Source organism: Paenibacillus amylolyticus (assembly GCF_003719335.1).
GTDB lineage: Bacteria > Bacillota > Bacilli > Paenibacillales > Paenibacillaceae > Paenibacillus > Paenibacillus amylolyticus_D.
On the sequence record NZ_RIAS01000001.1, the window covers coordinates 346029 to 461371 of the forward strand.

Genomic DNA, 115343 nt, shown 5'->3' on the forward strand with positions numbered 1-115343 from the left:
GCATAATTGGATGAACAATAGGTTCGGATACTTGATTCTATCCACTACATCCACTTGATACTTTTTTCCTGCAATTACGATCCGATCAGGTTGTGTCAGCAATGGGTCACTTGGCTCCTTGACATCAACGTTGGTTTGTAAGAGAAGGACCAATGTTGTTGTAGGCAATAGTCCCGGGTCTTCCTGCTTGAGTTGCGCAGTAACATGCTGCACAAACCCGACAACATCCGATGCCGCAGGAACGAAAACAGGCTTACCTTTTGGGTTGTCGTAATCATCATACTCCTGTGTGAATCTTTGAATCTGGATTGTTGCGTTTGTTTTAATCAATGAACAGTATTTGTCTTTCATTGTGGTAAATCGTAAGGTCTGAACCAAAAACGTCATATCATTTTGGATAATGTCCCCCGGTGCCACCGTTGACTTTGGTGAAAAAAGACCGTTATAGACATACTCCTTACCAAGGATCGTAGTCGCCTTTGTTTCCCTTGACAGAATAACTTTATCCTCATATCCATTTACGGTACATGGAGAATGTCTATGAACAAAATCCTTGAACATCGTTGCTCCGCCTTTCCTTCTCCCTAGTTGGCCCTGATAAACCAAACAAAGGAGCACTCGAATAAGCTTGAACAGTTGAAATCAATTCAATGAATTCGTTGGCCTCATCAACCAATTTCAATGAGCGATCATTCCAATTAACGGCTTGATTCTCAAAAGAAAAATCAAAGTCTTTCATTGTCTTTTTGATTTTTGCCCCCATAGATGGAGCAAGTATAGCGGCAACCATACACACAGCCGCCGCATATACATAAATCTCATCCGTTCCAGTTAATTCAACATAATCTGGTACAGCCGCAATAACCCGAGCTTCTCCAATTGGTAAAACAGAAAAGGCGTCTATGTCAGTATCGGATATTACATCCTCACCAACACCGAGACGCCCTCTGATTTCCTCATGATATGTTTCTGTCGTAAGTATCTTATTCGCCACCGGCGTCACCGCCAGTTGCGGCAATCGCCTCTTTCAGCTCATCAATACCCATTTTGGTATAGCCAGGGATTTTCATTTCCTTCGCAACCGATTTTAATTCCTTCAGTTCATCGTCAAAATCGTTATTCAGGGTCGCGGATTGCAGTTCATCAATCTGTGTCAATAACACTGCTTCGCGCTGTTTCGATTCGTCCAGCTCTTCCTGAAGCTTCAATTCTCGTTCCGATGGAATGTCTGTAGAAATTTGATCTCCTTCTACGATCTCTGCCAATACCTCTCCAGTTGCCGCATTGCGAACTTTCTTTTTTGCAATCTCAATAATCCCATCAGGGGCATCATGTACAATGTCCCCTGCGTTGTATTCCCCAACAGCATCAACCAAAATTTTTACGATGGTCATAGGTTATTCCTCCCTTACGCCACTGTAGCAAAAATGTGCCAATTCACGTATTTCAAACGTGGCAGCACAGTTGCTCCATTGATTAATTGCCATTGATCAGGATCGCCTTGAATAAGTTTAGCGAGTGCAAACTTTCCAGTGTGACCAGTGAAGATGTCTTCGTAATTGTTCGGGCTGGTCACCAAGTCCATAATGGAGCCTGTCATACCTTGACCAATGATAATTACAGCGTTGTCTGGAATGAATGGGTAGAATGTTCCTGTGTCGTCAATGTATCCACCATCATACACTTCATATTGCAACCCATTCAGGTTTTGGTTGACGATTGCAGAAAGCGAACCATCCGTAACAATATCTTTGCCGTAGGTGGATTTAATCAGATCACGAATCTTTTCGTTCTGCTTCAGGTACATATCCACCTTTTTGTTAGCTACAATTTTAACGCCTCTTGCTCCACTTCCCCTGAATTTAAGTAGCCATTCATCAATGTTTTTTAATGGGTCAGCCGTTGCAGTATTACTCCACAGCACATCGGCTGTTGGCTTGTTATTCGCCGGAACGCCGTAATCAATTGTCCGAGAAGGTTTATTTGCTGTTGCTGGAACTACAAGGCTACCCGTAAGTGATTGCCAGCGCATCCACTCAAAACGTGTTTCGAGTCGCTGGTTGAGATTCACCATTTTTTCAATCATGTATTCTTCACCCCAAGTTTGCTCAAGGCTGTTGCCAGGCTTGCGAAGGGTTGCAATTTTTTCTCGGTCAATGATTGACTTTTCACGCCATTCCTGATTGGTGAACTCCATTTGTTTCACAACTGGAGAAGCGTGGATTGGTGAAGGGTCATTCAGTCCAGTAGGTGGAGTCATGCCAGTATCATCATAGGTCACATCATATTTAATTGTCAGCCCGAGTTCCGGTTTGAAATCCACACCATTTGTCAGGATTTGAGCACCTCTAAAACTGTTAATATCTGTACGAATGTTCCCAACGACTTCTGTTAGAAAGTACGGGTCAAGTACGTTTGCCATTTAGTTTGTTCCCCCTTATACAAAGTAGCAAAGCTTCAGCGCTGTTTTAGCCGCTGTATCAATGCCTGTAATTTTAGATTCAGTGAAAATACCAGCGATCCATGCAGAAGCGCCCATATCAGTAAGCGTAGTATCCTGATCATTATCCAAGATGCAAACAGCGACTTGAGAACCATCAGAAGCTGATGATAAATAAGGAACGAATTTGTTGGTAGCTGTAACCCTTCCAAGGACAGTTCCTTTCTTAATTACTCCATTCCCTTTTGCAAGCAACACGCCACCGGGAATCCGCGCTTGCAATTCGGTTGAAGCAAGAACTTCTACAAATTCTTGCGTGTGAATTTGACCAGGTCCCGGTGCACCATTGTATTGAGATCCAATCATATTACTTATCCTCCTTCAGCAGATTACTTCTGCCTGTATTTTTGAGCGCGGCGATAGCGTCAGCTTTTGCCATTTCTTTAGCTTCTGCTTGGAGTTGTTCAGGTGTCTTTTGACTAGCAGCTTGCGCATTAGTCGGAGCTACTCCATTTGCCGCTCCTGCTGGAAGGTCTGGTTTATCCCCCTCGGTATGACGACCGCCGCCACCTAATGCAACTTGAGCCTGAGCCTCATAAGTCGCACCAATTTTCTCGATTTCCGATACCGGTAAGTGGGACAGCATGGTTTTCATGGTTTCGGTGTTAAATGCCTCACCCAATGCACGAACTCCAGCTCCACAAGCTTGCTCTGTAACTTTTGTCTTGTAGACTAAGCCATCAGCAGCTTGAGAGCTTAGTGTAGTCAGCTTAGAGAGAATGTCCGCGTCATTTTCAACTCCAAGTGCAGCTCGGACTTGTCCGAGTACACCATTCGCTTTTGCTAGTGCATCAGCTTGATTTTGTGCCGCTGCCAAAGCAGCTTTTTGTTCTTCGTTCACAGTGTCATCTCCTTCGACCTTTGTTTTGGCCTGTTCTAATGTTTGGTGCTGTTTGGATACAAAAGCATTCATACCGCCTTTATTGCTAAAAAAATAAAAGACGCGTCCATCGCCATTCAGCGACTTCGCATCTAGAGGAAGTGGTTCATATTCATTTTGATGCTGGACCTCATTATCTTCTTGAATCTTTGACGAGAGGGAACCACGCGTGATACCAGCTCCCTCATATCCCCCATCGAATACGATTGAGTTTTCCATGATGTAACCTTCATCAGCAAGAACAAGACATTCTTTGCCATCGTATTCTAATCCCCTGATATGCGTACAATCAGGATTTCGGTAGTAATCCCCACCGCATATGCTACAGTTATGCTTGGTGGATATAAAGCCGGCTGATGTGTCGAAGATCGTACCCGCATCAATACCAGTAGCCAATTGATCCGTGGATATCCCATTTACTTCAAGACCCTTAGCCATGTAATGGTCACCGTATAGCTCCAGTTCACCATTCTCCTCAACAATACGGCTGTCGAAGGTCCTGCCATAGGGGAAAGAGAGTGATTCCCACTTTTGCCATGGATGGTCCACTAGCAGTGCCACACCTTCTTTGACCTGATCAGCCATCTTACGAAGAAAGTTTGGAGTTATTTTCATTTTGTACTTATCAATCCTCTTCGTTCCGATGATCCTTGCTTGAAACACATGGACTTGTTCTTCGGTGAGAGGGACAAGTGCCTTTTGATTAATCTTCGACAGCTGCTCCACAGACGGTTTTGCCATTTGGTTTTTCACCTCCTTGATATAGTAAACTTGCCAACTCACTCATTCTGCGGAGTGACAGGAGGCTGTGTTTGTGCAACAGAGCGTTTATTCTCCAGTTCTGCAACTAGCTCAAGCGGAATGTTAGGATCAAGCCCCATGATCCATCTAGCCTCTGTTGCGGCTTCCTTAGACGTGATGTAACGTTCTTTTTCTGCAAGTACATAGTTGTTAAGCTTCGCTCTCAGATCACGCTCTCTCTCCATTTCAGAACGTAAATCAATCGGAGCGTAGTCTGCTTCTACCAAGGTTTGAACGCCACGCACTCTTGCAGCCATAGAAAAAGCCCGCTTCCAGAAACGCTTGGTTACGTTGCGGGCGGACTCTACTGACTTGATATATATTTGTGTATCCACAGAGCTATAGGTTTCTGTGGAACCTTGATGCCTTGAAAGCAAGGTAAGCAACGTTTTCAATCCAGTTGCCATCTGAGTATCAATAATATCAATCAATTTCTTGATATCAATCATCGGTCCTGAGTTGCCACCTTTTAAGTATTCTACTTTTACGCTATCCCAATGGATCATGGCATCATCTGGATTCAAGGAGTTGAAATGACCCATTAGTTCGGTCATGCGTTCAGTTAACCACCTCTGCTGACCTTCAGGATTGTTTTTGTACTGATTAGGCATGTTTTTCAACAGTATTTCCTCAACCACTGAAATGTCCAGTCTTGGATAACCCTGATTATGGACAACAGCCTTCAAATCCTGTAACACTTGCAGATGGAAAAACACTGCCTGAAGGACCGGGAGGATAGGGGTTCTTCCATACGGATCATCCACCATCGGATCGAATTCCTCGTAAATGAAGGTCGGTGTATCGATCTTCTTATATTGACCAAACCATTCCTCTCCAGATCGAGGACGTGGGTTCTTCACATATTGCCAAGGAACCAACCTGTCTGTTCCGTTTTCCCTCCGAAACCAAATTGTCGCAGGATCAACTGGGATAATATCGATTACATCATTACAGCGATCATTTAGGACAACCTCTCCTGCACAAGCTCCACGAACCATGATCATCATGCGCTGGATTGTATCCAGTTTATCCAATGATCTTCCGTGTAGGTAACCCGGTGAAGGAAGCGGAGAGTCTAGCATATTTTTGATGGAGTCTAAAGCCTTCTGTCCGCTTTTGTCGTCACTGCCACTCTGCTTCTTGGCTGTAAACGAAAGCGCCGTATCTCCCATACGCAAGAAGTTGTATAGTGCATGAGATATATCTGGATGAACAGAAATAAGGATCTCAAGTAATTCTTCTGCTGTATGATTTTGTAGCTTAGTTAAGTCAATATTGTGGGTGCTCTGATACTTTTTGGGGAGCCAATTGAATATGTCCCATCCGTTTGATGATCTTGGCGAGGTCATTCTACCAATGCCCATCATCTGCCGCTTTACCGCAGCCGGAAGGACCGAATTCGCAAATGAATAAATGGCTTTATGATACCATCTCAATGTTTCACCTCCAGACATAAAAAAGAAGGCAGGAAATGTTTCCTTACCTTCTAAAGTTCTTCATACTTCTATGGATTTATAATATCATCGAGTTACTATAACGTTACTACGGATTTACTCAGCAATACCATACATTCATCACCACCCCCCCAACAAAAAAAGGACAAGCGTATCAGCTCATCCTCTCTAATATGTTTTAAATGTTAACAGGAATTACTTCTTCCTTTCAGAATTAAAAGCCCGTTTCCTTCTTCACGTTTATCATTACCTAATGGATAGGTATGTTTAATTATCTGAGCATACAATTCACTCTCTGTAGGACTCCTTCCAAAATCTTTTTCAAATTGATTTACCAAAAGAGCCGCTGCTCCAGAAATATGAGGGACAGCCATTGAACATCCAGAAGCCATTTGAGTCCCTCCACCTGGAAATGTCGAAAGAATCATTTCTCCTGGCGCAACCAAGTCAATATTAGAGTTTGTAGATCGACAAGGCATGGTTTTATCAAGTGCTACTGAAGCAACTGATACAACCTCCGAGTAGTATCCCGGGTAACTTTTTTCATCATTTTCCGGTCCGCAATCTCCTCCCGAATTACCTGCACATGCAACGACCAAAACATCCTGTTTCACCGCATCTTGAATTGCTTCATGCATAGCTCTAACCGTGTTATCTTCACTTTCGTTCACAATAGACATAGAAATTATCTTTACTCGTTCACCACTTGGACCTCTCCAAGACAGTGCATAACGAATTGCTTTTGTGACCCACTCAGTAAAACCAATTGATCCATCAGTTGAACTACAGTTTTTTCGCATTAATACTTTCAATATTAAAAGACTAGCTTCAGGAGCTACTCCAACAATACCTTCCTGATTTTCAATTGCTGCAATGGTTCCAGCCACATGGGTCCCGTGCCAGTGATAATCCATGTAGTCATGCTCCCCTTCACCTTCAATAGTGAAGTTATATCCTCCAATAATTCTACCTTTTAAATCTGGATGATTAACATCGCAACCAGAATCTAATACAGCAATTACAACACCCTTACCTTTATAACCCAAGTTCCACATATAAGGAGCCTCAATAAGTTTGACACCTGATGGAGTTTCTTCACTAATAAGTTCAGGCTTTGATTCATCAGTTAGCAATTTAGTGGGAGCTAGCTGAACACGACTCATAATAATTTTCCCCCAATCCAATTCGAATTAGAGTTATCTTTCACAAATTTTAGAAATTTCATTCCTCATATTTCAAGTTACGAGTTCACATCTCATATTCCGTCATAAAAAGGCAAAAGAAAAAGCACCACAATGGGTGCCCTATCTTCTTGAATCGATTTATAAGCTCTCGTGATTTTCCTTCATCCTATAGAACTCTAGAACCGGAAATTTTATTTGTGTTTGTTCCATATCCTTTTTGAGAATCTGCTTTAATTCATCAATAGATTTTTTCATCAATTCTTCTTTCATTTGATACCATCTCCTCTACATACCAATTGGTGGAGAACTGTGATAATCAGTACCTTGTTCTTTAATTTTATGCTGAGTTTCCTCAACTTGCAACTTTAATTTCTCAACTTCCATTCTTTTAGACCATTTTAAATAAAGTGAAACTAAATTTTTGTATGGGGTTCCACTGTCCCTAAGCAAAGAAATGAAAACATGATTTGAAGAAATAAACTCACAGAAAAGTTTTGAAGTGGGCACATAGAGCAACTCTTCATCTGTAATTCTGCTTTCAATTACGGCGCTAAAGAACTCAAGACGATTAAGCACTGTGACAATCTGTAATCTTTGCTTTATAATGCATTCTGCATAAATTTCTTTTGTAAGAGTATCTGTAGTTAGCCTGAAATCTTTGTTAAAAAGATAACGATCATCTGCAGGAGTAGCAACTTCTTCTCTGAAGCTTTTTCCAAACTCTGATACAGTAGAAACTATCTCTTTCTCAAAATATGCGAGATACTCTATACTCTTTTCTGCAGCTGCCCTCCTGTTTCTATCATTAAGATCCTTCTTTAGAAGTGTTAATTGTTTTGCTCCAAAGGCAACTCCCACCACAAGGATAATGCCACTTATGTAATATGCAGTTTCAATTATTTCTTTTAGTATAGCCACAAAAACTCACCTCCTCCTTGTAATAAAAATATTTTGGGCAACACTTCAACCATTTTACCTCTTTTGGGCAGACAGGTCTACTACAGAACTGCTTCACTCCATCCCATCTACCCCATACACACCCTTTGCATTTCTCTGGCTGCTTGTTGGGATGGATTCGTTACTTCTTCCTTCATATGCTACTAATCATATAAACCTCCAATAAAAAAGCCGATCCAGTGAAGGAACGACTTTGGCTGTGATATGTATAATATTGTTTTTTTGTTCTTAAAGTACTTTCGAAAACGGCAGAAAAATGATTCACTCTCATTTCCTCTTTATTATCTTAGGCAGTCCTCTTTGCATTTGCCGCTTTCTTTGAAGCAGAAAATTTCTCTTTCATAACAAGCAACATTTCAACCAATTCATCCCGAGCGATCAACCTTACCCCATTTGATTTAGCAAGCTGGTATGCCTGTTCTGTATAATTACTATTTGTAACAACCCATGCTCCATTTGCTCTGTAATGTGCCTTGGCTCCTTGAACTTCTTGTACAGCTTTCAACCCAACATTTTTCTTGTAACGTTTGGCTTGAACAACGATCCTTTTCCCATCTTTTGAAATGACCAGATCGGCACCATAATCACCTGCAGCTTTTGTCACTTCCGCCTTAAACCCTTGTGAACAAAATAGATGTCCAAGATAATGTTCAAACTGTACTCCATCCATTTTATCGATTTCGGTAATCCCTGACCTCTTCAGTCGCTCAGCACGTTTTTGTTGAATGATAACCATTAGAATAATAATCCCTACGACTCCAACGAATCCAACAATAATTGAAGGTTGCCAAGATTTTGTTAAAGAATACGTTCCTAAAATACCTCCCAGCATTGCCATACCAGCTAATCCTTGAAATAGCTCTTCTTCCTGTTTCGCCTTACTTTTCCTTCTTGCCATAACTCTTCCTCCAAGCGTGTAAATTGTACTAAAATACTATTCGACACTTGGGACTAATTTCCTGCTATGAGTTAAGAAGGCGTGAAGAGGAACGTCCCAGTCATATGTAGCTATTGTAGCTGTGCGTTTCATTCTCGCCCGATTTCCAAAATACAACTCTATCACATATAAAATCCACTGCCGGGCAATATACTGAACCATTTCTGATTCTGGATATAAGTTACTCAATTTACTTACAGCGATCTTCTCTGTTTACTTGCTGATCGCATTGTTGGACCTCAAAATTAAAAGCTAGTTATAATTTTTCAATATTAAGAGGAGGGTGTTCTTTACTATATTGAAGTGCTGTTACCCCAAATCTAATATCAAACCCTTCTCGGATTGGACCGTTGTATTCTTCCCATTGACTTGGATCATCGGGTACTTTCATATCAATCATCCAGTTCTCAGGAAATGACATTGAGTTTTCGTTCCAATCAAAGACTCCGTTACCTTTAATATCAGTATCGGTGTGCCTTAATTGCATAACCCTTGTTGCCATAAAAACTATTCGTTGAACAACCACTGAATGTCCTCGTACTTGAATGACTTGAGGAAAACTAAATTCCACTTCCTTTTCATACGGCCCCTCAACATCCAAATAAGGCATTGAATCTAAATGATACTGGAACCATTCTAATAGATTCTGTTCACCTATAAACATATCATTAATGGTATTTTCCGGATCCCAGTTTACTGGACCAGAACCAAAAATTCTAACTTTAAAACCTCTCCAGTCATAACACTTCAAATACACGTGATACTTTATTTTAACTTTTGTAACCAGATTATCGTTCTGGAGAAGAGACTTTACTCCTATATCATTCTTTGCACACTTTTCTATGGCAGTTCTAGTAAAACCAGAATTAGAGAAGATCATCCCAAAGTTCGCGTTGATATCTCTCATCTTTGTAATGAAAGCATCAACGACAGGAAGATCGACTTTCGCTTTCCAATCCTTACACTCAATCACCCCAAGAAGTTTTCGGCCACCTAATTCCCCTCTAATAACAACATCAAACTGACGAGGATGGCCGTACTTATCAATTATTTTCTCATCGTGACTAACATTTGAATTGGGATCAATCAATTTTTGAATATCCATCACAGCAACCTCAAATGCAGTTCCTTGTTTACCCTTTCCCACCGTTTAATCGCCTCCCATTATTCCATGCATATCGTTCCAGTATCAGATAATAAATGGCGATGGTCAACAGTGATATTTGTGTTGAGTTGGGCAACCATTATATGCACCCGCGCTGTTCACCGCTCGTTTCTGACTTCTTCCTAAACAGACGTTACACTAAACAACCTTACAACCGATCACATTACGTCGTATGAGAGCAAAGAAAAAGCACCACGATGGGTGCCTATTTTAACATAATGAAGATATTTTCAATGTACTTCGCATAAGAATCAACCCACTCATGATTTGAATCTGTTTTAGAATCAAAGAAAAAATTTTCCCCGGATCTGAGTTTTATTTCAAGTTGAATCTCTTCTTGGCGGGAATTAGACTTAATAATTCTTAGCGTTTCAACTTGAAAATCTTTGCAGTACATTACATCAGATGCTTTTGCATTTTGCCTGAAACGTATAATACTTCTATCCGTGAATATAAAAAACTCAACTTCTGCACTATCTGTAAAGTAATTTTTGGGATAAAATGCTCTCACTTCATCATCGGTAATGTATTTTTTGATATTGGATAAAATCTTCGTAAATCCACCATATGATATGGTAGCCATTTCTCTTTTGAAATCCTGATAACTATTAATTTTCACCCAACTCCCCTCTCCACACCATACTTCGACAGGAAAGGAGAACATTCCTCTTTTAACAATGATTTCACGCTAGTTGGAGAGTCTGCTTACGATTAAATACTTGATGTCGCATTGCTGGTATTCTAGGCAGATCACGTATCCGTAACGGCTTTGTTTTCAAAGATGGTTCGTCGTAATACTACATGAACTTTTGAATCCGCTCTCACATTCTAGCTAAAGTCTTTTTTGTTCGCCTTTGAGGAACTGGTTACAGCGATGACAGCATCTTCGATTCGTTCGTTTAATTGGTTTATAAAAACAAGAATAGCAACCTCTGCTGTTCAGTCATCGTTACTCAGTAATCAAGTAGCTTGATTTGATTCACATCTCTGATCGGTTGAACCACCACCCCAAAATGTATCATTTTAAAAATAATCAATATCATCAAATATATTTTTGAATAATATTTCATATGAAATTCACTTTATAAATTCTTTTTAAAATTAAAGAGAACCAGCGGGAAGCGGTTCTCTTTAATTTGCCTTATTATTTTCTTATGCTTGAGAAACTATTAAGTAAAGAACTATTTCTATATTTTTGAACACAGTAAGGTTAACACAATATTTAATTTTTAAATCAGCACAACACAGTCAATAAGTTGGTGCCTTAAGACTCTCTTTTACAACATACAATCCATCAGGAAGCCCACTATCCATTTTTCTAGGTATAAAAATATCAGTAAAAGTGTTCTTTTCGCTTGCCAAAACGGTACCTGATTGAGTATTAACATAAACTTTTTCGTTCATATAACCATACGAGTTGTTAACTATTGGATAATAATCCATCCAAGAATAATTCAGTGGTGGAATATCTTGAGCTACTGAATCACTACCAGAATAAGTATTAGTCCAACTTGAACCTCCAGTAATACCAGCAGTGATTGCTTTAATTTTTCCATTAACGTTAATAGAGTAACTAGTACTATAGGAACGTGAGGCTGAGAATGTAATAGTTCTTTTGGCAGTCTTTGTCTTCGATTCATTATAAACTGGTACTGATATTCTTTTGTTCAATAAAGGCAATGGAACATTATAAATATATCCCGACTCATTGTATTTATACACTGTTGTGTAAGTAGCGTCCATTGGTAAAATAATTGAGTTATTTTCATAGAATTGGGCACTTTTCAAAAGATCAATTTTTGCTAGATCTAAGGCGTTAAATTGCTTAGCTTCACCTTCAATTTTGTTAAACTCTTCAATAGATATTTCCTCTAAGACATTATTAGTTGCCCGGAATGCCTTTACTACTTTAACATCGTTATTTGACAAGCCTGAAGTATCAATTACTTCTTCAGCACCGGCGTAAAAAGGCAAGCAAAATAATAAAGACATTACGAAAGGAATCAAAATTCGCTTCTTCATCCTATAACCTCCAAAATTTATTATTAGGTGCGGCCACTCCTAAATATAGGATACACCAATTATAATTGGAAATATATAGAACTTTAGTATTACTAAATATTAAATTTAATGTAATTAATTAACTTTTAATGCCTTGAGGAAATTTTCCTTGGCTGTTTTGTTTCTTCTTCCTCTACTGGCCGATCCGGTCAATGAAAGCTTCCTTGTACCTTCCAAACTGCAACTGACGTATCATTTGCTCTTCAAGCATATTCATGATTTGAGCCAATTTTTTCGAAAAGTAATACTCTCTGACGTTGGAATCAGGCAAAATGTGGAACATCCTTCTTCACCTTTTCACTGCTACACTTCCTATTGTTGGAAGCATAATAGACTGAGGGGTTCCCATCAAATATTCACCGAAGGCGAGAACATAAGCGTCCGCTCTATCAGGTGACTTAAGACCACGCTTTTTCATATCCTTCTTGCTCTCAAGTAGTATTTTCCCCTTACTGGTCATAGACCATTTTCTTGTGGTCAATTGTGACAGAAGTACATCATCGTCAGGTAATTGTAAAACAGTAAGATCACCATTCATGTAATTGCTCAGATTCTGCTCCAATTGTGCTTTAACGGATGCCCACATCTCTGCGCCTAAATTTCCGTAATGCTCATCCAATGAGGATGAACCGTTGTTTATCGGGATGACTTCATAAGCCAGCCCTTCTTCAACAATGACCTCGTTCAGCCTATCCGTCACTCCACCACCCACGCCGGTATCATCTATTCTGATTCTCGTATGAACGACTTCCGGGTATTGTGGCAACAACTCTCTTATCAAATTCAACACCCAGCCAGCAGTGACCATAGTATCTTTCTTGAAATGATGATGCTGTCCAATTGTTACCGGCCCTATCCCTGCGTAAATTGACGTCTCATCGTCACCAAAACGGGCAACGTCACAGCCAATCGTCAAGATATCACCGACTGGAGAAAGATTTACTTCCTTGGCAGCGAATTCAGCCACTTCCAACGCAATAAATGTTTCGGATTCCCCTCGTGGGAACTCTCCTTCAACCCGAACACGCCATACATCAGATCCCTTTCCGTATTTACGTTCAAGCATAGCTATATTCTCTTTGCTTGTCCGAGGACTGTTCAGACAGGAGACTTTGTGCGTGTTGTAATCTGCCCGGTCCCTGTTGTGAGAATCATAAAAGACACCGCTTGTCCGAGTTGGGTTTCCACACATGAGCAACTTATTGAATTCACCTGAGAGTGTACCCAGGATCGCTTCCATGATTCGATCCTCAACCCCTGAAGCTTCGTCCACAATGAACAACATATAGTCTTCATGGAAACCCTGCATATTCTCAGGCTTCGTGGCTGTCCGGGCCGTAGCAAACCACCGTTCTTCGTAATTCCGCATATAAATCTTCGTTTTAGTCCACTTGAGTATCCGTTTTAGTAAAGGACTTTTCTCTTGCCATTTGCTTATCTCAGCCCATAAGACATCGTGAAGTTGTTGGCGTGTCGGAGCTGTACATATCACCTTTGGAAATGGGAAGCACGAGAGAAACCAAAGTGCTACCGCCGCTTCAAGCCCTGTTTTCCCTACACCTTGACCAGATCTTACAGACACTCGCGGGTTTCCAGCGATGTCCATTAATACTTCTGCTTGCCACTCATCAGGAGTAAATTTTAACAGCTCCACGCAAAAAAGTACCGGGTTCTTCCGGTACTCGGGAATGCGCTTTTTGAATGCAGCAAATCTTCGTTTAGTTTGTGGAGACTCTTTACTCACCTGACTCCACCGCCTTAACCCAATCTTCAATCAGATCATCTTCTGTATCTCCATCGCCATTCTTCAACTTCTCAATTTCAAGTCTCGTCTTATCTACCCGAGCCTGTATCTGCTGAAGTTCCAAACGGCGTTTGTCGTCTTCATCTGCGATTAGAAGGAATTGCTTAATCGCTCCCCTGATTTCCCTCATAACTGTTGCTTCTGCTTTGATGAAGCTAGCATACTTGTCCCAAGCGAATTGAATTTCCCACTCGAACTCGTCACCATATTCTCCAGGCTTCTCGCGCTTCAATTCCTTAGTCATGTCTTCCTTATCTTTTACAAAGAAAATACGTTGCGCCCAAATAATCTTACCAAATCCGCGCTTAATGTTTTCCCAGATCATATCTATTGGGTCCATCTGTTGCACGATATCAATGAGTTCAAGATATTCAGGATCTTGGGGTTCAAACTTGCGGAACATTCCGTGAGTCACTGCTTTTTGGTTGCCTGGTGGACCGCCCTTTCCCCCTTTGTTTCCCTTTGCATTCTTATTTCCCTTCTGTCCACCACGAGTTCGTTTTTTCGGATCGCTTTCCCACTTTTCGACTGACTTCCACTTTCTTACGGTTCCATCGCTAACGCCTAATTTCAGTGCAATATCCTTCAACTTCATTGACTTTCCACTATCAAGCCACATTTTCAATGCTTTAGTTTTCAGAGGATTTTTCTGGTTCTTCCCCTTCTCTTTATCCAAAATTTTTCACCACCAATAATTATTCGAGTTGGAATTCACGTTTAAAGTCAAAGTTGGTCAAACGTTACGATTGAAAACAAGCCTGCGCGAGAATCGGAGTCTTCGTTGTTGTTTAATATTCACTAAATAATGTAATTTGACTGAAACATAAAGGTAATTCTGTTTCACTCATTTTAGGCATAAAATAATGGATTGCTTCATCTAATGTCTCTATCTCAATCAGATGAGTGCAATAAATGACTGATTATGTTTCACTCATTTTATCTTAATCTCAGAATTGCTCTGTCCATCATGTCTTGAGTCAACCCAATATAGTCCAAAGTCTCTCTCGGATCGATATGTCCGAACATCTCCATTAGTAACGCTAAATTCTCTGGATCATCCATGTATAGGCGATAAGCCCACGTTTTACGCAATGTGTGACAGCCGATTTCCTTTAACCCAAATTCTTTAGCTGCAGCGTTTAGAAAGCGGTAGGCTGTTGTTCGATCAATAGGTTGATGTCTCATTCTGCTGACCGTTTTTATTTGTCTGCTCGGGAATAGAAAATCCGTATCCTTCATCTCTGCAATGTATCTGTCCAGATCCTGTCTTATACTCGGATGTATAATAAATTTTTTAGCGTGTTTGTTTTTCTGTTCAACCAAGTTGACGTGTGTTCCCTTTACATCGATTACTCTTAGTCTGCATAAGTCTGATACTCGTAGGCCGCTATATATTCCTATACAGAAAAACAAATAGTTTCGTATACTCCTAATCCAGAAGTAATGTTTCATGCCATCTATAACACGTTCATCACGGATCGGTTGAACCTTCTTCATTATTCAACCACCTTCTCAGGCTCTTTCTTCTTCCAGCAGCGCGGCATAATACACATTTGGACAACCCCTGTCCAGGTTCCCAAACAACAGCCACGACATTTCTCTGGTTGCTTGTCCGAAATCCTCGGAATAGCCGGTTCATTTCTGCTGTAAAAATGTCCATCCATATTCTTCCCTCCAATACAAAAAGGCCGCTCCTAAGAGCGACCTTTTATTTACGTTATTATATGGATTTAAGATAACATCCTTTTATTGCGCATTTACTGCTATATTTGTAGAATATAATCAAAAAGTTAGAGGGGTACGTAACTATATGAAACCTTTCAATAATATTTTTAAACTTATTTCTGTTGTAGTAGTCATATACTTTGGATTTCTAATGACAGTTTTGTTCTTTGTTCCTGACTGGGGAACAAGCGGAACACTAGGCGATACCTTTGGAATATTAAACACTCTCTTCTCTGGAGCAGCTCTAGTGGGAGTTAGTTATACTTTATACCTCCAAGCACAAACAAATGAGCTACAACGAAAAGATTACGCTCGTAATATACAACCTTTGTTGACTATTGAACCGAAAAAAGAAAAGAGAGGGTCAACTTTCATATTAACTGTCACAAACATCGGGAACGGTACAGCACTCAATATAAACTTTCCACCAGCAAAACTCTCTCCAGAATTAAGCTTAGAATACAAGTTAGAAGAAATAATAAGTTTAACGCCTGGACAAAATAAAGAAATCGAAGTAAAAGCTTTTGATCAAAATGAAGAAGCTGATTCAATTTGGACCGCTCATTTGAATCCTAAATATGCTAACAGGACAATTAAGTTAGAGGTTACATATTGCGATATTGAGTTTAACCGTATGAAGCAGGAATTCAATTTGGGATTAGGTGAAAAGAAGGTCGCTCAAGTCCAACATATAGATAAACAAAGGAAATAATTCAAAATTACTTAACAAAACGCTACCAAAAGTACTGGTAGCGTTCTTTTAATTCAATCTGCGCTTAATAATATAAGACCTATTTCTCCTTCGTCATTCCTACCTCGACCGTAATCTATTGTTACAAAATCCAATGTTCGATTAAATTTTAAACTGTTCGCAATGTTAGCAATAGCCCTGCGCCTCTTATCTGCAAATGTAGTCGCTGCTATACCAGGAACATCCTTGCGATATCCTTTTTCCATATACTCCTGTGCTTTCAAGTATTTTTTGCCTTCTAGAAACAGTAATCTTGCTGCCACTCCTTCGTGCGGATCTCTAAGGTTGTTTATTGCGAATCGGACATTGTTGGATATAGCTAGGTAAAGTTTGTAGTTGGCATGCCGCTTGTCCTTCATGATTACCGCGTTTGCTGTGACATCGGCAGTTAATTCATGACCAGATTCACGTTTAGCAACCGATCCCTCCGCAGACAATAACTCGTATGCCGACATCCCGTTTTCGAGCTGCTGAAGCGAAAATTCATAGTTTTTTATGATGTCTATCATGTCTACATATTTTCCGAGGAGCCATTTCGTCTTGCGGATATCTACTTCATCCACATCAGAAAAAAAGTTGAGTTGAATAATCTTATTCGTATCTTCGAAATCTTCCCTGTTAACCACTACAACTACATTATCGTTATTCATATGTTACCTCCTCCAGAAGATCAGGAAAATTTTCCTTATCTCGTTTATCCCGCTCTATCCAAAAGTTCAGGGTTTTCGTATATGTTGCCAATCACTTCTCCGTCTGCTATATATCCCAAATGCAAGCCCATCAATGGTTCCTTGCCTCTGAATAACTGGAACATACCTCCGTATAACCTTACGACCAGATTTTCAGGCAATGGGCCGCTACTCTCAAAAGTAAGCTTGTTCACTTTAACGATGTCACCATCGTAGTAGTCGTTACCTTTGCTGTCTTTGACCCCGGATTTAAGCATCAACACTACATCAGGTGATTGTCTACACACCTGTAACCAACCATACTCTTTGAAGTGATATGACATCTCTTTGGTTTCAGCGTCCCAATATCTCGCTCCAAACTCATACAGGCTCATGCTTATCCGCTCCTTCCTTGGGAGCCAACCCACGATCAGCATTCACATTTCCGACCACCATGACCCCTTCTGCCCAGCAGTATGAACCGTCAAATTCAATCAGTTCCGATGCCCAAAGGTATCCGTCTGGTAAAGAATCAGCGACAAACATGAATCCGCTGCCCTCGTACTTCACTTCACAAGTGTGTCCTTCGCCCTCATACTCAAATTGCACTACGTCTCCTTCGAACACTTCAACTTGATCGTGTGTATCGTCATGGAAGCCTGTGTATTGCAACCACTTCACGTTTCCGTTGAAAGAATTGGGACCCATCTCAATTAACTCTCTGATAGTGACTGCTCGACTCATCTTGCCGTGATCGGTCAACCATGCTGCAAATTTAATCTCACGCATCTTGTATATCCTCCTATTTGGGGAGACCGACCAACACCTGATACGGCCCCCGTATTCACTGGGTTTATTCGTTCGACTCGATGGCCTATCGGCCGTTTAAGATACTTTTGTTGTACTGATTCTACTTCTCGAATCTAAAATAACTTTGAAAACATTTCCGTTTTGAGTCATTAATAGGTCGTCTGGTTTCAATGGTGACGTTTCAGGGTTTGTATCGCGTGGGTTGATTCTAATTTCATCCCATGTGTTTCCTTGATCCTTGCTAATTTTTAAGTTCAAGAGGTTTTCAACTTGCTTCTGTTCTTCATATAGTTCAACATCATCAACTTCTATTGAGAAGGAAATAGTAGATTGCTTGCCGCAACCTTCACATTTATAGAATCTATGTTCGTCGGCATACCGTTCGTGGTTGTTCTTTTTGCAACTTGGACACTGCCAAACAAAATCTGCGTACATCGTCTATCCCTCCTAAGTCCAAAATTAACGTTTCAGCAGTTCCATGTCATAGCCGGATTCAATGAACCGAATCGTCAGCTTTCGGTTTACGTCATTGCCCAGACGATCGTATATCAAGTACATATCACTTTTGGTGAAGTTGGTATCCATCAGAGTGTTGAAACTCTTCAGAACTCGCGGTGCCCAATATTTATTCAAACTCTTGGCGATAGGACGGGACACCCAAGCGAACATCTTGCATTTGAAGTCTATTTCCGTTTCTACATCGACCAAGCGAAAATAGACATTGTTCCGCGGCTCCAAAATGAGTTCTTCGTTACGATATACGTATGATTTCGGGAATACTTGCAGGGCTTTTTCAATCATCGTTATATCCTCCCTAACCAAACCTTTTTTCACCAATACAGCCCAGCCACATTTGCATGTTCTTTTAAATGTGTCGTCTTCAACTTCAAGCGTTCCTGCACCGTTGCCAACCTTATCACTCTTGCATTTAGGGCATTGAGCGTATTTTTCCATCAGTACCAGCGAATCGGATAAATTCATGTTATATCCTCCTTAGTAGGGAGAGGCCCAAAGGACCTCATTCCTCAATCTCTTTTACATCAGCAACCCAAACGGCGAACGATCCTCGTCCGGCTGAACAAAACGCATAGCACCCACCGTCTATGTCAATCCCTTCCGGCGCCACCGGAAACCATCTTGCATGCCTTTCACGCACAGGGCCAACCTCGTAATATCCATCTGCCTCAGCGATACATTCCTCTTTGAAATCTTCTGGAGATTTATAATCAGATTTCGGAGCTACATAACAGGACGGATTGCCACCGTCGTACCACATTCCAAATCCCATGTTGCTCATTTTGGTTCCCCTCTCCTTCCTGACCCAAAACGGTCTCCAGAGCAAGTAAAACAGCTTCTATAGTCTCGGTATCTGCCGGATATTCCGTATCATTTGAAATCATGACATCATCAACCCGATCCAAGAATTTGCAGTCTATCTCCCATCCACCTTCGCCGCCCGGCTGTCGTGGGAAGGTTATCTTACGTGCCTTTTCAAGCTCCTTGCGGAGCCGATCACGTTCGAACTCAACTTCATACTGCTTTCGTCTTGCTTGCCGTACATCTGATACCAGTTTAAGAACGTCTGAACGTACTACCATGCTGTTATATTCAGGCTCATATGACCGACCTTCTTCATCGACCAGGATCGTCCTGTAATCTTTGCTCATGACTTCAAGTTGTTCATTCGTGAAATATGGATTTTGATTAAATGTTGGTTCACTCATGACTGTTCTTCCTCCCCTAATCCATTTGGCGATACGCAAGCACGTCATAACCTCTGCGTTCCATTTCAGCTACAAACACCGTCACAGCCTTTGTATTTACGTCTCCCTGCCCCTTGCTGACCGTCAGCATATATCCGTCACCGATCCAACGCCGCTTTGCTCTGCAATACAGTCCAGCGTTTCTGATAGCTTCCAAAACCTTAGCCTCATGTGCTCGTGGCATGGTCAGGAACACTTTGTCCAGGTTCGCTGTTCCTCCGTCTTCCATGCCTTCTGTCGCTTCCTGTGCGGCCTTGTTAGCGGCTTTCAGGTCTTCCGCGAACTTTGCGTAATCCATATTATCCCTCCTTGGTAAGAGGCCGTAGCCTCAATCCTCTTCCTCTTCAATGTCTTCTACTTCTTCAATTCGTCCGACATACCAGTTCTCCATCTGGATATTGGTATACTCCAGAAGAACAACCCTTTCAGCTTCCAACGTTCTGTCCGTATACAATCCGACATGTGTTTTTACATCAACCACACTGCACTTTTCGGTCGTCAAATCTTCATGTTCCTCTTTTACCGTTTGAATAAAATCTTCTTTACTGGCGAATTCGCCCTTACGACCATAAGCATATTCTTGATCTTCGCTCCACAAAATTTCCTTTGCCATGTGTGTTATCTCTCCTTTGGTGGGCCTATACCCTTGGTTTTAGATATCCAATTGCAATCGCATAAGTACGAATCAGTTCCATGTCCTCTTCTGGATAGCCCCAGTGTGGGCTGTACAGGCCGCCGTATCCGTTGTTGTGGTTCGGATCATCGTCACCCAAGATATAATCCCTGAAGTCGCACATAAGGCCCCACAACGTTCCTCCGTGCGAGAAATGCCAATGTTGCCCTCGAACATCCTTGTCCATAAGCAAAGGTCTAGCCGTGTAGTCGTCTATGAGCCACAGTTTCCCGTCTGCCCAGTGAAATGAAGCAAACCTGTTATGATCCTTGCTGTACAAGAATTTCCGTCCTGACCTCCCGATCACTCTTATCAGATCATTAATTAGATCAATTCTGTCCTGTCCCGGATAAGGCGCTTCGTTTTTTCTTGGCGTAGACTGACCGATCTTACGCATTTTCACTACTTTGAGAAAATCCAAATATTTGACGTCTGGATCATAGTCACTGAACGATCTGAACTCTGCGCTTTTGGCCTTGCCCGGTGTCGGTGCAATTTGTATAGTTTTGAATACTTCGTCAAATTGGTCAGCAGAGTAAGAGAATTCATATATGTTCATTGCTTCCATGTTCATTTGCTCCTTTATGTGGTATGTGGTGGGAAGAGGCTATGCCCCTTCCTCTTTGGTATCCCTCAAAATAGAACTAACTGCTTTTCTGGCGGCGCTACGAAATCTTTTACAAGCAACACTTCAAAGATGGCTTCCAGTACACTCACCACTATGCTGTTGCCTGATTGGTGATATAGAGTACCGTTCAAGCAACCTTCTTTTGATGGGTGTTCCCTTAAAGCAGCTTCAAAATCCTGATCGTCAAAACCCATTAGCCTAAAGCACTCTCGCTCCGTGAGATAGCGGTATTGACCATCTTGCATTTTGACAACTCCACTATTTGGGCATCTCATTTGCTTTGTAGTTACCGTATAAGCGAATTCTTTGATTTCTTCCAACATCCGTCCTCCAAAACTGCCACTCACTACCGGCTTGCCTGGAAGCTTCCGAACCATGCTTGGCTGAGTAACAACATACTTTTCGTCAACATCCGATTCCAACAGATCTGTTATGGGCTTCATTGGTCGCTTCTTCAGCTTAGCGAAATCGAAATATTGATTATCTAGCAACGAGATATTGAACAATCTTTCTCTAGCTTGGGGAATACCGAAATCCCGGGCATCTAATACTTCATATGAATTCGTGTAACCCAGTTTCTCCATATCACTCAGATAGTGATTAAATGCCGTTACCATATTTTTAGACAATACGTTTTTGACGTTTTCCCAGATGACCACTTTCGGTTTCCAAGCACCTAGATTTTCAATAATCTTGAGAGTTTCAAACATAAGGGAGCTTCTTGTTCCATCCTCAACGTTCCCTCCGTATTGCTTGCCTCCGATACTGAAATCCTGGCAAGGCGATCCATGCACTAGAATGTCTGGTTGCAAACTGTAACCTACTACCGACTCAGGTTTATAACGATGGTCGAACATTGCGTTATAAGTTCGAACGGCCTTCTCGTTCCACTCCACATAATCAATCGACTTATGTTCGACACCGAGATTGATTAAGGCTTTTCGTGGTGCGCCGATTCCACCGAACAGTTCGAGTATCTTGATCATGTGTGTCTGTACTCCCTTCCTGGGGATGATCCCCTACTGAATATTTATCTATAGTTCTTCTGCTTTCGTTTTCGTTTTACGATCCCTTGTGTACGCTTTTCTGATTGAGGGAATGAGAGTAATGTATAAACTTCTCCAATCACCTTCCCCCGTTCATCCGTGATTATTTCCCAAGGGATTTCCGAGAAAAATGGATCTCTGTTGATTTCATCCCCTTTCAATAAAATCACTCCTAATCGTTGTTATAAGAAACAAATAAATTTTAATCATCGAAATGACCGTATCCAAACGGGACTTGATGCTTCTCTTCAATACGAACAATATCGTTAATCAACGCTTCAAAGACCGCTATCTGCTTCGCGTCCATCATTTCAAGAAGATGAACCTCTTTTGCTTTCAAAGAACGGCCCGCTGCCGATGAAATAAGTTCTTTTACCGGGTTCAAAGATTCCTGACGACTTTGTTTTTCCTGATCCACTTTGCGTTGAGCTTCTTGCTTCTGGTGATACTCGTTCCAATCTTGCTCGTCAAACCAGAATCGGTCCCCGTATTTATCGCGGAAGGCTGAAATCCAGAACTGAAGAAGTTCTTCGTTTGTTTGTATCCGATCATGACAAGGCCAGCAAAGTCGAAGTCCATTCGTTTTAACTCCGCGTCCTTTTCTTCCTCTCGGATATACATGGTGAGTAGTTGTTGCCTCAACAATCTTGCAGCATTCACAAATTCCGTTTGATTCTTCAATCAGTTCCGCTATAACTTCTTTTGGAAAATCGCCGCGCTCCTTGGAGCCTGGTCGGGATTGGTGGTGAGATAAAATGTCCTTCTTCCACTCTGGAACAGGTTTCTTTTCTTTCTTGTTGCGTCCGAAGCTACTTAACTTCTTTTCCTTCGCTTTTTTCTCTGGTTTCCAGAATGTTTGATGGGCCATTTCTTCATCACCTTTCCTTCGTTTTCCCTGTTCTTATGCTTATATTTTGAACCTAATTCACTTCACACCCACTACGGATTTAGCGGTTCCAATAGTCCAACTTGCTCCAAAATTTCATAATGTGCCTGTCTTTGCTCGGCGGTTGCTTGCACACCGTTGACTGTGTATCCAACATAGAATGCAACTGCCTGTTGAACTTCAATAGGCTGGTCGTTAAGGTTGTTTAAATTGATCGTGTTCATGGCATAATCTCCTTCATGAGTATTGAAGCTGTGAATTTCTCTCATCGAATTTAGCTTTAATATCCGATGGTAGATCGTTGATAACCTCATCCCAAGTGTTTAGCAGTTTTTCAGAGGAGCTGCTTTGTTTTATTTCGGCGTACCTTTCAGATAAAGCTGTGGCGAATTCATCTTTCTCAGCTTCTGTCACAAATTACACCTCCCAAATTTAAATAGATACAGGACCCTGAGTGGTAAGGAAAATTTTCCTTCGTTACTATTCTTTATCGCATATCGTATAATACTTATGTTTTTATATTATACGATATCGAATATCGAGTCAATAAATCTTGATAAAAAATATACGATATCGTATACTTCGTCTGAGAGGTGATTTTCTTGAAGGTGACTCCGAATTTAACTAACATTCTAAGAGTGCGAGGTCTTACTCAGACCCAACTATCTGAATCTACTGGCATTCCTCAAGGAACGATTAGCAGATTTGATAGAAATGCTCGTCATGAAGCTGTACATCTGTTCTTAATTTCAAGAAGTTTAGGTATCACAATTGAAGAGTTATTTGTTGTTGAGGAGCAAGAGGAATAATTACAATTCCTTCTGTGCTCCTTTTTGTTATCTTGGGGTTAGCAATCTTTCCAGTCTCATGATTTCCTTCTGTTGATACTGGATCAGATCAACCATCTCTTCCATCGCCATCAGCTTCCAGTCATAATGCTGATCCGAAGCTTGGTCTATAGTTGAACCATACTTCGCCTTCCCTTTTTCATTCTGCTTGTCCAGTAATTCGATAATTCGATTAGTTACTTCCGGCCGATTTTGTGCTTCATTTGCACCACTCATGCTCTCGCTCCTGTATCGGGAAGAACAAGAATATCCCCATCATGGATAAACTCTGTTTGATTAGGATCAGGCGCTGCTTCCCAATGACCATTTTCCTTAAGGATTTGAACGACATCAGAGGCATACGATTCATCAGTATTAACGATCAGGTAAGTATTCACTGCCTGCTTTCCCTCAGATGTTCGTCCTGACCGAACTTTATTGAGTAGGCGCAACAACTGAACTTTCTCCTCTGCTGTAAGATGCTTATCAGCGTCCTCGTTTTTGATTACAGTATGCGTGATTATCATTTTGTTTTCTCCCCTCGTCAGCTCGTTTTCTCAATTTGTTTACCGCTCTTTTTCGCGCCGATTTTTCCTTTTTGTATTGTGCAAGAGGGATGAATTCTCCGCGCTTTTTAATAAGTATATCTATGGGTAAAGTAGGATATTTGGCTTGGAACAGCTTCAGTTTTACCCGGAAGGTGGATGTCTCCACCCCCTTGATGTCTACCACACGCTGGCTACCATCCAACTCAGTTACTATAAAGTCAGCAATGTAAGTGATCTTTGGCTTCTCTTGTAAAATGAATTTAGGATGACATTCGAAGTCTTTAATCTCACCATACTTCTTCCGCTGGAGAAGTTCCTGGTAATACTCCCCCTCTGCCACACTATCGAATCGTATGCCGGTTATATCAAGATCGTGCTTTTTGACGATCCATTCCGAGAACAAAGTACCGTCTTCCGTGACAATCACTTTTGTTGCATTATATTTATTCATCAAACCTCTTCCGTCCTGTATGGCTGAACAACATGAACTGATTTCTCATCAATATCATCTAGGATATAAATCGCCTTCAACTTGCCAGCGAAGACCAATTTAACCTTATCCCCGTCCAACGCTTTAATCGCATCCATGAAATACTTGGAATTAAGAGCAACTGCGAAATTTTCACCCTTGAATGACACCGGAACTATGCTCTCATTGGCTTTTCCAGTCTCTCTTCCTTTGCCGCGAATACTCACTTCATTTTCAGTGATGTTGATTACGATCTGATTGTGCTTGTCTTCCTTAGCGAGTGTGTAAATGAGATCAAGGCAACTCATTAGTTCTCTTTTATCTACGCTCACTTCGGTGATACCAGTAGGTACAATTGACATTCGACCTACATCCGGGTATGCCCCCTCCAATACTCTGGAGTAAAATGTGAATCGATCCGTTCTAGCAAATACGTGTACCACTTCTCCAGTGGATGTTTTTGAGAATCCAAATTCGAGATTGTCTTTATCCAAAATGATTTTTTGTAATTCTCCCAATGCCTTAGCCTCAATCACTGCTCCACCCAAGTTGCCTGCATCTGTGTCCTGCTCAGTTTTTGCAAGTCTATGCCTGTCTGTCGCTTCAATCCCAATCACACCTTCATTGATGTACACATGTGCTCCTGCGAGAATTGAAGCGTTTTTACCCGTTGGATCGGCTGCATAGGTCGCCTTTCTGAACAGACGTTTAAGTTCTTTGCCTGTAGTCTCAAGCAGTTCACTATCATCAATGTCAGGCACCCTTGGAAACTCTTCTGGATCGATAACACCCATATCAATTTCTTTTTTTCTAGAAATGATAATCACGTTATTCCCCTTCTTCTCGATGCTCACATCGCCGTTCAGTTTCTTGATTACTTCAAGGGATAACTTAGGGAGTGCGATCTGACCAGGTGATTCAACTTGAACGTGTTCGCTGAAAATATACGATTGTATCGTTGTTCTTGTGTCTGTTCCAGTAACCTTGACCCCATCCGCTCCAGCTTCGATCAAAAAGCAATCCAAAATTGGCATTATATTTTTGCTTGCAATGGCCTTACTTGCATCTTCTAAGGCTTCTGCCAACAGTTCGCTATCAACGACTATTTTCATATGGTCGATTTCCTCCCTTCACTTCTTTTTTAGCTTGAGGATTGCATTTTGGGCATGGACCCAACATCATCATTGAGCCTTTAAATTGGTAAGTTACCTTTGCGCCATCACATGTTTTGCACATTCAGTTATCCCCTCCGTCTATTTCTTCCGCCTACCGATATTGTTTTCACAAATGGTTCTATCCGTTCAATAATCCTCTCGGCCTTTTTCTCATGCTGCTTTCTGTCCATGTCCCTGGCATCCTTTACGTTAGCCAAGTGATGTCTCAATTCATTTATAGTCAAATTGGATGTATAAATTATTGGTAGCCGCTCCATACGCCGCTGAAGTATAGGACCAATTACTTCATCCCTTGTCCAGATGGTTAGTGTTTCGGCTCCGATATCATCGAGTATCAGTACAGATGCTGTCCGTAGAGAATCAAGTTTGCTCTCGACTGTTTCTGTCTTGGAGCTAATAGCATCTTTGACTTCTAACAAGAAATCCGGCACATAAACCATGAGAACATCTATGTCGCATTTGGCTAGTTCTTGAGCAATTGCTCCAGCGATTCGGCTTTTACCTACACCCATCGGGCCGTAAAGATACAACCCTTCTGTCGTTTGCCCTGGAACGAATGTGCTACAGAACTTCACTGCCGCTGTAATGGCAGCCAAGCGTTGCGGATCAGGTTCGATGTCGTCAAAAGTCGCATCCAGAATATGAGCCGGTATAAAGTGGCTTTTGATCTTCTGACCAATCCCCTGTTGTCTCTCGTAATCCTTTAACAAATTGCATTTCCTGAGTCTAAACACCAACTCGTCCGATTTGTTAGGGTTTGGTTCTTCAACGCTCCTATGCCCCTTCTGGATGTTCTGACAGCCCGTTAGACCCGGACACGCCTCACATGCATCACATTGAGCAAGATGCTCTGATACATCTCTATATCTTCTTGGACTCGTTAGGTCACCTGAACGATCAGGGTACGTCTGTCTGAGCCGCTTTATTTCTGGATGGTTATCAATCTGTCGGATAGCCGCCTGCTGTCTTTCCGCAAAATCAGGAGGGATCAGCGCCTTTAATTCTTCTTCGAAGCTCCCCATACTCTCACACTCCTTGTTTTGACCGTAAAGCAGCCAACATTTCTTTTAAATCATCCTCTGTCACAGTAGCTTCGGATTCTTCATCAGGTCGAGTGTCCGGCACAGGAACTACAACCTCATTTGAGTTTTGCCGTTTGGCATGTAGCGAATATACAACCGTGGCACAATAACTCAGGTTTCGTATCTGATCCCATTTGTTTTTGGGTTTAAAATTGTTGAATGCCTGGTCAATCCCGTCTAAGACTGTTTGGAGCGGAATCCTTTCAGCCTTAAACTGATTGACTGTCTCTTCATCGTTGAAAGATATCTCTAATCCTTTACCTCTCCTCTGGAGATAACGAGATGCGACTTGATTGCGATAATCGATTTGGGAAACCTCCTGATCAGAGCCGGTATCTGCTTCAGGTTTAGGAGCGGAATCCGGGTTTCCCTTGTATGGTTCAAATAATGAATCGGGATTGCTTAAACAACAACTAACTTTAATACTGTCTTTAAACATGTCTTTAGACGTGCCCTCAGCCTTACTCTCGCAAGGGTTTGACCCCTCTTCGACTTCCACTTTTCGTAACTCGTCAGTTACACTTTTCGTAACTTCGGAGTTACACTTTTCGTAACTTTCAGGCAATTCGTCTTCTGTTTGAGTTACACTTTTCGTAACTTTGGTTTTACTCAAGTTAAGTGAAATAAGTTCGGAAAACTTGTCTCGATCCCACTCTTTCACGAGACTAACTCGCCATTCATCGTAGTTCTTGTTCAGTGAATAAATTTGCTTTCCATCCCATGAGATAACCTTACATTGTCGTAAATAGCTGATCTCTTTTTTGGCATCCTGTATACGCACTCCACACAGTTCAAAATGCTTGAGGAGTGGTATGACAGCCTCTTTCTTTTGGCAGCCATAAGAGAGTCGTAGAACGAGCTTGAGTACCTTCTGTTGACGTTCAGTGAACTTCCTACTGATGATCTCGTCCCAAATTTCATTAGCAATTCCGATATATCCGTTTTTTAACTGGGGACTTGCCACTCTCCTCACCCCGAAACTTCAAATGACACGCTGTTGTTATTTGCAAAATCGAAACAACATGATATAATTCTTTCAATTGTTTAGGTAACTGATCGTGTTGGTAGCACGATTAACTTTAGGACTCATTTGATACTGTTGTTGCGGTAGACTCTTCTGCAATAGTAGTTACAAAAGAGTCCTTCTTCTTTTGGATCAGGAAATCTCTGGCCCGAGAATACTTCTCTATCACAGTGTTTACACAAACCAATCACTGTCCCTTCAACCTTGTAGCCTGATGGCTCTTTCCAGATTAACCCTTCATACTCTGCGTTCTTATCTATTGACCGTTCCAACTCTTCAAGATCGTTACGAAGGACTTTGATTTTCTTCTTGATGGACTTAATACTAAGTTCCATTGCTAATGCATCTATTGCATCATCACACAAGTCCCTAATCTGTCTTCGCAACACTCTGGTTTGCATTAACTTCTGAGTGCGAACCATCATTTCTTTTTAGCAATGTTTCTTTGAATAATTTCATGTTGCAACGGTTTGTGTGACCAGGCACGGGCCAAGTCATCCAGAGTCATGAATTTGTATCCCATCGGTTTCAACTCCTATCAGATGTGGTCTTCCGGACGAAACTCCTTTATGAATTCAACTGCATCTTCAAAATCAATCCGCCGAACATGACTGTACTTCGCAACTTCGAATCGTTCCTTCAACTTGCTCCAAATCATACGGCGGTAACGTCCGACCACCACTTTGAACTTTTCCTCGGTTTCTTTGTATCGGTCTTTTGTCAGGACATTCGATTTAATGCGGACCAAAGATTGAAGTTGATAACATTCATTATCCGTGAGCGTAACGCTATCACGTACCTCCTGAACCATCATTTGGACTTCCTCTACCTTCTCAGTTACATCCATTTGCATTTGTCTGATGCCATCAACCAGACCACGTATGGCCTGTCCCTGAGCCTCAGTCAGCTGCATCTGTCTTTCTACTACCGACAAGAAATCAGGCTGGTTTGAATTAATCAATGTCATTTGTATCTACCACCTTTCTGGAGTTAATTGCTGGTCGGATCTGGTCAATAAAGGTTTGGAGCATATCAAGACCTTCTGACAGCCGTTTCTTCTCGGAACTACTTGCATTTGATACCGCACCAAGCATAAATGATGAGATACCAACCTTTTGAAGAAACTGTTTTACATGAATGCTGATCTGAATAGTGTTGCTATCTGCCTCGAAACGAAGTTTTTTCATTTGGACTGCCGCATGCTGATCATCGAAGTTGTCAGGCTGTTGAAGTTTCAATGTCTCCAACTCTTCTTTCGTTCGTTGATAGCCAGCTTTGAGTTCATCTGCTTTCAGACGTTCGGCTTCTACCCCAACTTCAAGCTTGTCCTTCCAGTATTGGTCACGCTCTTTGAGTTTCAGCGCTACCTCCTGGTCTTTCTGCTCCAACATGACTTCCGTCTCTTCGTCCCTGCGCTCAACTGCTGCTGCAACAGCCTCGTCCAATTGGTCTGCTGGAATTGCATCTTTATATCGCCGTTCAATATCTAATTTCTCTTGTTCAGCTTGCTCGGCGCGCTTCTCAGCCGCTTCAAGCCGTTCTTTTGTCTCCGTAAAAGCCTTATGTGTGGAAATGATCCCTGCGTCAAGCTGCTGAATAATTTCCGGCGTTGCATTTTCCATAATGTACTTGGCTTTGTCATAGGTTCTCCCTGATCCAAAGCCTGCTTGATCAGCTACGATGTCGCGAACCTGTCCGGCAGGCTGCTCAGGAATATTTTCCTTGCCTCCAGCCATTCGCTCCTTTGCCTTAATTCGTTCAACATCCTCAAGGCGTTTGGCCCATTCGACTCGCTCCGAGAAAGTGAATTCCCTTCGATGTTCATTCTCGGAAATTTCCAATCGGAGCTGGTGTTCATAATCCTGTATCTCCATGACGCGAACCGGGATTTCCTTACGATCCAGATACTGATGAGCACGCAACCGGCGTTCTCCAGCTATCAATTGATAATCTGGTGTTACAAGGATAGGATTGATAAGTCCGTTTTGATCAATGTCTTTTGCCAACTCTTCGATGCCGCTGAAGTCTTTACGGATTCGGTCACTGACTTTGATTTGATTTATCTCGATTAACAAAATCATTCCCCTTTCTAAAGGCTATTGAATTAAAATGTCGAATGTTTAACCTTAGTAACATACTTTGTGAAGGAGAGTGTTATTTTTGACTATTCATCCTATTAAAGAACAGTTGGATTTTAAGGTTGAAACATTGAGCAAAGCCGCTTCGTTATTCAATCAAGGAGATTGCACTGTAAGTATCATTACAACTTTCGGAAAGATTGAAGGTGTTATGAAACCTACTAAAAAATACAATTCTGAGGATTTGAATTACCTTATGGAAGTAGCGGTTTCAGAACATTCGTCTTACTTGGAGGAACAAAACTCCGATGAAAAGTTGCAATATAATTTCATCACTTTGGACAGAGCAGTCGTTTCGCCATTTTCGGGCTGTAACTCCATTGAGTATGAACAATTAGTTGTGTACACTGATCAGATCGTCGCCTTTAGTCTTTTGAAAGATGGGCCGAGATAAAAGCGATACAGTATCTAAAAGTCCTTATCCTATCTTCTGGATGTTTAGGGCTGTAGTCAGTGAAACACTTTCGAATCAACTCAATAATTCTATCCAACGGGATATCCCACGAAGATACCTCTCTAATCGTTTCTAAATCATCAGTGGTTGGAGTTTTGCACGATAGTTCTATAAACATATCAAGTATTTTCTGTTCCTTGTCATCCATTGATTTAAGCGACCCAATGGCATATTCCGAACGACACCTTGTTACAATCTCAGAACGTTCCTGCCAGAACTTTTGAGCGTAACTTTTCGTCTGATCTACATTACTGTCTTGCATAACCAGGACTGTCTTTGCTTGTACATAAACATCTTCGTCTGCTAAACGTTCTCTATGATATTTCCTTTTAAGTTCGTAGGGTTGATATAGCCCTACGGATATTTTTGTTACACCAGAACGATTAGAGAGTTCATGAATTAACTCCTCCGAACTGAAACCATCCAACGATACTTTTTCTTGTTCGCTAATTGGTTTGTTCATGTTATACCTCCTCTCAACTTCCTTTCTTGTAATTCGCGGCACGTTGTTCAGCCCTCCATGCTTCTAAGTCTGAAAGTCTGAGTTTAATCGCTGGTCTCTTAGAACCGGTTACTCCATAACGTTCATGAGGAATGCTACCTTCCTGACACATGCGATAAATCAGTTTCTCAGAAACACCTATGTGAGTTGCTGCCTCTGCCACATCCAAGGTCTTATCAATTAAGCCAGCAAATTCAGCCCGAAGCCGATTTTCGAATTCGCTTACCCGTTCAGCGACGATGGTCCTGATTACACTATCAAAAGCATCCCATGTTCTATCCATACTGTGTTTCCTTTCTTCAAAATTGTGTTATACTGAGCGGGTCAATATATTATTTTTTTACTAAATCATCCAATGTGCAATTAAGAGCGCTGGATAGTTTAACTAAGGTTTCTGTGTATGGACCTTGTTTTTTCTTTCCAATGTTGTATAGCGCGGATACCGTCACTCCACTTTCCTTAGAAAGGCGGTAGATGGTCCACCCTTTCGCTTCTATTAGTCTTTGAATGTTCAATTCAATTGTTTCTCCCACTACTCTCACCTCCTGAAAACATATTATAACTCTATGGTGTTATATTCAAACAACAATATAACTCAATAGAGTTAACAAATCCCCTATTCTCTTTCATTTGCTTCATCTCGCTTGACTTATCTCCCTTTTATGTTTTATTATAACTTTATAGAGTTATAACTATTAAGAGATACAACATTAGGAGGCATTCAAGTGGATTTAGCGGATAAAATCTTAGAGTTAATGAATGAACAAGGAATTACTAAATATAGACTCTCTAAAGAAACCGGTGTCTCCTACACAGGTCTTACAAAAATTCTTTCCAGACAAACAAAGCATCCTCAAGTCGACTCACTTCAAGCGATTGCGAGTTTCTTCAATAAACCAACTGATTACTTTCTTGAGCAAGAAAATGATCAACAAAATCAAGTTCCAGAGTGGGCAACGCCTAAAGACCTAGCTGACATAAAAAAAATTCTTGAAGAAGATCAACCAGTTTTATTCGATGGGGTTCCAATTACAGACGAAAATCGTCAGAGAGCTATGGACATTCTTACCGGATTGCTTTGGGAAGCAAGAGACTTAAATAAGAAAACCTATGGACGTAAGAAAAAGGCTGCACCTAAAGAAGAAGAGTAGGTGAACTCTTTGGATGAAATCATTCACAAGCTTGTTCGCAGATTCAAGACAAACGATCCCTTCGTCATAGCGAAAGGACTTAACATAATTATTAGACATGCAGAATTTAATGAAGGCACAAGGGGGTTTTACTACAGAAGATTACGAAGGAGATTTATTGTTATTGATAACGGTCTGTCCGAGGAATGGCAACGGGTAGTATGTGCTCATGAACTTGGTCATGATCGTCTCCATTCAGGTTTGAGTCAGTTCTGGATTGATGAACATACATTTTTCAACACAGGGAAATACGAAAGACAAGCCAATCTTTTTGCTGTAAAACTCCTAACTCACTCAACAGAGCAAGAACTGGGAGAAACCGAAGAAGCTTATCTCTTGCGGTGCGGAGTTCCAAAACAATTACACAACCTGAAAATGTAACTTTGCGCTTTCCAGCCGCAAGGCTGTTTACCATACACAAAAACAGAACATACGTTCTAAACGGAGGAGAAAAAGGTGGCAAAGGGAAGTATAGAAAAAAGAGGGAGAAATACATGGAGGCTTACGGTTGATTTAGGACTGAGAGCAGACAACACGCGGAATCGCCCTCGAAAAACTATCACAATCGAAGATGAGGCTCTATTAAAAACGACAAAACGATTAAGCGACTACCTTGACAATGAATTAGCTAAATTTAAAATCGAAGTAGAGGCCGGGGCTTATATTGCTCCTGAAAAAACGAAGTTTAGTGACTTTATTAAAGTCTGGCACGAGCAGTATGCTAATGACCCAAAGAACCTTTCCATAACAACCCTAAATGTTTATGATAACATCATCGAATCTAGATTGATTCCCGCCTTTGGAAATGATCGAATTGACCAGATTTCAACATTAAAGATAATTTCATTTTTCCATGAGATGGAGAAACCTGGAATGAGGAAACCTCCTAATAGTAAGAGACCACTAAGCGAAAAACAAAAAGCTAAACTACTCGAACCGCTCGATGCCAGTACTTTAGCCATCTTCCATCGCGTACTTAAAAATATATTTTCGCGTGCAGTGGAATGGAAAATGATTAAGGAAAGTCCTATGGAAGGTGTTAAAAAACCAGTCGCTAAAAACACAAAAGAAAAATTAATTAAACAAAGAGACAACCCTCAGTACTATGACGAAGCGGAGGCTCAAGAAGTAGTCGATGCCCTGTATAAAGAAACGAGAAAATGGAGGTTGCTAGTCTTGGGGTCGATGATGGGAGGATTCCGAAGAGGAGAATTAATTGGATTAGAGTGGCCGGAAGTTTTCTTCAAAAATAACGTTATCAGAGTAGAAAACAACATCCCGTTCACATTGAAAGGCGAGCCTGTTGAAAAAGAACCGAAATCTAAGGCTTCATATAGAGATGTAGACATGCCTGACTGGTACATGGAGGAGTTAAGTCTTTATGAAAAAGAGTGGCAAGAAGAGAAAGATTTTTTAGAAGATAAATGGCTCGGTGGTGATAGGAAATATGTATTTCATAACGGAACTGGAAAGCCTTATTATTTCCAACATCCTTCAAGATGGTGGAAAAGATTTTGCAAAAGACATGGGATTCGGTATATTAAGTTTCATGGATTAAGGCACAGTTCTGGCACTTTACTACTTGAAGATGAAGAAGAAGCTAATTTCGACTCAATCCTAATCGTTATACAAAGAAGATTAGGACACGCTAGACTCTCCACAACTTCCGACACTTATGTCCATGTAACTAAAAAAGTAAAGACTAGAATAGCCGGAAAACTAAATAAGTTCAATCCTTCAGAACCACGAAAATGATAAAAATTAGTTCGTCCCCAATCCGTCCCCAATCGGGTATTTTTTGCTCAATTACATGCGTCTTAAAAAAAGAAAAAACCTTGCTACACAAGGTTTTCATGTTATAGGACGAGTGGGGATCGAACCCACGACCCTTACCCTGTCAAGATAATGCTCTCCCGCTGAGCTATCGCCCTTCATTAACTAGATTATATACAGTTACAATTTTTGATTCAATTTGCCGCCTCACATATAAATCAAAACCAATGAAGTAACAGTATCATACCAAGTAAACGTGTTCATTGTCAATCATTAATTGGTTTTAAATCATCCATATTGGAGCACAATAATGGAAAGCTTACAATATTCTGCAATAGGAGAATGTATAGTGATGATGAATAAAAATACTGACCAATCGCTTAATCCACGCCATAACAATAAACAACTCAACAAATACTGGAAGCTAACTGCTACTCATGTTGCTACTTTGCTCCTTCTCGCCTTTACCTTGACTGGCTGCAGGCTGGAACGGGACGAGCATACGGTACAATTTCAGCAATTGCAACAACCGAATCAACAAAATGAATCGCTGCCTGTCTGGATGGACGTCTACTCAAAATCCGTAAATCAAGAGGTATACTCCCCTCAGGGAAACAGTGAAGTTTTGCCTTAAGTAGCAACGTCGGATCTAAAGCCTATACCAAGAACATTTATCCACTTGTATTGGTCTGTTTAAGTTTGTTAATCATGGATTAACGTTGTCCCAGACCATAACCATCTGGACCATATTCTCACTCTTCTTCATCCCATTTGCGTGAGTATGCCTTCTTGGTTACATAGTATAACAAAGCGATCATGCCTGCCGACATAAGCAATGTAATGGTCATAATAGCCGCCATTCCCATGATTCATCCTCCCCCAAAGCCCCAATATCTACCAAACTTAACTATACAGGAAAAGCATTTTTTTGTATAATGCAGTCTGAACTTGTGCGCATGGAGCAGAAAGAAGGAATCGAATTTGGCAGCAGAGATTAGTTATGTCACGACAGAAGAAGAATTGAAGCAGGCTCTTGGGATCCGCCGTCAGGTTTTTGTCATGGAGCAACAAGTGCCCGAAGAACTTGAAATAGATCAATACGATGTTATCAGTCCTGATGTGCATCATGTATTGCTTCATACCGATGGGCAGGCTGTCGCAACAGGTCGTTTGATTTATTACAGCAAAGATACCGCCAAAATGCAGCGAATTGCTGTACTGGAGTCCTACCGTTCGTTCGGGTATGGACGTGTGCTTCTGTTAGCGATGGAGGAGCTTGCTCGTGAGCTTGGATTAACCTATTCGCTCCTGGATGCCCAGTGTCAGGCGCAGAAATTTTACGATAAACTCGGTTATGAAGTGATTTCGGAAGAACCTTTTTACGATGCCGATATTCTACATGTCCGTATGAGAAAAAGCTTGTAGGCCAGTAGCACAACTCGACAACACAGGCACTACATCCATTACACGCTATTCTCGGAATGTGGAATATTGCAAAGAATGCATACTTCTCTCCAATTCGGACAGGCTAACAAGGTACACCTATTCCCATTTGGTCATAGAAGGAGAGTGTGACATGATGGATCAAACAACACGCGAAACGTTCACAGCAGTACAAAAGAATGGTGACGGTGACTTGACCGCCTTCCAGACATCGACAGGCCGTATTCTGGATTATCAGCAAGCTCTGAACGAAGTGAAATCCGGGGCAATCGCTGGTGTGAATGTATTCAAAGGCAAGGATGGAGAAATGTATATTCGCGGTGATGCCGACGGCGACCCTACTAACAATCTTGACCAGCTTCCAAATTTTTAAAAATGTATTCACCATACAGCGCCAATCCTTACGGATTGGCGTTTTTGCTGTAACTTCTGCAAAAGTCTGTTACACCTAGCCGTACTACGGAACTTTCCGATGGGTCAGTAATCCGTAAAATATTTTACCGCACTGCCAGCAGGCTGTGCTTTTCGCACAGGCTTAGCTTCCTGCTCCCAGGCCTGCAAAATTTGTATACTTTCCAGCGTAGATGGTTGGGGCCAGAAGATATATCCTTTCTGTTCAAGCGCCTGTAGTGACTCCCGAATGTGCGCCGGGTTGCGCCCTGTCTTGGTTTCCAGTTCATCCATACGTGGAATTCGACGTTGCTGACCTGCATAGTTGACAATAATGCGCAGAATTTTACGTTCAAAGTCGTTCAGCATACTTCAATTCTCCCTTCCGATTCCGATCCGTTACAGGGCGCCATGCCAGAATATTTTGCTCCAGAAAAGTCCGGGGTACCCCTTCCATGCCATCAGATGCCCGGATTACTCCGCCTCGCATGCTGTTGATTCGAATCTGCCGCTGCGTAATCTGTCCCGCACGATCCATGTACACAAGCTCCACCATCTGGCCAACATACTTCCCTAGCATGATCATCCCTCCAATAAGAACATTTGTTTGTATTCATTATTATATGCGAACATAAGTTCTTTATTCAATAACAATAAAAGGAATTTCAAAAAAATAAAAAACCAGACATACTCCGGGCAAGACGGAAGTCTGGTTCTTCAGGTGAAGATCGAATATTGAAGGTGACTGGCCATTTACTCTAAGCACAATGAGAATAAGAATCTGGTACCCCATCGGCTAGTGTCGGTCTGATTCAGAAAATTGAACTGTTTTTAACTGTTGCGTATTCGGATTAAAATCCACATTAACATAGACAGCAAATTGCTTGCCGTCTTTGGCACGAACCCACAGCTTGAACTGCTCTCTGGACTGATTCGCGCTAAGTGACGAGCGGCCGATATGTTTGTAATCCAGGATGTCGACATTGTACTTCGTTTGGGTTTCCTTCACGGCGATGATGCCCCACTTCGCATAATCCGGAATGTTGCTGCTTGCTGCCGAAACGGTCGTTGGGATGCCTGCAAAACCTAGAACAAGTGTTAATATCGATATCATAAGCACTCTCATGCATTTCACTCCTTGGGAGAATGTGTTTGCTGATATCGTGCCCGTTCGGATTACATTTTACACCCAGATTCGAAAAATCCAGACCGCTGGCAACAGCCAAAATGGAACAACCGGCATCAGTTTAACCAACGGATCAACCCCGGAAGTATTACTAAAGCTCATCCCCCAATCCCCGGAAAGAAAATGCTGCTGTGCCCGGGACTCTTCTGTAGGCTCTAAACCATACTTCTCCATAAGTATTTGCCTTGTCTGTTCATCCACCTGAACATCATTACCCACACCGCTTGCCGACACATGTGCACTGTTTATGTAAGTTAACATTATGATTAAACTCATCATTAAAGATATGATATGGAACGATCTAGATTTCATATGTCTGTATTCCTTCCTTTCTACTTCGAATCCATGACCAAAGATCAGCGTAACACATAGAACAACTTGTATGATTGTACATAATATTTGTGAAAATGGAAATACCAAACGGTGAACCATTCACCACGTTCTTCAAACATTCGTAGCAGATAGTACATGCCCCTTTAGACCCATTTCATAGTTTATCTGTTTAAAAAATCCATAGACCGTGTAATGGGCCTTGACTGACCAAGCTGAATCCAACGTCCGCCCAAGTCCATTTTCACACCATATTCGAGGAGGTTATATCTGCATGTTCAAACGTCTGGATGAAATTTTGATTGAAATTCCCAACGTCGAAAAGCCTGATCCCAATGCAGCAGCAGCCATACAGGAATTGCTTGGTGGTAAATTTGGAGAAATGTCTACCCTGAACAACTACCTCTACCAATCCTTTAATTTTCGCTCCAAAGAAAAACTAAAACCATTCTACGACCTCGTCATGAGTATTACGGCCGAAGAATTAGGACACGTTGAGCTGGTATCCCATGGGATTAACCATTGTCTCCGAGGATCAACCGAATATAAAGAACCTGATCAGACACCGCTGGGTTCCGTCAAGGATGCAAGACTGTCGTATCATTTCCTGGCAGGCGCACAAGGCGCGATGCCTTTTGATTCGATGGGCAATCCGTGGACAGGCGCCAATGTCTTCAACAGTGGCAATCTGGTCGAGGATTTGTTGCATAATTTCTTCCTCGAATGTGGGGCACGTACGCACAAGATGAAAGTATACGAAATGACCGATCATCCTGCCGCCCGCGAAGTTGTCGGTTTCCTGCTCGTGCGCGGCGGTGTGCACGTGGTGGCCTATGCTAAAGCCATTGAAATTGCGACAGGTGTCAATGTGACCAAATTGATCCCGATCCCTTCTCTGGATAACAAAGCCTTCAACGAGGCTCGCAAATACGAAGAAAAAGGCGTTCACACCAAGCTGTACACTTACAGCGATAAAGACTTCAATGCCATCGACCAGATCTGGAAAGGCACGCATCCCGAAGATGGACAACCTCTGGAAGTCATTCAGGGCATCCCTCAAGGCTTTCCTATTCCGGAAGCTCCGGCGGTGGAAGAAGAGTTTGCGCCAGGCATCTCACACGAAGACTTCAAGGAGATTGCTCGTCGTCTCAAAATGGCGGGGAATATTGCGGATTAAGAAAACGTATCTCGATCGCCCTTGCAGTGATTGTTAGCAGGATGTATGCAATTTTTTAGCAGGTTGATTTCCCTATAATTGTAGTTAGCCTATGTGAAAAAAAGCCCTCAAACTCTACTGCTCGAATGCAGTAAAGGTCTGAGGGCTTTTTTCCCACGACTATAACCGGTTCAGCATAGGTACGATGACTTCATCCAGTTCCTCAAGTATCTCGCTATCCGTGGGACATTCTATGATTCTTTCTAAATTAGGTTTTAACATACGCAGACATTCTAAAGGTAATCGAGAGATTAGCCCAGTCAGCATAAAATACTCCCACTGCGGGTCTCTCGTTTGAAATGAATATTGAATATGAGGAATCAATTCGTCTCCGAATCTTAAAAGTAAGTCCTCAACGGGCTTTGAAATCGGCCAATTCCCATCCTGCAACCACTCCATAAGTTCGGGTAAAATATCTCTCAGTTCATCATTACTCCGTTTGGCAAGCTTCTCTACAGATTCGACATCAAATTTATCTTTAGGTAACATCGTTCTGATATGCATCCATTATTCCTCCTCAGGAATTTTCACACCATGCCTATGCTCCATTCTCCATCACAGTTCTGATCATACCAATGTTGAAGCCATGTTGAAGAACAATTCAATCTCTTAGACGTTTTGAATGATGAAACAATTCACTTGCCCCGTTCGGGTTGTAGGTTTATGTACTAACTATTATTGATCACCTATGGTTCTTATAAGATCAACTATAGACTAACGTTACATTTCCATCCGCTAGCACTTCTTTTAACTGTTGAAAATACCCCTCATTTGAACACCATTCATGATCTATATTTTGAAGAACAATCACAAATGGTGCTATAGCTCCAAATCCGCCACACAGGCAGTCCGCCAAACTATCCAAGTTAAATCCATAGTATCCCCCTGGACCGTTAACAGCTTCACCTAATGCACAATAAAAAGAAGCGGAGTCTTTTATGTTAGTCGCATCAATGTGATATATGCCATTCTGTCGCTCATGAGAATGAAGCCGGATGCCTCGATATAATCGGGCAACTTCTAGCCATCCGATTTGTTGTTTTGGAGATAGTCCCACCCATTCGTTCGTTTTAGTTAGAGGTTTTCTTCGCATATTCCAAATGAACAGACTCTCTTCTGTTGCCACTGGGAACAAATCCCCAACCAGTTCAAACTGTGTTAAAACTTCATCCAATTCTGTAAGTCGATCATATGAACGAGATTCTCTGAGTACAAAATAATATGATCCTATCGGATTTTCTTCGTGATCAAGAATAGTGATCTCTATATTGTTAATACTAATCTTTTTCTCCTTACAATACGCTACAAACTCATCGTTATATCGAAAATGAATTAACGTTATTTTATGAAAGTCCTCATCACCGACGGTTTCGATAAGGTTTCCAGTCAATCCAACCAAATCCAAGGATTTTCCAATGGTCAAACCACTCTCATCATCAACTAAAGAATACCGATTAATCATCTAGTTTATAAGCTCCTTTAAAATGGTGTGAATATTTCTGGAACATCAAACTCAAGCGAGCCCTTCCTTAATTCGCAACTTTCTTCAAAATACGAAGTGTTTTGAACGAACAATTAACCATATCCATAACAACTCCAAATGATCTATCCATCACTTCCTTTTCCCACGCCACCAATACCTTCCCCACACGCCCACCACACCACACAACAGCAGCGCACAGTATGCCCAAGCAAACAGCATGGCAAGCCCTAACCCGATGTTGGCATCCAAACGTTCATCGGTAATGTAGGTATACAATGCAAACGTAAGCGGCACAGCGCCGATGATAAAAAGTCCCATAAACCAGCCAACCAAGTTTCGGGAGCTATAGCCCTTATTTTTCCCCATCAAATTACGAATCCCCAGTAATAACAACGATAAAATCAAAATAAAACCGAGACAGGTAAGTAGTATTTTAGCCAGATCTGACATGTCGTTCCCCTCCAACGTTCCATTTTCACCAGATGATATGCATGAAGGTTCCTAATCATGTACCAGTTGAACCAATCATACACTCCAACGATAGCTTTGCCCATCATTACCCATTTCGGTGGTATGTGATCGTACTTTTCCCCCTCTAAAAAAAAAGACCACCGCCCTGACTCCTTCCAAGTCATGGACGATGGCTAATTTCTAAACTCCAGTGTACTACGTATTACGTATCCCCAAACGTTTTACAGCTTTATCTTGTTATATTCCTAGCACTTTGTCACAAACATAATCTCTTGTACCTGTATACCGTCCTGATCCGATACGTTGTACATTACTCTAAACACCAACCTGATTACGTTAAACTTCCACGCCACTTCAATCGAAACTTCTTAGCGTTTAGGCTTAAACTTTAGGCCAAAGCAACGGACTCTGCCTTATGCACCAAACTGCGCATAGTGCAGGCGGCTGTAGATGCCGCCCGAAGCAAGCAGTTCCTCATGACGTCCCTGCTCCGTGATGCCTTGCTCGGCCACGACCACGATGCGGTCTGCGTTTTTGATCGTCGCCAGCCTGTGGGCAATGACCAGTGTGGTGCGACCTTCGGACAGCTCCGCAAGGGATTGCTGGATTGCAGCTTCCGTCTCGGTGTCGAGTGCAGACGTCGCTTCATCCAGAATCAGAATCGGAGGATTTTTCAGGAACATGCGAGCAATGGATAACCGTTGCTTCTGTCCCCCAGACAGCTTCACGCCGCGTTCGCCAATCAGTGTATCCAGCCCTTCCGGCATGGATAGAATCAAAGATTCCATCTGGGCCCGACGAGCCGCCATCCAGATTTCTTCTTCCGATGCATCCAGCTTGCCGTACGCAATATTTTCCCGAATCGTACCATCGAAGAGGAACACATCCTGCTGCACGATCCCGATCTGGCTGCGCAAGGAATCCAGTGTCATGTGCTGAATATCCTGACCATCAATCGTGATGCGCCCTTCCAGCACATCATAGAATCGTGGCAGCAGACTGCAGAGCGTTGTTTTCCCCGCCCCCGACGGACCGACCAGAGCTACGGTTTCACCGGCACGAACACTGAGATCGATACCCTGAACGACTGGCTCCTGATCCGAATAACCGAAAGTCACTCGCTCGTAACGAATGTCTCCACGTAGATGGGATACCGGAACAGCATTAGGGCGGTCCTGGACATCCGGCTCCATATCAAGCAGGTCCGTATAACGTTTGAAACCTGCAATGCCTTTAGGATAAGTCTCAATAACCGAATTGATCTTCTGAATGGGTGTCAGGAATACATTGGACAACATAATAAAGGCAATAAACTCACCATAGGTCATGCTGCCGTTAATCACAAACCACGTTCCGCATACGAGTACAAACAACGATACCAGCTTCATCAGCACGTAACTGATCGAAGAGTTCCAAGCCATAATTTTGTACGCGACCAGCTTGGTTTGACGGAAACGACCGTTGTTTACCGCGAATTGCGCTTTTTCATACTCTTCATTGGCAAAAGCCTGAACCACGCGAATACCCGTAATATTGTTTTCTACACGCGCGTTAAAATCGGCAATATCCCCGAACATTCGGCTGAAGGCTTTGGACATTTTGTTCCCGAAATACAAAGATAGATAGATAATAAGCGGCACAATGATAAATGTCAGAATCGCCAGATTCCCGTTAATGCTCATCATGATGCTAAATGCACCCACAAGCGTCATCACGGCAATAAATACGTCCTCGGGACCATGGTGGGCAATCTCACCGATATCCATCAGATCATTTGTCATACGGGATACGAGATGTCCGGTCTTCGTATTGTCAAAATATCGGAAGGATAACTTCTGCACATGGTTGAACAGATTTTTACGCATATCCGTTTCGATATTAATCCCTAGCTTATGTCCCCAATAAGTAACTACGTAATTCAAGAATGAATTCAGCAGGTAAATACCCAGCAATGCAAGGCACGCCCATAAAATCCAGTCCCAGCGTCCACCTGGTAACAGATCATCCACAACCCGGTTCACAGCTAGCGGAAAAGCCAGCTCCAGCAATGCGACCAGAATTGCACAGCTAAAGTCCAGAATGAACAGCTTTTTGTACGGCCTATAATAGGCAAAAAAACGACGAAGCATGAACCTAGTCCCCCTTACGGCAATCCTCCGTCAATATGATGATGATTACCTTCTATTTTGTCCTGCTTAAAAGATACAGGAAGTATGGTGCACCCAGAATAGCTACTAGAATCCCGGCTGGGATCTCCGAAGGTTGCAAAATGACACGTCCCAGCGTATCAGCCACCAGAACGAGCAATGACCCAACCAGTGCAGAAGCAGGCAGCAAAAACTGATGTTTTGGCCCAACCAGACGGCGCGCCAGATGAGGCCCGATCAAACCAACAAAACCGATACCGCCACTTACAGAAACACAGGCTCCCGCCAAAACAGCTGCAGCAGCAAGCAAAATCATCCGTTCACGCTCTACAGGAGCACCGAGACCACTTGCTGTCTGATCACCAAGATTCAATACGTTCAGCACACGTGCCTTCGCCAGTACAAGCGGTACAAATACCAAGATAAATGGCAATAGTGCCCAAACAAACTTCCAATTGGAACCCCAAATGCTGCCTGCGAGCCAAGTGGCCACAAATTGATATTTTTCGGGACTAAGCCGCAGCGTTAACACGATCATAGCTGAACTGATACCGGCTGCGATCCCGATTCCCGTGAGCAACATACGGGTTGGCAAGATGCCCTCCCCTTTTTTGTAGGAAAGGATATAGATTAGAAATGCTGCAAAGCTCGCTCCAATCAGAGCAAGAATTGGAAGCAGAAAGATCGGAGCTGCTGTCGTCGTTGGGAAAAAGGAAACAAACAGCATCACCATAAGCCCCGCTCCAGCATTAATACCTAGAATTCCCGGATCAGCAAGCGCATTGCGCGATACCCCTTGCAGAATACAGCCGGACAACGCCAGACCCGCTCCGATCAGTACGGCAATGACGATACGCGGCAACCGGAATTCAAACAGGATCAGCTCCTGTTTCGGTGTACCGCTGCCAAACAACGTCCGTAAAACCTCCAGTGGCGAAAGCTTGGTAAACCCGGTATTCATACTGATAATAAAAGCTGCAATAATCAAAAGACCAAGCACAACAAGAACAACGATACCTTTCGTTTTCTTTTTGCGCTCTGCGCCAACTATAGTTGAGGAACCCATCTTACAGCGTCCTCCTTTCTTTTCGCGCCAGATACAGGAAGAACGGTACCCCGATGAGGGCTACCAATGCGCCAATCGGCGTTTCGTAAGGCGGGTTAATCATACGTGCTGCCAGATCCGAAAATACGAGCAACAGGCTGCCCATCACGGCAGAACAAGGAATAATCCAGCGATAATCGACCCCAACCAGCTTCCGCGTAAGGTGGGGGATGATCAGACCGACAAATCCGACTGCACCCACGACAGATACAGCAGTACCCGCCAGAATAAGTACTACAATCAGACCGACAAGCTTGATCAGACCGGTACGCTGTCCCAATCCAACCGCGATCTCCTCGCCAAGACTGAGAAGCGTAATTGAACGCGAGATGATCATGCCAACGATCAGTGCAGCGAGCACCCAAGGAAACATCACTTCAAGCTGAGACCACTTCGTTCCGGCCACTCCTCCGGCAGTCCAGAACGCCAAGTCTTGTCCGATTCTGAAGTAGAGCGCGATCCCCTCACTCAGTGCAGACAGCATAGCCGATACCGCGGCCCCGGCCAGCACGAGACGCAGCGGCGTCAGACCTGATCGGGATGCCGCACCGAAACCATACACAAGCAACACGCCAAGTCCTGCTCCTAAGAAGGAATACATAATAATGTACATGTACGGCAAACCGGGGAAAAAGGCAAAACAGATCGCCAGTGCAAATCCGGCGCCAGCGTTCAGGCCAAGCAATCCCGAATCAGCAAGCGGGTTCCGGGTCATACCTTGCATAATCGCACCGGCCACAGCGAAGCAAGCACCAACCATTGCTCCGCCCAGAATACGCGGTAACCGAATCTCCCATATGATCTGATGAGGCGTCAAGTCAGGGTTAAAGTTAAAGACCGCCTGCCAGACCACGCCGAGTTGAATATCCGCAGCGCCAAATGAAATGGATAATGCCATGCCGAGAGCAAGCAACAAAATACCGCCTGTGAGAATGAGAGTGGCTGCCCATGGGCGTGTATGGATTTTTGCTGTAGGCGAATCCTCATTTGAATGCGTGGAAGAACTGTTCAAGTTCATACTTGTCCACCTGTGTTATGAGTGAAGCTTATTAACCTTATGTACATAACAATCACCTCTCCAAAAATACCGCTTCTATTGATATTGATTCTCATTCCCATAGATTATTGTAAGGGAATCCTTCCAGTCTGGCAATGGACAAAAAGGACAACTTTCTTGCAGATATGAATATTCCCGCATGAATATGCATAAAAAAGGCCACACAGAGCTTTATCGCTCCTGTGTGGCACTCATTTGATAACTTTTCATACGATAGCCTTACATATCCTAATGAATTCCAGTATTCGCTGAGCGAGTCCGAACGGTCATCAATGAAGCGAGTACATCTGGAAGATCGGTAATAATGCCTTGTACTCCCATATTAATCATCAACTCCATATCGACGGGATCATTCACGGTAAAGGGATAGGTGACTATACCTTGTGCAAGAGCATCCGCTACTTCCTCTTTAGCCACAGCCAGCTTGTAGGGATGAAGACCCGTGGCCTCCAGTTTAGCCGCATAATCATAAGGACGTTACAACTTCTCCATGTATAAAAGCGCAGTACGAATGTCCGGTGCAATGCGCTTACACTTAACAAGAGAGGCATGATTGAAGCTGGACAGGACAACCTGTTGCTCCATGTTCCATTCCCGAATGACCTGGATGACCTTCTCTTCCATCCCCTTGTATGGCACGATGCCATTTTTCAACTCTACATTAAGCAGGATTCTCTTGCCCTGTACTAGGTTAAACAACATTTCAAGTGAAGGAATAGCCTCTCCGGCAAAATCCGAGTGGAACCAGGAGCCAGCATCAAGAGTCCGCAATGTATCAAAGGTGCAATCCTTAACCCAGCCCTCGCTTCCCGCCGTCCGTTGTAAAGTTTCATCATGAATTAACACCAACCGGCCATACCGCAGATGCACCTCGGTGGGCAATAATTTCAAGTGTTGTTCCATCCAGACCCTCCTGCATTCAAAGTGGATTCTATGAACTTTCACTATATACACCATTTGTCAGACACGTATTAAGAGAGCGTTTAATTGTATGCTGGCTTGTTCATTCAGCACGGGTCTAACATTTAAAGGGCTGGGGATTCACTCATTTTTGCGAACTCAATCTAAAAACCAACATAATATAATATCAGTCGTAGACAACTGCACTCCGCTGTAAGGAGGTTGCCCTTTGAAACCGTTGAAATCACGAACAAGGAAGCACTCGATCTCTTCCAGATCTTGCTCTGCCCAAAAGTGCTCATCGCATCATTCAGCGAAGAATAGATCAGAACCCGGATCGAAAATCAGCACGCAAAGACCTCCCGGATCACGACAAACGATTCCGCGGGCTTCTGTTCGAGGACTCTCTTTACCTGACAGAACAAGTAATCAGTCCAGTGTTATCGAACCCAAACAAAATAGACTGGATAAACTGGCCTTTGTTGCGGCTATCCTTGCACTGATTGCTTCCGCTATTGGACTATACATTGCCTGGAAAACACTTCTTCTGCCCAGCGATACTACGGAAATCGTCGTATAGTTTCCAATAGATAGCTCTATCTCATTGTTATGGGATGGAGGTCTTTTTTTAGGTAAAATTAAAAAAACCGTTCCCCTGAGACACCGACAGCCGCCGGCATCTCTTTGGAAAGGCCATTTTCTTCAAATGATGCCGTGAGTCAGCATGCATCTGTTATAGAATGGTCTGAATTACAGTACGAACGTGCGGGAGATGATAACCAGCAGGATAAACAACACCAGGATTGCGCCTGTTGATGTCCATACACCACCACCGAAACCTCCACAGTAGCCGTAACCTGCTCCTTTGAGATCGCTCATGAGTGACACTCCCCTCTTCATCAAAGTACACTATAGACTATGTCCGCAAGCATTATTTGCTTGGGCAGATGAGGAAGTTTTTCTCTTGAAGCAGCAGGTTACGACTTTCAATTTCTTTGGCCATTACTTTCCGCTGAGTTCAGACCATTTCTGTGTTAATTCCTTGGGGATGTAGGCGGCCATCTGAGCAAGCAGTTCAGCCGGATCAGACTCAAGACTCCACAAACTGAGATGTGATGTATTGGAGAAGCCCTCATGCACACTGTGCTCCACCATTTTCATAAGTGGTTCATAATAACCGTTCACATTCAAGAGGCCAACAGGTTTGCGATGAATGCCGATCTGTGCCCAGCACAGTACCTCGAACAATTCTTCGAACGTGCCCATACCGCCCGGAAGTGCGATAAATCCATCGGATAACTGTGCCATCGTTGCCTTCCGTTCATGCATCGTTCCCACTTCAATCAGTTGAGTAAGCCCGCCGTGAACCACCTCACCCCGGAATAAACCTGTTGGCATAACACCGATCACTTCTCCGCCTGCCGCCAGAGCCGCATCCGCGACTGCCCCCATCAAACCCATACAAGAGCCGCCATAGACCAGAGCATATCCGCTGCTTGCAATCTGTTCCCCCAAAAGGGTAGCGTGTTTAATATAATCGGGATGACTTCCCGGGTTAGACCCTGCAAAAACACATATCCGTTTCAAGTGGTTTCACTCCTTTTTGAGATCTATCTCTTTAGTATACAGCACAAATGTCATTGCTATGTTACAGCACGTTAACAGAACACATGCACAACGTTATACGAAGTTTAAAAATCATTTATTCCTTTGTTGCTTCATGTTGCTTTCATACGCCTCCCGCTAAAAAAGAGAAAAAAATACCCGGCCGTTTGCAGCCGGCCGGGTTCCCAAATCCATACACATTAATTTAGAAGGGGTTGTTACTACCTACTATAAGGTCGAAACATTAATGCTGTATGATCGCAGTATGAAAACCATATTAAATTTGAACCAGACTATCGTATGCCACGCCGCGAACGTACCACAAACATGTGCTTGTCCTTGCGAAGCAGACGGCCGTCTTCAAGCTCGACCTGATCTTCGTCATGTCTTACAATCGTGGTCGATAACGCTACAATTTTGGCACGCCGCCAAATCATAATCTTTGACTTGAAATAAATCGCGTTTTCAAACTGGACTGCTTTTTTCATCACATATCCGATCTTGTGCACTTCAGAACGTGCTTTCTTCAGAGGCAGGCTTTCGTCCGGAAGAGGTTTGATCATTGCTATATTGTCAAACGATACTTTTATCCGTTTCGGTCCGATTCGAACACATTCCGTTTCTTCATCCCACTCTACCAGCGTTCCCTTCAGAGGCTCGCGAATTCCTGTTGCCCGGTATACTGCTACTTTTCGTCCAATCCAATGTCGCAATGTGCTCGCCTCCAATCTATCTAGTTTTCAGGTATTGTCCAATCGATCGGTTTAATACCTTTGGAGACGAGAAATTCATTGGCTTTGGAAAAAGGCCGACTGCCAAGAAATCCGCGATGTGCAGCTAAAGGGCTCGGATGTGTTGATTCCAGCACCAGATGTTTGTCTCTATTAATAAAAGCACCCTTCTTCTGAGCGTGACTTCCCCATAGCATGAACACCATAGGCTCATCGCGTTCATTCAGCTCACGAATGACGGCATCCGTGAATGTCTGCCAGCCCAAGGCCTGATGAGAATTCGGCTGACTCTCCCGAACCGTCAGAACTGCATTTAGCAGCAGCACACCTTGCTCTGCCCAATGAATAAGTGAACCATGCTTTGGAACAGGCACACCCAGATCGGCCTGAAGTTCCTTATATATATTTTTCAGTGAAGGCGGTACGCGCACCCCGGGTCTGACCGAGAAACTTAATCCATGCGCCTGGCCCGCCCCGTGATAAGGATCTTGACCAATTATAACGGCTTTCACCCGATGATACGGGGTCAGCTTCAAGGCAGAGAACAAATCTTCCTTGGGCGGGTAGACGGTCTGTGTTTTATATTCGGCAGCGAGCGCATAACGAATGTTGTTGAAATACTCCGCTTCCGTCTCCTGCTGTAACACCTCGTCCCAATCATTTCCAAACATAATATTTAGGCTCCTTTCCCCTGATGAATACATATCCGTACAGCCCGTTTGGAAGGGCTCTTCCCTGCAAGAGTCACATATCCAGCGACTCATAGACTATCCATCATTTTAACATAACCGTAGTCGACAGACCAGAAGTGTGCGACGAAGAGAAAGGAAACCGTTCAGATAAACAAAAGAAACACTCAAAAAGGGACGAAACAGATTACGCCCTGCTCCGCCCCTTTCATATTCATCTGTATATACCCGTGTTTCCGTATAAGTCAGCTTGAATGTGTTTTTGATGCATTCCAGTATGATTCTGATACAACGCAGATTCAATGGTCAGATGCATAAGATTACACTTCATACGGACAATTCATCGTAAAACCTGGCGAAGCTATACGTGTACGGGCAACTCTTTCGCCTGTTTTTGTTCCATCTTTTGGTCCACCAGCACCCGACTAATCCTACTCAAGCCTTCCTTCAGGACAGAACGAGGACAAGCCAGATTTAACCGAATGCAGCCTTCGCCGTTTGCCACAAACATTCCCCCATCCTCCAACAATACGCCTGCTTGCTCCGCAAAGAACAGAGGCAGGCTGACATTCTTCGGTGCATATGGCGAAATATCAATCCAGGCAAGGTATGTGGCGTCAGGAACGTGGAAAACAGCAAGCGGCAGATGTGTGTTTAAAAAATCATCAACATACGCAAAATTATCATCCAGGTAAAGCTTTAACTGTTTCAGCCATTCATCGCCATGTTCATAAGCTGCTTGGGTTGCCGCAATACTTAGCGGATTTTTGAAGCCGTAATGACGTGCCTGCCAGATTTCCCTTAATGCCTTATTCGGAATGATGACGTTGGAGAACATCAGACCCGCCATATTAAACGTTTTGCTGGGAGACATACAAGTTATAATTCGGTCGGTATCCGGAAACAGTTTGGCGAGTGGAGTATGTGTTTTTCCCGTACGAAGAAGGTCACAATGAATTTCATCTGATATGATCCATATCTCATTATTTAAACAGATTTCGCCTACTCGCTTCAGTTCCTCCGCGCTCCAGATGCGTCCAGATGGATTATGCGGATTACAGAAAATGCATACCCGAACTTTCTCGTCTCTGGCTTTTGCTTCAAAATCGTCAAAATCAATCGTATAGTGCCCCTGTTCATTTAACATGTCCGAACACACCAGCTCAAGCCGGTTATGGTCTGCTGCCGATTTGAAAAATCCATAGGACGGCGTCAGGATCAGTACCTTTTCGTCCGGCTTGCAGATATACTCCACCAGTTCATACAGCGCAGGAATAATACCACCAGATGTCTCCAGATGCTCCTTCGGGAAAGACCAGTCATAATATCGTTCCATCCAGCTCGCAACCGCCTCGTAATAAGCCGGGTCAAAAACTTGAGAGTACCCCATAATGCGGCGATCCAGGCGTTCTCTCACGGCATCCAAAATCTCGGGAGGTGTGGCAAACTCCATATCGGCAATCCACATGCGGATGAACTCTTCATCCTCGAAAGGAAATTCCATCTCACTCGTTGCGTTAAAAATATATTGACGGAAACCATCTGTATTCATGGCGTTGGTTCCGGTACGGTCAATGATCTCATCAAAATTATAGGATGTGTTTATCTTGGTCATCTTGGTCATGGGGATTAGCTCCTCTGTCTTCTCGTTTTAGCATCATCGGTACATTGCCTCTGACCCTATTGTTCCATGCCGCCGGAGTTGCATCAAATGCAAGAGAATCTACTCAGAAGAAACAAATCACTGTTCATGTTTCCTTAGAATAGGTTTTTTACTGAAAAAGTGATATATTTCTGATAGGCTTTGGCTTTTAAGAAAGACTTTCAGCTTATTTGTCTATTCTCAGGAAACACTTATAATCATTCAACTGGATAAGGAGCACCCCAATGAACAACATCAACCAGGAAGTGGGCAAAAAAATAAGAAACTTCCGCAAATGGCGCGGGCTCACCGTACAACAACTGGCAGACCAGATTTTCAAGAGTAAAGGTACTCTTTCCAAATATGAGAGCGGTGATATTACGCTGGATCTCGTTACACTACACCAGATTGCAGATGCGCTGAACATTCAGGTGGAGCAGTTGCTTTACAAAGAACCGAGGCACGCTTCTCCGCTGATGAACACGGTTCAGTCCAGCTTTTTCAAAAACTCCACCCGCTTCTATTCGTACTTCTACGACGGCAGGAACAATAGTCTCATTCGTTGCGTGATTGACATGATGGCTCAATCGGACGCCAACCGCTATCGTACGGTGATGTATATGAATGTGAAGGATTTTGACAATTATCAGGAATGTGAAAATATGTACTGGGGCCACACCGAGCATTACGATACGCTGACTACACTCATTTTGAAAAATCAGGCTACCCCACTGGAGAATTTGTATATTAATATTTTGGCATCATTCCAGGAATCGGAGAAAAAATGGGGACTCATGGCGGGAGTTTCATTCAGACCGTTTATGCCCATTGCGCTGAAAATGCTTTTCTCCCGCACACCACTGCCGGAAACGCCAGAGCTTTACAACGAGTTGAAAATATCCAAAGAGGATTTGCGCACGCTTAAAATTTACAACATGCTTGCGGTAACTTAAACAGAGACCCGAATAAGATAAAAAAGACACTTGCCAAGCTGTTTTACTTACCAGCCCATGCAAGTGTCTCTTCTTTTTTTCTACAGATGTTTATTGAATCTTTCTTTTCACAGCCGCAACCTGGGTTACCGCTCCTTAATGTTTAATCAGATCCAACGTTTCATCAAACTGTTGCTTCTGCTCCTCAATCTTGTGCTCATTTCCAATAACGCATCGATGCTGTTGCTCCAGAATGGCAGAGACAAATCCGGCAAACCCGATAATATCGCTCTCTTTCGTACCAAGCACCTCATCGCGCTCCTGCTGCAGATCAGCTTCCGTCACATTAGACAGATAACATTCGAGCGAGAATGCACCTTCACTGTAAGGCGTTCTTGGCGCATCCAGATCCTGAATCGCACCTATGATATAACGAGTCATCTCCCGTTCGTCGGCACGGAAATCGTTCAGATACTGCGGAATCTCCTCGTATACTTTGTAGGTTTTATCCAGATTCGGGTCACGGTAGGAAGCCAAATAACTGTCTCCATTCCGTCTGAACCCGGACATACAGCCGTAAGCGCCACCTTTGGCACGGATATTGTTCCACAGATAATCCAGTGACAAGATACCTTGTAGTACACGCAATGAGCCCGTATAGGTGTACCCTTTGTCAATATAATTCCCGGTTTGCACCACATACTGAACTTCGGATGGAGAACGGAAACCTTCGTTATGTGTCGCAGGCGTAAACGTAAAAGCTTCCTTCGCCACTTCATGTGTGAACAGCTTGGCTTTCAGAGCGGACACCTGCTCTTCCAGACCTTCGTATCCTTTATCGTCTGCCGTGTAGCTGACAAGCAAGTTCTCCGGTCTGAAAATGTAACCCATCAGCTCTTGCAGGCTGGAGGACAGCTCTTCTTTTTTCGCATCAAAGTTCGCCTGTAAATCCTCAAGCCACTGGTAATAAGCTATCCCGCTAACCGCCTCCCGGAAATCAGCAACGGCCGAATGTTTCGAGGACGATCTAGCGATCCCTGCGGAATGACCACTGTTGATCAGATTGCGTTGCAAATTACCTTTGACCTGAGAAATAATCTCGAAAAGTCGCTTTGTGTTGTCAAAACGGGACGTAAACACGATCTCCTTGATCATATCAAAAGCAAATCCCAGTTTGTCGTAAAGCACTTTTGCGTTAAACTCATATGTTGCTTTGAAATCATCATGCTGGTGTGCATTCGCATAGGAACCAACCCCGCTGTTGATTCCGCCAGAATGGATATGAATTTCATTCGATAACTCGTTAAACAAATAATTTTGTGTGTCCACGTAACCAAGTACATTTTTGAGCAATCCCACATAAGGCAACAAACGGCGCGGTACTTCCTTGATATCAAACAACAGTCTCAGATACCCGATGCCATTCGTATACAAGTTGTGATGCAAAATCGTTGTTCCATCCACATTGTTCAGCGTTTGGTACAGTTTAGACGCCTTCGTATCAATATCCTCAATGGACAACGTCGGGATGACTTGCTGCTGTTCCTTGGTGGAAGGGGTATTCTGGTACTCGGCAAGCGCTTCGGTGCGCTTAATCATATCCTGCACCTCTTCTGGACTAAGTCCAGCCTGCACCGACTTCAGCCGCTCCTTCAGCGCCTCTTCCTTGCGTGCGTTCAAGCCTTTGTCCGGTGTGAGCGCAACAAATGATGTGTGTGTATTTTGTAATAAATACTTCTCAATCAGCTGTTCGAAATAACCATCTTTCATTTTGGACCGAAGTTCTGCAAATACATCATTCGCCTCAAAATACGTGAAAGGCGCTTCCTTATCATACAGCCAGCTTTGGAGGGAAGAGAGTCCGTAGATCAATCCTTTCGGCATGCGGCCAAAGTCCGCTTCCCGGTGGTTAAACTCATAAGAATTGATGCCGGCAAGCAATGCTTTCGGGTCGAAGCCTTCTTTCACAACACGCTCCAGCACTTCCTTGATCGTCCCGAGGAAATCGTCCTTGCTGGACAAGTTGCTCTTCTTCAGTCCCACCGTGAACACAGGCTGATACAAGCTATCATCATAAGAGCCGTAGACATCCTTCGCGATGCCTTTATCCAGCAAGGCTTGCTTGAGAACAGCTCCAGGCGCATTGAGCAGTGCATATAACAAAATTTGAAAAGCAATGTTCAGTTCCTTGTCCAGACTTGTGCCAATCACCGCGTTATAGGTCAGAAAGCTGTTGTCTACTTCGGATTCTGTGCTGCCCGCGGCGTACGATTTCACCGTATCTACCCGTTTCGGGAAAGCAGGTTGCAATTTAATCTCGGAGTCAATCACGATCCGATCATAGTTGCTCAGGTAATGTTCATCGAGCCATTGCAGTTTCTCTTCCATATCCATATCCCCGTACAGATAGATGTAACTGTTAGACGGATGATAGTAACGTTTGTGGAAATCAAGCAGTCCTTCATAAGTCAGATCCAGAATCGCCTCCGGGAAGCCTCCAGACTCACAAGAATACGTCGTCTCCGGGAAAAGAGAATTCAGCACCTCACGTCGAACCAACCGTTCGGGCGAAGAAAAGGCACCCTTCATCTCGTTATACACCACGCCGTTGTATGTCAGTTCGTCATCCGCAGAAGTCAGGTTGTAATTCCAACCTTCCTGCAAAAATATTTTTTCATTCTTATAAATATTCGTATTTAATACCGCATCCAGATACACATCCATCAAGTTATGGAAGTCATGATCGTTGCGACTCGCAACGGGGTAGACGGTTTTATCAGGATACGTCATCGCGTTGAGGAAAGTATTGAGTGAACCTTTGAGCAGCTCCACAAAGGAATCTTTAGCCGGGAACTTTTTCGAGCCGCAGAGCACGGAGTGTTCCAGGATATGAGCTACCCCTGTATCATCTTCGGGAGGTGTGCGAAAACCGATGTTGAACACCTTGTTATCATCACTATTGGACAACAGTACGATATGAGCACCCGATTTTTGATGTTCCAGCAGGTACGCATCGGATTTCAGTTCTTCAATTCTACGCTCCTGTAATACCTTATATGGCTTAAGCTGTTTCAACATAAACTTTGAGTCCTCCGTCCATTGGATTGTTGTGTTGGTTGATGACTGGACATTCGTTCAAATGTGAAAATTACACTGGCACTCCGATGGTCGTGTAATGTATCTTATAGGAACTTCATCCGTCAGCAAGGGAAAGGTAATATATGCCTATCGATAGTATACACCATTGTGACCTCTCTTCATAAAAAGACAGCCGAATCCACTTTCTGATATGTATTATAAGGGGGTTATGTTTATGAATTGCGAGGCGGGGGAAAGAATCAGAAGTATAATGAAAAAAAATTAAAGAAATCAGATACTCAACAAATAATTTCCCATCTTTCCACAAGAAAATTTTATATATTATTTAAGGGAAGAAATACAAAATAAACCAAGGAAATAATTACTTAACCATAAAATTTTCAGATAGAGGATATCCCCCGCCAATCCTTAGAGTTATATTTTTCTAATAGGGAACTGATTATACCTAAGCGATAAGGGGTATCATTACTCATTTCACCAAGATTGGAATCTTAAAGTAGATGAAACGCAATTTTCACATATGGTTATATCATCTTAGGAATCTCCCTAAAGGAAGATTGTCCTTTCTCCTCACATAATTGCAGTATGTATTTAAATTCGATTAACTCACAGCACTAAGGCAAATTGTTAAGGATATCCTGACAAAAATAGAGGCCCTAAACAATATAATTATATGAAAGCAACAAGAGACTTCTCGAGCTATCCAAGAAGTCTCTTGTTATAGAAGACAAGGTTCGAAATCGAACCCTAAGGTGGGCGTGATCACCAACTGCAAGATTCTGAGTCTTGAAAGAGTTCATCAGTGCCTAATTAAAATCAAGGAATGATCCAGTATAAGCCCTTTAAACTCGAAGACTAAAACAATTTTTTTGTCTACTGTACACTTAATGTTTTGGAATTTGGATACGTAGTCAAGTTAAGAAAAGAATTGCAGACAGACTTGATTAAAGCTTTTTACTGCTACTCTTTTTATGTAAACGCCTAGGAACTCATTTTTATTTTACTGCAGACTACATTAAACCTTGATTTTACTAATGCCTCCCAGTCTAACTATCTTTTTAGGTCTGAGGGGCTTATGTAGCTGCCTCCGAGGATGTGTCGGGGTAGTAGCATTCTGAAAATGGCGTGTTATACTAACTCCATTGTTAAGCAAAACTTGATCGTTTTCAGTAGGGCCATCACCATTCGTAATAAGAGCGGATACCTCAAATGCTTGAGGCCATCCCGCTAAAGGATCATCCGCGCTATTGGGACGAGGAACACGCAGATTCTCTCTTAGCCAAGCGAAACTCTGATACTCAGAATCACTAATCCTTTTGTTGGTTAATGAATCTTCCTTCCCACGTAGCTTTGCATCCCAAATGGCTTTGATATCCCTATATGTCGGATTAACACCTGCATTGCCAACTTGCAAACTGATATCAGGTGCTCGTAATTCACCAAACGGATCCTTTATTTTTGTCCCATGAACAACCTGCCACTTTTCTTTAGTCACCTTATTCTCAAGAATAAAATAGCTAAAGTTACGTTTTAGTCCCGGCTTCCTTGGTAAGACAATGTTCCCTTGACCTTGTCGATTTTCTACAGACCCGGACCATCCCCCCTTTGTCATATGGTCGAGGAGACTAAACAGTACCTTCATTTCAAACAAATAATCTGCTGCGTAGTTTGGATTAGCAACTGATGTGTATAGATCTTCACGAGGCAATAAATTAATTACTCTGCTTAAATCTTTTGAGAGCTTTTGAATGTTTTTCACCATTTGTGGGGACGCCATTTTTTATTTTCACCTCTTCGATTATTACTATTTTCCTCGGTATCGTTTTGTAACATCTCATTTATCATATTCCAGTTAGGTTTAATTTCTTGAAGTAAATCTGGCGCTTGACTAATTAGTTCGGATATACTCCATTTATCCCCCCGACTTTCTCTTTCCAAATCCATTTCATTATTATAATCTGGCATTCTCGCTTCCACACGAGTATTCTCTAGTCCCATACGTGCCAAAGATTCCCTAAATACTGGCTCCGTTTCCGAACCAATCTCTAGTGGCTGAAATACTAGTTTGTTTAAAAAACCTAGTAGTTCATCTGTTGGAAAAATATCATTCTTTATGCCCTGTTCTTTAGCTGATTTCTCAGCCATTGAGCTATATTCTAGATAAGCCCTCCAATTAGAAGGTATATGCCGAAGCAACCCAAAATACAACGATCTTCTGACATTTACTGTACCAGTAATTAAAGTCTTTAAATCTTCCTCTTCGATTCGTCCTAAATGACGAAAGTTCAAGAAAGGCTTGCTAAAGTTTGATACGCGGACAAGACTAAACATAAAAGCTCCTAATGTTCTATCTTCTGGGAGTGAGTCAAATTTATCTAGCTGTAATTTGGTTAGATATAAACGCTCAGTTTCTTCGTTTATCGTTTGTTGTTCTTGCACTTCCACCTTGCAATCTATAATATTAGATGTTCCGAGAAATTGAAGTTCATCACCACTTCCATAAGCAAACAGTATAGTATCACCAACATTTACTGGCCATCGCCGTTTTGAATACTCTTGAATCGTGCTATATGCTCTAAAAAAGCCTCTCACACGATCTATTTTGTACAAAAAAATAGTCAATATTAATTTCCCCCTCTATTATTACGATTGTGCAATATTCTTTCAATGGGCATAGTAACTGAAGCTGCAATCATCTTTTTGCATGGTCAAGCTTAGTGGTCTATACTATTTTTTCTATGTAATTCTTTGAATCTCTATGAATCCAAAAAAAATGAAGCTGAATGCAATAATAAGTCTTCTTTATATGGGCATGAATATTTCAGTTGTGGAATAGAAGTATATAAACGATGTTAAAAAACAGACCCAGAACATGAAACAACTTCCATAGTGAATAACATTGTAAGATTATTTTTTACGTGTGGAGTCTCTCCATCGATAAGCAAGGTGAGTAATATTACGTAATATTTGGCAACCTGACCTTATACAATAAAAACAGTTCAATCATTATAGTGAGTTCAACGTATACATCCACTTTACACAAAAAGTGGATTCGATGCTACCGAACCCACACAAAAAATAAGGGTTCCAGCTCTAACGAGCTGAAACCCTTATTCTAAGGATGCCGAGGACCGGGATCGAACCGGTACGGTAGTCACCTACCGCAGGATTTTAAGTCCTGTGCGTCTGCCAATTCCGCCACCCCGGCGTATGTAATATTTTCTTGGCGACAAGAAATATCTTACCATGAATAAATTAATAATGCAACCTTTTTTCCTAAAAAAAATGAAACAGGCACTGCAAGCGCCAGCTCACAGTGCCTAGAAAGTCCGAGTTGCGGTCCCGGACTTCCGATAAACCATCTATATTAAGGGAGGTGTGAGATAAGAATACCTCCCCAACATTAAAGGAACCTAAAATCAGCCTTAAATTAAACTAAAAAAGCAAAATAGGCTTCACACGACCAACCTGCTCCTCACTGCACTCTACAAAAACTAAAATATGACCTTGCAGTAGCCAGTCCTCATAATGACATGCATCTTCTTCCGGAATGCCTGCTTCAGTCAGCGTTAAGACCAGATCATCCGTCTCACTTCCGATCTCATTGCCAGCTAATCTTCGCACCGCTTTCCCGATGGAGGCGGTCTGATCCATTCGTTTTCCCAGCCCGGCTAATATGCCTTTCAGCGCTCCAAACGCGCCATCTGTTCCAGCACCCTTTAGCGGTTTGGGCAACCCTGTCTTCTCGCTGATCATCTCCAAATTTAGCTGCTCTTTGGCTACCGCCCCCAAATATTGATTCTCAATACCTTCCTTCTTTACGGCATTCAACATAATAATCGCTTCGTGCTCCGAACGAGCAAGCCCTACAAACAGTTTCGTCATCAGTTCCCCTCCTCTTCCTCATACCTTATATAACCCTGTAGCTTATGTTCAGTAACGTATTTCCACTCGCTAAGTCAATTCACCCAGAACAGTTTGATCATTTCTCTACTGGAAATCTATGCCTAGTTCTGATAGACTAGATAAAGAAGACAAATTAACCATTGAAATTATCGACATAACGATGAACATCTTATAAATCAGGAGCAATGACTTATGAAAAAAGAGGTAGAAATTGCCATTCGGCGCAATCAACAGATTATGGTTCGGAATACAAGCGGGCAGACCGTAACTGGTTTCCCAGAGCGCTCAGCAGACAGCTCTATTCTCTCCTTACGAACTGTACAGGGAAATGTGTGGATTCCGTTTGATGAAGTCGAACATGTCACTCGCCTGTTAACCCTTCGCTCTCACCATCTGGGCACGATGCAACTCGTTTAGATAGTTGTCCGCAAGCATATTCATTTCAGTTGCTCTCATTACAAGAGAACTTAAACACGAGCTAATAGATAAAGATAAACTGTAGACGAGAAATTTTAATGTTCTACTACAGCCAACTTATATTTAAAAACCAGACGCCTCCAACGTCTGGTTTTTCTTATGATGCCATTTTTTATATTTCTCCTAGTCGAAAAACACTCTGAATCCTTCCATTGCTGCAACATGTACTGGTGTACTGGACTACTTCACAACAAATTTAACACGCGTACCATCCGGATATGTACTTAGTTGATTGCCTACCCATGAGCCTGCACCGCGGTTATCCTTTGGCGTAATATACTGGATATCCGCACCCTTACCGCCTTCTGCACACATTGCCATAGGCCACTCATCCCGATCCTTGCCTTTTTTGACCGGTACACCTTTCAGTGACAGTTCCCTGTTCCCCTCAGCACCTTTACGGTCGATCGTACAGACATCGGAATGTCCCGCTTGGATGGCCTTTCGGATATGGTTTGCTGTTTCGGGATACCGCTCTGCCGGAAAAGTGATCGTATGATCTACACTCTTGTCGGTTGTTTTGAACGGAGACGGGATGTCCAGCGGCCACTCTCCTCCAGCCAAGGCGTACACAGCAATCACGACCATGCCCACTAACGTCAGTATTTTACTTTTGAACCCCCGGCTTCCTCTATTGCTTCTTCTGCTGCGTCTCTTACTCATGATGTGCCTCCCCCATATAACACTAACATCCCTAGCATTATAACAGAACGCCAGTTCGTAAAACAATCCATTCCACAACAATATTCAACATAAAAAAACAGCCGGATTCATCCGGCCGCTCCCTGCATATCTTATCCTGTGTTATAAACACTCTGCGCACTTCCAAAAGGCACGGTCACTTGAAACTCTGTTCCTTTTCCTTCAGCACTATCTACATTAATACTGCCGTTCATTAATTCCAACAGATCTTTGCAGATGGTTAATCCAAGTCCACTTCCGCCGAACCTTCTTGCATGGGAGATATCGGATTGCGTAAAAGCATCAAACAATTGGCCGATCTGATGAGACGGAATTCCGATGCCCGTATCCCGTACAGAGAAAGTCAACATCGTCTCCTCATGTGATTGTTCCCTTACGTCCACGAGAAGCTGCACTTCTCCTTGCTCTGTAAACTTAATGGCATTGCTCAGCAAATTATCCAGCACCTGCCGTAGCCTCAATGGGTCGCCCCACAGCACGTCAGGAATGCTCAAATCAGCATGGCAAACGAATCGAATTTGTTTATTCATGGCTGCCAGCTCATGCGTCTTCACAATTTGCTGAATCAGCTTCAATGGCTGGAATTCAATATGCTCCACTCCCATTTTGCCTCTGCCAATTTTTGCCATATCCAGACTGTTGTTTACGATGTTCAGAAGCGCCTCTCCGGATTGACGTGCCAGATCCAGATATTCTTTTTGCTCTTCGGTAACAGTGCCCATTCCCGCAAGCTCGATCATGCCCATGATGCCGTTTAACGGTGTACGAAGCTCATGATTCAACTTGCCGATGAATTCCAGCTGCCCTCTGCTTGTTTTCTCAGTCATAGACGCTGCCGTCTTCAGCTGCTGCTCCGCATATTTCCGTTCAGAGATGTCATATTGAATACCGACAAAATAAATACATTCACCGGATTCATTGAAAATGGGATCGATATTCAGCTCATTCCAGAATTTCTGACCACTTTTGGTATAGTTTAAAATGTCAACCTTAATGGATTGTTGTTTACTTATTGCCTCCCGAATACGTGAAACGGTTTCGGGATCTGTATCTGTCCCCTGTAGAAATCGGCAATTCCGTCCGATCGACTCTTCGTACGCATAGCCGGTTAACCAGGTAAAATGGTCGTTAACATACATGAGCGGAAGCTCAGGCGAGGTAGCGTCAACTACCGTAACGGAGGATTTTAATTTCGAGATAATAAATTCCCATTGCATGGGAAGTTGATTATATAAACTCATGCCTGTGTCTCCTCCATCTCACATCCTTAACTCCAGATGGTATGTGTTGATATTAAACAATCTATTTTATTGTACCACAGTTATTCAAACAATGTAGTTCTTGGGTAATAGTTCTTAATCATATCAATCTTTATCCATTCACAATTACCTGCCTATTCTCAGAAATACACAGATAAAGTTTATTCATCATCGTCCGTATGCTGATTGTCTACATTTTTTCCAGGCGCAGACCTTAAAGGCGGGGCCGTTAATGGTTGACGAGGAAGGAAGATCGACGATGAAAACTCTCTTTTTTATATTTATGGTGTTGTGTATCATCAATCTATGTTTCCCCAAGTTTGGCTGGTATCTTCGTTATGGCTGGATTGTACAAGGTGAGACGGAACCCAGCAAATCTTACATGACTATGGTGCGAATGTCTAGTCTGTTTATGCTGCTTACTGCTTTTACTCTTGCTATGGCATAATACAACAATACACTTGTATAAAGACCCGTTGCCTCCCTGCGTAGCTGGTCTTTTGTATCGCACTGACGGGAATATGATAACTTTGTTTGTGGTGTTACTGCAGCGTGCGCCGTAAGATATATGATATAGATGTATCGTTGCAGAAAGGACACATTGGTATGAACATCGCATTTTATCCATTCTGGGCTGCCAGAACACTGCTCTCACTTATACAAGTGATCTCAATCACAACCTTGACCTGCCTGATATACAGACAAACGGAATGGATTGGATATGCAATGCTGCTCCTGTTTGTCTACCTGCTAGCCCATGTAGCAGCAAAATACACATTCCCTATGGTGATGAAACGCTGTACATTTACGAAACTCCTGATCGGTATTCCTTTGTCGAAAGCATTGTTGCTCATCGGGATTGCATCCTCTTTGCCCCACCTGAAATTACATAGTACGCCTATGTTTATCGGTGCTGTAATTCTTTCGGTAGTCATCCGCTGGGAAGCACTGGTTCTAGAGAAACTGCAGCCACGACTGGTGGAAGGCGAAGATATCGCTAAAGCGAGCAGCCTGCTCTCATTTTCAAATTATACGGTAGCTGGCATTGGACTCGTCATGACGATAATCGCGATCCTATATTTAGGGCGAGCACAGGTACTTTGGGGGGCTGCGGCCCTTTCACTAGCTACACTCGCTCTGATCGTGACCGTTCATCAATTAACTCATAGACTCTCTAGTACTTCAATAAGTCTGAATACCAGACGACCCTTGCATAAATAAAAAAAGACGCGCATAGTCAAAATTGCTCGTCTTAGGGGCTACTAGGCTGCTTCTCTCCAAGCAGCTTTTTCGTTTTTCTTTTTCCGAACTGTATCCTGAACTTCCCACATCTTAACCGCCGTCTAATCCAATCGGTAATCTGTTAGCGGCTTGCCTTTCTTATAATACAAATGGGGGGATAATATATTGAAAAAAATATGCACATCCGGCAATTCAGCCTTCTCTAAAATAGACTGCATGGACGATGCAATTCGATCATGTATCTCCTGATCACGCTGAAACATCAAAATCTCTATGGACGCCGGGGATGGTGTTAAGGCTTGTACATCATGACGTTCTGCTTTCATTCGTTCCTGCGGAATATGAGTAATTAAGGCCATTTGTTCGGTAATTTGAGGCACAACTTCCTCTAATTTAGAACCCGTGAATCCTTTAAATCGTATAAAAGGCATTGCAATCCCTTCAATCTCTGTTAGTAGTCTCTTTATGTGATTTTAAGCACATTGTTTTCAGTTGTCAAATGTCATTCATGTCATATTGGGCTGTAAAACAAGAGCAAAGCCCCACCAAAGTCTTGGTGGAGCTGGTGCATGCGCGCCTGACCGTTATCTTACAGCCAGAACGATTTTGTGATGATGACAAGCAAAATGAAGAGAACGAGGATTGCGCTAGTCGAAGTCCACGCTCCGCCAAATCCACCAACATTGCCACAACCGTATCCAACATAACTCATTTGATTGGCCTCCTTTGAATTTCAAGGTATGCCATAACATATGCATATTTCCCTCAAGTGACCGGGCGAATGTCCAAGTCTCATGGCCCAATCCTTGGGAGTGCATTATTGTCAATTATAACGAGATTTCCTGCGGGGCCAGTGCGTTGACTCTAGAACAAAAGCCAAATCCCCATTGGTTCAGGTATGACTTGCCCTATGGTCCTTATCATCTTATGTAACTAGCTTTTAATGCCTTCAATCTGGTTAAACATGGCTTGCCCATCATAACTGGAATCCCGCTCCATATCTTTTTTAAGTGAGATCAGATCACTCATGCTGTTGCTATTTCCACTGAGAATGCTAAGAGCCCCTACAAGCCATAAAAACGGAAATAACAAAATAGTTAGACCTTTTTTCATCGCTCCCCCTCCTCCCTCTAATCATTACTTAAAATTCAAATTAATTCCTTTTAGTAATACGCAAAAAATAGAAAAGTGTTTCATTTTAACGGATTTCACCAATATAGCAGGTTGTTTGTGAACCGGAAATCACTCCAAACCGTCCAGAAGTGCCTTAGCCTCTTCATGGTCAGGATCTATTTCAAGTACACGGAGAGCGTAAATACGGGCTTCCTGTTCCAGTTCTAACTCATAACAACACACAGCGAGATCATACAATACTGCAGCTTGCTGCGTATTCGGGTCAGCAGTCAGTGATTTCTCCAGGAACATTTTGGCCTCTTCGTACATGAACATCTCTAATAATAGCTGGCCCGATAGAAAGGCCGCCTGAGCTTGATGTTCCATGGCATAGTATGACGACCACATCATCCGGATTCCAGCTTGCAGATCGAGCATTTCCTCGTCGCTTGCATCAGGCAAAAGATTATGGAATTGAGCGGATGCAACCAGCAGAAACTCGGCATCGTAGTTCCCCAAACGCCAGAAAGCCAGAAGCTGTCTCAGATCCATCTGCTCCACCTTCAGGTCTGCCCATTCTTTTAAACTAAAGAAATCGTCTGGACCAAATCGCTCTACAAAGCGATGATAGGCCAGCCTTGTATTCACATAACGGATTGGCTCATCCAACATTAAAATCATGCCAACGTTCAGATCCTTATAATGATGTGCCGTAAAATACGTGGAGGCACCTTGCTGTTCCAGTACAACCTTTATCGCATGATAATTGGCCGACAACGAAAAACTGCCATGAAACGCAAATTCAGGCGGCTCCGCATATTTCCAATACTCCAGCCGATGATCCCCTTTATCCGCCGTAATTAACACATAACCTGACCGGGAAAGCTTGCTTAATCGCTCCAGACAGCCTAGTCCTGTGGAGGGAAGCAGAATATGCGAATCTTCCAGCTCGGCTCGGTACAGCGAGATCAATTCGGAGTATGGGTAGGTCTCTTCCATATACTCGGGTGCGGGACGATAGTTATATTGCAATGTCATATTTTCCAAAATATCGGCAGGTTTCTGTTCCGCTACATGCTGTGGAAGTTCAACAAGTAGATCACACTCAAACACTTTCCCTTCCCCAATGTAAATCAAGTCCTGCGGAATACTATCAAAGAAATAATTGGCAATGAGAAGCAGTGGTTGCTTCAAATCCCCTTGCCTTAACGTTTTTTGGGACATAACTAGATTCAACTCTGTGTCATGCATCGCATCGAAACGTGCAAAATCCAGTATCCCCTGCTCTATGTATGCTTGCATCGACGGATGCTCTTTCCACCCCATTACATTCTCCATTGCCAGATCCGTCATTACATAACGGAAAGGCGGTAGCTCCGTACCCGCAATTTCATTCAACGCACACAGTTTGTTCAACACCTGATGGGCCAATCTGCCTACTCCTGCACCAAGTTCAACAATGGTTACCATCTCATGCTGTTCACCTTTGATCGCCAGATCCTGTAAAAAGCCAAAGATCATCTCCGCATACGCGGTTGCAATGAAGGGATTGCTCGTAATATATTGTGGCACTTGGCGGTTCTCCCAAGCTTCGAGTCCCATCTGTTCATAATAAGCTCTCTGCCAATCCCAAACCGGCGCTTCACTAAACCGGACATACTGGCCTTCTTTCTTCATCATCACTTGTATCAAACTCGCTTTCTATCTATTTATTAGGACCAAGTCATCTGATTCTATGAAAAAACAATTATATCATATCCTTCTTATTCTACTTTCTATACTCTGTTCATTTTCCCCCGAATACAGAACGTCATTCATTTCTACCCTTTCTATAAAAAAAGCCTGCTTCGCGTAGAAACAGGCACAACGTCAATACAATGAATATCCATAAAATTCACATCAAAAAAACAGCTTGACTAGCTTCTTTATTTTTATCATCCAGCAAACTATTAGTCAGAGTACAGAGCACCGTCAAAATTCTCAGGGCCTACACGAATAGTACCAAGCAAGTTAGAACTAATAAATGCTGTGTACGTTAATTGTGGGGTGATTGGCGGGTTAAAATCATCCGCAGAGAAGGTGATCACCTGCGGTGCAAGCACACTCAAGCTAAATGTCGAAGTCGCAGAGTATATAACGGGGTCTGTTGAAAGCGTGCCTCTGACAATAGTAATTGTAACCCCTACAAGCGCAAGAGGAAGTTGTACCGTAACGGTTCCTTTCATCTGGACACGCGGGTTAGCACCAATATTTTCTGCAACAAGACCAATTTGACCAAATAGTTGTGGCGTGTTAATTACAAGGATTGGTATCGCAATAGAGTTCGCCAAACTTGCATTCTGCGACGTTCTTGCATCAATAAATTGACTCATGAAATCTACCTCCTAGGTGTGGGAATACGATAGTATATGTGAGAATCGTTATGTGGCATGGACATACACACCCTTGGCAAAAAAAAGTTCTATGACTAGAAAGATAATTGCTACTAGTGGACTCCGTCCATCTAACCATACAATACCAAGTTCCGCTATAAACTATGAATCTCCATATGAAAACAGAAAAAAACCCTTGCATTTGCAAGGGTTTTGAAGTATGGGCCCTACAGGACTCGAACCTGTGACCAATCGGTTATGAGCCGACCGCTCTAACCAACTGAGCTAAGGGCCCTAGACAAAATAATATATAACAGTGCAGATGGTCGCTGTAAACCATCGAGTAAAGCTATATTGCGGGGGCAGGATTTGAACCTGCGGCCTTCGGGTTATGAGCCCGACGAGCTACCGGGCTGCTCCACCCCGCGTCGTTAAAATTAATAAACAGCGACTTAATTAATATACACTATTACTCCACTACAAGTCAAGGGGTAATCTCAGGGAATAAATCGTACACCATACCGCCCTTTACGTGAACGATATACTTCAACCTCTTCAGGCTCATTGTGTCCGTAAATCCAGCCATCCTGCTCCAGTCTTTTTGCCAGGCAGCCTGCTTGAAATTTCGTTGTATACAGCTTGCTGAAATATACCCATTTCATCCTGTTCTTCCTTTCCAAAGGGGTCATATACTGCTGTTAATTGTAGAATACCCCAAATTCGCAAAAATAGCCGCCAGAGATCATAAAATCTCCAGCGGCCATATTCATCGTAAAGATCATGATTAATTGGATGTTACTGGTGTTAACTGACTAACTGATCTGCCGAAATGTTTGATACCGTGAAAAGCATAACTTATTGGAACGTTGCTTTAGGGTCTTTTTTCAACTTCGCAAGCATCTCGTTCCCTTTGGCTGCCCATTCACCCAGTGCTTCTTTCGGAGTCTTTTTATTTTCTAACACTTGATTAAAATATTCCATACCTTTGTCGCTTACCTGCCACAATCCAGGCATCTTCTGATACAGTTTATCAAGATTCGTATTGGTTGGCGGTACCGGCTTCAACGTATAGAAAGCCTGGATATTGTAATCAAGACCGTCTTTTGGTTTAATAAAGCTTTTCCGGGATACCAATTCATAGCTGCTGCGTGCCTTGATCTTCGCCCAATCCTCGCTATTCATATACTTGATCAGCTCCCAGGCATCATCCGGGTTCTGAGCGGAGCTGTTGATCGCCATCAAGCTGCTCAGATAGATGTTCCCCCCGATCTCAGGAGCCTCTGGATGAACGGGAGGGGTTACTACGTCCCAATCTATTTTTGTAAAATCTTTCATTTTATCTGCATTTTTATTCGCATCAATTAATTGGTTGATGTAATTGTAATCCCCGATCGCCATTGCTGTTTTGCCGCTAAGGAACAAATCACCCTGAACAGGATCGTAACGTCCTTCTGTTTGCTGATTCTGTGGTTCGTCACCTTTCGGGATGACTTTGTCAATCGCCAGCTTGCTAACAGTACTCCACACTTTCTCCCATTGCGGAGAATCTACGGTCATTTTCTCTGCTTTATCGTCAAAAACTTTCAACTGCAGCGAATTATAGTACTGCTGCATCGAGTAATACGGAGAGCCTCCGCTATAGGTAGTGAACGCCATCCCGAAGACATGGTCTTTACCTTCACCTTTAGTAAGGCGAGTCGCCAGATTAAAGATATCGTCCCACGTCATGTTGTCCGTTGGCGGTTCAACACCCGCTTTTTCAAACATCCCTTTGTTATAGAACAAAGCAGAAGAAGAGAATGTTGGTGTCAGTGCGTAAATGTTCTGATCACCCAGATCTTTAATTCCCTCAAGTACACTAGGAACGATATCGCTGGTGTCAAATTTGTCTTCCTGCATTAACGGATCAAGCTGCTTAACCATGTTCTCCTGGATTAGCGACTTAATCGTAGTCGTATCCGCTACAACGACATCCACCGGATTATCTCCAGTCATAATTTTCTTCAAGCTCTCCATAGTATCTGGCATTTCGTTTGGTTGTTCCGAATTTCCAAAGCCATACATGCTGCCCTGATCAACCGCAGGCACGATTTCGACCGTGACATTTTTGTGTGTAAGCTCAAAAGCATCCGTAAATTGCTGACGGAAGTAGCTGTCATCCTGTCCTCCCCAGAGTGTCGCTACGCGCAGCACGCGCTGTTCATTATCCGTATTCTCACTTGCTGTACATCCTGCGATAAGTGGCAATGCCAGTGTCGCTGTTGCCACAATGGCCAGCACACGTTTTCCCCACAACCTGTTTTTCATCTCCCATTTCCCCCTCTTAAATTATCTTGGCGGTGTAATGACAATACGTTCACCGTCGAATTCCAATGTAGCGCGACTATCAATGGATAAGGCTTCCAGATACTCTTTCGGTACCTGAAGCCGCCCTGCACGATCAATAATGACAAAAGCTTCATGAACGTCGGGAGCACCAGCTTCAGACAGCCCCTGATCATCATCCAGATTTGGATTGCGTTTCACAAATTCAGTGCTCGTCAGACCATCTCGAATCGCAACGATCCGATCAACTTTACCAGCAAGCGTCAAGTCATGGGTAACAATGACAATGGTGACACCCAGTTCCTTATTCATTTTGCGAAAAATGTTCATGATCGTATCACACGTCTCGGAATCGACGGAACCTGTAGGCTCATCTGCCAGCAAAATCTTCGGCCGATTGGACAAGGAGATCGCAATCGCTACACGCTGCTGCTCCCCGCCTGACAACTGATGCAGTTTGTTATGCATCCGATCCTTCAGACCGACCCATTCGAGTAGCTGCATGGCGTATTTACGATCACGTTTGCCACCCAGAATCATCGGTGTTTCCACATTTTCCAGCGCGGTGAGATAAGGCAGCAAATTGCGACCGTTATTTTGCCAGATGAATCCGACGGTGTGACGTTTGTATTCCACTAGTTGAGCATCCGTCATTTTAAGCAGGTCCCAATCCCCAACCACCGCCGTGCCAGCGGTAGGGCGATCCAGACCGCCAAGGATGTTAAGCAATGTTGATTTACCACTACCACTGTTGCCGATGATCGCCATCATTTCGCCTTGATTGACGGTCAGATTGAGACCTTGAAGGGCAACGACTTCCACATCGCTGGATTTAAAAATTTTGACAAGTCCTTCGCATTGGATCACGTTTACCTCTCCTCTCCCATTTTGACCGCCTGGTGTACTCTCAGCCTGCGAATCTGCCAGAGTAACATCGATGCTCCGATAATCAGCATCACTACGGTTACGCCGTACAGTTGCAGCATATCCTGCTGTTCAAAGACGATGCGGAATGGTGGAACCTGCGCAGACACATTATCCGTTGTTTGCAAGAACGGCAGGAAGAGCCTGCTTGAAACCTGACCAATACTAATCCCCAGCAGGATCGAAAGCCCCGCCGTAAATACCTGCTCCAGCAATAACATACCGCTAAGCTGTGCTCTGGATAGGCCCATAGCCCGCAGGACACCAAACTGTACTACACGTCCCGAAAGGTTAAAGAACCAGTACAGCACGTAACCGATTAACGAGATGATCACCGATACAAGGAATCCCAAACTCAGAATGCCGAATACCCCGCCTCTGGATGGATGTTTTCCCTGAGTGACCAGTTCGGTTCGCACATCACGGACAGAGGATAGCTCGATGCCTTCTGCCGCAAGTTTCTCCATTAATGGAGCCACCTTGGCATCCGGTTTCATTTTTAACCATACCTCATAGGGGATTAGTGGGACCTGATCGTAGATATAATCCAGATTGGCCACGAAGAATGGCATCTGATCCGGGTATTGTGAAGGCCAGTATGGAATAATGCCAAAAACAACAAATTCTATCGCTTGACCCTGTATCCCCATGGAGACCATGTCTCCCGTTTTGAGCTTGAACTTGTCAGCAAATTTCGAAGAAATCAGCACAGCCCCTTCATATTTGCCAAGCAAATCAAGATATTTGTATGGATGTGCTGGGAATAAATCGTTACGGAACCAGGCCACCTTGGCAAAGTCCACATTGTCAATGCCCACAAGCATCCCTTGTCCCCCGGATTTACCCGAGACAATAATGTTGCCCTTCGTTTGCAGTACCCGTGCTGCATGCTCCACACCGCTTAATTGGCGGAACACTTCAAATGGTGGCTCGGAGTATATGATTTTGGTTGGCTGCGATGACCCGCCGCCACCTCCTCCGCCAGGAGCTCCGCCTCCGCCATTTCCTCCACCAGCGCCACCACCGGCACCGCCGCCTCCACCTTGCTGACCGCCGCCTGATCCGCCGCCCTGTCCAGAACCTCCTGGCTTCACCTCGGGGGTTCCTTCCCATACCGTTTGCATAATAACATCTGAGCCATAACGGTATAACGTGCGTTCGGTTGAATTCAAATCAATGGTTCGCGCTGCAGCCGAGTTATATACGCCAAGGCCGAGCGTCAGCACCAATAGAATCATAAGCGGATAATAGGATGAAGACGAACGGGATAACTGTGTCAACGTCAGATACAGCGGGACTGGCAGCAGCTTGCGTCCGATCAACTGTATCAGTTTCAAAATCCATGGGAACAAACGCAGGAAAAACAGTCCTAGCGCAAAGATCGCCAGTGCAGGCACAAAAAACAGAAACGGTTGCACCTGTAACTGATCCGTCGTCATCCCCGTCTGGAACGTCAGCATCTGACGTTCATAAAACAGATAGTATCCGTATCCCGCTAGACCGAGCAGTCCCACATCAAGGAACCAGCGTTGCCACAGCGGGGCACGATCGGTACGTGCCTGACGCCTTTTGGCCGATACAATCGTTGCCCGTGCATACGTAATTGCTGGAATCAAAGATGCAATAATGGCAACAAGTACCGCTGCCATGCCAAGCAGAATCGCTTCTTTGGAGACTCCAATCGGAATGGATTTTCGATCTACAAAGGATAAGAATCCACTTGCCGAGCCGATACTCTTCGCCATGAACCATCCCAAAAACGGTCCAACAACAAGTGCAATCGCGCCCAAGAAAATACCTTCAAGAAGATAGAGCGAAAAGATCTGACGAGCCGAGGCTCCACGGCTGCGAAGCACAGCAATGTCGCTTTCCTGCTTTTGCAGGGATTGTCTGGCATTCATCGCGATAAAATAAAAGACCATCGCAATCATTGGCGCAGCGAGCGTAAACAACATCGTCTGCAGTTGCAAACTCTGGCTACGGAATTGCTTGAGCAGATCACCGAAGGTAATATCAACCTTGGTATCTTTCAGCCGCTGATAGAGATCAATATCCAGCCGTTCCAACACAGAGCTGAGGCCAGATAACTGGCTGGTTTGGACCTCTTTCAGATCGAATGCATAGTACCAGCGTGAATTCTGTAGTGGAATACCCTTTTCTTTGAGTAATACGTCGTTAAAAACCGATTCATTCACATAAAGTCCATTCATCATACCGTCAAAGCCTTGAACCCAATACGGACTGTTCGGATTGTCGGCCTTGAAGGAACCTGTAATTTTTACACGCAACGTGATATTCAGACCACTGTAAATCGGGTATTCCAAAATATCACCCACATGCAAATCATTCCGGTACATGCCTTCTTCCAGCATCACAGCTTCGATAATGTCGTCTTTGACCTGATTGCCGGGTTTGACACCCGCCGAGTAATTCACCTGATCATCCAGCCCACTCATCGTACCCAGTGTCATACTCCGCACGCGGCTTGCATCCACTTTGGTCGGATCTTCAGGATTGACTTCTGTACTGCGAATGGATCTCGAATTCACATACGTATGAAATGGAAATCCAATGTCGCGAGGAACGTCCTCACGAATGTAGCGATCCACCTCATCCAGTCCTCTGGTATCGGTCTTTGCACCACCGGGTGCCTGATAACTCATCAACAGCGATCCTGCTGGTAAACCTTCACTGTTATCCTGCAGCGTCTGCGCTACAACCCGTTTCAACGCACCATCGGCATACATTGGAATACTGACGGTGAACGCTACCGCCACAATCAAACCGATTAGTGTGCTGAAGGTCATCCAGCGTGTGTTCCACATTTTGCGGAACAGCAGCCGAAGCAATGGCAGCCCCATTAGCGTCCCACAACTTTCTGACCAACCGTCAGACCTTTCAGAATCTCGACATCAGTTGATGTCTGCTGTCCAACCTCAACATCCACTTCACGCTTGCTTCCATCATTCTCGATCACCTGTACATAGGTTCTGGAACCGATGGAGCGCAGAGCAGATACAGGAATGACAATTGCGTTCTCGGTGCGCTGAGTTACGATTGAAACCGTTAAAGGTGTACCGCGTTCTACGTTTTTTGGCATTTTCGCCAAGGTAACAAGGACATATTGATCCAGCGTTTCCTTCGCCGGAGGTGAACCGCCTTCACCCTGACCTGATCCATTGCCACTATTGTTACTTGAAGCATTAGCCGTAGGCATTGCTTTGATCTTACCGGCTACTTTGCCAGCACCGTTGATGTCAACCTCAGCCTTCATGCCAGACGTGAATTTCTCCAGATCCTCCTTGGCAAATGTGGCCGCCACAACCAGGTTGGATGTATCCGCAATAGTCGCAATCGGATCATACGCTTTCACCGCTGCGCCCTTTTCCACTTGAACCGCAATAATGGTGCCGCCAAATGGAGCTGTCAACGTGGATTGTCCCAGCTTTTCTTCCAGATCAGCAAGCTCCTGACGAAGTTCTTCAAAAGCAATAGTCGCTTCTTCAAACTCCACCGGGTCCATCTCATCCTTCTTGCGCAGCGTTTCCTTCATCTGTACTTCCGATTTGCGAATCTGAAGCCGCTTGCCGCGAATCTCCTTCTCCACACTTGTTACGTCGAGGACAGCGAGAACCTGTCCTTTCTTCACTTTATCTCCGGTTTTTACATTCAATTCCTGAATGTGCATACCATCCAGCGTAAAATATACTTTTTCTTCACGCTGACTCATCAACTTGCCACTGCCGCTCACCTTTTTCTCCAGCGTCTCCGTACGAACTTCATATTCCGGTTTTTTGGAGATCGTTGGCGGTGTTATTGGTGGAAGCACCTCTTCCTCCGATTCAGATGGCAGCAATGAACAGCCTGACATCGTTGCAGCGAGTATTGCACCAAGTACAATAAGCGCTGTACGTTTCCCCCTCTTCGGAACGGCACCTTTACGTGAGAAATCTGCCGTCCGCCATTTCATAAACATGGTCCGCAACCTCCAAAATTGTAGGATCGTGTGTAGTCATACATATCGTTACTTGTTCTACTTCAATGATATTGCGGAACACAGCCATAACCTGTGCGCCCATTTTGGAATCCAGCTCCGCCGTTGGTTCATCCGCAAGCAGCAACCGAGGCCTGTGTGCAATCGCTTTAGCGATGGCCACCCGCTGCTGCTCCCCCCCGGACATCTCAAAAGGCCGGTGCTTCACGCGTTTGCTCAGTCCAACCAAGTCCAGACAGTGACCTACTCTGTCCTTCCATTCGGACCGCGGCACATCCGCCATCCGGAGCGAAAGCTCTACATTTTCCCAAGCAGATAATAAAGGCATAAGTGCATACGCTTGAAAAATAAATCCAATCTCTCTGCGCCGCAAAGCGGTTCGCCGTTGATCTCCCCAATCCTGAAGAGGTTGTCCGGAGAATAGAATCTCTCCACTCGAAGGCTGGTCAAGTCCGCCAAGCATGTTCAGCAATGTTGTCTTACCTGAGCCAGACCGTCCTTTCAGCATAACAAGCTGTTGCGGATTTACTTCCATATCAATGCCTTTGAGCACATGAATGATACGACTGCCTGTCTGAAAGCTGCGATGAACGTTGCGTACCTCCAACACGGGTCCATCATACGGAGGCAACAGTTCCTTTCTCGGCCTCGCTTTGGTCTTCTGCGGTGTCTCCTCTATGGCTATAGCCGTTGCAGACTCCTCCATAGCAGAAATCTCATCTGACGTGAGCGCTTCCGTGCTTAGAGACTCGGGCTCCGTTATGTACGAAGATTCTTCCGATGCAGCCCTTTTCTCCAGCACAGGTTGTTCCTGTTCGCGTTCTTCACTCGATTGGCTCTTGGCAGTTCTTTTCTTTGAAAATAACTTTTTCATGCCAGCAATCACGCTCATCCTCTCTTGTTATGCCGCGCATTTCCTTCATGCGCCCTAAATCTAGAAATCTGTTCCATGCTACACTGAATTATAAACGACTGCTCTCTACTAAAAGTTACAAGCTTTTTACAACGTCAGTGTGAAAAAGTTAATATTTTGATGAACATAACAAAAAAGCACCCCGAGTTACGGGATGCCTCTTGATTATTCGATTGTTTTGCCGTCATTACGGGAATCATTACAATTTTGATACCGTTTGCTGAGCAACAGTCTATTGTTGATGGAATGATATTATTTACCAAATGAAGAAGGATCTTCACGCCACGATTGAAGCAGTGCAAAATCACTCTCTTGAATGGTTCCTTGAGCCAACGCAACATCCATCAGCGCTGTATAATTGGACAGCGTTTGCAGCGGTATGCCGGCTTCCTCGAACGCTTTCACACCTTTATCCAGCTGATAGCTGAAAATGGCAAGAACTGCGAGTGGTGTCGCCCCTGCCGCACGTACAGCTTCTGCCGCTTTAATCGAACTTCCTCCGGTTGAAATCAAATCCTCAATCACAACTACTTTTTGTCCTTCGCTGATTAAACCTTCAATCAGATTTTCCTTGCCGTGGCCTTTCGCTTTATCTCGAATATAGGCCATAGGCAGATTCAGCTTCTGAGCTACCCATGCGGCGTGTGGAATACCCGCGGTTGCTGTACCTGCAATCACTTCAGCATCTGGATACTGGTCACGAATGATCGCGGCAAATGCTTCGGCAATATCGTTGCGGATCTCAGGATAAGACATCGTCAGCCGATTATCACAATAGATTGGTGATTTGATGCCGGATGTCCATGTGAATGGCTGCTGTGGACGCAGTGCCACCGCTTTGATTTTTAGCAACTGGGAAGCAATATGGTTTGGAATTTGGCTAAGTTCGATCATACGTTCAACATCTCCTTCAAAATGGTCTCTGCCGCTTCACGCGGGTTTGGTGCACCGGTAATGGGTCTACCCACAACGATGTAATGACTGCCTCTGCTAATGGCCTCACCTGGTGTCAGGACACGTGTCTGGTCACCGAGGCCACTGCCTGCTGGACGAATGCCGGGGGTTACCGTACGAAAATCACTGCCGCATGCTGCCCGGATCGCTGGCACTTCAAGCGGAGAAGCCACCACACCATCCAGTCCGGCCTCCTGCGCCAATCCGGCATAACGAACTACCGCTTGCTCTACACTCCCAGGGATGCCGATCTCGTTATTCATCGTCTCTAGACTTGTGCTGGTCAATTGTGTCACGGCGATAATCTCAGGTCTTGTCAGGGAAGGATCAGCAGCAAGCGCTGCTTCCGCGCCTTCACGTGCTGCACGCATCATGCTGGTGCCGCCCGCCGCATGTACATTAAACATATCCACCCCAAGACGTGTGATGCTCTCAGCCCCACCACGCACGGTGTTCGGAATATCATGCATTTTCACGTCAAGAAACACGGAGTACCCTCTCGCTTTTAACTCCCGAATGAAGTCCGGACCCGCTGCATAGAAAAGCTGCATGCCGACCTTGAGATAACAAGGAATGCCCTCAAGTGCCTGTACCAGTTTCTGTGCCTCATCTGCCCCCGGATAATCGAGTGCAACCATCAGACGTCCAGCCATTTCATTGAAATTCGGGTGATTCATATCCCAGCGCCCCTTCCGCGTGCTCATTTTTTCCGTTTTTGCCCGATATAAAGGACATCCCGCCAGCCCGCGGGCTGACTGATGTCCTTCATCAAGTGACTATTCATTATACAAAGGCTGGCATAGCCTCCGAGGAGAAGTTGATCGTTTGCAGCATGATCAGCAGCGCACGAATGGTATCCAGGGAAGTCATACATACCACACCATTCTCAACCGCTTCACGGCGGATACGGAATCCGTCACGTTGTGGCGTCTTACCCTTAGTCAGGGTATTGAACACAAAGTTCGCTTCACCGCTGCGGATCATATCAAGAATGTTAGGTGAGCCTTCGCTCAATTTGTTCACAACGGTTACCGGAATGTTAGCCGCTTGAAGCGCAGCTGCCGTTCCGCCAGTTGCCATGATTTTGTAGCCCAGTCTGTAGAAACCTTCGAGCAAAGGTACTGCTTCGTCCTTGTCTTTGTCTGAGACAGTAACCACAATGGCCCCAGTAGCTGGAATTTTCATTCCCGCACCGATCAGACCTTTGAACAAGGCTTTCGCATAGTTCGGGTCACGTCCCATAACCTCGCCTGTTGATTTCATCTCAGGTCCGAGTGTTGGTTCAACACGGCGTAGCTTCGCAAATGAGAACACCGGTACTTTTACCGATACGTGATCCGTTTCAGGCCACAGACCATCCACATAACCCAGGTCTTTCAGTTTCACACCCAAGATCGCTTGTGTTGCCAGGTTCGCCATTGGAATGTTGGTTACTTTGCTCAGGAAAGGTACGGTACGGGATGAACGCGGGTTGACCTCAATAACGTATACCTGACCGTCGTGGATAACAAACTGGATGTTCACCAGTCCGATCGTTTTCAGTTCCTTGGCGATTTTGATCGTAATCTCGACAATTTTTTCTTTCAGATCTGCCGACAGGTGCTGTGGTGGATATACCGCGATCGAGTCACCGGAGTGTACCCCTGCGCGTTCGATATGCTCCATGATGCCTGGAACCAGTACGGTTTCACCGTCACAGATGGCATCCACTTCAACCTCTTTACCCAGCATATAACGGTCGATCAGAACCGGATGCTCCGGATTGATTTTTACCGCTTGCTCCATGTAAGTCAAGAGTTCTGCATCGGAGTATACAATCTCCATCGCTCGACCGCCCAGGACATACGAAGGACGAACGAGTACAGGATATCCCAGGGATTGAGCTGTTTCCACAGCATCATCTACGGAAGTGACCGTTTTACCTTTTGGCTGTGCAATCTCCAGACGGGAGAGCAGCTGCTCGAACTTCTTGCGATCCTCTGCTTCATCAATACTTTCCAGATCCGTTCCGAGGATCGTTACTCCTGCATTGCGTAGCGGTGCTGCCAAGTTGATTGCCGTTTGACCACCGAACTGCACGATAACACCTACGGGTTGTTCTTGTTCAATAACGTTCATGACATCCTCGAAGAACAGCGGCTCGAAATACAAGCGGTCAGATGTGTTGAAGTCTGTGGAAACCGTCTCGGGATTGTTATTAATAATAACCGCTTCATATCCGGCTTTCTGCAACGCCCATACCGCATGTACTGTGGAGTAGTCGAACTCAATGCCTTGACCGATCCGAATTGGGCCCGAACCAAGTACAACCACTTTTTTCTTGTCCGAAGGCAGTACTTCATTTTCTGTCTCATACGTCGAGTAGTAATAAGGTGTTGTCGCTTCGAACTCGGCCGCACAGGTATCTACCATCTTGTAAACTGGACGAAGGTTCTCCTCTTCACGACGTGCTCTGACTTCTGCTTCGGTCGTCAATGTACCTCCAGGTTGACCTTCAGCACGCAGTTCAGCGATAGCCCGGTCCGTAAAGCCAAGGCGTTTCGCTTGATAGAGCGTCTCGGAAGTCAATTCGGATTCTGCGCGAACGCGGTCTTCGAACTTAATAAGCCCTTCGATTTTATCCAGGAACCACCAGTCGATCTTGGTCAAATCCTGCAGTTGCTGCAGCGTATACCCTCTGCGGAATGCTTCCGCGATCAGGAACATGCGCTCATCGTCTGCTTTCATCAGACGTTCGTCCAAGGTCGCTTGATCCAGTGTTTCTGCGCCTTTCAGATAAAGGCGGTGTACCCCGATCTCCAAAGAACGAACCGCTTTGTGAATGGACTCTTCAAACGTACGTCCAATCGCCATCACTTCGCCTGTTGCTTTCATCTGTGTACCCAGTTTGCGGTTTGCAGATGTAAACTTGTCGAACGGCCAGCGTGGAATTTTGCTTACGATATAGTCAAGTGTCGGCTCAAAACAAGCATAGGTTTGGCCTGTGACCGGGTTAACGATCTCATCCAGCGTATAACCCATCGCGATTTTGGCAGCCATTTTCGCAATTGGATAACCTGTTGCTTTGGAAGCCAGCGCCGATGAACGGCTCACACGAGGGTTAACCTCGATAACATAGTATTGGAAGCTGTGTGGATCAAGTGCGAACTGTACGTTACAACCTCCCTCGATGTTCAGGGCACGAATGATTTTCAGGGAAGCGGAACGCAACATTTGGTACTCCCGGTCAGAGAGCGTTTGGCTTGGTGCCACAACGATACTGTCACCTGTATGAACGCCCACCGGGTCAAAGTTTTCCATGTTGCAGACCACGATACAGTTATCGTTTTTGTCACGCATAACCTCGTACTCGACTTCTTTCATGCCGGCGATGCTTTTCTCTACCAGACATTGACCAATCGGGCTGTAACGAATTCCAGCAGCTACGGTTTCGCGCAACTCTTCTTCGTTTGCACAGATTCCGCCGCCTGTTCCGCCGAGTGTGTAGGCAGGACGCACGATAATTGGATAACCAATCTCGCCCGCGAATTGCAGGGATTCTTCCAGTGTTGTAACGATGACACTTTCCGGTACAGGCTGTTCCAACTCACGCATCAGATCACGGAACAGATCGCGGTCTTCCGCTTTTTCGATGGAAGTCAGTTGTGTTCCGAGCAATTTCACATTTTCGCGCTCAAGCACTCCCGCACGTGCGAGTTCTACAGCCATGTTCAGACCTGTTTGGCCGCCCAGTGTTGGCAACAAACCGTCTGGACGTTCCTGACGAATGATTTGTGTTACAAAATCAAGCGTAATTGGCTCAATGTAGACTTTATCAGCCATATTGGTGTCCGTCATGATTGTCGCAGGGTTGCTGTTAATGAGTACAACTTCCACGCCTTCTTCTTTCAGTGCCTGACAAGCTTGCGTACCGGCATAGTCGAACTCGGCTGCTTGACCGATGACGATTGGACCGGAACCAATCACCAGGATTTTCTTGAGATCTTTGTTAATCGGCATGTTATTGCGCTCCTTTCACTGCGGCTGCCAATACGGCTTGACGCGGCTTTTGCGGGTTAGTGATCTTGTACTCACGAATCATCTCGATGAAACGGTCAAACAGGTAGCTGTTATCATAAGGTCCTGGCGCTGCTTCCGGGTGATATTGTACGGAGAAGGCAGGATATGTTTTATGTTTCAGACCTTCGATGGTCTTGTCATTATTGTTGATATGTGTAACTTCAAGATCTGTGCTTTTCACAGACTCTTCGTTTACCGTGTAACCGTGGTTTTGGGATGTGATGAAGCAACGCCCGCTCTCCAGTTCTTTGACCGGGTGATTGCCTCCGCGGTGTCCAAACTTGAGTTTTTCCGTGTCTGCGCCTGCTGCCAGGGCGAACAACTGGTGACCCAGGCAGATTCCGAAGATCGGATATTCACCAAGCAACTCGCTGATCATGTTCACGGCATGAGGTACGTCTTTCGGGTCCCCAGGGCCGTTGGACAACTGAATGCCATCCGGGTTCAGTCTGCGAATCTCCTCAGCCGTTACGTCATGAGGTACGACAACAACGTCACAGTTACGTTTGCTGAGTTCACGCAAAATCCCTGTTTTTGCACCGTAGTCAACTAGGACGATTCGTTCTGCTGTTCCCGGGCTGTTGTACACATGCTCTGTGGACGTCATAGGCACCTGGTTACGCAATTGCTCAATCGTAGTGTCCCCCATCATCTCCAGCAGTTCTTCGACAGGTTTCGATCCTGTTGTGAGAATTCCCTTCATTGTACCGTGGTGACGAATCCGGCGAGTCAACATCCGTGTATCAATCTCGCTGATCCCTACGATGCCGTATTCTTTCAGCAGATTATCCACGCTGTATTCTGCACGCCAGTTGCTCGGCGTCGGCTCATGGCGTCGTACTACGAAACCGTGTACGTATGGACGAATCGACTCAAAGTCATCCCGCGTAATCCCGTAGTTACCAATCAATGGATACGTCATCGTTACGATCTGGCCACAGTATGAAGGATCTGAAAGTACCTCTTGATAGCCTGTAATTCCCGTATTAAAAACGACCTCTCCTGTCGTTTCACCTTCCGCACCAAATGCTTTCCCGGTGAACAGCGTGCCGTCTTCCAACAATAATCTTGCCTGTCCCTGCATCCCATTTCACTCCCTCTGTGTTTATCAAAGTTAAATGGCCTTGGGTTGAACGTGGAGTTACTTTAGCGTGAGACTTCGTGGACAGAAAACCCTGCGAGCGCTTCGCTTCTTCGGGTCCTTTCTGTCCACTTCGCAGCTAAGGTGGTGCTCAAAGTTCAAAAAAGTACATTTAACTGTGTTTGTTTTGTATGTTGGGCTCTCGGCATGACTTGCCTTGAGTTTGTTCTAAAAAAGATGGTAAACCCTAAGCTGATGTTTCATTAAAATTTGTTATGAGTGCCATTGTATCCTTTTAACGATGTGTTACGTCAGCATGTTGCTGTTTTATTGCTCTAACGTGTTATTCCATACGCTTTTGCCATTCACCCATGTTTGTACCGGCCAGCCTTTTAGCTTCCAGCCTGTGAACGGTGTGTTTCTGCCTTTTGTTGCAAATGTTGCCGGGTCAACAGCCTTTTCCTGATTCAGATCGATCATCGTCAGATCGGCAGGGGCTCCTGTTTCCAGCTTGCCGGTATCCAGTCTGAATACGCGAGCCGGATCAGCCGTCATGCGTTTGACCAGGAAGTCTAAGGTCCACAATCCCGTTTCAACAAACTTGGTATAGAGCAGTGGAAAGGCTGTTTCGAATCCAACGATGCCGAATGGAGCGAGCTCCATGCCTTTTGCCTTCTCATCTTCACTGTGCGGTGCATGGTCAGTCACGATCATATCAAGCGTTCCATCCAGCAATCCTTCGATACAAGCCTGCACATCACGTGGTGAGCGCAGCGGCGGGTTCATTTTCCAATTGGCGTCCATGCCTGGGATATCTTCATCGGATAGAACAAGGTGGTGCGGACATACCTCAGCAGTCACTTTGATACCGATCGATTTCGCCAGACGAATCAGACGGACCGATTGTTCTGTGCTAACGTGGCATACATGGTAATGTACCCCTGTTGCTTCTGCAAGCAGAATGTCGCGGCCTACATGAATCGCTTCAGATTCATTCGGAATCCCTTTGATACCATGACGCTTGGAAAACTCACCTTCCGTGACATATCCGCCAACCACTAGCGAATCATCCTCGCAATGGGCAATCACGGGCATATCCATGCTGGCTGCGAGGCTCATAGCATCCTTCATCATTTGCGCGTTTTGTACACCTACTCCGTCGTCCGTGAAGCCAATCGCACCTGCCGCTTTTAATGCGGCAAAGTCAGTCAATTCGCGGCCTAGTTCGTTTTTGGTAATCGCCGCATAGGGCAGCACTTTAACCAGATCTGCTTCCTTTGCTTTGTTCAGTACCAGTTCTACAACCTCAGGTGTATCGGTTACCGGTCTTGTATTCGGCATGCAGGCAATGGTTGTAAAACCGCCTTGCGCAGCGGAGCGAGCTCCTGTTTCGATCGTCTCTTTATGTTCGAATCCAGGCTCGCGTAGATGCACGTGCATATCGATTAATCCAGGGATCACCAGCTTGCCTGATGCGTCCGTTACCTGCTCTGCTGACTTCTCGGCGTTCCGTACGATTTCATCTTCCGGGCCAGCGATCGCTTTAATTTTACCTTCTTCTATAAGAATCGTTTTCCGTTCAAGTTCCCCTTGTTGATTCAAGACGTTTGCGTTTTTTATCACCTGTACCATAATTGCCCTCCGCTTCGGTTCTGTCCAGCAGGGTAGATCCGCTAGATGAATGTTTTATCGTCTACTCTCTTCGTTGGTGTGCAAGAACATCGTCTCGCCAGCCTATGAATCTATGCTAGGCCCTGTTACAGCTTCATCGCACGTTCCATAACCGCCATGCGGATCGGAACTCCGTTTGCCATCTGTGGGAAAATCCGTGATGCATCACTCTCTACAACCGCATCATCGACTTCAACGTTACGGTTCACAGGAGCAGGGTGCATAATAATCGTACTTGGCTTGAGGCGTGACGCCCGTTCTTCCGTCAATCCGTAGTGTTCGCGATAATCCTCAGCTGAAGTGATCAGGCCATGTTGATGACGTTCCAGTTGAACCCTGAGCATCATGACTACATCAGCATCCAGCGCTTCTTCAAGACCTACATAAGGTGCGTGTTCCGCAAGCTCCGGCGCCTGCATCGTTTGTGGTGCGCAGAATCGTACATCTGCACCAAACTTTTGCAGTGCCCACAAGTTAGAGCGTGCTACCCGGCTATGCATGATATCTCCGATGATCGAGACACGTAAACCTTTCAGCTCACCAAATGCCTTCCGCATCGTATAGAGATCAAGGAGCGCCTGCGTCGGATGCTCATTATTGCCATCTCCCGCATTCACTAGCGGTACACTTACCTTCTGAGCCAGTTGTTGCAAGACACCAGCCGGTTTCAAGCGAATGACCCCTGCATCGATCCCCATAGATTCAAGTGTTCGAACCGTGTCGTAGATCGACTCTCCCTTTTCTACACTTGATGCAGCTGCTGAGAAATTCAACACTTGAGCTCCCAGCCGCTTCTCTGCCATTTCAAATGAAAATCGGGTACGGGTACTGTTCTCGAAGAACATGTTCGCTACAAAGCGAGACTCCAGGATCGGAACGAGTTTTTCCTTCTGTGCTTCCCAGTGGGCTGCACGGTTCAGAATCGACTCGATCTCGTCACGGCTAATGTCTTTCAATCCAAGCAAGCTCCGGTCTTTCAACGCTGTCTGTGTAATCATCATGCCTGCTCCCCTCGGTTCTGTATGATTTTGACCTCATCCTGTCCGTCTGTCTCCATGAGTGCAACCTCGATCTCTTCTGATTTGGATGTCGGCACGTTTTTGCCAATAAAATCAGGTCTGATCGGTAGTTCCCGGTGTCCACGGTCTGCAAGTACTGCCAGCTGTATGTTCTGCGGTCTTCCGCAGTCCATCAGCGCATCCATCGCAGCTCGTATTGTTCGTCCGGTGTACAGCACATCATCGAACAAAATCACTTTTTTGTTATGAATAGAAAGTGATTCAGGTGTCATAATCAACAGTTCCTTGCGATTCGTCTGGTGATCATCCAGCCGGTCATCACGATAGAGGGTTACATCAAGTTCTCCCCAGGGAACTTTGGCGCCTTCAATCTCCTCAATCTTGGCGGCGATTCGTTCTGCCAGATATACTCCGCGGGTGCGGATTCCAACCAGCACGCAATCGTCGATGCCTTTGTTCTTCTCCAGTATTTCATGGGCAATCCTTGTCAATGCGCGGCGAATCGCCGTTTCATCCATAATGACATGTGTCTCTGTGCTCATGCGTTCAGCCTCCTCAGGATTTTCCTTCGAAACCATGGCCCCGTGACGAGGAGAACAAAAAAGACTCCTTGCCGTGTTTATTGGCAAGGAGTCTCCGAACTTCAGACGTCGCTGAAGAAAGTTTACTCTCGGGATGCATCATTATATCTGCCGCAGCAAATAAAAGATGAATCGTTCACGTTACCTTGCCAGTCTCACGGGACTGATTTAAAGGTGCTATTCATGTCGTGCATATGAGGAACCTCACAGAGTTCTGTCTCAATATGCCCGTTTGTCTTCATGAATTATGACAGAAAGACAACCCTCTGTCAACACCTCACCATCGCAGGTGCAAATCCTCTGCTTCGTCTTATTAGAATCAGCATTTAGGCGAAAAAGCATCCATGTCACATCACATGTCATTCGTCGTTTATAATTATACAACAAACCTGCATATTTATCCATAGACAATTACAACCTCTTTCTGATCCAAATAACACCATCTGTCCCCTATTTTCAAATTCTTCTCCTGAATCTATGAAGACTGTGAATCAGTCTCCTTTCAATTGGGGAAAGTTTATACACACGGTCATTTATTAAACCCGCCTTTTTTCCGATATACATATAGCTTAGGGAGTAAACAACGTAAGGAAGGTGAGCCTTTCCCTCCACTGTTATAGCTCTCTTCATTATTTTGAAGGAGGACACCATGCGTCACATATGGCATATTTACAAGACAGACTGGCTACATATTTTCAAAGTACCCACAGGTATATTTCTGATCATCGCAATCATATTACTGCCAGGTGTATACGACTGGGTGAATGTCAAATCCGTTTGGGACCCGTACAGTAATACACAAGGCATCAAAATCGCCGTCACTAGTGAAGACAAGGGTGCCACGGTTACGGGTACTACCATTAATATTGGCGATGAGTTAATGAATAGTTTAAGCCATAACCACAAGCTGGGATGGACATTTGTGAATCAAGCCGAAGCTAGCCGCGGTGTCCAGACCGGTGAGTATTATGCCAGCCTACTCATTCCTGCTGATTTTTCATCACGGATTACAGGCATTGTGGATGGAAAACTGGATCGGCCTGAAGTCATATACACAGTCAATGAAAAGGTCAATGCCATCGCTCCCAAAATAACCGGTTCGGGCGTATCCGCCATTACAACGCAGATTAATGAGAATTTTACCGAAGCCGTCAGTGAAGCCGTGCTTACCAAGCTGAAGGAGGCTGGCGTAGAGATTAATGCACAGTTGCCCACGCTACGCAAAATGGAAAGTGGCATCTTTATGCTGGAGAAAAATCTGCCTGAATTCCAGACAGCAGGTCAGAAAGTGCTCGAAGTTGACCGGGCCATGCCGGAGATTGTGAAGCAGGCACAAAAAATTGTGGAATTGGAGAAACGACTGCCTGAAATCAATGAAGCTGCTGGCTATGTACTGAAAGTACAGCAGTATTGGCCTCAGATCAAAGCCGCTGCTTCAGAGGTGGTAGCCTTGCAAGATCGAATACCAGAAATAGAGCAAGCCGTCGCCCGCATTCAAGAGGTTGATGCCAACTTTGGACAAGTTTCTGGAGTGATTCAAACTGCCCTGAATAAGACGAATCAAGCTCTTGCTATCGTATCTGCTGCTGAACAGGATCTTTATAAAGTGTCCGAAATTTCGGATAACGCAGTGCAGTTTGCTAATGGATTGAATCAATTTGCAGGTGCCAGTCAGGAAGCCTTCCAGTCGATCACGCCAACGATTCGCCAAAATCTGCTGTTAGTGCAGCAAATAACAAACGCAGCTGGCGATATGTTCGAACAATTGAAAGGAACCGATTGGAGTAAGTTACCGAGCGCTGATGACATCGACCGTTTTACTTCTCGTCTAGGCACTGCGGTAAAAATCGTGGACAGTATGTCCGACCTGTTCGCCAAAATTGATGCTATACTGCCCTCTCATCCACTGGCAGCAAGGATACAGCAATTGCAAACGATATCCGAACAACTTCAGCAACAAATAAAACTGGCCGGAATCATTAGTACAGCCTTACGGGAAAACACGATTCCGCCAGCAGAAGTTGTTGCCCGATTAAATGAAATGAATCGGAACATTAGCACGGGGATCGATCGCCTCCTAAGCACCTTTGACACTCAGATTGTTCCGGCACTCACGGACGCAACCGATCTGCTAAAGTCAGTTCTATCTACGTCAGCAAATACGCTGCAAGCAGCAAAGGAGCGTCTTCCCGACATTGCAGCAATTCTCGCTGCAGCGAAGGAGGGCATTCAATTTGGTCAAACGGAGCTGGAAACAATCCAGGGTGATCTACCCAATATTCAGGCCAAAGTACACGAGATTTCACAAACCCTTGGCACGAAGAGTGAATCCTTTATTCGTGCTTTGAGCACGGTATCCTCTCTTATTCAGCGTGATCTGCCCAAGCTGGAGGATAAATTAAATACAGCTGCAGATTTTATTCGTAATGATCTGCCCCAGGCTGAGAAGCAAATTGGCAAAGCATCCAGCTTTGTGCAGCAACAACTGCCCGATGTGCAACAAGGCGTCCATCGCGTAGCTACTCTTGTTCGCGAGGACTTGCCAGAGCTGGAAAGTGCCATCCGCAAAGCTGCCGAGAAATTAAGAGAAGTCGAAGGCAATAATCAGTTTGCCGAGCTTGCCAAATTGCTACGGGGGGATATCGAAGAGGAAAGTGCATTCCTTGCTAGTCCAGTACAGATTAAGGAGCAACACCTATACCCCATTCCGAATTACGGTTCAGCCATGTCACCGTTCTATGCCGTATTATCACTATGGGTAGGTTCAACATTGCTAATATCCCTACTGCGTGCGGAAGCAGAAAACCCGGAGGGGACATACCGCGGATATCAACTGTACCTCGGTCGTCTAGCGACTTTCTTAACCGTTGGTTTATTACAGGCGATATGTGTTACAGCAGGAGACATTTGGATTCTAGGAACGTATGTCGCAGATAAATGGTTGTTTATTTTATTCGCCATGCTGGTGAGTGCCGTGTTTGTGACGATCACATATACCCTTTTATCTGTATTCGGCAATATTGGCAAAGGCATCGCCATCATCTTCATGGTGTTTCAGTTCTCCAGTTCGGGTGGTACTTTCCCGATCAGCATGACTTCGCCTTTTTTTCAGGCGTTAAATCCATTCATGCCGTTCACCTATGCTATCAGTCTGCTACGTGAAGCTGTTGGTGGTATTTTATGGTCAACAGCCATAAAGGACATCCTGTGGTTATGCCTGTTCATTGCGCTTAGTCTGATTCTTGCTCTCTTGTTAAAACGACCTTTAAGTAACTTGACGAAACGCTCTGCTGAAAATGCGAAAAAGACGAAAATCATTGCTTGATTCGTTTATAAAACAGTACCTGGGCTTCGCTAAAAAAGGCCTCTTGAACGTGAGTTCAAGAAGCCTTTTGTGTTACTAAACATGATTTATCAAGTTCGATGTCAATTTTTCATTTCCACTTTGCTTCCGTATTTACTACTCATCGCTGTGCAGAACGTGGCTTTTCCAGCTGTTCATAAGATTGTTTAATCGTCGACAGGGTTTCGAAATGACGATAGATGTTGTTGCCCGCCGTGACGAGCAGGGATGCTACGAGAAGTCCAAGCAGTACTTTTTTACCAAACCCGGAGCGCAGACTGCTGATAAACATACCACCAAGCAGATAAAAAGCAAACAAATAATGTCCGGCATACAGGTACATGTCATATTGAAATACAGCTAACCCAAAACCAACAACGAGATGAAGCAGGAAAGCAAATATAATGTACGGCATTAACGTCCACACACTGCGCTCGCGTATACCACGAATGAAACCCGCTAGCGCAAGGAGCAAAAGAAATATACCTGTCATCTGAACATAAAGCGGATTAGAGCGGGAAAGGTCTGTGACAAATGCAACCATACCCGGATCAAGCAAGTGCACTTGGGGAGATAACATGGGATTGATTGTCAGTAATACTAACGCTTTATAATGCGCAGCCCACTGGAAAGGTGTCGCGTAACTCGTGCCCCCATTTTGAATACCTAACAACCAGTTGCTTATCCAGCTTCGGCCGCCAAATGCAACATACTGAATCGCTGTTAACACCACAATCATCAGCACGGCAAGTGACATGATGCCGATATATTTTTTCCAACCCGCCTTGCTGCGCCATACCTGCATATTAAAGAAAACAGCCCCGGCAAACGGCACGATGTTGGTCGAAGTTAATCCAAAGTTAATCGTCGCAAGTAACGCATTTGGTACATAACGGACTTCCTTCTGTACACGCGAATACTGCAAGTATAGAACGGACAGAAGAATAACAAACTGCACATACGGATACGAGTCCGGGATAAAGGCTGTAAACATCAAATACGAGCTGAACCCAAACAGCAACGCGAACAACAACGGTGTATGTGAGGATTTCGTTTCATTTTGGCTTAGAAACACAAAGACCAGAACAACTGAACCTGCATTCACAAGGGATTGTAAAATCAGAAAAAACCAATTGCCCCCCAGCAGCTTGGAAATAGCTCCGAGCGTAACCGCCAAATAAGATATTAACGGATGAATAACGGAAGAACTGTTATCTCCGTAGTACATCGAAGGGTCAAAATTAAACAGGTTAAGTGGAAATACGGTTGTATTAAACGGTGAGTATTTTCCCAGCATCTCTGCATTTTGACTGATATACATAATATAAGAACCATTCATCAAACCATAAAAAAGAGCAAAACCAGCGAACAAAACAAAAGCAGTCCAAGTCACTCTACGGTCATAAAATATGTAATCTAAAAATTTCATGCGTTCACATCCAATATTTAATGATAAAGATTAGAAATATAAAATTCGGTCTAGAGTACAAGCAGGCATAGTCCGCCCATTATACAGACAACGCCGATCCACCGCATTGGCCCTACCGTCTCCTTAAAAGCCCACCTTGCAATAATAAGCGTCCAGACATAGGTTAAAGCGTTCGCAGGCAACACCACAGTTAATGGGAGAAACTTCAGTAACACTATGTTAAGCAGTGCACCCATTCCATAAAAACCAAGTCCGATCAGCACATGCAGTCGTTTACGACTCGTTGCGTAATATTTCAACCCGGCTCCGCCCATTGCGCCGCATAGGGTCATCACGATTAACACAGCAATCATCCAACTATCGATCCACACTGGTTAATGTCACCCCGATTCCCAGGAGCACAACAGCCGCGAGCTTTTGTACCGTAATTTCTTCACCAAGCAAGAAATATCCGTAGATTAGGGCAAAAACATAACTGGCACACATGAGCGGATAGGCCACCGAGAGCTTTTCGCGCGCGAATGCCTTAATCATCAAAATGGCTCCCATGCCGTAACATAGAAAACCCACACCCATGTAGATCCACTCCGTCAATCCCCACTTCCAGAACAGCTGCCCGGTCGCCGTCAGGAATGCAGAAACCAGCATCAACCATTTGCCGGTGTGACGTGAACTTATTTCCCCCACGTTAACGCCTCCATCTCAGGCACACGTTTATTTACAAAATATCGCTGACGCACAAGCTGCATGACGGGAAGATCCGATAAAGAATCGGAATACGAGCAGGATTGCTCATAATCAATTTCCATGTTTTTCTCAGCCAAATAAGCTTGAATCCGGCGTACCTTTTCTTCTCCCTTACAATTGGCACCTTCAATGGTGCAGGTATAACCATTCTCATGCCGAACAAGTTCGGTTCCGATCACATGATCGACCCAAGGGAAGGTTTTGAAATACTTCATATACGCATGCGGAGAAGCCGTTACGAGCAAGACATGATATCCAGCTTCTTTCCGATGTTGCATCTCGACACTAGCCTCCGTAAATATCGAAGTTCGCAGGTGGGTATCGAAAAAATGCTCCAGGTCTTTTTCAGACATACGTTTGATTTCTTGAAAATAGGAATGCTTAACCCGTTCAACCGTCATAAAGCCCGCTTTGAATAGGAGGGTATGAAATGCGATGACAGGCAAACGCCATACCTGCCAAGGATAACGGCGCATACCGTAAAATACAAATTGGAACATGGAATCACTGCGTATAATCGTTTTATCAATATCAAAGATCGCAACCTTCGTTCGTTTCACCCTGATCCCCCTCTGTATTAAATCTCTCTATTATCATTCGAAAATGGCAAAGATCGTAATGACACTAACCACGTACAAGATGACTGTGATCAAAATAGGCTTGTCCTCAAATAAAACACGGTCTGGTGAGCCGCCTTGATTTTTCATATGGATCAGATACAAATAGCGGAACATGCCATAGATTACCAACGGAATCGTCCACATCAGATGAATGGTTCGATCCGACGTAAAGGTGAAGAGAGAATAACTAATGATCGTTGCAGTCGTCACAATCGTATTGAATTGATCCAGCAACGTAATGGAGTAGTTATCCAGCACTTTCCGATGTGATCCTGTGTTTCCTTCCAGCAACGTAAGCTCGTTTCTTCGTTTACCAATCGCAAGGAACAGCGATAACAACATCGTACAAATCAGAAACCAAGGGGTGAACGGGACATGGATCAATACACCACCGGCAATTGCACGAAGCACAAAGCCCGCCGCAATGGTCATCATATCCAGAATAACAAGATGTTTCAGCACAAAAGAATAAGATACGTTCAGCAAGAAATACACAATGCACAAAATACCGAATAACGGATTCATCACGAAAGCTACTCCCAGGGAAAAAACAAGGAGAGCCATTCCGAATAATATTGCATGTGTAGGATTGACCTGCCCGGAAGCGATTGGACGGAACTGCTTGGTCGGATGTTGCCTATCCCGTTCCCGATCGACATAGTCGTTCAGTATATACACACAACCTGCAACAAGGCTAAACAACAGAAAGCCAATCCCTGTTGAAACAATCGTCTCCGTTCGGATTTCCTCAAATGAAAATAACAATGCTGCAAATAACAGCAAATTTTTAGTCCACTGCTTAGGCCTTAGTAATTTAAACAAACCAGAAATGGTTCCAGCATTGCCTACAGCAGAAGACGCGGTATCTTGCCGTGATGAAAACAATAGCAATAACTCCCTTCAACAATTCTAACGAATTAGTCTATACAAATAACGTAAAGACTTAATAATAAGTTGCTTGGTTATTTTTGTAAAGAGGATAAAGGATACATTTTGACATAAAAAAGAGACCGTTACCGGTCTCTTTATACCCATTATAGTCCATATTAACGCATGTTTAATTTTAAAATTCAAACTCTACATCACTCAGACGACGTTTAATTTCAGCAATAACACGTTTCTCTTCTTCTTCGCCACTCGCAATAAACGTAACGGAGAAACGAACAAAGTTACCGGCATCATCCCAAGGAACGGATGAAATCAGCTTCTCACGAATCAGGAATTGGGAGAAGTCTTCTCCTGACTCGAAGCGACGTCCACCGACAACACCTTTTGGTGCTTCAACATAAAGGAAGAAAGAACCTTTTGGTTTCTCCGCCTGGAAGCCCAGCTCGTTGAGTGCTGCAACCAACATATCGTGACGACGGGAATACTTCTCTGCAATTTTCTCCGTAATTTCAGGATGATTCAATCCGTAAGCTGCTGCTTTCTGAATCGCGATGAATTGACCGGAATCGTTGTTGTCCTTCACATCACTGAATGCTTTGACAACGAGAGGATTACCGGCTACGAAGCCAATTCTCCATCCTGTCATGTTGTACGATTTGGAGAGGGAGTGCAGTTCCACACCGACATCCTTGGCACCCGGTACAGAAAGGAAGCTGAAAGGCTTTTTGCCATCATACGTCAATGCTGCATATGGAGCATCATGCACAACAACAACATTGTATTTTTTTGCCCATTCGACTACCTCTGTGAAAAACTCCACTGTTGCACTTGCACCAGTCGGGTTATTTGGATAGTTCAGATAAAGCAATTTTGCACGTTTAGCAATATCTTCGGGAATCGCTGTCAGGTCAGGCAAGAAGTTGTTCTCTTTGGTCAATTGAACGTTGAATACTTCTCCACCTAAATATTTCGTGTGTGTGCCCATTACTGGATAACCAGGCACAGTCATGATCGTTACATCACCTGGATTAATGAAGCAAGAAGGTAACATCGCCAAAGCCGGTTTCGAACCGATGGAGTGTACGATCTCTGTATCCGCATCAATTCCATCAACGTTAAATACGTTTTTTAGGTAGGCAGCTGCCGCTGTCTTAAATTCAGGAATACCATTATCGGCGTACCCGCGGTTCTCTGGTTTAGCCGCTTCTGCAGCAAGTGCAGCAACGATGCCCGCATCCGCCATTTCGTCCGGTTCACCAACCCCAAGGTCAATCAGTTCGACATCGGGAAAGTCTTTTTTGGCAGAAGCTTTCGCACGTTTGATTTTCTCGAATTTATAGATGTTCGTGTCTTTACCATAGTTGGAGCCGCCGATACGGTCAGCAAAATTAGTTTGGATATACGTTTCCTGATATTTATCGATACTCATAATGTGTTCATCTCCTCATTTTGACGCAAATTTCTCATGTTTTAATATGAAGCATTTGAGCATTCAACACCATGGACAAAATATCCGAACATTTGTACTTTCTTCAAAGGTCAGCGGCTTCTCAGCGAAGCGAGTACATCCTCCATATCCTGCGGAATCGGTGCACTAAATTCCATGTATTCTCCTGTAGAAGGATGCACAAAACCAAGTGTTGCCGCGTGCAGAGCCTGTCCATTCATTTTGATACCCTTGTTCCGCCCATATGTTGGATCACCGACAAGGGGATGACCAATAAATTTCATATGCACCCGGATCTGATGAGTACGTCCTGTCTCGAGCTTCAACTCGAGCAAGGTGTAATCGTTGATGCGCTCCGTCACTGTAAAATGAGTCACCGCATGTTTGCTGTTGCGTTCGGTGACTGTGTACATTTTACGATCATTCGTGTCCCGTCCGATCGGTGCATCGATGGTCCCTTGATCATGACCGAGATGCCCATGAACGAGTGCGATATAACGTCTGTTCACACTGTGTTCCTTCAACTGGGCAGCTAGTGAAGCATGCGCACGATCGTTTTTGGCCGCCATAATCAAGCCTGACGTATCCTTGTCAATCCGATGTACAATCCCTGGACGCAGTTCTCCGTTAATACCAGAAAGATCCTTGCAATGATACATTAGAGCGTTCACAAGTGTACCTGATGTATGTCCCGGTGCAGGGTGTACGACCAGTCCTCGCTGTTTGTTAATGACAATCAGATCACTGTCTTCATAAACCACTTCAAGCGGGATATCTTCTGCAATGATCTCCACCGCAGCAGGTTCTGGAATCTGTAATACGATCCGATCCCCTTCTGACAGCTTCGCGTTGGCCTTCACTAGAGAACCATTAACCGTAACTGCCCCATCTGCAATCCATAGCTGAACTTGCGAGCGAGACACATTATCTAAAGCATCTGTAATGTATTTATCCACACGTTCCTTCTTATGTTCAGCGGCAACGATCCATTCCATACGTTCCTCACCGTTAAATTGCTCATCGTTATTACGTTGTTCCTCATTCGAATTACTCATGATGCTCATTCCCTTCAATCTTCGCGGCCGCTTTTTCACGACGTCCTTCCAATAATGTCTCCACAATAATCAACGCTACCCCGATACAGATGGCCGAGTCAGCAATGTTAAAGATCGGGAACGTGTAACTCCCAAAATTAAGCTGCACAAAGTCTACAACTTCCCCCGTCAACGCACGGTCAAGGAAGTTACCAATTGCTCCTCCAAGCACAAGGCTAAGCGCTACGGGCAACAACTTGTGCGGAGTATCTTTTACTTTTTGCAAATACCAAATCAAGGCGACAACCACAATGATGGTCACCACAATAAAGAACCAGCGTTGATCCTGTAGAATACCAAAGGCCGCACCTGAATTTCGATGGGAAGTGATGACAAAAAAATTGCCAATGACCGGAATTTCTTCTCTAAGCTCCATCCGGGTAGCAATCAGGTACTTTGTTCCCTGATCCACTAAAAATACGATAAAAGCAAGGATATAATACACCACGTTTGTTGTCACTCCGTTCTTGTCTTTTCCAGCGATACCAAGCATTCGCCAGACTTATTTATTGTAGCACAGCTATTCAGAGATCGTCCATGACGTGGCAAACGTGCGAAGCAGTATCGGCCTTGAGGGGCTTGGAAAAAACGATAACATTTGCCTACTGTAATCCTGCTTCAAAAGGTACATCCTAGAATGGAGACAAACAACCGGATTCCAAGTGGAATAGAAAGGGGAAAGCCATGTCACATTTCACAGCCGAACAAATGCAATCTTTGCGTTCCCAGCTCTTGTCTGACAAACAGGATATCGAACACCGGCTATCAGAGAACCAGCATTATGGCTTGGGTGATTCTTTAAAACTGCAGACTGGTGAACTGTCACCGATTGATAATCATCCTGGTGATCTTGCCACAGAGGTATATGAACGAGAAAAAGATATCTCCTTACTGGAGCATGATGAATTTCAACTCGAACGTATTGATTCCGCCCTGCATTTGATCGAAGAAGGTCATTACGGTACATGCGCTGTCTGCCAGCAACCGATCCCATACGAGCGTATGGAGGCCGTCCCATACACAAAGTACTGCAAAAAGCATCAACCGGAAACCGTTGTTTCCGAAAATCGGCCTGTGGAGGAAGAGTTCCTCGCCCCATCATTTGGACGTACCAGTCTGGACGAGCGGGATGATCAGAATGGTTTTGACGGCGAAGACGCCTGGCAGATCGTAGAGAGTTGGGGCAGCTCGAATTCCCCGGCAATGGCGGAAAACGGTGATATCGACAGCTACGATGTGATGGCTATTGAAGCTACGGAAGAGCTGGACGGCTTTGTTGAGGCTTACGAAAGCTTTGTCGCAACGGATATTTATGGCCACGATGTTTCTATTGTACGTAATCGTCAGTACCGACAGTATCTTGAGAATGGTGAGGGCTTAGGATTACTTGAACCAGACTCAGAGGATGATGACACGTATTGAGTGTACAGGTGAGTAATCTAAAGGCCTTTATTTTTCAGTACGTATTCATATCAAGCTGTCTTTGTACGATTCGTACAATATCAGCAATATAATCTCCGACGATGGGTAAATTTAACGCACCGAGAACCTGTAACACATAGATAATGGTAGCCGCGAAAAAAGTAAATCCGATGGCTATCCCTACACCTCTGGCTGCGCCGGACAATAGATTTAGCCCAATTAGCTTCCACGGTCGATTCAGCAATTCAGTATATTGTGCAATACGTGAACGTTCCAGCTCATTGGCAAGCCGATTGGTTAACGTATGTAATTCTTCAATTTTATCATGCGGTGTATCCATCTTTGCCATTTCCGCTGTTGCGGTTGAACTGGACTCAGCTGACTTATCCTGTTTGTTCATGTTTCGCTCCAATCCTTGCATGAATTTCCCTAAAAAACTGCACAATTTAATCATTGCCTGATCTATGGAAAAACAAACAAAAACAAATGAGCCCAGCTTCAGGATTTGCTTCCTTAGCTGTGGCTCATTTATTTTAACCTTATTTATTCTTGTTCATTACGCTTGAATATAGATTCCGATGCCTTTGCCTCCGGCTTCCACTTGCTCCATGCCATCCGCTTTACCAAATGTCACGTCAGTCACCAGTACATTTTCACGCAGAACATCGTCAAATGCTTCAATTGCTGCTTGAAGATCGGCATCCACATCCAGCGTCAGGCGCACTCTTTTCTCAATTGGCAGATCCAGACGTTTGCGGGTATCCTGTACCGCCCGAACCACTTCACGAACCCAGCCTTCTTGCTCCAGCGCCGTTGTGATTTCTGTGTTGAGGGCTACCGTCAAACCATAACCGGATGCGGAAGCAAAGCCCGATTTAGCTTGTTTCTCAACGAGCAACTCCTCATCCGTCACCTGCAGTTCCTCTCCTTCCGGAGAAACGACGTTGAATGCACCTTCTGCTACCACTTTACGGGTCTCATCCGCCGTCATGCCTTTGAACAGGTTTTGCAGGAAACCTACGTTTTTGCCGTATTTTTTACCTGCAACCTTAAGGTTCAGCTTGAGTGTAAAATCAACAAAATCGGCATCGTTGTGCTCTGTACGGATTCCTTTGACGTTGATCTCTTCCTTGATGATCTCTTCATAACTTGCCAGATCGAAGCCTTTGTCAAGGGAGACAATCAATTCGGACAATGGCTGACGCGTTTTGATACCTGTCTCGTTACGAACGTTACGCGCAAGCTCAACCACACGACGAGCTGTTTCCATATCTTGCTCCAGAGCCGCATCGATTAATGCTTCATTCGCTACAGGATAGTCATCCATATGCACACTTTCGCCAGTTGTCAGGTTCAGGTAAATATCCTCAGCCAGCATTGGAGTGAATGGCGCAACCAGCTTCGCTGTAGTCAGGAGCACTTCGGTAAGGGTACGATACGCATCCAGTTTATCCTCTGTCAAACCACTTCCCCAGAAGCGATCTCGGGAACGGCGGATATACCAGTTACTGAGCTCATCTACAAAGGCTTCGATCGCCTTGGAAGAATTCAGGTAGTCGTTCACAGACAATGCTTTTTCTACCACAAGGATCAGGCTGTTCAATCTGGACAGAATCCAGCGATCCAGTTTGTGAGCAGACACTTGGAATGGATGTTCCTGAGGATCGAATCCATCGATGGTTGCGTACAGCGTCAGGAATGCATGAGTATTCACCAGCGTATCCACCATTTTGGATTTCGCTTCCCCTACGATGCCTTTAGAAAAACGTTTGCTGTTCCACGGTGCACTGTCAGACAACAACGCCCAGCGGAATGCATCGGTACCGTACTCCTCAATGACTTCCCATGGATCGATAACATTGCCTTTAGATTTGGACATCTTTTGTCCATTTTCGTCCAGTACGTGTCCTGTTGCCATAACAGCTTTATAAGGCGCTTTGCCTGTCAAAAGTGTAGATACGGCGAGCAGGCTGTAGAACCAGCCACGCGTTTGGTCAATCCCTTCACAGATCATATCCGCCGGATATTGCTGCTCAAATACTTCTTTATTTTCAAAAGGATAATGCTGTTGCGCAAACGGCATGGAGCCGCTGTCGAACCATACATCAATGACTTCTGGCGTCCGCTTCATTTCATATTTCCCACAAGAGCTGAGCACCTTTACTTCATCCACATACGGTTTATGCAACTCCAGATTTTCAGGCACATCGCCTACGGCACGCGCACGTAACTCAGCGATGCTATGAGGAGCAAACTGTTCGCCTGTCTCTTCACACACCCAGATGTTTAGCGGTGTTCCCCAGTAACGGTCACGGCTGATGTTCCAGTCCACGAGATCTTCGAGGAATTTACCGAAGCGACCTTCACGCACATGACCCGGATACCATTCCACTTCACTGTTGTTGGCAATAAGCTGATCCTTGATCGCTGTTGTCTGGATAAACCAGCTGTCCATTGCGTAATACAGAAGTGGAGTATCACAACGCCAGCAGAACGGATAACTGTGCTCGTATTTCTCTTTGCTGAACAAACGGCCATTCTCGGACAAATATCTTACGATATCAATGTCGCAATCTTTTACAAAGCGGCCTGCAAAATCAGTCACTTCTGCCACAAACTTACCTTCCAGATCAACCATGTTTACAAAACTGATGCCATTCTCGCGACATACACGGTAGTCATCTTCACCATGTGCAGGAGCCAAATGAACGATACCCGTACCGCTTGCATCCGTTACAAACCCTGCACCAAGCACGATGTTTGTTTTCTCAGCCTGTACGTAGTTAAATGGCGGGCTGTACGTTTTACCGACGAGGTCTGCACCTTTCAGTGAACCGATGATCTCATACTCGCCTTTGCTGTCTTTCATAACTTTCTCCACCAAGTTCGTCGCCATGATGTACACTTCATCATTTTGACGTACACGAGAGTAGTCCATTGCCGGGTTTACAGCAAGTGCAACGTGAGAAGGCAATGTCCAAGGGGTCGTCGTCCAGGCCAGCACGAATTCGCCGCTGTCATCCAGCTTGAATTTTGCTGTCGCACTCAGATCTTTAACGTCCTTATAGCCTTGTGCAACTTCATGAGAACTTAATGTTGTCTGACAAGAAGGACAGTATGGGCTTACGCGGTGACCACGATACAAGAGACCTTTCTCATGAATCGTCGCCAGGATATTCCATACACTTTCGATGTAGTTGTTATCCAGTGTGATATATGGGTTATCCATATCCGTCCAGTATCCGATGCCTTCGGTCAAATCACGCCATTGCTGCTCGTATTCAAATACACTGGCCTTACATTCGTTAATAAACTTCTCCACGCCGTAATCTTCGATCTCCCACTTGTGGGAGATACCCAATTTCTTCTGTACTCCAAGCTCTACCGGTAAGCCGTGTGTATCCCATCCCGCTTTACGCACAACGCGGTAACCCTTCATCGTGTTGTAGCGTCCAACAAAGTCTTTAATTACACGGCCAAGCACGTGACCGATATGTGGTTTACCGTTCGCTGTAGGCGGGCCTTCATAAAAGACGAAGTTTGGCTTGCCTTCCCGGTTCTCAATGGAGCGTTTGAACGTATTCTCCGTTTTCCATTTATTTAATACACGTAGTTCTCTTTCACGTGCTTTTTCTTTGACATCCACTCGTTGCATGCTGTTCAACTTCCTTTCTTTTGTTAAGATGAATCGAATGTAAAACATACACTATCGCAGCTCATAGATTCCGCTCACCGTTTTGGGACACAAAAAAAAACCTCGTCCCTGGAAAGGGACGAGGTTCTGCTCGCGTTACCACCCTAATTCTGTTCATCACAAACCACATTCAGGTCACCCTGAGTATGCTCTGTCATCAACAGCGCTTAAGCCCCACTAAACTGACGCAGGGTACCGTTATAACGTACGGTTTACGGTTCAGCTTACACACGGCAATGCATTCACCGCTTCAGCGTCACTTCTCCGGGGAGATATTCGGCTATAACTCATCCGTTGGTTTGCACCAGACACCAACTCTCTGAGGGATGAGATCATAACGTACTGAGCCCGTCATGGAATCACTATTCAATATGAATATAGTTATAGCTTCTTTGCCCGCAAAAGTCAACCAGGCGGCAGACTAATAAATTTCTTTCATCTCCCGCTCACGGTCACGCACTTCCTGCTCACGGCTCTCCAGCGCTTCCCAGCCATCCTGTGTCAACAGTTCAAGCTGAGCTTCAACCAGCGTGCGGAAACGCGCGCGATAGATGGATGCCTGCTTCTTCAGTTCTTCCACTTCCAAAGCAATCTTACGGGACTTGCCAAGCGCTTCGTTAACGATGCGGTCTGCGTTTTTCTCTGCTTCCTTCACGATTAACTGCGCTTCCTTCTTCGCGTTATTCTTCACATCGTCAGCAGCTTCCTGCGCAATAATGATCGTTTTGCTCAGTGTCTCTTCAATGGTAGCAAAATGATCCAGCTTCTCCTGAACGGACAGCAACTGATTGCTCAGCTCCTTGTTCTCGCGAATGACGCCTTCGTAATCTTTGATGACTTGATCCAGGAATTCATTGACTTCATCCTCGTCATACCCACGCAAGCGTCGAGAGAATTCCTTGTTATGTATGTCCAGCGGCGTTAATGGCATGCTGTCCACCTCCTGTAAAAATTCCTTCTCACACTAGAGAAGGTTTGCAGCATATGGGTTCCACCCAAGGGGCCGTACGAAAGAAACCTGAATTGGCAACTCTATACGGAGTGCAGAACCTGCTCTCACGATCTGCAGAGATCCGCATCTTGTACTTTAATGTATATCGGAAACACCGGATATTTTTTTACCTTTACGTTTAACATTTCGACAAGAATTCGGATTATCCTGCAATAACATCAAGCAAATTTACCGATCTTTACCCGGCAACGTCCCTTTTTGGTCATCCCATCCTGTTCAAGTACCTTAAAACGACCAAATCCTTGAATGGATACCACATCTCCTGCCTTAAGCGGCTTGGAGGGGTCTTCCACCACTTTCCAGTTCACTTTACAGCGTCCTGCTTTAATTGGAATCAGTACTTTACTTCGGCTTAATCTGTGCACATCTGCACAGATGCCATCCAGTCGCATCGAAGCAACGGTAATATCTATAGTGTCCAATTTCGTCGCAGACCATTTCATCTGATTCAATGGCAGTAGTTCAGTGAATACGTGTAATCGGTGCACCTGATTCAATTGAAGCGATAAAAAAGCGCCGGTCTCTGCTGCCACTACAGTATGGCAGCCATGCTCCAGCACTTGAATATCTCCAATCTTGCCTCGTTTCATCCCGAGACCGAGCAGGGAACCCATATAGTCCCCGTGCTCCAGTTCCGAGATTTTCTGATCGTCAGACGTAATGCTAAGGACCTGCATCCCCATATCTTCTTCATCCAGATACCGATAATCAGGCGCAATCAATGCACGCTTGCGTTCAGCGGCTTCATATCCGCCATCAAAACGAACCTGAACGTCTTGGCTGCGATTGACCAACGATTGCAGAATAAACACCTGTCTTGGATCAAGAAAGTCGGTGAGCTTCGTATCATGAACCTTGCTCGCCCGTTCAACCCAATCGGTAGCTTTATCTACAAAGTCCCGCTCATCATGGCTAAAATGTTCGTACATATTACCACTCATCTATGTCACCCTAACCTAAAATGTCAAATACTGAACGATAGAGAGTAACCCGACAAGCGCCAGTCGAAGAACGAGCAACGCGACAATCGGGGAAATATCCAGCACACCGAACAGAGGCGGAATAAACCGGCGGAAAGGACTTAAGTAAGGCTCTACAAATTTGCCTAACAATTCACCGATGAAGCTCTCCCGTGCATTGGGAAGCCATGACATCAATATGTAGACAATAACCATGTAAAAATAAATCTGGTATAGCGTACCCAATATACCTTCAATCATCTGATACAAAAAAGGCTCACCTCATTCTGTTATAATCTTGCTCGCTGTCAGCCAGTATCTCCGTAATGGTTCCCTGAATTTCAACCGTATCTGGCGTACAGAGAAAAATGTTGCCGCCAATTTTAGATATACCGCCGCCTAATGCATATACCGTGCCGCTCAGAAAATCGATCACACGTAAAGCCTGATCCTGACGGATTCGTTGCAGATTCACAACAACGGTACGATGCGACCGCAGATGGTCGGCAATCTCCTGTGCTTCGTCATAAGAACGAGGCTCATAAAGGACAACTTTTACATTTTTCTGGGAATGAATGCTAACCACATTATTACCCCTTTGGTTTCTACGTTTATCAAGTGCAGAGGTTTCATTTTCCTGCTGTTCAGGCTCGTGTTCTTCCTGTGCAGCAAGGCGCTCCCGCTCTACAATCTCTTCCTCTTCCTGAAGTCCCAGGAAATTCATAAATTTATTCATTACGCCCATCGTGTTCCCTCCTCTTTTCCTACGAGAATTGATCCAAGCCGCACCCAGGTTGCTCCTTCTTCAATGGCCACTTCGAAATCGTTGGACATGCCCATGGACAACTCGGTAATAGGCTCTGCTGTCAATGCTTGTCCATTCAAATCATCTCTCAGCTCACGCAAACCTCGAAATACAGGACGCGTCAACTCTGGATCTTCCTCATGAGGCGCCATTGTCATCAGACCAATGACCTTAAGGTTGTTGAACGATTGAATATCCTTCAGAAAAGAACTTGCCTGTTCAGGCTGCAGACCATACTTGCTCTCTTCGCCTGAAATGTTCACCTGCATAAACGTGTTCACCTGAATTCCAAGTGAAGCGGCTTTTTTATCCAGCTCTTTCGCAAGTGACAAACGATCCAGTGAATGGATGCACGCAAACTTGCCAATGACGTCTTTCACCTTGTTTGTCTGCAAATGACCAATAAAGTGCCACGTGCCCTTCTGTCCGAAGGCTTCCCATTTCGCCTGTGCATCCTGCCAGCGATTTTCTCCAATATGCTCAAGACCATGATCCAGCACAGCACCCGTCGTTTGTAATGAGACATATTTCGTGACCGCAATCACATTCACATCCTCAAAAGGGCGGTTACTGCGCTTACACGCATCTTCAATCTTCTGATTTACTTGTTGTATACGTTCCTCCAATGACACAGAGGATCACCTCTCTTCCAGCCCAATCCAACTTGCCATTCTTCCCGTTACCCCATTTTCCTTACGATAGGAGAAAAATAGTTCGGGATGACAACTTGTACACCATGTTGTACATTCGATATGATCCGGCAATATTCCTGCTTTCATCATAATGTGTCGATTACATTCTTTCAAGTTTAACATCGTTTTTCCGTTCGCAGCAGGTGTATATATGCGCTTGGAAGCAGAAGGATTGTATTCATCATTACCCCGGGGTTCATCCAGCCAAACCCGAACATGCTTCATAACAGCCTCATCCACTTCATAACAGCAATCGCCAATGGAGGGGCCAATAGCCGCCCGAATGTCCTCTCTCCGGCTTCCATACTCCCTTTCCATCGTTTCCACCATAGAGACGGCGATTCCCGCCACAGTCCCTTTCCATCCTGCATGAGCAAGACCTACAGCCTGATTCACCGGATCATAGAAATATAAGGGAACGCAGTCAGCATAAAACGAAGTCAGTAGTACACCAGGCACGTTGGTCACCAGCCCGTCTGTATCCTGCAATGCGGATTGACGATCCAGCAGTCCTCTGCCTTTGTCGTCAGCTGTAATGACAGCTACCGCTTTACCATGCACCTGTTCTCCACAAGTCCATGCTTCCGGCGGGAAAGCAAGCTTCTCCGTCACGAGACGGCGATTACGCAGCACTGCCTCGGCATTATCCCCAACGTGATATGCACAATTAAGCGTAGCGTAAGGTTCTTGACCAACGCCGCCATGTCTGGTTGTAAATCCAACTTTTAACTTGTCATACAGGTGTTTCCAAGATTCAATATATAATAACAGCGGATCTTGATCACCATGATACGTTTTCTCTTCTATATCCTTCAAGACATCTCTGTTCAATACAAAGGGTTCCATTCTTCATCACCTCACAACTTCCAGTTTACCAAATGCGGATGCATTCTGTCTCCTTTATATCGTTCTTCGTTGACTCCGATCCAGCCGTTCCAATCGTTCGGTACGCTCCGCGCGGCCCTGTTGCTGCTCATCATATAACCTTGCTTCCCGTTCACGCTCATCATAAGCTTGTTCTTTCACCTCATCCATTTTAACCAAAATGACATCCGAGCCAATCTTCACAATATTTCTCCAAGGTATAATCAGATCTGTCCCTCCTCCAAACAACCCCATAAAACGGCTGTATCCTGGAACAACGATGGCTTCAATTCGCCCCTGCTTAAGATCCAGTTCCAAGTCACTGATCTGGCCAAGACGTTTGCCGTCCGTAATATTTATGACATCCTTTGTTTGAAAATCGGAGATTTTCATGCCTCGTGACGTTGACTCATTCGTGTTCACTCTCATTCTCCCCGCCCCCTGTTTACAGCTCATCTGCCCGTTCAGCATGCCTCTATACCAATATATGTTCTGTAGGCGAAAAATGTCCTGTTTTTCGCTTGTTTATTACAAAGCCAACTCGGACAAAAGTACACTGGACTAGGGGGAGACTTCCCTTCCTTTTGCACAAAAAAGACGATCAATGGAATGATTCTCCGACTGATCGCCTTTCTTGTTTAATGTCATCCTACGATTTCACATGTTTCTGCATCTGCTGTATAGCTGATTTCTCCAGACGTGAAACCTGAGCCTGCGATATTCCGATTTCATCCGCCACTTCCATCTGGGTTTTCCCTTCAAAAAAGCGCATCGACAAAATCATCTTTTCCCGTTGACCGAGACGGTGCATCGCTTCCCGCAATGCGATCTCTTCAATCCAGGACACATCCTTGTTTTTGTCATCACTGATCTGATCCATCACATAAATCGGGTCTCCCCCGTCGTGATAAATGGGTTCAAACAGGGATACCGGATCTTGAATGGCATCCAGTGCAAAAACAACATCTTCCTTCGGTACGTTCAGTGCCTCCGAAATTTCAAATATCGTCGGTTCGCGTGAATTTTTATTCGTCAGGCTGTCACGAACCTGAAGTGCCTTATAGGCAATATCCCGTAGTGACCGGGATACCCGAATCGGATTATTGTCACGCAGATACCTGCGAATCTCACCGATAATCATCGGTACTGCATAGGTTGAAAATTTGACATTTTGGGATAAATCAAAATTATCAATGGCTTTCATCAGGCCGATACATCCAACCTGGAACAGATCATCGACAAACTCCCCCCGATTGTTAAAACGCTGAATGACACTGAGTACCAAACGCAGGTTGCCATTCACTAATTTCTCTCTTGCTGAGCGATCATGGTGCTGCTGAAGGGAATGAAATAATTCCCGCATTTCAATATTGGTGAGAACAGGCAACTTTGCGGTGTCCACGCCACAAATCTCGACTTTGTTTCGGGTCATCGTGATTTACCTCCCAAGGAGAAACATTAATGTACATTATCTCCGGGGCAGGCTTTTTTATTCGTCGTTGGCACCCTTGCCAGTAATACCCAATCTTCTTTTCTCATGGGATCAAACCATTTTGTTGAACTCTTTTCGAAGCCTCTTAATGATTCTTTTTTCAAGCCTAGAGATATAGGATTGGGAGATTCCAAGCAGATCTGCCACATCCTTTTGCGTCTTTTCTTCCCCATCCGTCAAGCCAAAACGAAGCTCCATAATCATTCGCTCGCGATCGGTCAGTTTTTCCAGCGCCTTATGGAGCAGCTTGCGATCTACCTGTTCTTCAATATTTCGATAGATTGTATCGTTCTCGGTACCTAGCACATCGGATAATAAAAGCTCGTTTCCATCCCAGTCGATGTTCAGTGGTTCATCAAAAGAAACTTCTGTACGAATTTTACTGTTACGCCGCAGATACATCAAAATTTCATTTTCGATACAGCGCGAAGCGTAGGTCGCGAGCTTTATTTTCTTTTCCGGATCAAATGTATTTACAGCTTTGATCAGTCCGATTGCACCTATGGATACCAGGTCCTCGATGTTAATCCCTGTGTTCTCGAACTTACGTGCAATGTATACCACCAAACGCAGGTTACGCTCGATTAACATGGCACGAATCGCCGAATCTCCTGACGATAACTTCTGTAGCAAGTACTCCTCTTCTTCCCGTGTCAATGGAGGTGGAAGTGCCTCACTTCCCCCAATGTAATAGATCTCTTCACTTTTCAGCCCAAACAGGAACAACAAACGATAATATTGTAGCTGGGCAACCAGTTTCCATTTCACAAGCATGTAGGTTCCTCCTATACCACATTCAGCGGCTTTTCTGTGGGTTCTGCGGATTGAGCCTTAGACTGCGCAGAAGCAGCTTCTTGCACCAGTTCAGGATGAATTACGGCCTGATATTTCCCATCCGACGACAAAATGCCCCCATCCAGCCCAATCAGAACTTTTGTCGTCACATAATCTGTTCCGTCCATCGTCACTTTAGCCCGATCCGGCCTGATCGCCAGCATAAATGCTGTTCCTTTATTAATCCCCCGATAAGGAACCAAGCGCAGACGATCCTGCCAACGAAAATGATTCTGATCCAGTTCCATGATGAGATTTTCCGGTGATTCGTGTTTCAGTCTACTGTTCCATGAATCAGGCAACATCGCTTGCCACAATGAAACCTCCATAACCATCACCGGCATCCGTGACAAGGGATCTGTAAGTTGATTTCCTGTATCCAGAAGGCCTGTACAAGACACAACAACCTCATCGATGTAAACCTCAACTTGACCAAGGTAAGTGGTCATGCGATCTGATTTACGTTTGGCCCCTTGCACAATTTTGAATAAAATGAGCACCGCGAAGAATACAATGAAAGTAAACCAGAACGCAATCTTCAGATCAAACGACATGCCGCCAGATGCTGTGAACCAGATGCCATTGAACAGTTCTCCTGAGCTCTGAAGCATATAATGCACACCCAGGATGCCTCCAGCTGCCACAAAATTAATGACATAAAATGTACCCAGCGTCCTCACAAAAGCCTGCAGTCCCTTATATCCAAACGCGATACTCAACATCACAAGAGAAAAACCAAACTTGATCAAAAACGTGAACAGGAAATCAAACTGCGGTACAAACATCATCACGACGTATAACGCGCCAACGATAGCCGATAACAGCCATCTCCACCAGACCAGCTTCGTTTGGCGCATCCAAGCCGTCAATCCAATGAGCGCTCCATCCATACATAGGTTTGTCAAAAAGATCAAATCGACATATACAACCACGCTCTTCACCTGCCTGCATCCAACCATCGAAACGAATAAACGAATGGTTACAACGAACCTCACATGCCTTTAGATTGAATCAATCCTACATCCTTCCGATTGAATCAATTTCACATGCGTCAGATTGTATCGATCTCACATAGCTCAGACGGAAACAACCCAAATGCTTCGAATTGAAACAACCTAAATGCTTCGAATTGAACAACCTAAATGCTTCATCATCTCGATATTCATGAGCATATTCCCAAGTATACGTAGCCTCCTGTTCAAAGTCTGTCTAATTGTGGGAGCTTGTCTTCAACTATTTTTGTCGGAATGACGCAGCCGAGTTGTTCAGAATTTGTTCATTCCTGTATGTTAAGCTATATAAAAAAACAGCAAAAAACCCGGTTGCTGCAGAAGCAACACCGGGTTTTCCAGATGTAATATTACCCAATTATTCGTTGTTATTGTTGCGCGAACGATTACGTAAAAATGTCGGAATGTCCAGCTGATCATTGCTTGGCTGGTTTCCGAATGGACGAAGATTCGGTGAACGTGTCTCTGCCGGCTCTGATGCTGTAGCAGGTTTGCGTACGGGTGGAGCAGAAGGTTTGTCCTCAAATCCTGTCGCGATGACTGTAACCTTGATCTCCTCTTTCAGATCTTCATCAATAATCGCACCAAAGATCATATTCACTTCCGGATCGGAAGCCGATGTCACGATCTCTGCAGCTTCATTCACTTCATACAGGGACAGATTAACGCCACCTGTGATGTTCATGATTACGCCACGTGCTCCTTCAATAGAGGTCTCAAGCAAAGGACTCATGATGGCTTTGCGTGCCGCTTCGGCTGCACGGTTCTCTCCAGTCGCTTCACCGATCCCCATAAGGGCAGATCCACGCTCGTGCATGATCGTTTTGACGTCTGCAAAGTCAAGGTTGATCAGACCAGGAACCTTGATCAAATCGGAGATACCTTGTACCGCTTGACGAAGTACGTTATCCGCTTGACGGAATGCTTCCAACATCGGAGTCTTTTTGTCAACAATTTCAAGCAAACGGTCATTCGGGATCACAATCAGTGTATCCACTTTTTCCTTAAGTGCTTCGATTCCTTGTTCAGCATGAGTCGAACGCTTGCGGCCTTCAAAAGTGAAAGGACGTGTTACAACACCTACAGTAAGTGCGCCGCACTCTTTAGCAATCTCAGCGATTACCGGAGCTGCACCCGTACCTGTACCGCCGCCCATACCTGCTGTAACAAATACCATGTCCGCACCTTTCAATGTGTTCATGATCAAGTCACGGGACTCTTCCGCTGCCTTTTTACCTACATCCGGATTGGCACCAGCACCAAGACCACGGGTTAACTTATCACCAATTTGCAATTTATGCTCGGATTTGGCCAGGTGCAATGCCTGGGCATCCGTGTTCACTGTAATAAATTCAACACCTTGTACTCCACCTTCAATCATTCGGTTAACAGCGTTGCTTCCGCCGCCGCCTACCCCAATGACTTTAATCTGAGCCAAGCTCTCCATCTCAAAATCAAATTCCAACATATAATTCCATCTCCCCCTCAATGTGCATGGATGGCCCGTCCAATTTTTGATTTGAACCGAATCAATTTCATATATCGACGAACGAAAGCGTTTATTTTAGTACCAGCGCATTCAGACGGCTTCAAAGAATGTATGAAATGGATCCAACCTGTTATATAAATTCACTGAACATGTTCTTCAGTCGTTCGAACAGACCGGGTTTTTGCTCCGATTCCTGTGCCGCATTCGGCTTCGGACGGCTTGTCGGTTTCTTGCTGTTGGTATTGTTGTTGTTACCGCCGTTGCTGCTCGAGGGCCTGATGCGCAAACCGCGAATAACATTGTGCAAAATACCGACACCACTGGTGTATCCAGGATCACGGACACCAATGTAATCTGGAACCGCAACACGTACTGAAGCAGCCAGCTCATGCTGTGCGACTTGCAGAACACCAGGCATAGAGACCGTACCACCCGTTAGTATATAACCTCCAGGTAGCTCGTTGTAACCAAGGCGTTTGACTTCTTGTCCAATCATCTGGAATATTTCCTGAACCCTAGGTTCAATAATAGCCGCCAGATCCTCTTGGGAAAACTCCTTGTCCACGTTGCTACCAATACGCGTCACTTTGAACATCACATCTGCGGCAGCATCATCAAGCCAGGCACAGCCATATTTCAGCTTAACTTTCTCCGCCTGATCCGTCAAAGTACGCAAACCATAAGCAATATCATTCGTTACAAATTCCCCACCGATTGGCAGTGTTGAAGTCGCAACCAGGCTGTCCTCTTCAAAGATAGCGATGGTTGTTGCTCCTGCTCCGATATCCACAAGCACAGAGCCCATCGTTTTCTCATCTTTGGATAGAGCTAACTGGCCTGCTCCCAATGACATGAGAACCAGGTCACTCACTTTTAATCCCGCTTTTTCCACGCAGCGCAAAAGATTATGTATCGCGGTTTTTGCACCTGTAATGATGGTTGCTTCAACTTCCAGACGAACACCAATCATCCCACGCGGGTCTTGTATGCCCTCCAAGCCGTCAACAACATATTGCTTGGCGACAACATCAATAATTTCCCGTTCCGGTGGAACCGCAATGACTTCGGCTGCTTTCAACACCCGCTCCATGTCTTCTTCTCCGATCTCACGATCTTCGTTCGATACTGCCACCACACCATGACTGCTCATCAGTCCGATATGATTGCCCGAGATTCCAACATATACTTCGGATATTTGAATACCTACCATACGTTCTGCATGATCCACTGCATTGCGAATCGACTGCACTGTCTGGTCGATATCTACGATTACACCTTTGCGAATTCCTTCCGAGTCGGCAGATCCAACTCCAATAATATTAAAGGTTCCATTATTAATTTCCCCAATAATAGCGCGAATTTTGGATGTACCGATGTCCAAACTAACAATGATGTCATTGTTGCTCAAGTCTGTGGCACCTCCTGACTCCAATAGTAAAATACGTTCGGGTTCAAACACTCATTAAAACATATTCAACACAGTTTAGGCTTTCCCTCTTTTTTCTACAATTTTTTTGGGTGCCAAGTTCTGGATGTGAAACATAAAACCTTGAAGAAAAAAGAAGGAGGCAACTTATGTGCCGTAAGTTCAAGTGTACCATTTTTTCTTCATCTCAGAAAGAACAAGTTTCACACATTAACCGGTGCTAAAGCCCGATCCTGTCTACACTTTTACGCAATGAACAGCCAATCATCAACATGCATCATTGCCCTGCTCCCGGCTCAGCGTCATCCTCTGGATTATCCGGTATAAACGGCACATACGTATCAGCCTCAAGCATCGTAATTTTTCCAGGTCGTTCGGTCTCAATTACCTGATTCAAATACTCCACTTTATCCGTTAACAGCGATATCGTTGTAATCACTTCAAACTGTGACTTGGTGTACATGCGGATCTGATCCGGAAAAGAGGGTGTCGGATTGGGAATAATTTCGGATATATCCGTTGTCAGTTCATTCGGAATTTGAGCCAACGCCTCACTCAGTTTTGCTTTGAGCGGATCATTCGGTTTCCATTGTGTCAGAATCGGTTTCTCTACAGCAACACCGATCGTTGGTGGTACATTAAGGCTTGTCCCGTTTGACAATATTGCTTTAAGCGCCCCACTTGTGTCCAGTTCATAAGCGACAGTGGGAAACTCCTGAACCTTGATATGGATCGTACCCGGGAATTGCTTGTCCACAGTAACCGTTGAGACAGCTTTAATCGTTTTAAGACGTTCTATAATTTCAGTAGCACTTGTTCCAAAAAACTGTTCGCCTTCCCTCAAACCACTCTTTTCAAGCAAATCCGCAGTGGCCGTGTATACATTACCCGTAATTTCGATCGCTGATATACGGCTTACAGAAGAACGAAAGAATAATACAGCCAGCAATACAATAAATAATAATAAAAGGATAATTACAATTTTACGGCTTGTGTTTCCTTTTGGGCGATTCTCCTTGAGAACCGGAATTTGACTTTTAGGCATAATAACGCTCCACAAAGCCTCAGGCCCCCTCCTCTTCCAAGAAGGGGACGCCAAGGACGTTAATTGGCAAAATCCAACTGTTTCGAAACAGTAGACTGTCTCTCCACCGAGGCTCCAAGACTCTGGAATAACTTTTCGATCTGATCATATCCCCTGTCAATGTGGTGCACTTGCTCCACAATGGTTTTACCTTGAGCCGCCAGACCTGCAATAACTAATGCTGCACCCGCGCGAAGATCTGTCGCCTCTACAGTAGCACCATATAGCCTTGGAACTCCACGAATAAAGGCTGCATTCAAATCAACCGATATATCCGCTCCCATGACATTCAGTTCATCCACATGTTTAAACCGACCTTCGAACACGGTTTCCTTCATCACACTGAATCCATCTGCCAAACTGAGCAGCACCATGATCTGTGATTGAAGATCCGTTGGAAACGAAGGATATGGAGAAGTCACGATACGATCCACCGATTTTGGGCGTGTCATACAACTCACAGTCATTATATCATTGCAGACTGTGATTTGAACACCAGTGCGCTTTAACACATGAATAAGCGAAGTAAGATGTGCCGGATTGCAGTGTGTAAGCGTAACATTGCCTCGGGTTGCAGCAGCAGCGATCATGACGGTTCCAGCGACAATCCGGTCCGGTATGATCTCATAGGTGCAAGGTTGCAACTTCTCAACACCATTTATCGTGATTGTATCCGTACCGGCACCCATAATTCGTGCTCCCATTGCATTCAGAAAATGCTGCAAATCCTGAATCTCAGGCTCTCTCGCTGCGTTAAAAATCGTCGTTGTGCCCTCTGCAAGCACAGCAGCCATCATGATGTTTTCAGTAGCTCCAACACTCGGAAAATCCAGATGAATATCCGTACCTGTCAGATTAGCTCCATGACAGATAATTTGCTGATCTTGCTCTTCAATCTGTGCTCCGAGTGCTTCCAGCCCCCGGAGGTGAAGATCGATTTTACGTTCCCCGATCGCACAGCCACCCGGCTGATATACAGATACTCTCCCAAACCTCGCAAGCAATGGCCCCATCAGAAAAATGGAAGAGCGCATTTGCTTCATAAGATCCTCTGGCACATCATGTGACCGGACGAGCGACGTATTGATCGTCACTGTTCCCTGCTCATGCCGACATGTGCATCCAAGTCGTTCCAGGATATACAGCATTACTTCGATGTCCAGCAAGTGTGGAACGTTGTGCAGCGTAATTTCTCCGTCTGCGAGCAAACTTGCGGCCATGATCGGTAAAGCAGCATTTTTTGCTCCATGGATGCGTATGGATCCTGATAGGGGTCTCCCACCTTCAATCACCAATTTGTCCAATGTATCACCTCCGGGGTTTACGCTCACCCACTGCGAAGACATACGGTACCGGATGGATACCGCAATGAGATGATATAGTGCTTTGAATAGACTGCATAAGGGTGATGACGTCCTCTGCTGTCGCTTGGCCTGATTGAACAATGAAATGCATATCCATTGTCCCCAGTCAATCTCAGCGAATTGAATTATCCGTGACACATCCGATCCATGAGGCTCCGCAATCCATCCCTTGGTTCCACCGATCATTACCAGCACTACCGCTTGGCAAACTCACGTCTTCACCCCTAGTTGCACCTTTGCCGATACGATGCTGTACTGCGGTATCATGGAACGATTGTCACGATTTATACCGTATCTTATGTCAGTCCCGTCTGGTGTGTGACAATCGCCCATGAATGCGTTCAAACACCTATTGTCGTTTTGCAACAAGACGCTTAATTTCGCTTACGAGCACTTTTGCTGCATCTGGTTTCCCTAATTTTCGAGAAGCATCTGCCATCTGCTTACGCCTTGATTCGTCATTCATAATGCCTGCAATGGCTTCATACAGACCTTTGCCTGTAAGCTCTCTCTCCAGCATTGTGAGTGAGGCTCCTCCTTTTTCAAGGGTACGCGCATTAGCTTCCTGATGATTGTTGGTTACGTTTGGTGATGGAATCAGAATCGATGGAATACCAAGAGATGTAATCTCCGCAAGGAACGAGGCTCCTGCACGGTTCACAATCAAAGAGGTACAAGCGAGCACTTCGGGCATGTTATGTACATAAGGAAGTACATGCAGATGATTAGGCATCGTTCCCAAAGAACTACGGATCGCTTCACGGGTTTCATCGAAATAGGTCTCACCTGTAACGTAAACGACATGTACATCATCCAGCTGTTCCAGCATTGGTGCCATTTCAATCATCGCCTGATTGATCGCTTTAGCCCCACGGCTGCCGCCAACGACAAGCACAACACGACTGTCCATCGGAACCCCTAGTGTTGCAAACCCACGATCCCGACTGGCCTGAGCTACCGTTGTCGCTCGCGGGTTACCGGTATAGATTACCTTTTTGGCTCCCGAGAATGATTTTTCAGATCCTTCGAAACTGACAGCAACCGTATCTACATAACGCATGAGAAACTTGTTCGTCAGTCCCGGGATCGCATTCTGTTCATGAATCACACTTGGTATTCCAAGCTTTGCCGCTGCATAGACCACAGGCCCGCAGACATAACCGCCTGTACCGATAACAACGTCCGGCTTGAATTCTTTCAGCATTTTTTTTGATTTCCTTACCCCTTGAACAAAACGCATAATCGTTTTCACATTTTCAAAGGATAACTTACGCCTGAAACCTGTAATGTCAATCGATTTAAAAGGGATATCTTCCTGAGGAACCAGCTTACTTTCAAGTCCTCGTGTACCGCCAATGTATAAAAACGTCGAGTCGGCATTCTCCGCCTCACATTGTCTTGCTATGGCCACGGCCGGGTAAATATGCCCCCCCGTACCGCCGCCACTAAGAACGACTCGCATCGTATAAGTCACCTCGCATAACGGGATAAATTCAATAATATACCGAGTGCGGTGAGCATGAGCGTCAGCGATGATCCGCCATAACTGATCAGCGGCAGTGTAATCCCTGTGACAGGCATGAGTCCAATCACTACACCGATATTTATAATGACCTGCACAGCAACCATACCAATAATCCCCACAGCCAGCAGGCTTCCAAAGGACTCTGGAACCGTCATCGCTACACGCATTCCTCTCCACACCAGCACCAGAAACAATAATAATACAATCATTCCACCAATAAAACCGAGTTCTTCCGCCAAAATACTAAATATAAAGTCCGTCTGCGGTTCAGGCACGTAACTGTACTTCTGTCTACTCATCCCTAGCCCAAGACCAGCCAGTCCACCTGGACCGATCGCATAGAGCGATTGAATGATCTGATAACCTGCACCCAGCGGATCAGACCACGGATCCAGAAAAGCTGTAATTCGCTGCAACCGATAGGGTGCCGCTGCAACAAGTGCCGCGAATCCTGCGACCCCACCAAGCGCAAGCAAAGCGAGATGTTTCATTCGTGCTCCGGTCGTGAAAATGATAAGCATGGATGCCCCCATCATCACGGTGCCTGTACCTAAATCCGGCTGCAACATAATTATGCCAAAAGCCAGCCCCATCAGCCCAAGCGGAGGCAACAGCCCCGTTGTAAAAGTTTTAATTTTTCCAGGGTCTTTGCTTAGCCAGTGGGCCAAAAACAAGATCATACCCAGTTTCATGAACTCGGAAGGCTGGATACCGAAAGAACCAATCCCCAGCCAGCTGCGTGCACCGCCGCGAACGACACCGATTCCCGGAATTAATACAGCAATGAGCATGATAAAACAGATAATTAAAATCGGTTTAGCATATTTTCGCCATACCCTATAGTCCACATTCGCTGTTACAAACATGGCTGCAAGCCCAAGCACGGCGAATAAAATCTGCCTTTTCACAAAATAAAATGAATCGCCATAGTTGCGGAACGCAAGTACTGAGCCTGCGCTATACACCATAATGATGCCGATGGCTAGCAGAGCCAAAATACAAATCAGGAGCCAAATATCCGGCGCCGGTCGCGTCTGTTTCATCAGGAGGCCACCCCTTGCATGGAAGTAGGGGCTTTTCCACCCCCCTACTTACAAGTTATGCGCCGCCTCTTTAAAAATGCGTCCCCGTTCTTCATAGGAGGCAAACATGTCCCAGCTTGCACACGCAGGCGATAACAAAACAACATCCCCCGGTTCAGCCAGCCTTGCTGCTTCCTGAACGGCAACCGTCAACGTACGGGCAGCGTCCTCCTCATTATCGACGACCTTAATTTGCTTTAGTCCCGCAAGTTCCGCAACTTTAGCCATTTTAGCACGGTTTTCACCCAGAACCACCAATGCTTTGACACGTTCCTCTAATGCCGGCAACAGTTCCATCATATCCGAACCGCGATCTAGTCCGCCCGCAATCAATACAACAGGTTCCTTAAAGGAATTCAATGCCATTACCGTTGCTTTGGAATTGGTAGCTTTCGAATTATTGTAATAAACTGAGCCATTATGTTCCAACACGTACTCCAGTCGATGTTCAACACCTTTGAAATCAGCCAGCGGAGCAGCCAGCTTTGACGGGTTAGCGCCCGCTGCGATTGCAATAGCTACTGCAGCCAGCGCATTACCCACATTAAAACGCCCAGGTATGCCAATGTCCTCCACATCGATGATTACCTCTCGATGGCCTGCACCATCCGAATAGATCACCTGACGCTTTACATCATCCTCTTCTCCATCAACATAAGGCGGATCTGCATACACGCCTGTTTCCAGGTTTTCCGTTAATGAGAATGGAATTAACCTCGCCTTGATATAAGGAATGAGTTCACGACATACCGCATCATCCCAATTGAGAACAGCAACGTCATCTGGCTGCTGATTGGCAAACAGCTTTGCTTTGGAAGCTACGTAATCTTCCATGCCCCCATGATAATCCAGATGCGTCTCTGCCACGTTAAGGAGCGCAGCAATACGCGGACGAAACTCTACCGTGCCTTTGAGCTGGAAGCTGCTCAGCTCGACGACCATCCAGTTATCAGCGGTAGCCTGCTCTGCAGCCTCACAGAGAGGTGTTCCAATATTACCAGCGACAATGGGATTCAAACCTGCTTGTTCCAGCATATTTCCTACCCAAGTTGTTGTCGTTGTTTTCCCATTAGAACCGGTAATCCCGATCATAGGTGCCCCGCAAAGGTGATATGCTACCTCTACCTCGGTCACCACTTCAATCCCTAATTCAAGTGCTTGTTGCACAGGAGCAGCATGATACGGAATACCGGGGTTTTTAACGACCAGCTTCACATCACGGTGAATGAGATCATCCGGATGTCCCCCGCATACAACAGAAATTCCCAAAGCCTCCAATTCGGAAGCTTCGGGACACTGTTCTCTGTCTTTTTTATCGTTTACGATAACGTCAGCTCCTGCGCGATGCAGCACCTTGGCAACTTGTACGCCGCTCTTCGCAAGCCCCAGCACGACAACTTGTTGTCCGCGATATGTTTCTGGATGATTCATAATTTACAACCCCTTGTTGAGATAAAGTCCAAGAGCGGCCAAAATAGCACCTACCGCCCAAAAGGTAATGACAACCCGCCATTCTGACCAGCCACTAAGCTCGAAGTGATGGTGGATCGGGCTCATTTTAAATACACGTTTACCACGAGTTTTGAAGGATACGACTTGGATCACAACGGAAAGGACCTCGATTACAAAAATACCGCCGATGACGAGAAAAAGAAGTTCTGTCTTCGTAACGATGGCAATTGCACCAATGGCACCGCCGATTCCGAGTGAACCCGTATCGCCCATAAACACCTTGGCCGGATGTGCATTGTAAACCAGGAATCCCAGAACAGCCCCAATCATGGCAGCTGCACACACTGCCGCTGGCATCGACGTTGCCTGCATTGCCACAATAGCAAACGCGCCAAAAGCAATCGCACTTACACCGGAGAGAAGACCATCCAAACCATCCGTAAAATTAACCGCATTGGTAATGGCCAGCATCATAAACACAACAAACGGATAATAAAACCATCCCGTCCAGTCAAACGAAACCGAAGTTCCCGGAATAGAAATCGCGGTGCTGTGTCCATTTTGAATAAGTAAATAACACATGAGGGCACTGAAAAGCAGCTGCCCCAGCATTTTTTGTCTGGCAGTCAGTCCAAGCGAACGCTTGAAAACAATTTTGATATAGTCATCCAAAAAA

Annotated in this window: 128 protein-coding genes, 4 tRNA genes, 1 pseudogene and 1 other annotated feature (2 of these 134 cut by a window edge); of the genes and pseudogenes, 17 read left to right on the plus strand and 116 right to left on the minus strand. The window is 44.6% G+C overall.

Features of this window, described 5'->3' with window-relative positions; translation table 11 throughout:
* The 18 genes from EC604_RS01465 to EC604_RS01540 form a co-directional block, all read right to left on the minus strand.
* Positions 1–561: the 5' portion of a hypothetical protein gene (locus EC604_RS01465; RefSeq protein ID WP_123062430.1), read on the minus strand. Its footprint begins 15 nt before the window's first position; 561 of the gene's 576 nt are visible here — the first part of the coding sequence; it begins with the start codon at positions 559–561; the stop codon falls past the left edge of the window.
* Positions 539–1018: a hypothetical protein gene (locus tag EC604_RS01470; protein ID WP_240036600.1), complete on the minus strand. Its 480-nt coding sequence runs from the start codon at positions 1016–1018 to the stop codon at positions 539–541. Before EC604_RS01470 ends, EC604_RS01465 begins: the two co-directional genes overlap by 23 nt.
* Positions 984–1394 (minus strand): hypothetical protein, encoded by a 411-nt coding sequence (locus EC604_RS01475; protein ID WP_123062432.1) that lies wholly within the window; start codon positions 1392–1394, stop codon positions 984–986. The genes EC604_RS01470 and EC604_RS01475 overlap by 35 nt, the downstream gene beginning before the upstream one ends.
* Positions 1395–1408: 14 nt before the next feature.
* Complete coding sequence (locus EC604_RS01480; RefSeq protein ID WP_123062433.1) at positions 1409–2422, minus strand: major capsid protein; 1014 nt, start codon at positions 2420–2422, stop codon at positions 1409–1411.
* A 15-nt stretch (positions 2423–2437) separates the two neighbouring features.
* Positions 2438–2806 (minus strand): head decoration protein, encoded by a 369-nt coding sequence (locus EC604_RS01485; protein ID WP_123062434.1) that lies wholly within the window; start codon positions 2804–2806, stop codon positions 2438–2440.
* Position 2807: 1 nt separating this feature from the next.
* Positions 2808–4121, minus strand: coding sequence for a hypothetical protein (locus tag EC604_RS01490; protein WP_123062435.1), 1314 nt, complete (start codon positions 4119–4121; stop codon positions 2808–2810).
* A 38-nt stretch (positions 4122–4159) separates the two neighbouring features.
* On the minus strand, positions 4160–5617 hold the full coding sequence (locus tag EC604_RS01495) for a hypothetical protein (RefSeq protein ID WP_123062436.1): 1458 nt from the start codon (positions 5615–5617) through the stop codon (positions 4160–4162).
* A gap of 203 nt (positions 5618–5820) precedes the next feature.
* Entirely contained in the window at positions 5821–6798 is a 978-nt protein-coding gene (locus EC604_RS01500) for a S8 family peptidase (RefSeq protein WP_123062437.1), read from the minus strand.
* 159 nt (positions 6799–6957) lie between these two features.
* Positions 6958–7089, minus strand: a complete 132-nt coding sequence (locus EC604_RS30775; protein ID WP_275670004.1) for a hypothetical protein — start codon at positions 7087–7089, stop codon at positions 6958–6960.
* 15 nt (positions 7090–7104) lie between these two features.
* Complete coding sequence (locus EC604_RS01505) at positions 7105–7737, minus strand: DUF4760 domain-containing protein (protein WP_123062438.1); 633 nt, start codon at positions 7735–7737, stop codon at positions 7105–7107.
* Positions 7738–8062: 325 nt separating this feature from the next.
* A complete protein-coding gene (locus EC604_RS01510) occupies positions 8063–8674 on the minus strand; it encodes a restriction endonuclease (RefSeq protein WP_123062439.1) in 612 nt (203 codons plus the stop codon).
* A gap of 295 nt (positions 8675–8969) precedes the next feature.
* Positions 8970–9860, minus strand: coding sequence for a restriction endonuclease (locus EC604_RS01515; RefSeq protein ID WP_123062440.1), 891 nt, complete (start codon positions 9858–9860; stop codon positions 8970–8972).
* A gap of 223 nt (positions 9861–10083) precedes the next feature.
* A complete protein-coding gene (locus EC604_RS01520; protein ID WP_161556829.1) occupies positions 10084–10497 on the minus strand; it encodes a DUF3908 family protein in 414 nt (137 codons plus the stop codon).
* 629 nt (positions 10498–11126) lie between these two features.
* Positions 11127–11900: a hypothetical protein gene (locus EC604_RS01525; protein ID WP_123062442.1), complete on the minus strand. Its 774-nt coding sequence runs from the start codon at positions 11898–11900 to the stop codon at positions 11127–11129.
* Between the two features lie 172 nt (positions 11901–12072).
* The gene (locus EC604_RS29815) at positions 12073–12210 is read right to left on the minus strand and encodes a hypothetical protein (protein ID WP_161556830.1); all 138 of its coding nucleotides are present in this window, start codon (positions 12208–12210) and stop codon (positions 12073–12075) included.
* Positions 12211–12228: 18 nt separating this feature from the next.
* Positions 12229–13683 carry a DEAD/DEAH box helicase family protein gene (locus tag EC604_RS01530; RefSeq protein ID WP_123062443.1) on the minus strand — a complete coding sequence of 485 codons (1455 nt, stop codon included), beginning with the start codon at positions 13681–13683 and terminating at the stop codon, positions 12229–12231.
* Entirely contained in the window at positions 13676–14419 is a 744-nt protein-coding gene (gene terS / locus EC604_RS01535) for a phage terminase small subunit (protein WP_240036601.1), read from the minus strand. Before terS ends, EC604_RS01530 begins: the two co-directional genes overlap by 8 nt.
* Before the next feature lie 260 nt (positions 14420–14679).
* Entirely contained in the window at positions 14680–15240 is a 561-nt protein-coding gene (locus tag EC604_RS01540; RefSeq protein WP_123062444.1) for a tyrosine-type recombinase/integrase, read from the minus strand.
* Positions 15241–15553: 313 nt separating this feature from the next.
* Here EC604_RS01540 and EC604_RS01545 point away from each other — a divergent pair, with 313 nt between their 5' ends.
* Positions 15554–16180: a hypothetical protein gene (locus EC604_RS01545; RefSeq protein WP_123062445.1), complete on the plus strand. Its 627-nt coding sequence runs from the start codon at positions 15554–15556 to the stop codon at positions 16178–16180.
* Between the two features lie 53 nt (positions 16181–16233).
* Here EC604_RS01545 and EC604_RS01550 read toward each other — a convergent pair whose 3' ends face one another.
* The 14 genes from EC604_RS01550 to EC604_RS29820 form a co-directional block, all read right to left on the minus strand.
* Positions 16234–16869 (minus strand): hypothetical protein, encoded by a 636-nt coding sequence (locus tag EC604_RS01550; protein WP_123062446.1) that lies wholly within the window; start codon positions 16867–16869, stop codon positions 16234–16236.
* A 44-nt stretch (positions 16870–16913) separates the two neighbouring features.
* Positions 16914–17282 (minus strand): YopX family protein, encoded by a 369-nt coding sequence (locus EC604_RS01555; RefSeq protein ID WP_123062447.1) that lies wholly within the window; start codon positions 17280–17282, stop codon positions 16914–16916.
* Positions 17269–17676: a YopX family protein gene (locus EC604_RS01560; protein ID WP_123062448.1), complete on the minus strand. Its 408-nt coding sequence runs from the start codon at positions 17674–17676 to the stop codon at positions 17269–17271. Before EC604_RS01560 ends, EC604_RS01555 begins: the two co-directional genes overlap by 14 nt.
* Before the next feature lie 96 nt (positions 17677–17772).
* Positions 17773–18132: a hypothetical protein gene (locus EC604_RS01565; protein WP_123062449.1), complete on the minus strand. Its 360-nt coding sequence runs from the start codon at positions 18130–18132 to the stop codon at positions 17773–17775.
* A 24-nt stretch (positions 18133–18156) separates the two neighbouring features.
* On the minus strand, positions 18157–18678 hold the full coding sequence (locus EC604_RS01570) for a DUF3797 domain-containing protein (RefSeq protein ID WP_240036602.1): 522 nt from the start codon (positions 18676–18678) through the stop codon (positions 18157–18159).
* Positions 18679–18715: 37 nt separating this feature from the next.
* A complete protein-coding gene (locus tag EC604_RS01580; RefSeq protein ID WP_161556831.1) occupies positions 18716–18985 on the minus strand; it encodes a hypothetical protein in 270 nt (89 codons plus the stop codon).
* Positions 18924–19421, minus strand: coding sequence for a hypothetical protein (locus EC604_RS01585; protein WP_123062451.1), 498 nt, complete (start codon positions 19419–19421; stop codon positions 18924–18926). The genes EC604_RS01580 and EC604_RS01585 overlap by 62 nt, the downstream gene beginning before the upstream one ends.
* Positions 19422–19437: 16 nt before the next feature.
* The gene (locus EC604_RS01590) at positions 19438–19758 is read right to left on the minus strand and encodes a hypothetical protein (RefSeq protein WP_123062452.1); all 321 of its coding nucleotides are present in this window, start codon (positions 19756–19758) and stop codon (positions 19438–19440) included.
* Between the two features lie 30 nt (positions 19759–19788).
* Entirely contained in the window at positions 19789–20073 is a 285-nt protein-coding gene (locus EC604_RS01595) for a hypothetical protein (protein WP_123062453.1), read from the minus strand.
* A 25-nt stretch (positions 20074–20098) separates the two neighbouring features.
* Positions 20099–20701, minus strand: a complete 603-nt coding sequence (locus EC604_RS30340) for a hypothetical protein (protein ID WP_240036603.1) — start codon at positions 20699–20701, stop codon at positions 20099–20101.
* Between the two features lie 65 nt (positions 20702–20766).
* A complete protein-coding gene (locus tag EC604_RS01605; protein WP_123062454.1) occupies positions 20767–21747 on the minus strand; it encodes a DNA cytosine methyltransferase in 981 nt (326 codons plus the stop codon).
* 262 nt (positions 21748–22009) lie between these two features.
* Positions 22010–22675 (minus strand): HNH endonuclease, encoded by a 666-nt coding sequence (locus EC604_RS01610; RefSeq protein WP_123062455.1) that lies wholly within the window; start codon positions 22673–22675, stop codon positions 22010–22012.
* A 71-nt stretch (positions 22676–22746) separates the two neighbouring features.
* Positions 22747–22917 carry a hypothetical protein gene (locus EC604_RS30090; RefSeq protein ID WP_192895041.1) on the minus strand — a complete coding sequence of 57 codons (171 nt, stop codon included), beginning with the start codon at positions 22915–22917 and terminating at the stop codon, positions 22747–22749.
* A gap of 13 nt (positions 22918–22930) precedes the next feature.
* Positions 22931–23107 carry a hypothetical protein gene (locus EC604_RS29820; protein ID WP_161556832.1) on the minus strand — a complete coding sequence of 59 codons (177 nt, stop codon included), beginning with the start codon at positions 23105–23107 and terminating at the stop codon, positions 22931–22933.
* A gap of 194 nt (positions 23108–23301) precedes the next feature.
* Here EC604_RS29820 and EC604_RS01615 point away from each other — a divergent pair, with 194 nt between their 5' ends.
* Positions 23302–23502 (plus strand): helix-turn-helix transcriptional regulator, encoded by a 201-nt coding sequence (locus EC604_RS01615; protein WP_240036641.1) that lies wholly within the window; start codon positions 23302–23304, stop codon positions 23500–23502.
* 27 nt (positions 23503–23529) lie between these two features.
* On the opposite strand, the gene EC604_RS01620 is transcribed toward EC604_RS01615, so the two are convergent.
* The 9 genes from EC604_RS01620 to EC604_RS01660 form a co-directional block, all read right to left on the minus strand.
* Positions 23530–23757, minus strand: a complete 228-nt coding sequence (locus EC604_RS01620) for a hypothetical protein (protein ID WP_123062457.1) — start codon at positions 23755–23757, stop codon at positions 23530–23532.
* On the minus strand, positions 23754–24047 hold the full coding sequence (locus tag EC604_RS01625; protein ID WP_123062458.1) for a hypothetical protein: 294 nt from the start codon (positions 24045–24047) through the stop codon (positions 23754–23756). The genes EC604_RS01620 and EC604_RS01625 overlap by 4 nt, the downstream gene beginning before the upstream one ends.
* Positions 24007–24519 (minus strand): DUF1064 domain-containing protein, encoded by a 513-nt coding sequence (locus EC604_RS01630; RefSeq protein ID WP_123062459.1) that lies wholly within the window; start codon positions 24517–24519, stop codon positions 24007–24009. The genes EC604_RS01625 and EC604_RS01630 overlap by 41 nt, the downstream gene beginning before the upstream one ends.
* Complete coding sequence (dnaN, locus tag EC604_RS01635; RefSeq protein ID WP_123062460.1) at positions 24519–25649, minus strand: DNA polymerase III subunit beta; 1131 nt, start codon at positions 25647–25649, stop codon at positions 24519–24521. The genes EC604_RS01630 and dnaN overlap by 1 nt, the downstream gene beginning before the upstream one ends.
* A gap of 128 nt (positions 25650–25777) precedes the next feature.
* Positions 25778–26734: an ATP-binding protein gene (locus tag EC604_RS01640; RefSeq protein ID WP_123062461.1), complete on the minus strand. Its 957-nt coding sequence runs from the start codon at positions 26732–26734 to the stop codon at positions 25778–25780.
* A 4-nt stretch (positions 26735–26738) separates the two neighbouring features.
* Positions 26739–27758, minus strand: a complete 1020-nt coding sequence (locus EC604_RS01645; RefSeq protein WP_123062462.1) for a replication protein — start codon at positions 27756–27758, stop codon at positions 26739–26741.
* 122 nt (positions 27759–27880) lie between these two features.
* A complete protein-coding gene (locus tag EC604_RS01650) occupies positions 27881–28219 on the minus strand; it encodes a hypothetical protein (RefSeq protein ID WP_240036604.1) in 339 nt (112 codons plus the stop codon).
* Positions 28220–28356: 137 nt separating this feature from the next.
* On the minus strand, positions 28357–28785 hold the full coding sequence (locus EC604_RS01655) for an ORF6C domain-containing protein (RefSeq protein ID WP_123062463.1): 429 nt from the start codon (positions 28783–28785) through the stop codon (positions 28357–28359).
* Positions 28772–29893 carry a ParB N-terminal domain-containing protein gene (locus EC604_RS01660; protein ID WP_123062464.1) on the minus strand — a complete coding sequence of 374 codons (1122 nt, stop codon included), beginning with the start codon at positions 29891–29893 and terminating at the stop codon, positions 28772–28774. The genes EC604_RS01655 and EC604_RS01660 overlap by 14 nt, the downstream gene beginning before the upstream one ends.
* Before the next feature lie 85 nt (positions 29894–29978).
* Here EC604_RS01660 and EC604_RS01665 point away from each other — a divergent pair, with 85 nt between their 5' ends.
* Positions 29979–30350, plus strand: coding sequence for a hypothetical protein (locus EC604_RS01665; protein WP_123062465.1), 372 nt, complete (start codon positions 29979–29981; stop codon positions 30348–30350).
* Here EC604_RS01665 and EC604_RS01670 read toward each other — a convergent pair.
* From EC604_RS01670 to EC604_RS01680, 3 genes are read right to left on the minus strand one after another with little or no spacing between them, the layout of a single operon-like run.
* Positions 30322–30873 carry a hypothetical protein gene (locus EC604_RS01670; protein ID WP_123062466.1) on the minus strand — a complete coding sequence of 184 codons (552 nt, stop codon included), beginning with the start codon at positions 30871–30873 and terminating at the stop codon, positions 30322–30324. The two genes, EC604_RS01665 and EC604_RS01670, sit on opposite strands and share 29 nt — an antisense overlap.
* Positions 30874–30886: 13 nt before the next feature.
* Positions 30887–31195, minus strand: coding sequence for a helix-turn-helix domain-containing protein (locus EC604_RS01675; protein WP_123062467.1), 309 nt, complete (start codon positions 31193–31195; stop codon positions 30887–30889).
* Between the two features lie 49 nt (positions 31196–31244).
* Positions 31245–31445 (minus strand): helix-turn-helix domain-containing protein, encoded by a 201-nt coding sequence (locus EC604_RS01680; RefSeq protein WP_123062468.1) that lies wholly within the window; start codon positions 31443–31445, stop codon positions 31245–31247.
* A gap of 192 nt (positions 31446–31637) precedes the next feature.
* Between EC604_RS01680 and EC604_RS01685 the strand changes: the two genes are divergently transcribed.
* The 3 genes from EC604_RS01685 (at position 31638) to EC604_RS01695 (ending at position 33857) form a co-directional block, all read left to right on the plus strand.
* Positions 31638–32063 (plus strand): helix-turn-helix domain-containing protein, encoded by a 426-nt coding sequence (locus EC604_RS01685; RefSeq protein WP_123062469.1) that lies wholly within the window; start codon positions 31638–31640, stop codon positions 32061–32063.
* 9 nt (positions 32064–32072) lie between these two features.
* Complete coding sequence (locus EC604_RS01690; RefSeq protein ID WP_123062845.1) at positions 32073–32483, plus strand: ImmA/IrrE family metallo-endopeptidase; 411 nt, start codon at positions 32073–32075, stop codon at positions 32481–32483.
* 75 nt (positions 32484–32558) lie between these two features.
* Positions 32559–33857, plus strand: coding sequence for a tyrosine-type recombinase/integrase (locus tag EC604_RS01695; protein WP_123062470.1), 1299 nt, complete (start codon positions 32559–32561; stop codon positions 33855–33857).
* A gap of 104 nt (positions 33858–33961) precedes the next feature.
* On the opposite strand, the gene EC604_RS01700 is transcribed toward EC604_RS01695, so the two are convergent.
* A tRNA-Val gene (locus EC604_RS01700) sits at positions 33962–34033 on the minus strand.
* 194 nt (positions 34034–34227) lie between these two features.
* Here EC604_RS01700 and EC604_RS01705 point away from each other — a divergent pair.
* The 3 genes from EC604_RS01705 to EC604_RS01715 all read left to right on the plus strand — a co-directional run bounded on the left by EC604_RS01705 (position 34228) and on the right by EC604_RS01715 (position 35691).
* Positions 34228–34509 (plus strand): hypothetical protein, encoded by a 282-nt coding sequence (locus tag EC604_RS01705; RefSeq protein ID WP_123062471.1) that lies wholly within the window; start codon positions 34228–34230, stop codon positions 34507–34509.
* Between the two features lie 347 nt (positions 34510–34856).
* Positions 34857–35300 carry a GNAT family N-acetyltransferase gene (locus EC604_RS01710; RefSeq protein ID WP_123062472.1) on the plus strand — a complete coding sequence of 148 codons (444 nt, stop codon included), beginning with the start codon at positions 34857–34859 and terminating at the stop codon, positions 35298–35300.
* 154 nt (positions 35301–35454) lie between these two features.
* Positions 35455–35691, plus strand: coding sequence for a DUF3892 domain-containing protein (locus EC604_RS01715; protein WP_123062846.1), 237 nt, complete (start codon positions 35455–35457; stop codon positions 35689–35691).
* A 104-nt stretch (positions 35692–35795) separates the two neighbouring features.
* On the opposite strand, the gene EC604_RS01720 is transcribed toward EC604_RS01715, so the two are convergent.
* The 4 genes from EC604_RS01720 to EC604_RS01735 all read right to left on the minus strand — a co-directional run bounded on the left by EC604_RS01720 (position 35796) and on the right by EC604_RS01735 (position 37155).
* Entirely contained in the window at positions 35796–36077 is a 282-nt protein-coding gene (locus EC604_RS01720; protein ID WP_123062473.1) for a hypothetical protein, read from the minus strand.
* On the minus strand, positions 36061–36288 hold the full coding sequence (locus tag EC604_RS01725; protein ID WP_090923691.1) for a hypothetical protein: 228 nt from the start codon (positions 36286–36288) through the stop codon (positions 36061–36063). Before EC604_RS01725 ends, EC604_RS01720 begins: the two co-directional genes overlap by 17 nt.
* A gap of 216 nt (positions 36289–36504) precedes the next feature.
* Positions 36505–36834, minus strand: coding sequence for a DUF3889 domain-containing protein (locus EC604_RS01730; protein WP_123062474.1), 330 nt, complete (start codon positions 36832–36834; stop codon positions 36505–36507).
* 57 nt (positions 36835–36891) lie between these two features.
* Positions 36892–37155: a hypothetical protein gene (locus EC604_RS01735; protein WP_123062475.1), complete on the minus strand. Its 264-nt coding sequence runs from the start codon at positions 37153–37155 to the stop codon at positions 36892–36894.
* A 343-nt stretch (positions 37156–37498) separates the two neighbouring features.
* On the opposite strand from EC604_RS01735, the gene EC604_RS01740 reads away from it, so the two are divergent.
* On the plus strand, positions 37499–38401 hold the full coding sequence (locus EC604_RS01740) for a manganese catalase family protein (RefSeq protein WP_123062476.1): 903 nt from the start codon (positions 37499–37501) through the stop codon (positions 38399–38401).
* 159 nt (positions 38402–38560) lie between these two features.
* Here EC604_RS01740 and EC604_RS01745 read toward each other — a convergent pair whose 3' ends face one another.
* The 7 genes and pseudogenes from EC604_RS01745 to EC604_RS30350 form a co-directional block, all read right to left on the minus strand.
* Entirely contained in the window at positions 38561–38944 is a 384-nt protein-coding gene (locus EC604_RS01745; RefSeq protein WP_123062477.1) for a DUF5071 domain-containing protein, read from the minus strand.
* 199 nt (positions 38945–39143) lie between these two features.
* Complete coding sequence (locus EC604_RS30345) at positions 39144–39902, minus strand: barstar family protein (protein ID WP_240036606.1); 759 nt, start codon at positions 39900–39902, stop codon at positions 39144–39146.
* Between the two features lie 150 nt (positions 39903–40052).
* Positions 40053–40373, minus strand: coding sequence for a hypothetical protein (locus EC604_RS01755; RefSeq protein ID WP_240036607.1), 321 nt, complete (start codon positions 40371–40373; stop codon positions 40053–40055).
* 434 nt (positions 40374–40807) lie between these two features.
* Positions 40808–42523 carry an ABC transporter ATP-binding protein gene (locus EC604_RS01760; RefSeq protein WP_123062478.1) on the minus strand — a complete coding sequence of 572 codons (1716 nt, stop codon included), beginning with the start codon at positions 42521–42523 and terminating at the stop codon, positions 40808–40810.
* A 52-nt stretch (positions 42524–42575) separates the two neighbouring features.
* Positions 42576–43607, minus strand: a complete 1032-nt coding sequence (locus EC604_RS01765; protein WP_123062479.1) for a FecCD family ABC transporter permease — start codon at positions 43605–43607, stop codon at positions 42576–42578.
* A gap of 1 nt (position 43608) precedes the next feature.
* The gene (locus tag EC604_RS01770) at positions 43609–44664 is read right to left on the minus strand and encodes a FecCD family ABC transporter permease (protein ID WP_123062480.1); all 1056 of its coding nucleotides are present in this window, start codon (positions 44662–44664) and stop codon (positions 43609–43611) included.
* A 267-nt stretch (positions 44665–44931) separates the two neighbouring features.
* Positions 44932–45660, minus strand: a pseudogene (locus EC604_RS30350) (glycerophosphodiester phosphodiesterase family protein).
* A gap of 172 nt (positions 45661–45832) precedes the next feature.
* Here EC604_RS30350 and EC604_RS01785 point away from each other — a divergent pair.
* Entirely contained in the window at positions 45833–46183 is a 351-nt protein-coding gene (locus EC604_RS01785) for a hypothetical protein (protein ID WP_123062483.1), read from the plus strand.
* 170 nt (positions 46184–46353) lie between these two features.
* Here EC604_RS01785 and EC604_RS30780 read toward each other — a convergent pair whose 3' ends face one another.
* From EC604_RS30780 to EC604_RS01805, 5 genes are all read right to left on the minus strand, one after another.
* On the minus strand, positions 46354–46482 hold the full coding sequence (locus EC604_RS30780) for a hypothetical protein (RefSeq protein WP_260510917.1): 129 nt from the start codon (positions 46480–46482) through the stop codon (positions 46354–46356).
* A gap of 123 nt (positions 46483–46605) precedes the next feature.
* Entirely contained in the window at positions 46606–47190 is a 585-nt protein-coding gene (locus EC604_RS01790) for a TIGR00730 family Rossman fold protein (protein ID WP_123062484.1), read from the minus strand.
* Positions 47191–47501: 311 nt separating this feature from the next.
* Entirely contained in the window at positions 47502–47921 is a 420-nt protein-coding gene (locus tag EC604_RS01795) for a hypothetical protein (RefSeq protein ID WP_123062485.1), read from the minus strand.
* A gap of 20 nt (positions 47922–47941) precedes the next feature.
* On the minus strand, positions 47942–48643 hold the full coding sequence (ung, locus tag EC604_RS01800) for a uracil-DNA glycosylase (RefSeq protein ID WP_275670021.1): 702 nt from the start codon (positions 48641–48643) through the stop codon (positions 47942–47944).
* Between the two features lie 346 nt (positions 48644–48989).
* Positions 48990–50243 (minus strand): MalY/PatB family protein, encoded by a 1254-nt coding sequence (locus tag EC604_RS01805; RefSeq protein WP_123062849.1) that lies wholly within the window; start codon positions 50241–50243, stop codon positions 48990–48992.
* A 272-nt stretch (positions 50244–50515) separates the two neighbouring features.
* Here EC604_RS01805 and EC604_RS01810 point away from each other — a divergent pair, with 272 nt between their 5' ends.
* The gene (locus EC604_RS01810; RefSeq protein ID WP_123062487.1) at positions 50516–51223 is read left to right on the plus strand and encodes a helix-turn-helix domain-containing protein; all 708 of its coding nucleotides are present in this window, start codon (positions 50516–50518) and stop codon (positions 51221–51223) included.
* 135 nt (positions 51224–51358) lie between these two features.
* Here EC604_RS01810 and EC604_RS01815 read toward each other — a convergent pair whose 3' ends face one another.
* The 5 genes from EC604_RS01815 to EC604_RS01835 all read right to left on the minus strand — a co-directional run bounded on the left by EC604_RS01815 (position 51359) and on the right by EC604_RS01835 (position 58186).
* Entirely contained in the window at positions 51359–54280 is a 2922-nt protein-coding gene (locus tag EC604_RS01815; RefSeq protein WP_123062488.1) for an insulinase family protein, read from the minus strand.
* Between the two features lie 1036 nt (positions 54281–55316).
* A complete protein-coding gene (locus tag EC604_RS01820; RefSeq protein WP_123062489.1) occupies positions 55317–56078 on the minus strand; it encodes a hypothetical protein in 762 nt (253 codons plus the stop codon).
* Entirely contained in the window at positions 56057–56923 is an 867-nt protein-coding gene (locus EC604_RS01825; protein WP_123062490.1) for a hypothetical protein, read from the minus strand. Before EC604_RS01825 ends, EC604_RS01820 begins: the two co-directional genes overlap by 22 nt.
* Before the next feature lie 500 nt (positions 56924–57423).
* A tRNA-Leu gene (locus EC604_RS01830) sits at positions 57424–57509 on the minus strand.
* A gap of 227 nt (positions 57510–57736) precedes the next feature.
* Positions 57737–58186: a general stress protein gene (locus EC604_RS01835; protein ID WP_123062491.1), complete on the minus strand. Its 450-nt coding sequence runs from the start codon at positions 58184–58186 to the stop codon at positions 57737–57739.
* Positions 58187–58399: 213 nt separating this feature from the next.
* On the opposite strand from EC604_RS01835, the gene EC604_RS01840 reads away from it, so the two are divergent.
* Positions 58400–58624 (plus strand): hypothetical protein, encoded by a 225-nt coding sequence (locus EC604_RS01840; protein ID WP_123062492.1) that lies wholly within the window; start codon positions 58400–58402, stop codon positions 58622–58624.
* Positions 58625–58864: 240 nt separating this feature from the next.
* Here the strand turns inward: EC604_RS01840 and EC604_RS01845 are convergent, their stop codons facing one another.
* Together EC604_RS01845 and EC604_RS01850 are read right to left on the minus strand one after the other, a co-directional pair.
* Positions 58865–59347 (minus strand): NucA/NucB deoxyribonuclease domain-containing protein, encoded by a 483-nt coding sequence (locus EC604_RS01845; protein WP_240036608.1) that lies wholly within the window; start codon positions 59345–59347, stop codon positions 58865–58867.
* 131 nt (positions 59348–59478) lie between these two features.
* Positions 59479–60627 (minus strand): sensor histidine kinase, encoded by a 1149-nt coding sequence (locus EC604_RS01850; protein ID WP_123062493.1) that lies wholly within the window; start codon positions 60625–60627, stop codon positions 59479–59481.
* Positions 60628–60904: 277 nt separating this feature from the next.
* Between EC604_RS01850 and EC604_RS01855 the strand changes: the two genes are divergently transcribed.
* Both EC604_RS01855 and EC604_RS01860 read left to right on the plus strand, forming a co-directional pair.
* Positions 60905–61093, plus strand: coding sequence for a DUF6199 family natural product biosynthesis protein (locus EC604_RS01855; RefSeq protein WP_123062851.1), 189 nt, complete (start codon positions 60905–60907; stop codon positions 61091–61093).
* Positions 61094–61251: 158 nt separating this feature from the next.
* Complete coding sequence (locus tag EC604_RS01860; protein WP_151458033.1) at positions 61252–61866, plus strand: hypothetical protein; 615 nt, start codon at positions 61252–61254, stop codon at positions 61864–61866.
* A gap of 122 nt (positions 61867–61988) precedes the next feature.
* Here the strand turns inward: EC604_RS01860 and EC604_RS01865 are convergent, their stop codons facing one another.
* The 20 genes from EC604_RS01865 to pyrR all read right to left on the minus strand — a co-directional run bounded on the left by EC604_RS01865 (position 61989) and on the right by pyrR (position 82854).
* Positions 61989–62318 (minus strand): DUF1904 family protein, encoded by a 330-nt coding sequence (locus tag EC604_RS01865; RefSeq protein ID WP_123062495.1) that lies wholly within the window; start codon positions 62316–62318, stop codon positions 61989–61991.
* 158 nt (positions 62319–62476) lie between these two features.
* Positions 62477–62599 carry a sporulation protein YjcZ gene (locus tag EC604_RS01870; protein WP_123062496.1) on the minus strand — a complete coding sequence of 41 codons (123 nt, stop codon included), beginning with the start codon at positions 62597–62599 and terminating at the stop codon, positions 62477–62479.
* Between the two features lie 221 nt (positions 62600–62820).
* Positions 62821–63000 (minus strand): hypothetical protein, encoded by a 180-nt coding sequence (locus EC604_RS01875; RefSeq protein ID WP_123062497.1) that lies wholly within the window; start codon positions 62998–63000, stop codon positions 62821–62823.
* A gap of 129 nt (positions 63001–63129) precedes the next feature.
* Positions 63130–64680 (minus strand): tetratricopeptide repeat protein, encoded by a 1551-nt coding sequence (locus EC604_RS01880; RefSeq protein ID WP_240036609.1) that lies wholly within the window; start codon positions 64678–64680, stop codon positions 63130–63132.
* Between the two features lie 269 nt (positions 64681–64949).
* Positions 64950–65372, minus strand: a complete 423-nt coding sequence (locus EC604_RS01885; protein ID WP_123062498.1) for a hypothetical protein — start codon at positions 65370–65372, stop codon at positions 64950–64952.
* Between the two features lie 221 nt (positions 65373–65593).
* Positions 65594–65667 (minus strand) — tRNA-Ile (locus EC604_RS01890).
* 59 nt (positions 65668–65726) lie between these two features.
* Positions 65727–65800 (minus strand) — tRNA-Met (locus EC604_RS01895).
* A 69-nt stretch (positions 65801–65869) separates the two neighbouring features.
* Entirely contained in the window at positions 65870–66034 is a 165-nt protein-coding gene (locus EC604_RS30095) for a hypothetical protein (protein WP_186331731.1), read from the minus strand.
* Positions 66035–66227: 193 nt separating this feature from the next.
* Positions 66228–67679, minus strand: a complete 1452-nt coding sequence (locus EC604_RS01900) for an ABC transporter substrate-binding protein (RefSeq protein WP_123062499.1) — start codon at positions 67677–67679, stop codon at positions 66228–66230.
* Positions 67680–67700: 21 nt separating this feature from the next.
* Positions 67701–68564 carry an ABC transporter ATP-binding protein gene (locus EC604_RS01905; RefSeq protein ID WP_090923725.1) on the minus strand — a complete coding sequence of 288 codons (864 nt, stop codon included), beginning with the start codon at positions 68562–68564 and terminating at the stop codon, positions 67701–67703.
* Positions 68565–68566: 2 nt separating this feature from the next.
* Positions 68567–71482 carry an ABC transporter permease gene (locus tag EC604_RS01910; protein WP_123062500.1) on the minus strand — a complete coding sequence of 972 codons (2916 nt, stop codon included), beginning with the start codon at positions 71480–71482 and terminating at the stop codon, positions 68567–68569.
* Positions 71482–72597, minus strand: a complete 1116-nt coding sequence (locus EC604_RS01915) for an efflux RND transporter periplasmic adaptor subunit (RefSeq protein WP_123062501.1) — start codon at positions 72595–72597, stop codon at positions 71482–71484. The genes EC604_RS01910 and EC604_RS01915 overlap by 1 nt, the downstream gene beginning before the upstream one ends.
* Positions 72560–73507 (minus strand): ABC transporter ATP-binding protein, encoded by a 948-nt coding sequence (locus EC604_RS01920; RefSeq protein WP_240036610.1) that lies wholly within the window; start codon positions 73505–73507, stop codon positions 72560–72562. Before EC604_RS01920 ends, EC604_RS01915 begins: the two co-directional genes overlap by 38 nt.
* Positions 73508–73780: 273 nt before the next feature.
* On the minus strand, positions 73781–74422 hold the full coding sequence (gene pyrE / locus EC604_RS01925; protein ID WP_123062502.1) for an orotate phosphoribosyltransferase: 642 nt from the start codon (positions 74420–74422) through the stop codon (positions 73781–73783).
* Positions 74419–75159 (minus strand): orotidine-5'-phosphate decarboxylase, encoded by a 741-nt coding sequence (pyrF, locus tag EC604_RS01930; protein ID WP_123062503.1) that lies wholly within the window; start codon positions 75157–75159, stop codon positions 74419–74421. Before pyrF ends, pyrE begins: the two co-directional genes overlap by 4 nt.
* A gap of 106 nt (positions 75160–75265) precedes the next feature.
* Positions 75266–78481 (minus strand): carbamoyl-phosphate synthase large subunit, encoded by a 3216-nt coding sequence (carB, locus tag EC604_RS01935; protein WP_123062504.1) that lies wholly within the window; start codon positions 78479–78481, stop codon positions 75266–75268.
* Between the two features lies 1 nt (position 78482).
* Positions 78483–79625, minus strand: a complete 1143-nt coding sequence (gene carA, locus EC604_RS01940) for a glutamine-hydrolyzing carbamoyl-phosphate synthase small subunit (RefSeq protein WP_123062505.1) — start codon at positions 79623–79625, stop codon at positions 78483–78485.
* 324 nt (positions 79626–79949) lie between these two features.
* Positions 79950–81254, minus strand: a complete 1305-nt coding sequence (locus tag EC604_RS01945; protein WP_123062506.1) for a dihydroorotase — start codon at positions 81252–81254, stop codon at positions 79950–79952.
* A 125-nt stretch (positions 81255–81379) separates the two neighbouring features.
* The gene (locus EC604_RS01950) at positions 81380–82291 is read right to left on the minus strand and encodes an aspartate carbamoyltransferase catalytic subunit (RefSeq protein WP_430538734.1); all 912 of its coding nucleotides are present in this window, start codon (positions 82289–82291) and stop codon (positions 81380–81382) included.
* On the minus strand, positions 82291–82854 hold the full coding sequence (gene pyrR / locus EC604_RS01955) for a bifunctional pyr operon transcriptional regulator/uracil phosphoribosyltransferase PyrR (RefSeq protein ID WP_123062508.1): 564 nt from the start codon (positions 82852–82854) through the stop codon (positions 82291–82293). Before pyrR ends, EC604_RS01950 begins: the two co-directional genes overlap by 1 nt.
* A gap of 688 nt (positions 82855–83542) precedes the next feature.
* Here pyrR and EC604_RS01960 point away from each other — a divergent pair.
* Complete coding sequence (locus EC604_RS01960; protein ID WP_123062509.1) at positions 83543–86218, plus strand: YhgE/Pip domain-containing protein; 2676 nt, start codon at positions 83543–83545, stop codon at positions 86216–86218.
* Positions 86219–86357: 139 nt separating this feature from the next.
* Here EC604_RS01960 and EC604_RS01965 read toward each other — a convergent pair whose 3' ends face one another.
* The 8 genes from EC604_RS01965 to lspA form a co-directional block, all read right to left on the minus strand.
* Entirely contained in the window at positions 86358–87665 is a 1308-nt protein-coding gene (locus tag EC604_RS01965) for a DUF6080 domain-containing protein (RefSeq protein ID WP_123062510.1), read from the minus strand.
* Positions 87666–87715: 50 nt separating this feature from the next.
* Positions 87716–88018, minus strand: a complete 303-nt coding sequence (locus EC604_RS01970; RefSeq protein ID WP_123062855.1) for an EamA family transporter — start codon at positions 88016–88018, stop codon at positions 87716–87718.
* A 4-nt stretch (positions 88019–88022) separates the two neighbouring features.
* Positions 88023–88313: an EamA family transporter gene (locus EC604_RS01975; RefSeq protein ID WP_123062854.1), complete on the minus strand. Its 291-nt coding sequence runs from the start codon at positions 88311–88313 to the stop codon at positions 88023–88025.
* A gap of 26 nt (positions 88314–88339) precedes the next feature.
* The gene (locus EC604_RS01980; protein WP_123062511.1) at positions 88340–88972 is read right to left on the minus strand and encodes an HAD family hydrolase; all 633 of its coding nucleotides are present in this window, start codon (positions 88970–88972) and stop codon (positions 88340–88342) included.
* Positions 88973–89005: 33 nt separating this feature from the next.
* Positions 89006–89917: a decaprenyl-phosphate phosphoribosyltransferase gene (locus EC604_RS01985; protein WP_123062512.1), complete on the minus strand. Its 912-nt coding sequence runs from the start codon at positions 89915–89917 to the stop codon at positions 89006–89008.
* Between the two features lie 178 nt (positions 89918–90095).
* Entirely contained in the window at positions 90096–91349 is a 1254-nt protein-coding gene (locus tag EC604_RS01990; protein WP_123062513.1) for an LL-diaminopimelate aminotransferase, read from the minus strand.
* A gap of 110 nt (positions 91350–91459) precedes the next feature.
* Positions 91460–92362 (minus strand): RluA family pseudouridine synthase, encoded by a 903-nt coding sequence (locus EC604_RS01995; protein ID WP_240036643.1) that lies wholly within the window; start codon positions 92360–92362, stop codon positions 91460–91462.
* A gap of 52 nt (positions 92363–92414) precedes the next feature.
* The gene (gene lspA, locus EC604_RS02000; protein WP_090923795.1) at positions 92415–92909 is read right to left on the minus strand and encodes a signal peptidase II; all 495 of its coding nucleotides are present in this window, start codon (positions 92907–92909) and stop codon (positions 92415–92417) included.
* 236 nt (positions 92910–93145) lie between these two features.
* Between lspA and EC604_RS02005 the strand changes: the two genes are divergently transcribed.
* Positions 93146–93883, plus strand: a complete 738-nt coding sequence (locus EC604_RS02005) for a TraR/DksA C4-type zinc finger protein (protein WP_123062515.1) — start codon at positions 93146–93148, stop codon at positions 93881–93883.
* A 34-nt stretch (positions 93884–93917) separates the two neighbouring features.
* On the opposite strand, the gene EC604_RS02010 is transcribed toward EC604_RS02005, so the two are convergent.
* From EC604_RS02010 to mraY, 20 genes are all read right to left on the minus strand, one after another.
* Entirely contained in the window at positions 93918–94223 is a 306-nt protein-coding gene (locus EC604_RS02010; RefSeq protein ID WP_240036644.1) for a DUF5665 domain-containing protein, read from the minus strand.
* 216 nt (positions 94224–94439) lie between these two features.
* A complete protein-coding gene (gene ileS / locus EC604_RS02015; RefSeq protein ID WP_123062517.1) occupies positions 94440–97538 on the minus strand; it encodes an isoleucine--tRNA ligase in 3099 nt (1032 codons plus the stop codon).
* Between the two features lie 111 nt (positions 97539–97649).
* Positions 97650–97941, minus strand: a binding site (T-box leader).
* Between the two features lie 57 nt (positions 97942–97998).
* Positions 97999–98508 carry a DivIVA domain-containing protein gene (locus tag EC604_RS02020; RefSeq protein WP_090923744.1) on the minus strand — a complete coding sequence of 170 codons (510 nt, stop codon included), beginning with the start codon at positions 98506–98508 and terminating at the stop codon, positions 97999–98001.
* A 239-nt stretch (positions 98509–98747) separates the two neighbouring features.
* Complete coding sequence (locus EC604_RS02025; RefSeq protein WP_123062518.1) at positions 98748–99530, minus strand: RNA-binding protein; 783 nt, start codon at positions 99528–99530, stop codon at positions 98748–98750.
* A gap of 15 nt (positions 99531–99545) precedes the next feature.
* A complete protein-coding gene (locus EC604_RS02030) occupies positions 99546–99809 on the minus strand; it encodes a YggT family protein (protein ID WP_090923796.1) in 264 nt (87 codons plus the stop codon).
* A gap of 16 nt (positions 99810–99825) precedes the next feature.
* Positions 99826–100293, minus strand: coding sequence for a cell division protein SepF (locus EC604_RS02035; RefSeq protein ID WP_090923746.1), 468 nt, complete (start codon positions 100291–100293; stop codon positions 99826–99828).
* Positions 100284–100985 (minus strand): YggS family pyridoxal phosphate-dependent enzyme, encoded by a 702-nt coding sequence (locus EC604_RS02040; protein ID WP_123062519.1) that lies wholly within the window; start codon positions 100983–100985, stop codon positions 100284–100286. The genes EC604_RS02035 and EC604_RS02040 overlap by 10 nt, the downstream gene beginning before the upstream one ends.
* A gap of 6 nt (positions 100986–100991) precedes the next feature.
* On the minus strand, positions 100992–101891 hold the full coding sequence (gene pgeF / locus EC604_RS02045) for a peptidoglycan editing factor PgeF (protein ID WP_123062520.1): 900 nt from the start codon (positions 101889–101891) through the stop codon (positions 100992–100994).
* 54 nt (positions 101892–101945) lie between these two features.
* Complete coding sequence (locus tag EC604_RS02050) at positions 101946–102338, minus strand: YlmC/YmxH family sporulation protein (protein WP_240036612.1); 393 nt, start codon at positions 102336–102338, stop codon at positions 101946–101948.
* A 220-nt stretch (positions 102339–102558) separates the two neighbouring features.
* Entirely contained in the window at positions 102559–103341 is a 783-nt protein-coding gene (gene sigG / locus EC604_RS02055) for an RNA polymerase sporulation sigma factor SigG (RefSeq protein ID WP_110898501.1), read from the minus strand.
* A 111-nt stretch (positions 103342–103452) separates the two neighbouring features.
* Positions 103453–104175, minus strand: coding sequence for an RNA polymerase sporulation sigma factor SigE (gene sigE, locus EC604_RS02060; RefSeq protein WP_090923750.1), 723 nt, complete (start codon positions 104173–104175; stop codon positions 103453–103455).
* 11 nt (positions 104176–104186) lie between these two features.
* A complete protein-coding gene (spoIIGA, locus tag EC604_RS02065) occupies positions 104187–105176 on the minus strand; it encodes a sigma-E processing peptidase SpoIIGA (protein ID WP_345789247.1) in 990 nt (329 codons plus the stop codon).
* A gap of 427 nt (positions 105177–105603) precedes the next feature.
* Entirely contained in the window at positions 105604–106713 is a 1110-nt protein-coding gene (ftsZ, locus tag EC604_RS02070) for a cell division protein FtsZ (RefSeq protein WP_123062521.1), read from the minus strand.
* A gap of 151 nt (positions 106714–106864) precedes the next feature.
* The gene (gene ftsA / locus EC604_RS02075; protein WP_123062522.1) at positions 106865–108142 is read right to left on the minus strand and encodes a cell division protein FtsA; all 1278 of its coding nucleotides are present in this window, start codon (positions 108140–108142) and stop codon (positions 106865–106867) included.
* Between the two features lie 295 nt (positions 108143–108437).
* Positions 108438–109205, minus strand: a complete 768-nt coding sequence (locus EC604_RS02080; protein ID WP_123062858.1) for a cell division protein FtsQ/DivIB — start codon at positions 109203–109205, stop codon at positions 108438–108440.
* Positions 109206–109264: 59 nt separating this feature from the next.
* The gene (gene murA, locus EC604_RS02085) at positions 109265–110590 is read right to left on the minus strand and encodes a UDP-N-acetylglucosamine 1-carboxyvinyltransferase (protein ID WP_345789249.1); all 1326 of its coding nucleotides are present in this window, start codon (positions 110588–110590) and stop codon (positions 109265–109267) included.
* Positions 110591–110957: 367 nt separating this feature from the next.
* The gene (gene murG, locus EC604_RS02095; protein WP_123062525.1) at positions 110958–112070 is read right to left on the minus strand and encodes an undecaprenyldiphospho-muramoylpentapeptide beta-N-acetylglucosaminyltransferase; all 1113 of its coding nucleotides are present in this window, start codon (positions 112068–112070) and stop codon (positions 110958–110960) included.
* Between the two features lie 8 nt (positions 112071–112078).
* Positions 112079–113176, minus strand: a complete 1098-nt coding sequence (gene spoVE, locus EC604_RS02100) for a stage V sporulation protein E (RefSeq protein WP_123062526.1) — start codon at positions 113174–113176, stop codon at positions 112079–112081.
* A gap of 48 nt (positions 113177–113224) precedes the next feature.
* Positions 113225–114646: a UDP-N-acetylmuramoyl-L-alanine--D-glutamate ligase gene (gene murD, locus EC604_RS02105; protein WP_123062527.1), complete on the minus strand. Its 1422-nt coding sequence runs from the start codon at positions 114644–114646 to the stop codon at positions 113225–113227.
* A 3-nt stretch (positions 114647–114649) separates the two neighbouring features.
* A protein-coding gene (gene mraY / locus EC604_RS02110; RefSeq protein ID WP_123062528.1) for a phospho-N-acetylmuramoyl-pentapeptide-transferase crosses the window boundary here: on the minus strand, positions 114650–115343 show its 3' portion. 275 nt of this gene lie beyond the right edge of the window; the window shows 694 of its 969 coding nt (coding positions 276–969); its start codon lies beyond the right edge, outside the window — the gene reads right to left on this strand; its stop codon occupies positions 114650–114652.

Excerpts from the sequence above, each read along its gene's own strand:
- EC604_RS30780 (WP_260510917.1), bottom strand. The coding sequence starts at position 46,482 with ATGAGCGATCTCAAAGGAGCAGGTTACGGCTACTGTGGAGGTTTCGGT.
- EC604_RS01705 (WP_123062471.1), top strand. The coding sequence starts at position 34,228 with ATGATGAATAAAAATACTGACCAATCGCTTAATCCACGCCATAACAAT.
- ftsZ (WP_123062521.1), bottom strand. The coding sequence starts at position 106,713 with ATGTTGGAATTTGATTTTGAGATGGAGAGCTTGGCTCAGATTAAAGTC.
- EC604_RS02050 (WP_240036612.1), bottom strand. The coding sequence starts at position 102,338 with ATGAGAGTGAACACGAATGAGTCAACGTCACGAGGCATGAAAATCTCC.
- EC604_RS01670 (WP_123062466.1), bottom strand. The coding sequence starts at position 30,873 with ATGAACAAACCAATTAGCGAACAAGAAAAAGTATCGTTGGATGGTTTC.
- EC604_RS01805 (WP_123062849.1), bottom strand. The coding sequence starts at position 50,243 with ATGACCAAGATAAACACATCCTATAATTTTGATGAGATCATTGACCGT.
- EC604_RS01570 (WP_240036602.1), bottom strand. The coding sequence starts at position 18,678 with ATGAATTTATCCGATTCGCTGGTACTGATGGAAAAATACGCTCAATGC.
- EC604_RS01595 (WP_123062453.1), bottom strand. The coding sequence starts at position 20,073 with ATGGCAAAGGAAATTTTGTGGAGCGAAGATCAAGAATATGCTTATGGT.
- EC604_RS01555 (WP_123062447.1), bottom strand. The coding sequence starts at position 17,282 with ATGAGCCTGTATGAGTTTGGAGCGAGATATTGGGACGCTGAAACCAAA.
- EC604_RS01485 (WP_123062434.1), bottom strand. The coding sequence starts at position 2,806 with ATGATTGGATCTCAATACAATGGTGCACCGGGACCTGGTCAAATTCAC.
- EC604_RS01610 (WP_123062455.1), bottom strand. The coding sequence starts at position 22,675 with ATGGCCCATCAAACATTCTGGAAACCAGAGAAAAAAGCGAAGGAAAAG.
- sigE (WP_090923750.1), bottom strand. The coding sequence starts at position 104,175 with ATGCTTGTGAAATGGAAACTGGTTGCCCAGCTACAATATTATCGTTTG.
- EC604_RS01945 (WP_123062506.1), bottom strand. The coding sequence starts at position 81,254 with ATGGTACAGGTGATAAAAAACGCAAACGTCTTGAATCAACAAGGGGAA.
- murA (WP_345789249.1), bottom strand. The coding sequence starts at position 110,590 with ATGTCTTCGCAGTGGGTGAGCGTAAACCCCGGAGGTGATACATTGGAC.
- EC604_RS01885 (WP_123062498.1), bottom strand. The coding sequence starts at position 65,372 with ATGAGTCAATTTATTGATGCAAGAACGTCGCAGAATGCAAGTTTGGCG.
- EC604_RS01630 (WP_123062459.1), bottom strand. The coding sequence starts at position 24,519 with ATGAATAAATATAATGCAACAAAAGTGATTGTCACGGAAGACGGTACT.
- EC604_RS01855 (WP_123062851.1), top strand. The coding sequence starts at position 60,905 with ATGAAAACTCTCTTTTTTATATTTATGGTGTTGTGTATCATCAATCTA.
- EC604_RS01620 (WP_123062457.1), bottom strand. The coding sequence starts at position 23,757 with ATGAGTGGTGCAAATGAAGCACAAAATCGGCCGGAAGTAACTAATCGA.
- EC604_RS01745 (WP_123062477.1), bottom strand. The coding sequence starts at position 38,944 with ATGCATATCAGAACGATGTTACCTAAAGATAAATTTGATGTCGAATCT.
- EC604_RS01875 (WP_123062497.1), bottom strand. The coding sequence starts at position 63,000 with ATGAAAAAAGGTCTAACTATTTTGTTATTTCCGTTTTTATGGCTTGTA.
- EC604_RS01870 (WP_123062496.1), bottom strand. The coding sequence starts at position 62,599 with ATGAGTTATGTTGGATACGGTTGTGGCAATGTTGGTGGATTTGGCGGA.
- EC604_RS02020 (WP_090923744.1), bottom strand. The coding sequence starts at position 98,508 with ATGCCATTAACGCCGCTGGACATACATAACAAGGAATTCTCTCGACGC.
- EC604_RS01760 (WP_123062478.1), bottom strand. The coding sequence starts at position 42,523 with ATGCTTCGTCGTTTTTTTGCCTATTATAGGCCGTACAAAAAGCTGTTC.
- EC604_RS01540 (WP_123062444.1), bottom strand. The coding sequence starts at position 15,240 with ATGAAGAAGGTTCAACCGATCCGTGATGAACGTGTTATAGATGGCATG.
- EC604_RS01865 (WP_123062495.1), bottom strand. The coding sequence starts at position 62,318 with ATGCCTTTTATACGATTTAAAGGATTCACGGGTTCTAAATTAGAGGAA.
- EC604_RS01655 (WP_123062463.1), bottom strand. The coding sequence starts at position 28,785 with ATGACATTGATTAATTCAAACCAGCCTGATTTCTTGTCGGTAGTAGAA.
- EC604_RS01550 (WP_123062446.1), bottom strand. The coding sequence starts at position 16,869 with ATGAATAACGATAATGTAGTTGTAGTGGTTAACAGGGAAGATTTCGAA.
- EC604_RS01725 (WP_090923691.1), bottom strand. The coding sequence starts at position 36,288 with ATGCTAGGGAAGTATGTTGGCCAGATGGTGGAGCTTGTGTACATGGAT.
- EC604_RS01970 (WP_123062855.1), bottom strand. The coding sequence starts at position 88,018 with ATGATTGCTGTGTTAATCGTGATGACCCTATGCGGCGCAATGGGCGGA.
- pgeF (WP_123062520.1), bottom strand. The coding sequence starts at position 101,891 with ATGGAACCCTTTGTATTGAACAGAGATGTCTTGAAGGATATAGAAGAG.
- pyrE (WP_123062502.1), bottom strand. The coding sequence starts at position 74,422 with ATGATCGAACTTAGCCAAATTCCAAACCATATTGCTTCCCAGTTGCTA.
- EC604_RS01815 (WP_123062488.1), bottom strand. The coding sequence starts at position 54,280 with ATGTTGAAACAGCTTAAGCCATATAAGGTATTACAGGAGCGTAGAATT.
- EC604_RS01715 (WP_123062846.1), top strand. The coding sequence starts at position 35,455 with ATGGATCAAACAACACGCGAAACGTTCACAGCAGTACAAAAGAATGGT.
- EC604_RS01720 (WP_123062473.1), bottom strand. The coding sequence starts at position 36,077 with ATGCTGAACGACTTTGAACGTAAAATTCTGCGCATTATTGTCAACTAT.
- EC604_RS01835 (WP_123062491.1), bottom strand. The coding sequence starts at position 58,186 with ATGACGAAACTGTTTGTAGGGCTTGCTCGTTCGGAGCACGAAGCGATT.
- EC604_RS30775 (WP_275670004.1), bottom strand. The coding sequence starts at position 7,089 with ATGAAAGAAGAATTGATGAAAAAATCTATTGATGAATTAAAGCAGATT.
- EC604_RS01510 (WP_123062439.1), bottom strand. The coding sequence starts at position 8,674 with ATGGCAAGAAGGAAAAGTAAGGCGAAACAGGAAGAAGAGCTATTTCAA.
- EC604_RS30345 (WP_240036606.1), bottom strand. The coding sequence starts at position 39,902 with ATGATTAATCGGTATTCTTTAGTTGATGATGAGAGTGGTTTGACCATT.
- EC604_RS01915 (WP_123062501.1), bottom strand. The coding sequence starts at position 72,597 with ATGTTTATGAAATGGCGGACGGCAGATTTCTCACGTAAAGGTGCCGTT.
- EC604_RS02080 (WP_123062858.1), bottom strand. The coding sequence starts at position 109,205 with ATGCCTAAAAGTCAAATTCCGGTTCTCAAGGAGAATCGCCCAAAAGGA.
- EC604_RS01995 (WP_240036643.1), bottom strand. The coding sequence starts at position 92,362 with ATGGAATGGATCGTTGCCGCTGAACATAAGAAGGAACGTGTGGATAAA.
- murG (WP_123062525.1), bottom strand. The coding sequence starts at position 112,070 with ATGCGAGTCGTTCTTAGTGGCGGCGGTACGGGGGGGCATATTTACCCG.
- EC604_RS01500 (WP_123062437.1), bottom strand. The coding sequence starts at position 6,798 with ATGAGTCGTGTTCAGCTAGCTCCCACTAAATTGCTAACTGATGAATCA.
- EC604_RS01590 (WP_123062452.1), bottom strand. The coding sequence starts at position 19,758 with ATGGATTACGCAAAGTTCGCGGAAGACCTGAAAGCCGCTAACAAGGCC.
- EC604_RS01965 (WP_123062510.1), bottom strand. The coding sequence starts at position 87,665 with ATGAAATTTTTAGATTACATATTTTATGACCGTAGAGTGACTTGGACT.
- EC604_RS01640 (WP_123062461.1), bottom strand. The coding sequence starts at position 26,734 with ATGGGGAGCTTCGAAGAAGAATTAAAGGCGCTGATCCCTCCTGATTTT.
- EC604_RS01900 (WP_123062499.1), bottom strand. The coding sequence starts at position 67,679 with ATGAAAAACAGGTTGTGGGGAAAACGTGTGCTGGCCATTGTGGCAACA.
- EC604_RS01565 (WP_123062449.1), bottom strand. The coding sequence starts at position 18,132 with ATGTACGCAGATTTTGTTTGGCAGTGTCCAAGTTGCAAAAAGAACAAC.
- EC604_RS01960 (WP_123062509.1), top strand. The coding sequence starts at position 83,543 with ATGCGTCACATATGGCATATTTACAAGACAGACTGGCTACATATTTTC.
- EC604_RS01545 (WP_123062445.1), top strand. The coding sequence starts at position 15,554 with ATGAAACCTTTCAATAATATTTTTAAACTTATTTCTGTTGTAGTAGTC.
- EC604_RS01880 (WP_240036609.1), bottom strand. The coding sequence starts at position 64,680 with ATGATGAAGAAAGAAGGCCAGTATGTCCGGTTTAGTGAAGCGCCGGTT.
- pyrR (WP_123062508.1), bottom strand. The coding sequence starts at position 82,854 with ATGAGCACAGAGACACATGTCATTATGGATGAAACGGCGATTCGCCGC.
- EC604_RS02010 (WP_240036644.1), bottom strand. The coding sequence starts at position 94,223 with ATGGATACACCGCATGATAAAATTGAAGAATTACATACGTTAACCAAT.
- EC604_RS01950 (WP_430538734.1), bottom strand. The coding sequence starts at position 82,291 with ATGATTACACAGACAGCGTTGAAAGACCGGAGCTTGCTTGGATTGAAA.
- EC604_RS01765 (WP_123062479.1), bottom strand. The coding sequence starts at position 43,607 with ATGGGTTCCTCAACTATAGTTGGCGCAGAGCGCAAAAAGAAAACGAAA.
- sigG (WP_110898501.1), bottom strand. The coding sequence starts at position 103,341 with ATGACCCGAAACAAAGTCGAGATTTGTGGCGTGGACACCGCAAAGTTG.
- EC604_RS01755 (WP_240036607.1), bottom strand. The coding sequence starts at position 40,373 with ATGTCAGATCTGGCTAAAATACTACTTACCTGTCTCGGTTTTATTTTG.
- EC604_RS30095 (WP_186331731.1), bottom strand. The coding sequence starts at position 66,034 with ATGAAATGGGTATATTTCAGCAAGCTGTATACAACGAAATTTCAAGCA.
- EC604_RS01990 (WP_123062513.1), bottom strand. The coding sequence starts at position 91,349 with ATGAGTATCGATAAATATCAGGAAACGTATATCCAAACTAATTTTGCT.
- ung (WP_275670021.1), bottom strand. The coding sequence starts at position 48,643 with ATGTATTCATCAGGGGAAAGGAGCCTAAATATTATGTTTGGAAATGAT.
- EC604_RS01525 (WP_123062442.1), bottom strand. The coding sequence starts at position 11,900 with ATGAAGAAGCGAATTTTGATTCCTTTCGTAATGTCTTTATTATTTTGC.
- EC604_RS01605 (WP_123062454.1), bottom strand. The coding sequence starts at position 21,747 with ATGATCAAGATACTCGAACTGTTCGGTGGAATCGGCGCACCACGAAAA.
- EC604_RS02025 (WP_123062518.1), bottom strand. The coding sequence starts at position 99,530 with ATGAGTGGTAATATGTACGAACATTTTAGCCATGATGAGCGGGACTTT.
- EC604_RS01770 (WP_123062480.1), bottom strand. The coding sequence starts at position 44,664 with ATGAACTTGAACAGTTCTTCCACGCATTCAAATGAGGATTCGCCTACA.
- EC604_RS01730 (WP_123062474.1), bottom strand. The coding sequence starts at position 36,834 with ATGAGAGTGCTTATGATATCGATATTAACACTTGTTCTAGGTTTTGCA.
- EC604_RS01850 (WP_123062493.1), bottom strand. The coding sequence starts at position 60,627 with ATGAGTTTATATAATCAACTTCCCATGCAATGGGAATTTATTATCTCG.
- EC604_RS01625 (WP_123062458.1), bottom strand. The coding sequence starts at position 24,047 with ATGATAATCACGCATACTGTAATCAAAAACGAGGACGCTGATAAGCAT.
- dnaN (WP_123062460.1), bottom strand. The coding sequence starts at position 25,649 with ATGAAAATAGTCGTTGATAGCGAACTGTTGGCAGAAGCCTTAGAAGAT.
- carB (WP_123062504.1), bottom strand. The coding sequence starts at position 78,481 with ATGCCGATTAACAAAGATCTCAAGAAAATCCTGGTGATTGGTTCCGGT.
- spoVE (WP_123062526.1), bottom strand. The coding sequence starts at position 113,176 with ATGAAACAGACGCGACCGGCGCCGGATATTTGGCTCCTGATTTGTATT.
- pyrF (WP_123062503.1), bottom strand. The coding sequence starts at position 75,159 with ATGAATCACCCGAATTTCAATGAAATGGCTGGACGTCTGATGGTTGCA.
- EC604_RS01845 (WP_240036608.1), bottom strand. The coding sequence starts at position 59,347 with ATGAGTAAGAGACGCAGCAGAAGAAGCAATAGAGGAAGCCGGGGGTTC.
- carA (WP_123062505.1), bottom strand. The coding sequence starts at position 79,625 with ATGCAGGGACAGGCAAGATTATTGTTGGAAGACGGCACGCTGTTCACC.
- EC604_RS01675 (WP_123062467.1), bottom strand. The coding sequence starts at position 31,195 with ATGGATAGAACATGGGATGCTTTTGATAGTGTAATCAGGACCATCGTC.
- EC604_RS01480 (WP_123062433.1), bottom strand. The coding sequence starts at position 2,422 with ATGGCAAACGTACTTGACCCGTACTTTCTAACAGAAGTCGTTGGGAAC.
- EC604_RS02005 (WP_123062515.1), top strand. The coding sequence starts at position 93,146 with ATGTCACATTTCACAGCCGAACAAATGCAATCTTTGCGTTCCCAGCTC.
- EC604_RS01810 (WP_123062487.1), top strand. The coding sequence starts at position 50,516 with ATGAACAACATCAACCAGGAAGTGGGCAAAAAAATAAGAAACTTCCGC.
- EC604_RS01840 (WP_123062492.1), top strand. The coding sequence starts at position 58,400 with ATGAAAAAAGAGGTAGAAATTGCCATTCGGCGCAATCAACAGATTATG.
- EC604_RS01820 (WP_123062489.1), bottom strand. The coding sequence starts at position 56,078 with ATGGCGTCCCCACAAATGGTGAAAAACATTCAAAAGCTCTCAAAAGAT.
- EC604_RS01490 (WP_123062435.1), bottom strand. The coding sequence starts at position 4,121 with ATGGCAAAACCGTCTGTGGAGCAGCTGTCGAAGATTAATCAAAAGGCA.
- EC604_RS30340 (WP_240036603.1), bottom strand. The coding sequence starts at position 20,701 with ATGGAAGCAATGAACATATATGAATTCTCTTACTCTGCTGACCAATTT.
- EC604_RS01860 (WP_151458033.1), top strand. The coding sequence starts at position 61,252 with ATGAACATCGCATTTTATCCATTCTGGGCTGCCAGAACACTGCTCTCA.
- murD (WP_123062527.1), bottom strand. The coding sequence starts at position 114,646 with ATGAATCATCCAGAAACATATCGCGGACAACAAGTTGTCGTGCTGGGG.
- EC604_RS01475 (WP_123062432.1), bottom strand. The coding sequence starts at position 1,394 with ATGACCATCGTAAAAATTTTGGTTGATGCTGTTGGGGAATACAACGCA.
- EC604_RS01735 (WP_123062475.1), bottom strand. The coding sequence starts at position 37,155 with ATGTTAACTTACATAAACAGTGCACATGTGTCGGCAAGCGGTGTGGGT.
- EC604_RS01740 (WP_123062476.1), top strand. The coding sequence starts at position 37,499 with ATGTTCAAACGTCTGGATGAAATTTTGATTGAAATTCCCAACGTCGAA.
- ileS (WP_123062517.1), bottom strand. The coding sequence starts at position 97,538 with ATGCAACGAGTGGATGTCAAAGAAAAAGCACGTGAAAGAGAACTACGT.
- EC604_RS01585 (WP_123062451.1), bottom strand. The coding sequence starts at position 19,421 with ATGAGTGAACCAACATTTAATCAAAATCCATATTTCACGAATGAACAA.
- EC604_RS01560 (WP_123062448.1), bottom strand. The coding sequence starts at position 17,676 with ATGCGTGAGATTAAATTTGCAGCATGGTTGACCGATCACGGCAAGATG.
- EC604_RS01650 (WP_240036604.1), bottom strand. The coding sequence starts at position 28,219 with ATGCAAACCAGAGTGTTGCGAAGACAGATTAGGGACTTGTGTGATGAT.
- EC604_RS01975 (WP_123062854.1), bottom strand. The coding sequence starts at position 88,313 with ATGCTGGTTTCTGCATTCCTGACGGCGACCGGGCAGCTGTTCTGGAAG.
- EC604_RS02030 (WP_090923796.1), bottom strand. The coding sequence starts at position 99,809 with ATGATTGAAGGTATATTGGGTACGCTATACCAGATTTATTTTTACATG.
- EC604_RS01910 (WP_123062500.1), bottom strand. The coding sequence starts at position 71,482 with ATGGGGCTGCCATTGCTTCGGCTGCTGTTCCGCAAAATGTGGAACACA.
- EC604_RS02035 (WP_090923746.1), bottom strand. The coding sequence starts at position 100,293 with ATGGGCGTAATGAATAAATTTATGAATTTCCTGGGACTTCAGGAAGAG.
- EC604_RS01580 (WP_161556831.1), bottom strand. The coding sequence starts at position 18,985 with ATGGGATTTGGAATGTGGTACGACGGTGGCAATCCGTCCTGTTATGTA.
- EC604_RS30090 (WP_192895041.1), bottom strand. The coding sequence starts at position 22,917 with ATGAACACGATCAATTTAAACAACCTTAACGACCAGCCTATTGAAGTT.
- EC604_RS01920 (WP_240036610.1), bottom strand. The coding sequence starts at position 73,507 with ATGAGCGTGATTGCTGGCATGAAAAAGTTATTTTCAAAGAAAAGAACT.